The sequence below is a fragment of the Streptomyces profundus genome (assembly GCF_020740535.1).
Classification (GTDB): Bacteria; Actinomycetota; Actinomycetes; order Streptomycetales; family Streptomycetaceae; genus Streptomyces; species Streptomyces profundus.
The window spans coordinates 1,659,408-1,772,784 of record NZ_CP082362.1 but is presented as its reverse complement, the minus strand read 5'-3'; the positions used below and the strand labels follow the sequence as shown (position 1 = coordinate 1,772,784).

102 protein-coding genes, 2 tRNA genes and 3 pseudogenes (2 of these 107 only partly in view) are annotated in these 113,377 nt (G+C 71.8%); 59 read left to right on the top strand and 48 right to left on the bottom strand.

The window, feature by feature from the left end:
* From K4G22_RS07645 to K4G22_RS07630, 4 genes are all read right to left on the bottom strand, one after another.
* On the bottom strand, positions 1-197 hold the start of the coding sequence (locus tag K4G22_RS07645) for a DUF6879 family protein (protein ID WP_228079123.1). The gene continues 319 nt to the left of window position 1, outside the view; 197 of the gene's 516 nt are visible here — the first part of the coding sequence; its start codon is at positions 195-197; its stop codon lies beyond the left edge, outside the window.
* Positions 178-444 (bottom strand): hypothetical protein, encoded by a 267-nt coding sequence (locus K4G22_RS07640; protein WP_228079122.1) that lies wholly within the window; start codon positions 442-444, stop codon positions 178-180. Before K4G22_RS07640 ends, K4G22_RS07645 begins: the two co-directional genes overlap by 20 nt.
* Positions 445-565: 121 nt before the next feature.
* A complete protein-coding gene (locus K4G22_RS07635) occupies positions 566-1,489 on the bottom strand; it encodes a hypothetical protein (RefSeq protein WP_228079121.1) in 924 nt (307 codons plus the stop codon).
* Between the two features lie 129 nt (positions 1,490-1,618).
* A complete protein-coding gene (locus K4G22_RS07630) occupies positions 1,619-2,233 on the bottom strand; it encodes a TetR/AcrR family transcriptional regulator (protein WP_228079120.1) in 615 nt (204 codons plus the stop codon).
* A 49-nt stretch (positions 2,234-2,282) separates the two neighbouring features.
* On the opposite strand from K4G22_RS07630, the gene K4G22_RS07625 reads away from it, so the two are divergent.
* Positions 2,283-3,218 (top strand): NADP-dependent oxidoreductase, encoded by a 936-nt coding sequence (locus K4G22_RS07625; protein WP_228079118.1) that lies wholly within the window; start codon positions 2,283-2,285, stop codon positions 3,216-3,218.
* A 181-nt stretch (positions 3,219-3,399) separates the two neighbouring features.
* Here the strand turns inward: K4G22_RS07625 and K4G22_RS07620 are convergent, their stop codons facing one another.
* The 4 genes from K4G22_RS07620 to K4G22_RS07605 all read right to left on the bottom strand — a co-directional run bounded on the left by K4G22_RS07620 (position 3,400) and on the right by K4G22_RS07605 (position 7,143).
* Positions 3,400-4,569: a PQQ-dependent sugar dehydrogenase gene (locus K4G22_RS07620; protein ID WP_228079117.1), complete on the bottom strand. Its 1,170-nt coding sequence runs from the start codon at positions 4,567-4,569 to the stop codon at positions 3,400-3,402.
* 535 nt (positions 4,570-5,104) lie between these two features.
* Positions 5,105-5,629: a P-loop nucleotide/nucleoside kinase family protein gene (locus K4G22_RS07615; RefSeq protein WP_228079115.1), complete on the bottom strand. Its 525-nt coding sequence runs from the start codon at positions 5,627-5,629 to the stop codon at positions 5,105-5,107.
* Positions 5,626-6,267, bottom strand: coding sequence for a 3'-5' exonuclease (locus tag K4G22_RS07610; RefSeq protein WP_228079113.1), 642 nt, complete (start codon positions 6,265-6,267; stop codon positions 5,626-5,628). Before K4G22_RS07610 ends, K4G22_RS07615 begins: the two co-directional genes overlap by 4 nt.
* 132 nt (positions 6,268-6,399) lie before the next feature.
* Positions 6,400-7,143 (bottom strand): SDR family NAD(P)-dependent oxidoreductase, encoded by a 744-nt coding sequence (locus K4G22_RS07605; protein ID WP_228079111.1) that lies wholly within the window; start codon positions 7,141-7,143, stop codon positions 6,400-6,402.
* Between the two features lie 95 nt (positions 7,144-7,238).
* On the opposite strand from K4G22_RS07605, the gene K4G22_RS07600 reads away from it, so the two are divergent.
* Positions 7,239-7,847: a TetR/AcrR family transcriptional regulator gene (locus K4G22_RS07600; protein WP_228079110.1), complete on the top strand. Its 609-nt coding sequence runs from the start codon at positions 7,239-7,241 to the stop codon at positions 7,845-7,847.
* Between the two features lie 24 nt (positions 7,848-7,871).
* Here K4G22_RS07600 and K4G22_RS07595 read toward each other — a convergent pair.
* Positions 7,872-7,994, bottom strand: a pseudogene (locus tag K4G22_RS07595) (antibiotic acetyltransferase); the annotation flags it as partial.
* Positions 7,995-8,034: 40 nt separating this feature from the next.
* Entirely contained in the window at positions 8,035-8,541 is a 507-nt protein-coding gene (locus tag K4G22_RS07590) for a DinB family protein (RefSeq protein WP_228079108.1), read from the bottom strand.
* Between the two features lie 259 nt (positions 8,542-8,800).
* Here K4G22_RS07590 and K4G22_RS07585 point away from each other — a divergent pair, with 259 nt between their 5' ends.
* The 7 genes from K4G22_RS07585 (at position 8,801) to K4G22_RS07555 (ending at position 18,303) form a co-directional block, all read left to right on the top strand.
* Positions 8,801-10,981: an alpha-galactosidase gene (locus K4G22_RS07585; protein WP_228079106.1), complete on the top strand. Its 2,181-nt coding sequence runs from the start codon at positions 8,801-8,803 to the stop codon at positions 10,979-10,981.
* A 3-nt stretch (positions 10,982-10,984) separates the two neighbouring features.
* Positions 10,985-11,908: a carbohydrate ABC transporter permease gene (locus tag K4G22_RS07580; protein WP_228079103.1), complete on the top strand. Its 924-nt coding sequence runs from the start codon at positions 10,985-10,987 to the stop codon at positions 11,906-11,908.
* A 12-nt stretch (positions 11,909-11,920) separates the two neighbouring features.
* Entirely contained in the window at positions 11,921-12,871 is a 951-nt protein-coding gene (locus K4G22_RS07575) for a carbohydrate ABC transporter permease (RefSeq protein ID WP_228079102.1), read from the top strand.
* Between the two features lie 8 nt (positions 12,872-12,879).
* Complete coding sequence (locus K4G22_RS07570; RefSeq protein WP_228079100.1) at positions 12,880-14,223, top strand: ABC transporter substrate-binding protein; 1,344 nt, start codon at positions 12,880-12,882, stop codon at positions 14,221-14,223.
* Positions 14,224-14,318: 95 nt separating this feature from the next.
* Positions 14,319-15,566, top strand: coding sequence for a sensor histidine kinase (locus K4G22_RS07565; protein WP_228079099.1), 1,248 nt, complete (start codon positions 14,319-14,321; stop codon positions 15,564-15,566).
* A complete protein-coding gene (locus tag K4G22_RS07560) occupies positions 15,554-16,201 on the top strand; it encodes a response regulator (protein WP_228079098.1) in 648 nt (215 codons plus the stop codon). The genes K4G22_RS07565 and K4G22_RS07560 overlap by 13 nt, the downstream gene beginning before the upstream one ends.
* Before the next feature lie 152 nt (positions 16,202-16,353).
* Positions 16,354-18,303 carry a glycoside hydrolase family 127 protein gene (locus K4G22_RS07555; protein WP_228079097.1) on the top strand — a complete coding sequence of 650 codons (1,950 nt, stop codon included), beginning with the start codon at positions 16,354-16,356 and terminating at the stop codon, positions 18,301-18,303.
* On the opposite strand, the gene K4G22_RS07550 is transcribed toward K4G22_RS07555, so the two are convergent.
* Complete coding sequence (locus K4G22_RS07550; protein ID WP_425336626.1) at positions 18,300-19,316, bottom strand: GlxA family transcriptional regulator; 1,017 nt, start codon at positions 19,314-19,316, stop codon at positions 18,300-18,302. The genes K4G22_RS07555 and K4G22_RS07550 overlap by 4 nt on opposite strands.
* A gap of 70 nt (positions 19,317-19,386) precedes the next feature.
* Between K4G22_RS07550 and K4G22_RS07545 the strand changes: the two genes are divergently transcribed.
* Positions 19,387-20,667, top strand: a complete 1,281-nt coding sequence (locus K4G22_RS07545) for an MFS transporter (protein ID WP_228079096.1) — start codon at positions 19,387-19,389, stop codon at positions 20,665-20,667.
* A 1-nt stretch (position 20,668) separates the two neighbouring features.
* Here the strand turns inward: K4G22_RS07545 and K4G22_RS07540 are convergent, their stop codons facing one another.
* Positions 20,669-21,388: a TetR/AcrR family transcriptional regulator gene (locus K4G22_RS07540; RefSeq protein WP_228079095.1), complete on the bottom strand. Its 720-nt coding sequence runs from the start codon at positions 21,386-21,388 to the stop codon at positions 20,669-20,671.
* Between the two features lie 193 nt (positions 21,389-21,581).
* Here K4G22_RS07540 and K4G22_RS07535 point away from each other — a divergent pair, with 193 nt between their 5' ends.
* On the top strand, positions 21,582-23,813 hold the full coding sequence (locus tag K4G22_RS07535; protein WP_228079094.1) for an MMPL family transporter: 2,232 nt from the start codon (positions 21,582-21,584) through the stop codon (positions 23,811-23,813).
* Between the two features lie 52 nt (positions 23,814-23,865).
* Here K4G22_RS07535 and K4G22_RS07530 read toward each other — a convergent pair whose 3' ends face one another.
* The 3 genes from K4G22_RS07530 to K4G22_RS07520 all read right to left on the bottom strand — a co-directional run bounded on the left by K4G22_RS07530 (position 23,866) and on the right by K4G22_RS07520 (position 27,086).
* Positions 23,866-25,068, bottom strand: coding sequence for a Gfo/Idh/MocA family protein (locus K4G22_RS07530; protein ID WP_228079093.1), 1,203 nt, complete (start codon positions 25,066-25,068; stop codon positions 23,866-23,868).
* Between the two features lie 189 nt (positions 25,069-25,257).
* Positions 25,258-25,482: an acyl-CoA carboxylase epsilon subunit gene (locus tag K4G22_RS07525; protein ID WP_228079092.1), complete on the bottom strand. Its 225-nt coding sequence runs from the start codon at positions 25,480-25,482 to the stop codon at positions 25,258-25,260.
* Positions 25,479-27,086, bottom strand: coding sequence for an acyl-CoA carboxylase subunit beta (locus K4G22_RS07520; RefSeq protein WP_425336783.1), 1,608 nt, complete (start codon positions 27,084-27,086; stop codon positions 25,479-25,481). Before K4G22_RS07520 ends, K4G22_RS07525 begins: the two co-directional genes overlap by 4 nt.
* A gap of 498 nt (positions 27,087-27,584) precedes the next feature.
* Between K4G22_RS07520 and K4G22_RS07510 the strand changes: the two genes are divergently transcribed.
* Positions 27,585-28,862 (top strand): purple acid phosphatase family protein, encoded by a 1,278-nt coding sequence (locus K4G22_RS07510; RefSeq protein ID WP_265590218.1) that lies wholly within the window; start codon positions 27,585-27,587, stop codon positions 28,860-28,862.
* Between the two features lie 24 nt (positions 28,863-28,886).
* Here the strand turns inward: K4G22_RS07510 and K4G22_RS07505 are convergent, their stop codons facing one another.
* On the bottom strand, positions 28,887-29,723 hold the full coding sequence (locus tag K4G22_RS07505; RefSeq protein ID WP_228079091.1) for a glycoside hydrolase family protein: 837 nt from the start codon (positions 29,721-29,723) through the stop codon (positions 28,887-28,889).
* Between the two features lie 197 nt (positions 29,724-29,920).
* Here K4G22_RS07505 and K4G22_RS07500 point away from each other — a divergent pair.
* Positions 29,921-29,996: transfer RNA gene (locus K4G22_RS07500), tRNA-Trp, on the top strand.
* Between the two features lie 87 nt (positions 29,997-30,083).
* On the opposite strand, the gene K4G22_RS07495 is transcribed toward K4G22_RS07500, so the two are convergent.
* A complete protein-coding gene (locus tag K4G22_RS07495; protein WP_228079088.1) occupies positions 30,084-33,191 on the bottom strand; it encodes an NACHT domain-containing protein in 3,108 nt (1,035 codons plus the stop codon).
* Positions 33,192-33,581: 390 nt separating this feature from the next.
* Between K4G22_RS07495 and K4G22_RS07490 the strand changes: the two genes are divergently transcribed.
* Entirely contained in the window at positions 33,582-34,721 is a 1,140-nt protein-coding gene (locus K4G22_RS07490; protein WP_228083989.1) for a sensor histidine kinase, read from the top strand.
* The gene (locus K4G22_RS07485) at positions 34,718-35,401 is read left to right on the top strand and encodes a response regulator (RefSeq protein WP_228079086.1); all 684 of its coding nucleotides are present in this window, start codon (positions 34,718-34,720) and stop codon (positions 35,399-35,401) included. Before K4G22_RS07490 ends, K4G22_RS07485 begins: the two co-directional genes overlap by 4 nt.
* Before the next feature lie 171 nt (positions 35,402-35,572).
* Here K4G22_RS07485 and K4G22_RS07480 read toward each other — a convergent pair whose 3' ends face one another.
* From K4G22_RS07480 to K4G22_RS07465, 4 genes are all read right to left on the bottom strand, one after another.
* The gene (locus tag K4G22_RS07480; RefSeq protein ID WP_228079080.1) at positions 35,573-36,394 is read right to left on the bottom strand and encodes a hypothetical protein; all 822 of its coding nucleotides are present in this window, start codon (positions 36,392-36,394) and stop codon (positions 35,573-35,575) included.
* Complete coding sequence (locus tag K4G22_RS07475) at positions 36,391-37,668, bottom strand: VWA domain-containing protein (RefSeq protein WP_228079078.1); 1,278 nt, start codon at positions 37,666-37,668, stop codon at positions 36,391-36,393. The genes K4G22_RS07480 and K4G22_RS07475 overlap by 4 nt, the downstream gene beginning before the upstream one ends.
* A 79-nt stretch (positions 37,669-37,747) precedes the next feature.
* The gene (locus K4G22_RS07470; RefSeq protein ID WP_228079077.1) at positions 37,748-38,584 is read right to left on the bottom strand and encodes an ABC transporter permease; all 837 of its coding nucleotides are present in this window, start codon (positions 38,582-38,584) and stop codon (positions 37,748-37,750) included.
* A complete protein-coding gene (locus K4G22_RS07465; protein ID WP_228079076.1) occupies positions 38,581-39,504 on the bottom strand; it encodes an ATP-binding cassette domain-containing protein in 924 nt (307 codons plus the stop codon). Before K4G22_RS07465 ends, K4G22_RS07470 begins: the two co-directional genes overlap by 4 nt.
* Before the next feature lie 171 nt (positions 39,505-39,675).
* Here K4G22_RS07465 and K4G22_RS07460 point away from each other — a divergent pair, with 171 nt between their 5' ends.
* Positions 39,676-40,380, top strand: a complete 705-nt coding sequence (locus tag K4G22_RS07460) for a TetR/AcrR family transcriptional regulator (RefSeq protein ID WP_228079075.1) — start codon at positions 39,676-39,678, stop codon at positions 40,378-40,380.
* Between the two features lie 90 nt (positions 40,381-40,470).
* Here the strand turns inward: K4G22_RS07460 and K4G22_RS07455 are convergent, their stop codons facing one another.
* The 7 genes from K4G22_RS07455 to K4G22_RS07425 all read right to left on the bottom strand — a co-directional run bounded on the left by K4G22_RS07455 (position 40,471) and on the right by K4G22_RS07425 (position 48,178).
* Positions 40,471-41,991 carry a fused MFS/spermidine synthase gene (locus K4G22_RS07455; protein ID WP_228079074.1) on the bottom strand — a complete coding sequence of 507 codons (1,521 nt, stop codon included), beginning with the start codon at positions 41,989-41,991 and terminating at the stop codon, positions 40,471-40,473.
* Positions 41,992-42,103: 112 nt separating this feature from the next.
* Positions 42,104-43,057 (bottom strand): alpha/beta hydrolase, encoded by a 954-nt coding sequence (locus K4G22_RS07450; RefSeq protein ID WP_228079073.1) that lies wholly within the window; start codon positions 43,055-43,057, stop codon positions 42,104-42,106.
* Positions 43,058-43,134: 77 nt separating this feature from the next.
* Positions 43,135-44,670 carry an aldehyde dehydrogenase family protein gene (locus tag K4G22_RS07445; RefSeq protein ID WP_228079072.1) on the bottom strand — a complete coding sequence of 512 codons (1,536 nt, stop codon included), beginning with the start codon at positions 44,668-44,670 and terminating at the stop codon, positions 43,135-43,137.
* A 53-nt stretch (positions 44,671-44,723) separates the two neighbouring features.
* Complete coding sequence (locus K4G22_RS07440; RefSeq protein ID WP_228079071.1) at positions 44,724-45,539, bottom strand: ABC transporter ATP-binding protein; 816 nt, start codon at positions 45,537-45,539, stop codon at positions 44,724-44,726.
* A gap of 1 nt (position 45,540) precedes the next feature.
* On the bottom strand, positions 45,541-46,296 hold the full coding sequence (locus K4G22_RS07435) for an ABC transporter permease (protein ID WP_228079069.1): 756 nt from the start codon (positions 46,294-46,296) through the stop codon (positions 45,541-45,543).
* An 11-nt stretch (positions 46,297-46,307) separates the two neighbouring features.
* On the bottom strand, positions 46,308-47,081 hold the full coding sequence (locus tag K4G22_RS07430; RefSeq protein ID WP_228079068.1) for an ABC transporter permease: 774 nt from the start codon (positions 47,079-47,081) through the stop codon (positions 46,308-46,310).
* A complete protein-coding gene (locus tag K4G22_RS07425) occupies positions 47,078-48,178 on the bottom strand; it encodes an ABC transporter substrate-binding protein (RefSeq protein ID WP_228079066.1) in 1,101 nt (366 codons plus the stop codon). The genes K4G22_RS07430 and K4G22_RS07425 overlap by 4 nt, the downstream gene beginning before the upstream one ends.
* A 124-nt stretch (positions 48,179-48,302) precedes the next feature.
* Here K4G22_RS07425 and K4G22_RS07420 point away from each other — a divergent pair, with 124 nt between their 5' ends.
* The 3 genes from K4G22_RS07420 (at position 48,303) to K4G22_RS07410 (ending at position 49,424) form a co-directional block, all read left to right on the top strand.
* Positions 48,303-48,734, top strand: coding sequence for a MarR family winged helix-turn-helix transcriptional regulator (locus K4G22_RS07420; RefSeq protein WP_228079064.1), 432 nt, complete (start codon positions 48,303-48,305; stop codon positions 48,732-48,734).
* 76 nt (positions 48,735-48,810) lie between these two features.
* Positions 48,811-49,041: a hypothetical protein gene (locus K4G22_RS07415; protein WP_228079062.1), complete on the top strand. Its 231-nt coding sequence runs from the start codon at positions 48,811-48,813 to the stop codon at positions 49,039-49,041.
* On the top strand, positions 49,038-49,424 hold the full coding sequence (locus K4G22_RS07410; protein WP_228079060.1) for a hypothetical protein: 387 nt from the start codon (positions 49,038-49,040) through the stop codon (positions 49,422-49,424). The genes K4G22_RS07415 and K4G22_RS07410 overlap by 4 nt, the downstream gene beginning before the upstream one ends.
* 59 nt (positions 49,425-49,483) lie before the next feature.
* On the opposite strand, the gene K4G22_RS07405 is transcribed toward K4G22_RS07410, so the two are convergent.
* Positions 49,484-50,962, bottom strand: a complete 1,479-nt coding sequence (locus tag K4G22_RS07405) for a ketol-acid reductoisomerase (protein WP_228079058.1) — start codon at positions 50,960-50,962, stop codon at positions 49,484-49,486.
* 87 nt (positions 50,963-51,049) lie between these two features.
* On the opposite strand from K4G22_RS07405, the gene ilvY reads away from it, so the two are divergent.
* Positions 51,050-51,934: an HTH-type transcriptional activator IlvY gene (ilvY, locus tag K4G22_RS07400; protein ID WP_228079057.1), complete on the top strand. Its 885-nt coding sequence runs from the start codon at positions 51,050-51,052 to the stop codon at positions 51,932-51,934.
* A gap of 117 nt (positions 51,935-52,051) precedes the next feature.
* Here ilvY and K4G22_RS07395 read toward each other — a convergent pair.
* Positions 52,052-52,123, bottom strand: a tRNA-Arg gene (locus K4G22_RS07395).
* A 156-nt stretch (positions 52,124-52,279) separates the two neighbouring features.
* Here K4G22_RS07395 and K4G22_RS07390 point away from each other — a divergent pair.
* The 24 genes from K4G22_RS07390 to K4G22_RS07275 all read left to right on the top strand — a co-directional run bounded on the left by K4G22_RS07390 (position 52,280) and on the right by K4G22_RS07275 (position 76,381).
* Positions 52,280-52,714: a response regulator gene (locus K4G22_RS07390; protein WP_228079056.1), complete on the top strand. Its 435-nt coding sequence runs from the start codon at positions 52,280-52,282 to the stop codon at positions 52,712-52,714.
* A complete protein-coding gene (locus K4G22_RS07385) occupies positions 52,711-53,511 on the top strand; it encodes a DALR anticodon-binding domain-containing protein (RefSeq protein WP_228079055.1) in 801 nt (266 codons plus the stop codon). The genes K4G22_RS07390 and K4G22_RS07385 overlap by 4 nt, the downstream gene beginning before the upstream one ends.
* 48 nt (positions 53,512-53,559) lie before the next feature.
* Positions 53,560-54,951: a diaminopimelate decarboxylase gene (gene lysA / locus K4G22_RS07380; RefSeq protein WP_228079053.1), complete on the top strand. Its 1,392-nt coding sequence runs from the start codon at positions 53,560-53,562 to the stop codon at positions 54,949-54,951.
* Positions 54,952-55,089: 138 nt separating this feature from the next.
* Positions 55,090-56,391 carry a homoserine dehydrogenase gene (locus K4G22_RS07375; RefSeq protein ID WP_228079051.1) on the top strand — a complete coding sequence of 434 codons (1,302 nt, stop codon included), beginning with the start codon at positions 55,090-55,092 and terminating at the stop codon, positions 56,389-56,391.
* A 67-nt stretch (positions 56,392-56,458) separates the two neighbouring features.
* Positions 56,459-57,541: a threonine synthase gene (gene thrC, locus K4G22_RS07370; protein ID WP_425336625.1), complete on the top strand. Its 1,083-nt coding sequence runs from the start codon at positions 56,459-56,461 to the stop codon at positions 57,539-57,541.
* 204 nt (positions 57,542-57,745) lie between these two features.
* Positions 57,746-58,672, top strand: coding sequence for a homoserine kinase (gene thrB, locus K4G22_RS07365; RefSeq protein WP_228079047.1), 927 nt, complete (start codon positions 57,746-57,748; stop codon positions 58,670-58,672).
* A gap of 425 nt (positions 58,673-59,097) precedes the next feature.
* Positions 59,098-61,215, top strand: coding sequence for a transcription termination factor Rho (gene rho, locus K4G22_RS07360; protein WP_228079045.1), 2,118 nt, complete (start codon positions 59,098-59,100; stop codon positions 61,213-61,215).
* A gap of 123 nt (positions 61,216-61,338) precedes the next feature.
* Entirely contained in the window at positions 61,339-62,463 is a 1,125-nt protein-coding gene (locus K4G22_RS07355) for an LCP family protein (RefSeq protein WP_228079044.1), read from the top strand.
* Between the two features lie 170 nt (positions 62,464-62,633).
* Positions 62,634-62,858, top strand: coding sequence for a 50S ribosomal protein L31 (gene rpmE / locus K4G22_RS07350; RefSeq protein WP_228079042.1), 225 nt, complete (start codon positions 62,634-62,636; stop codon positions 62,856-62,858).
* 141 nt (positions 62,859-62,999) lie between these two features.
* Positions 63,000-64,070 (top strand): peptide chain release factor 1, encoded by a 1,071-nt coding sequence (gene prfA / locus K4G22_RS07345; RefSeq protein WP_228079040.1) that lies wholly within the window; start codon positions 63,000-63,002, stop codon positions 64,068-64,070.
* A gap of 109 nt (positions 64,071-64,179) precedes the next feature.
* Complete coding sequence (gene prmC / locus K4G22_RS07340; protein ID WP_228083988.1) at positions 64,180-65,019, top strand: peptide chain release factor N(5)-glutamine methyltransferase; 840 nt, start codon at positions 64,180-64,182, stop codon at positions 65,017-65,019.
* Positions 65,020-65,053: 34 nt separating this feature from the next.
* Entirely contained in the window at positions 65,054-65,701 is a 648-nt protein-coding gene (locus K4G22_RS07335; RefSeq protein WP_228079039.1) for an L-threonylcarbamoyladenylate synthase, read from the top strand.
* Entirely contained in the window at positions 65,698-66,402 is a 705-nt protein-coding gene (locus tag K4G22_RS07330) for an arsenate reductase/protein-tyrosine-phosphatase family protein (RefSeq protein ID WP_425336624.1), read from the top strand. Before K4G22_RS07335 ends, K4G22_RS07330 begins: the two co-directional genes overlap by 4 nt.
* A gap of 89 nt (positions 66,403-66,491) precedes the next feature.
* Entirely contained in the window at positions 66,492-67,868 is a 1,377-nt protein-coding gene (locus tag K4G22_RS07325) for an MraY family glycosyltransferase (RefSeq protein ID WP_228079037.1), read from the top strand.
* Positions 67,869-68,084: 216 nt separating this feature from the next.
* On the top strand, positions 68,085-68,522 hold the full coding sequence (locus K4G22_RS07320) for a Cg1360 family ATP-synthase-associated protein (protein ID WP_228079035.1): 438 nt from the start codon (positions 68,085-68,087) through the stop codon (positions 68,520-68,522).
* A 226-nt stretch (positions 68,523-68,748) separates the two neighbouring features.
* The gene (gene atpB / locus K4G22_RS07315) at positions 68,749-69,558 is read left to right on the top strand and encodes a F0F1 ATP synthase subunit A (RefSeq protein ID WP_228079034.1); all 810 of its coding nucleotides are present in this window, start codon (positions 68,749-68,751) and stop codon (positions 69,556-69,558) included.
* 111 nt (positions 69,559-69,669) lie between these two features.
* Positions 69,670-69,894, top strand: coding sequence for an ATP synthase F0 subunit C (gene atpE / locus K4G22_RS07310; RefSeq protein ID WP_062212455.1), 225 nt, complete (start codon positions 69,670-69,672; stop codon positions 69,892-69,894).
* 37 nt (positions 69,895-69,931) lie between these two features.
* Positions 69,932-70,486: a F0F1 ATP synthase subunit B gene (locus K4G22_RS07305; protein ID WP_228079032.1), complete on the top strand. Its 555-nt coding sequence runs from the start codon at positions 69,932-69,934 to the stop codon at positions 70,484-70,486.
* On the top strand, positions 70,483-71,307 hold the full coding sequence (locus tag K4G22_RS07300; RefSeq protein ID WP_228079030.1) for a F0F1 ATP synthase subunit delta: 825 nt from the start codon (positions 70,483-70,485) through the stop codon (positions 71,305-71,307). Before K4G22_RS07305 ends, K4G22_RS07300 begins: the two co-directional genes overlap by 4 nt.
* 102 nt (positions 71,308-71,409) lie before the next feature.
* Positions 71,410-72,981, top strand: a complete 1,572-nt coding sequence (gene atpA / locus K4G22_RS07295) for a F0F1 ATP synthase subunit alpha (RefSeq protein ID WP_228079026.1) — start codon at positions 71,410-71,412, stop codon at positions 72,979-72,981.
* 3 nt (positions 72,982-72,984) lie between these two features.
* Positions 72,985-73,914, top strand: a complete 930-nt coding sequence (locus K4G22_RS07290; RefSeq protein WP_228079025.1) for a F0F1 ATP synthase subunit gamma — start codon at positions 72,985-72,987, stop codon at positions 73,912-73,914.
* Between the two features lie 2 nt (positions 73,915-73,916).
* The gene (gene atpD / locus K4G22_RS07285) at positions 73,917-75,371 is read left to right on the top strand and encodes a F0F1 ATP synthase subunit beta (RefSeq protein ID WP_228079024.1); all 1,455 of its coding nucleotides are present in this window, start codon (positions 73,917-73,919) and stop codon (positions 75,369-75,371) included.
* Between the two features lie 113 nt (positions 75,372-75,484).
* Positions 75,485-75,868 (top strand): F0F1 ATP synthase subunit epsilon, encoded by a 384-nt coding sequence (locus K4G22_RS07280; RefSeq protein WP_228079023.1) that lies wholly within the window; start codon positions 75,485-75,487, stop codon positions 75,866-75,868.
* A gap of 66 nt (positions 75,869-75,934) precedes the next feature.
* The gene (locus tag K4G22_RS07275) at positions 75,935-76,381 is read left to right on the top strand and encodes a DUF2550 domain-containing protein (protein ID WP_228079022.1); all 447 of its coding nucleotides are present in this window, start codon (positions 75,935-75,937) and stop codon (positions 76,379-76,381) included.
* 117 nt (positions 76,382-76,498) lie between these two features.
* Here K4G22_RS07275 and K4G22_RS07270 read toward each other — a convergent pair whose 3' ends face one another.
* From K4G22_RS07270 to K4G22_RS07260, 3 genes are all read right to left on the bottom strand, one after another.
* Entirely contained in the window at positions 76,499-77,788 is a 1,290-nt protein-coding gene (locus K4G22_RS07270; RefSeq protein WP_228079021.1) for a glycoside hydrolase family 18 protein, read from the bottom strand.
* 218 nt (positions 77,789-78,006) lie between these two features.
* Positions 78,007-78,675 carry a response regulator gene (locus K4G22_RS07265; RefSeq protein WP_228079020.1) on the bottom strand — a complete coding sequence of 223 codons (669 nt, stop codon included), beginning with the start codon at positions 78,673-78,675 and terminating at the stop codon, positions 78,007-78,009.
* Positions 78,672-79,871, bottom strand: a complete 1,200-nt coding sequence (locus tag K4G22_RS07260) for a sensor histidine kinase (protein WP_228079018.1) — start codon at positions 79,869-79,871, stop codon at positions 78,672-78,674. The genes K4G22_RS07265 and K4G22_RS07260 overlap by 4 nt, the downstream gene beginning before the upstream one ends.
* A gap of 161 nt (positions 79,872-80,032) precedes the next feature.
* Between K4G22_RS07260 and K4G22_RS07255 the strand changes: the two genes are divergently transcribed.
* Positions 80,033-80,611, top strand: a complete 579-nt coding sequence (locus K4G22_RS07255; RefSeq protein WP_228079016.1) for a hypothetical protein — start codon at positions 80,033-80,035, stop codon at positions 80,609-80,611.
* A gap of 34 nt (positions 80,612-80,645) precedes the next feature.
* On the opposite strand, the gene K4G22_RS07250 is transcribed toward K4G22_RS07255, so the two are convergent.
* The 3 genes from K4G22_RS07250 to K4G22_RS07240 form a co-directional block, all read right to left on the bottom strand.
* On the bottom strand, positions 80,646-81,218 hold the full coding sequence (locus K4G22_RS07250) for a cob(I)yrinic acid a,c-diamide adenosyltransferase (protein WP_228079013.1): 573 nt from the start codon (positions 81,216-81,218) through the stop codon (positions 80,646-80,648).
* Positions 81,219-81,238: 20 nt separating this feature from the next.
* The gene (locus tag K4G22_RS07245; RefSeq protein ID WP_228079011.1) at positions 81,239-81,994 is read right to left on the bottom strand and encodes an ABC transporter permease; all 756 of its coding nucleotides are present in this window, start codon (positions 81,992-81,994) and stop codon (positions 81,239-81,241) included.
* A 235-nt stretch (positions 81,995-82,229) separates the two neighbouring features.
* The gene (locus K4G22_RS07240; protein ID WP_228079009.1) at positions 82,230-83,030 is read right to left on the bottom strand and encodes an ABC transporter ATP-binding protein; all 801 of its coding nucleotides are present in this window, start codon (positions 83,028-83,030) and stop codon (positions 82,230-82,232) included.
* Positions 83,031-83,108: 78 nt separating this feature from the next.
* On the opposite strand from K4G22_RS07240, the gene K4G22_RS07235 reads away from it, so the two are divergent.
* The 4 genes from K4G22_RS07235 (at position 83,109) to K4G22_RS07220 (ending at position 87,887) form a co-directional block, all read left to right on the top strand.
* Positions 83,109-83,747: a TetR/AcrR family transcriptional regulator gene (locus K4G22_RS07235; protein WP_228079007.1), complete on the top strand. Its 639-nt coding sequence runs from the start codon at positions 83,109-83,111 to the stop codon at positions 83,745-83,747.
* A 113-nt stretch (positions 83,748-83,860) separates the two neighbouring features.
* Entirely contained in the window at positions 83,861-84,709 is an 849-nt protein-coding gene (locus K4G22_RS07230; RefSeq protein ID WP_228079005.1) for a 3-hydroxyacyl-CoA dehydrogenase family protein, read from the top strand.
* A gap of 400 nt (positions 84,710-85,109) precedes the next feature.
* Positions 85,110-85,403, top strand: a complete 294-nt coding sequence (locus K4G22_RS07225) for an STAS domain-containing protein (RefSeq protein ID WP_228079004.1) — start codon at positions 85,110-85,112, stop codon at positions 85,401-85,403.
* A gap of 168 nt (positions 85,404-85,571) precedes the next feature.
* Entirely contained in the window at positions 85,572-87,887 is a 2,316-nt protein-coding gene (locus K4G22_RS07220; RefSeq protein WP_228079003.1) for an ATP-binding protein, read from the top strand.
* A gap of 27 nt (positions 87,888-87,914) precedes the next feature.
* Here K4G22_RS07220 and nucS read toward each other — a convergent pair whose 3' ends face one another.
* On the bottom strand, positions 87,915-88,589 hold the full coding sequence (gene nucS, locus K4G22_RS07215) for an endonuclease NucS (RefSeq protein WP_228079002.1): 675 nt from the start codon (positions 88,587-88,589) through the stop codon (positions 87,915-87,917).
* A 1,434-nt stretch (positions 88,590-90,023) separates the two neighbouring features.
* Here nucS and K4G22_RS07210 point away from each other — a divergent pair.
* A complete protein-coding gene (locus K4G22_RS07210) occupies positions 90,024-90,416 on the top strand; it encodes an SCO5389 family protein (RefSeq protein ID WP_228078996.1) in 393 nt (130 codons plus the stop codon).
* Here K4G22_RS07210 and K4G22_RS07205 read toward each other — a convergent pair.
* On the bottom strand, positions 90,377-91,483 hold the full coding sequence (locus K4G22_RS07205; RefSeq protein ID WP_228078994.1) for an LLM class flavin-dependent oxidoreductase: 1,107 nt from the start codon (positions 91,481-91,483) through the stop codon (positions 90,377-90,379). The genes K4G22_RS07210 and K4G22_RS07205 overlap by 40 nt on opposite strands.
* 205 nt (positions 91,484-91,688) lie before the next feature.
* Here K4G22_RS07205 and K4G22_RS07200 point away from each other — a divergent pair, with 205 nt between their 5' ends.
* Positions 91,689-92,009, top strand: a complete 321-nt coding sequence (locus K4G22_RS07200; RefSeq protein ID WP_228078992.1) for an ATP/GTP-binding protein — start codon at positions 91,689-91,691, stop codon at positions 92,007-92,009.
* Positions 92,010-92,027: 18 nt separating this feature from the next.
* Here K4G22_RS07200 and K4G22_RS07195 read toward each other — a convergent pair whose 3' ends face one another.
* From K4G22_RS07195 to K4G22_RS31925, 3 genes and pseudogenes are all read right to left on the bottom strand, one after another.
* Positions 92,028-93,035 carry an ABC transporter permease gene (locus tag K4G22_RS07195; RefSeq protein WP_228078990.1) on the bottom strand — a complete coding sequence of 336 codons (1,008 nt, stop codon included), beginning with the start codon at positions 93,033-93,035 and terminating at the stop codon, positions 92,028-92,030.
* On the bottom strand, positions 93,032-94,243 hold the full coding sequence (locus tag K4G22_RS07190; RefSeq protein ID WP_228078988.1) for an ATP-binding cassette domain-containing protein: 1,212 nt from the start codon (positions 94,241-94,243) through the stop codon (positions 93,032-93,034). Before K4G22_RS07190 ends, K4G22_RS07195 begins: the two co-directional genes overlap by 4 nt.
* 136 nt (positions 94,244-94,379) lie before the next feature.
* Positions 94,380-94,667 (bottom strand): annotated as a pseudogene (locus K4G22_RS31925) (DapH/DapD/GlmU-related protein); the annotation flags it as partial.
* A gap of 99 nt (positions 94,668-94,766) precedes the next feature.
* Here K4G22_RS31925 and K4G22_RS07180 point away from each other — a divergent pair.
* Positions 94,767-95,982, top strand: a pseudogene (locus K4G22_RS07180) (RNA-guided endonuclease InsQ/TnpB family protein); the annotation flags it as partial.
* Positions 95,983-96,193: 211 nt separating this feature from the next.
* Here the strand turns inward: K4G22_RS07180 and K4G22_RS07170 are convergent.
* The 5 genes from K4G22_RS07170 to mce form a co-directional block, all read right to left on the bottom strand.
* Positions 96,194-96,961 (bottom strand): ABC transporter permease, encoded by a 768-nt coding sequence (locus tag K4G22_RS07170; protein WP_228078984.1) that lies wholly within the window; start codon positions 96,959-96,961, stop codon positions 96,194-96,196.
* 3 nt (positions 96,962-96,964) lie between these two features.
* Positions 96,965-97,888, bottom strand: a complete 924-nt coding sequence (locus K4G22_RS07165) for an ATP-binding cassette domain-containing protein (RefSeq protein ID WP_228078982.1) — start codon at positions 97,886-97,888, stop codon at positions 96,965-96,967.
* 71 nt (positions 97,889-97,959) lie between these two features.
* A complete protein-coding gene (locus K4G22_RS07160; RefSeq protein WP_228078980.1) occupies positions 97,960-98,907 on the bottom strand; it encodes a coiled-coil domain-containing protein in 948 nt (315 codons plus the stop codon).
* 213 nt (positions 98,908-99,120) lie between these two features.
* A complete protein-coding gene (locus K4G22_RS07155) occupies positions 99,121-102,447 on the bottom strand; it encodes a hypothetical protein (RefSeq protein ID WP_228078978.1) in 3,327 nt (1,108 codons plus the stop codon).
* Positions 102,448-102,574: 127 nt separating this feature from the next.
* On the bottom strand, positions 102,575-103,036 hold the full coding sequence (mce, locus tag K4G22_RS07150; protein WP_228078976.1) for a methylmalonyl-CoA epimerase: 462 nt from the start codon (positions 103,034-103,036) through the stop codon (positions 102,575-102,577).
* Between the two features lie 167 nt (positions 103,037-103,203).
* Here mce and K4G22_RS07145 point away from each other — a divergent pair, with 167 nt between their 5' ends.
* Together K4G22_RS07145 and meaB are read left to right on the top strand one after the other, a co-directional pair.
* A complete protein-coding gene (locus tag K4G22_RS07145) occupies positions 103,204-104,412 on the top strand; it encodes an acetyl-CoA C-acetyltransferase (RefSeq protein WP_228078973.1) in 1,209 nt (402 codons plus the stop codon).
* A 37-nt stretch (positions 104,413-104,449) separates the two neighbouring features.
* Positions 104,450-105,388, top strand: a complete 939-nt coding sequence (gene meaB, locus K4G22_RS07140) for a methylmalonyl Co-A mutase-associated GTPase MeaB (protein WP_425336782.1) — start codon at positions 104,450-104,452, stop codon at positions 105,386-105,388.
* A gap of 812 nt (positions 105,389-106,200) precedes the next feature.
* Here meaB and K4G22_RS07135 read toward each other — a convergent pair.
* A complete protein-coding gene (locus K4G22_RS07135) occupies positions 106,201-106,926 on the bottom strand; it encodes a PepSY domain-containing protein (RefSeq protein WP_228078969.1) in 726 nt (241 codons plus the stop codon).
* 117 nt (positions 106,927-107,043) lie between these two features.
* Between K4G22_RS07135 and K4G22_RS07130 the strand changes: the two genes are divergently transcribed.
* Positions 107,044-107,721 carry a response regulator transcription factor gene (locus K4G22_RS07130; RefSeq protein WP_228078967.1) on the top strand — a complete coding sequence of 226 codons (678 nt, stop codon included), beginning with the start codon at positions 107,044-107,046 and terminating at the stop codon, positions 107,719-107,721.
* Positions 107,714-109,225: a sensor histidine kinase gene (locus tag K4G22_RS07125; protein ID WP_228083986.1), complete on the top strand. Its 1,512-nt coding sequence runs from the start codon at positions 107,714-107,716 to the stop codon at positions 109,223-109,225. Before K4G22_RS07130 ends, K4G22_RS07125 begins: the two co-directional genes overlap by 8 nt.
* On the opposite strand, the gene K4G22_RS07120 is transcribed toward K4G22_RS07125, so the two are convergent.
* Entirely contained in the window at positions 109,222-109,698 is a 477-nt protein-coding gene (locus K4G22_RS07120) for a MarR family winged helix-turn-helix transcriptional regulator (protein ID WP_228078965.1), read from the bottom strand. The genes K4G22_RS07125 and K4G22_RS07120 overlap by 4 nt on opposite strands.
* A gap of 130 nt (positions 109,699-109,828) precedes the next feature.
* Here K4G22_RS07120 and K4G22_RS07115 point away from each other — a divergent pair, with 130 nt between their 5' ends.
* The 3 genes from K4G22_RS07115 to glxA form a co-directional block, all read left to right on the top strand.
* Positions 109,829-110,173, top strand: a complete 345-nt coding sequence (locus K4G22_RS07115; protein WP_228078963.1) for a DUF3817 domain-containing protein — start codon at positions 109,829-109,831, stop codon at positions 110,171-110,173.
* A 133-nt stretch (positions 110,174-110,306) separates the two neighbouring features.
* Positions 110,307-112,127, top strand: a complete 1,821-nt coding sequence (locus tag K4G22_RS07110; protein ID WP_228078961.1) for a glycosyltransferase family 2 protein — start codon at positions 110,307-110,309, stop codon at positions 112,125-112,127.
* Positions 112,124-113,377, top strand: the 5' portion of a protein-coding gene (glxA, locus tag K4G22_RS07105) for a radical copper oxidase GlxA (protein ID WP_228078959.1). It continues 756 nt past the right edge of the window; only the first 1,254 of its 2,010 coding nucleotides appear in the window; it begins with the start codon at positions 112,124-112,126; its stop codon lies beyond the right edge, outside the window. Before K4G22_RS07110 ends, glxA begins: the two co-directional genes overlap by 4 nt.

Sequence of the window (113,377 nt, the reverse complement as noted above, 5' to 3'; positions counted from 1 at the left end):
ACCCCCCGCGAAACGGCGGTTTCCACCACGTCATGCCAGCCCTCCCACCATTCAGCGCGGTTCTCCGGAGTGAACGTGCGACGGCCCTCGCGCCAAGCGAGGAAATCGGGGTCCGTGCTCGCATATTGATCACGAACCTCCAGATGGATCGCGGTTCGCCGAGCCCGGGACAAGGGCTCACGCGCCGGTGGCTTCATCGGAGGCGCCTCCATCGGAGCGAGGAATGTACTGGATCATGGCCTTCGGCAGACGAATGATCGCCTCGTGGTCCGGAACGTCCGTGCCATGACCGGGTGTCGATCCGATCTCCTGGCACGCCTTCACCTCTTCTTCCGTGGCCCGATAGGACTGGATCAGCAGGTCTCCGCTCTCCTCGTCCAGCCAGATGGTGGGCGAGTCGTCCTTGGCGGTGTTCGGGATGATCCCCAGAAACCGTAAGCCCATGATCGCTCCTTGAGTTACTCGACCGCAGCAGCCTGTTCGAGCGTTGCCCGCCCGTGCTGGGAGGTCAAGGGCGTCGAACCTCCGGCACGCCGCCCCGCTCGGGACGGTTCCAGCCCCCGGGTCAGGGGCCTCCCGTTGTGGTGGTGGACACCGTGGTCTTGAGGCGGCCGATGGCGAGGAGGGCGTAGCCCATGGCGATGACGCCGGCGGTCATACCGAGGCACATCGGGAGGAAGTCGCTGGAGTCGGGGTCCAGGAAGCTGCTGTAGGAGGTGACGTCCGCCTGCAACATGAAGACGAGGTAGGCGAGCAGCGGCAGCGTCCAGGTCAGTGGGTACCACCAGCGTGCGGTGGACTGGCTACGGCCGACGAACACCCAGTCGGCGAGCACCAGCAGCGGCGTCACCAGGTGGGTGTACATCGAGGCGGTGCCCTCGTAGTCGCCGGACATCATGGTCGCCCAGACGATGGCCACCAGCAGGAGCACGATGGCGGTGGAGCCGCGCAGCCAGCCGGAACGCGGCTCGTGGCGGCGCAGACCGGTGACGAACGGATAGGCGGTCAGGGCGAGATAGACGAACATCGCGACGAAGCTGGACAGCGGGCTCAGTTCCTTGAGGCATTCGATCGGTCGCCCGGTGTCCTCGGCGAAGGCGTTGTAACCGGTGTAGGCGGCGAACACGATCACCAGCCGCCAGCAGGTCACCCCGACCAGCGCGGCCGGCGAGGGCCGCTCCGCCGGCGGCTCCCCGCCGCCCCAGTGCCGTTGCCCGTACGGAGGTTGTCCGTACGGAGGTTGTCCGTAGGGAGGCTGCCCGTACGGAGGTTGGGCGTGCTGGGGGTGCCCGTACGCCTGCTGGGGCGGCGGGTACGGCTGTGCCTGGAACTGCTGCGGTGGAACCCCAGGTGGGGCGTACGGCTGTCCGTACGCGGCGGGCGCCTGGTGGCCGGCCCAGGGCTGGTCGTATCCCGGCCGTGGTGGCTGCGGATACCCGTACGCGGCCGGGCCGGGCGGGCCGGGGGGTATGGCGGGCGAATCTGCCACGGTTGTTCCTCCTGCGCTGAAGCGCTGTGCGCGGTGTGTCGTCGGCAGCACAGCACTTCCCCCTATCACGCGACTTTCCTGAGCGGGGTTCCGCTCGTCGCCCGGGGCCTCCGAGCTCGGGACAACGCCTCACGCGCGCAGCGGGAGGCGGCCGGGTGGGGGGAGGGGAGTGGCGTCGGGGGTGGCTCGGAAGGAGTCGATGATCAGGGCGGCGAGGCGGCGGGTCGCCGCGGCCTGGGCGGTGGGGGAGGTCGCGCGGACGCCGTGGCTCGCCTGCATGGCGAGGACGATGTCCTCCAGGACGACGTCCGACCGCAGTTGGCCGCTCGCCTTGGCCCGTCGGATCAGCTCCAGCAGCCCGCGCACCGTCCGGTCGTGGACGGCGGTGGACTCGGCGCCTCGGGAGAGCCGCGCCAGGATGGCGCGCACCCGTGCGTCGCCGCCGTAGGCGGTCAGCAGCTTCTCGATCGTCAGGGACAGCCCACGCCAGGGGTCGCTCGCCGCGAGCCCCTCATCGACGACCGTCGAGCACAGGGACATCTCCTCGGCGAAGGCGGCGGTGAACAGCGCCTGCTTGGTGGGGAAGCGACGGTAGACGGTGGCGGTGCCGACCTGGGCGCGGCGGGCGATCTCACGGATCGGCACGGAGAGACCTTCGGCGGTGCAGGCGAGGCGGGCCGCCGCCAGGATGCGGTCGCGGTTGTCGTCCGCGTCCGAACGCAACTGACTCACTTCGGTCGGCACGCTCTCACTTTAGCCAGGCGGTCGATGGGGCCGACCTACGTTCGGGGACATGAGAACAGTTCAGTACTCCGAGTACGGCCCGCCCAGTGTCCTCCGCGTCATCGAGGGACCGGAACCGCACGCTGGGCCCGGGGAGATCCGCGTCGCCGTGCGTGCGTCGAGTGTGTCGCCGGGGGAGGTGCACCGGCGTTCCGGAGCGATGCGGGAGGTGTTGCCGACGGTCTTCCCCTGCCGGCCGGGCCACGACGCCGCCGGCGTGGTGGACGAGGTGGGCGAGGGGGTGACCGGAACCCGGGTGGGGGACGAGGTGTTCGGCGCGACCGCGCCCACCGGCCGTGGCACCAACGCCGACCACGCGACCCTCGTCCTGTGGGCCCCGAAGCCGACGAGGTGGACGTGGGAGGAGGCGGCGGGCGCGACGGGCGCCGTCGAGACCTCGTTCCGCGTTCTCGACCGGCTCGCGGTGGCCGAGGGGGACACCGTGCTGGTGCATGGCGCGGCGGGCGGGACCGGTTCCGTGGCCGTCCAACTCGCGGCTGTGCGGGGCGCGAGGGTGATCGGCACCGCGAGCGCGAACAACCACGACTACCTGCGTTCGCTCGGTGCCGAGCCGACGACGTATGGGCCGGGGCTGGTCGACCGGGTCCGCGCACTCGCGCCCTCGGGGGTGGACGCCGTGTTCGACTGTGCGGGTGGGGTGCTGCCCGACCTGGTCGCCATCGCCGGCGAGCCGGCCCGGGTGGTGACGGTCGCGGACATCACCGCCGCCGCGCAGGGCGTGCACATGTCCCACACCTCGCCGGGCACGACGTTGGGCCCTCCTGATCCGCCCGCGGCTCATGGCCTGGCGATCGCGGTCGAACTGGCCGAACAGGGCCGGTTGCGGATCCCCATCGCGGGGGTCTTCCCGCTCGCCGACGTCGCCGCCGCCCACGAGTTGAGCGCGGGCGGCCACGCCCGCGGCAAGATCGTGCTGCTGCACTGATCCGACGGCCGGTTCCGGGAAGGGCGCGCGGCGGCGGGCGTGAGGGCCCCGCTGGCCGTCGGCGGTCGACGTCGCCGTCCGCACCGGGTCAGAAGGGCCCCCACTCCGTTCACGATCCCTCAACCGTGGTCACCGTTATCGATCTCTCCGGTCAGGTACCGCCGGAGAGCGGACAACACGCCTAGGCGGGGTCGATGCGGTAGACGGGCGCGGGGATGGGGTCACTGCTGAAGCCGCCCATGTCGATCACATACAGCTCGTTGTCGGCACCCTGCACGAACGTGGTCACCCAGCCGGCGTTGGCGCCGAGGTCGAGCACGCCGGTCACCTGACCGTTCTGCACCTGGAGGGCCTGTAGGTCGCCGGTGCAGTAGTCGGAGAAGACGAAGGCGCCCCGCAGGTCCGGGATGGCGTTGCCCCGGTAGGCGAAACCGGCGGTGACCGAGTCGCAGAAGCCGGTGACCCCGTGCTCCCACTCGTACACCGGCGGGGCGTGGTCCGGCGGCTCCGTGCCCCGGTGCGGCAGGGTTCCCTCCATGTTGGGCCAGCCGTAGTTCTGGCCACCGACCCCGACGGGCGCGAAGTTGATCTCCTCGCGCGTGAGTTGGCCGACGTCGCCGATCCACAGGTCGCCGGTCTCGGCGTCGAAGGAGAACTGCCAGGGATTGCGCAGTCCGTAGGCCCAGATCTCGCCCCGGGCACCCGGCTCGTCGACGAACGGGTTGTCGGCCGGAATCCCGTACGGGTCGCCGGCGTTCAGGTCGATCCGCAGGATCTTGCCCAGCAGGCTGCCGAGATCCTGCGCGTTGTCGTAGGGGTCGCCCTCGGGCGAGAAGTCGCCGTCCCCGAGGGAGATGTAGAACAGCCCGTCCGGGCCGAACGCGATATGTCCTGAGTTGTGGGCGGGGCCCGGCTGCTCCTGGAAGAAGACGGTGCGCCGGGTGTCCACCCGCACCTCGCCGTCGACCACCTCGAACTCGTCGATCGTGCTGTGGCCGTCGATGTCGGTATAGGAGAGGTAGAAACGGGTGAAGTCGGGGTTGAACGTGATGTCGGCGACCCCGCGCTCACCGTCGGTGGTGGTCTCGCCGGTGATGTCGATGACCGGCTCGCTCAGCCCCTCTTCTTCGAGCACCCGTATGGTGCCGGCGCGTTCGCCGATCCAGACCGAGCCGTCCGGGCCCGCGGTGCCGGCGGTCGGCGAAGCGGCGGTGGCGACCTCGGTCAGGGCCACCTGGACCTGCTGGGACGCCTCCGGCGAAGGGGAGGCGGCCGTGGACGAGGTGCCGGCGGCCAGGGTCAACGCCAGACCGATCGTGGCGGCGACCGCCGATAACTTCCTCAAGCTCATAGGTGGTCAGGAGCGGGCGCCCTCGCGGAGTCCCGGCTCCCTCCTCCTTTCCATATGTGGGGGGGAATGCGGACGTGCCGGGCAGGGGGATCTCTGATCCGACGCCGAATTCGGCTGGGGGAAACACGGGAAACACGGCCGCAACGGAGAAGGTAGCAGCGTGCGACTTGGGCGTAACCCTCGCGGCGCATGGGGTGCGAGATGCCGCGAGTTTTCGGACAGGGCCCCGCGCGGTCGGACGGGCGAGTGGCAATTCGGCGCCGGACCAGGCCGTCTACCGGGATGGGAGTGATATCGGCGGAATTCCCTCGTGAATCCGCGTCCGGAAAACGTTCGACCAGCGCGCGGTGGCCGGTCCCTCCGACGGCCTCCCGGGTGACCGTGTCGAACGGGTTCTCCGCCGGCCTTGCCTTCCGCGGTGTGGGCCGGGCGAGCGGAAATCGTTGGTCCCCCACGCCCGGCACCGGCCGCCGGTCGGAAACCCGCCCCCGGGCCCGGGCCGGCGTGGCGTTGACCTGATGTGCGCAGACGCACCCTAGGCCAGGGAGGGCCAGCGGTCGGCGGCCCAGTCGGGCCAGGTCGACCAGCCGGCGGGCGGCTCCCTCGTCTCGGCGCCGGCGAGCTCCGCCGCGTCGGGCTCCTCGAAGAGCGTGCGCCAGCGCAGGAGATCCGCCTCGGTGACGGGGAACGTCCGGTCGGGGGCGGTGGCTTGGCGTTCGGCGATGCGGGCGCGTTGGGTCGCGGGGTCCACGGGGGTGTGGACGAGGCGGCAGCCGGCGCCCGTTGACTCCGTCAGCTGGCGGATGGCGTGGCGCTCGTCGCGGGACCAACAGCCGAAGTCCAGGACCACGCTGGTGCCGAGCCGCAGCGCCTCCAGGGCGAGCCGGAGCAGCCGGCCCTCCAGCACGTCGCGTTTGCCGTCGGCCTCCGGCTCGCCGAAGAGCGGGATCATCCACTCGTCCGGGGTCAGCCGCAACGCGCGGTGCTCCTCGGCGAGTTGCCGGGCCTTGGTGGTCTTGCCGGCCCCGGGCAGGCCGACCATCAGGAACAACGTGGTCACCCGGGGATTGTGCCAGGGGGTGCCCAGGGTGCGTCGGTTCGGCTCCTGAGGGTGCCTTCGGGCAGGCGCGCCCCGGCGGCGTGGAGATGCCTGATGGCCGCCACCAGCGAGTAGCAGTCGAAGAGCGCCGAATGCTCCTCCCCGGCCGCGGGCCTGGGCAGGCCGAGCACCTGCCACAGGCGTCCCACGTTGACCGGCTCCGTCGCCGGGGCGAGGGCGTTCACCCAGGGGCGGATACTGAGGAATCCGGGATCGAGGAATCCGGTCTTGAGCTGTTCGCCCCTGAGCCGGGCCCATCCCACGTTCTCGCCGATGACGACCATGTCGTTGCCATAGGAGAGGACCGTCTGTCCCCGGCAGAAGTCCAGGAGATCACCGAGCGCTTCGGCCGGACGAAGACCCTCGCGTTCCACCGTCTCCTGGGTGATACCGGTGAGTCGGGTGAAGTACTCCGACAGTCGTGGATTGACGACCGGTCTGACGAATGCCTCGTAGGATTCGACCACTTCGTGTGCGTCGCTCACCCGCAGCGCGCCGATCTGCACGATCTCCCGCAACTGCCCGGGTGCGGACCAGTCCTGTTCGAGTGCCCCCTGCCATGTCGTGAATTCCAGATCGAGGACAACATAGCTCGACACCGTTCTTCTCCATCGTTCCGGCCGCCGGCATATCGACGACTTCCCGTGGGGCCCCCAAGTGAAGCACACGGCCCCGTGGCCGGGCGCCGGTTCGCCGCGCCGTTCCGGCCGGCCCGCTCGCCGGTGCGGCGCTCAGAGCTGGTTCTCGCCGCCGTCGACATAGAGGTTGGCGCCGAGGATGAAGCTGCTCTGGTCGGAGGCGAGGAACGCCACCGCGTCGGCGATCTCCTCGGGGCGGCCGAGCCGGCCGAGCGGGACGTTCGAGACGAACCGTTCCCTGGCCTCGGGCGCGCCGGCGGTCACGCGGTCGAGGGCGGAGGTGCCGATGGTGCCGGGGGAGACGGTGTTGACGCGGATGCCCCGGTCCTTGAGTTCGTTGGCCCAGGTGCGGCCGAAGGAGCGGAGCGCGGCCTTGGAGGCGGCGTAGGTGCCGAAGGCCGCGACTCCGTCGTCGGCGCGCACCGAGGCGTTGAGGATCACCGAGGCGCCGTCGTTGAGCAGCGGCAGCGCCTTCTGCACGGTGAAGAGGGTGCCTCGGACGTTGGCGCCGAAGATCCCGTCGAAGTGCTCCTCGGTGACCTCCTCCAGCGTCGCGAACGACGCGGCGGCGGCGTTGGCGAACAGCACGTCCAGGCCCCGGCCGTGGGCGCGGACCGCGTCATAGAGCCGGTCGAGGTCGGCCAGTTCGGCGATGTCGCCCCGCACGGCCGTCGCGGACGCCGGGCCGATGCGCTCGACGGCCGCGTCGAGGGCGGTCTCGCGCCGGCCGGTGAGGAACACGTGCGCGCCGTCGGCGGCCAGCCGGACGGCGGTGGCCAGGCCGATCCCCTCGCTGCCCCCGGTGACGACGGCCGTCTTGCCTTCGAACTGTCCCATGCGGATGACCTCTTCGGATTTCGGTATCGGTCGGTACGGAAGTAGACCGTAGCAGCTTACGCACCGATCGGTACAGAAGGCGTATGATGGGCCGCATGGAGAGCCAGCGGAAGGCGCCGATCGGGCGGCCCAGGGGATTCGACGCCGACGAGGCCCTCGAACGCGCCATGCGGGTCTTCTGGGAGCAGGGCTACGAGGGCGCCGGCCTCGCCGATCTGACCAAGGCCATGGGCATCACCCGCACCAGCGTGTACGCGGCCTTCGGCAACAAGGACGAGCTGTTCCGCAAGGCCCTGGAGCGCTACTCGGAGGGCCCGGCCGCCTATGGCCCCCGGGCCCTGCGGGAGCCGACCGCGCGCGGGGTGGCCACGGCCTTCCTCAACGGCTCCGTCCGGACCACCACCCGCCCCGGCTACCCCGCCGGATGCCTCGGCGTCCAGGGCTCCCTCGCCGCCGGCGCCCAGGGGCGCGACGCCCGTGACGCGCTGAACGCCTGGCGCGACGAGGGCCTTTCGGGCCTCCGTGACCGCTTCCGGCGCGCCGCCGACGAGGGCGATCTGCCCGCGGACGTCGATCCCGCGGCGCTCGCCCGCTATGTGATGACCGTGGCCAACGGCATCGCCGTCCAGGCCGCCGGCGGCGCCACCCGCGACGAACTCCAGCAGGTCGCGGACCTGGCCCTGCGGAGCTGGCCGTCCGACTGACGGGAGCCGGCCAGGGGGCGACTCGTCGTCGAGGCGTCCGCGGATGAGGCGGGCCGGATCGCCGCCGGCGATGCCGTGGTCGGGCACATCGCCGGTGACCACGGAGCCGGCGCCGATGATCGCGCCGTGGCCGATCCGCACGCCCGGTGGGACGGTCGAACCATGGCCGAACCGGATCGACCGCCGGTCAGGCGCCGACCGCGCCGTCGACGGCCTCGCGGATCAGGTCCGCGTGGCCGTTGTGGCGGGCGTACTCGTGGATGAGGTGGAGCATCACCAGCCGGAGCGAGACCGGTTCGCCGGTCTTGGCGTGCGGGGCGGTGAGGTCGAGGGACGGCGCGGCCTCCTCGACGCGGCGGGCGACGGCCACCTCCGCCTCCCACGCGGCGAACGCCTCGGCGCGGGAGGCGGTGCGCACGTCGTAGGCGGCCTGGAAGTCGCCGTGGTCCGACCAGACCAGAGGGATGTCCTCACGGTTGATCGTGCGCCGGAACCAGGCGCGTTCGACCTCGGCCATGTGACGGACCAGGCCGAGCAGGGAGAGCGTGGAGGGCGGCGACGCCTGGCGGCGCAGCTCCTCGTCGTCGAGCCCTTCGCACTTCAGCGCCAGGGTCGCCCGGTGGTAGTCGAGAAAGCCGCGCAGGGTCGTTCGTTCGTCGGCGACCAGGGGCGGGCCGATGCGTTCCACGGTCATCGCACGATCCTGCCACGGGGGCCCTGGGGCGGGTTCCGCGGCCGTTCGCCCGCCGTGACCAGCGCTTTCCGTCCGGTAGTTACATCGTCGGCAAATTGACGGACCGTCAGATCACCGCACGGTAACGCCCTGGGGTGAACGGTTGACAGGTTCCGATCTAGCGACAACATTTCCGCTCACGTCCAAACAGTCGAACGCGTTCAACGGTGAGGTCGGCTCGCGGGCGGAAGGTGAACCCAGCACAAGGAGGTGCGCCCCAGTGGCGCCAGTCGTGCCCAAGTCCATAGCGCATCTGCGAGCAGCCGGCGTCAGCGTGGTGCTCGACCTGCGAGGTCCGCGCCTGCCGCGCGTCCTGCACTGGGGGGCCGATCTGGGTCCGCTGGACGACGACGCGTTGGCCGCGCTCGCCGAGCACGGCGCGCTGCCCGAGTCGCCGGGCGATCCGGACGACCCCAGGCGGCCGGGGAACTGGAACATACCGCCCGCCGTCGGGCTGCTCGCCGAGCACGGCGCCGGCTGGCAGGGCTATCCGGGACTGCTCGGCCACCGCGCCGGGGGAACGGACTGGTCGCCCCTCTTCACCACCGAGAGCGTCGAGGTCACGGAGGGCTCCGCGGTCCGCGTCGTCGCCGTCGACCGCACCGCCGCGCTGCGGCTCACCGTCGAGTTGGAGCTGACCCCCGAGGGCCTGGTCCGCACCCGCGCGGGCGTCCGCAACGAGGACCCCGAGCGCGACTACACCCTCGACGCCCTCGGCCTGGCCCTCCCCGTGCCGGCCGAGGCCGCCGAGCTGTTCGACCTCACCGGGCGCTGGATCCACGAACGCTCCCCGCAGCGGCAGCCGTTCAACGTCGGCTCCTGGGTGCGGGAGACCAGGCGCGGCCGGCCCGGGCACGACGCCCCGCTGCTGCTGGCCGCCGGCACGCCTGGCTTCGGCTTCCGGCACGGCGAGGTGTGGGCGCTGCATCTGGCGTGGAGCGGCAACCACCGGATCTGGGCCGACCGGCTGCCGACTGGGCAGGCCGTGCTCGGCGGCGGCGACCTGCCCATGCCAGGGGAGACGACGATGTCCCCCGGCGACGAGTACACCGCGCCCTGGCTCTACGCCGCCTACGGCGCGACGGGACTCGACTCGCTCACCGCCAGGTTCCACGACCACCTGCGCGCCAGGCCGCACCATCCGGCCAAGCCGAGGCCGGTGGTGCTCAACACCTGGGAGGCGGTGTACTTCGACCACGACCTCGCCAAGCTGACGACCCTCGCCGACCTGGGGGCCGAGGTCGGCGTCGAGCGGTATGTGCTGGACGACGGCTGGTTCCGGGGGCGGCGCGACGACAGCGCGGGGCTCGGCGACTGGTACGTGGACGAGACGGTCTGGCCGGACGGGCTGCATCCGCTGGTCGACCATGTGCGCGGTCTCGGCCTGGAGTTCGGCCTCTGGGTCGAGCCCGAGATGGTCAACCCGAACTCCGATCTGGCGCGCGCCCACCCCGAGTGGATCCTCGCCACCGGCGGCCGGCTGCCGGGCGAGCTCAGGGGCCAGCAGGTGCTGGACCTCACCCACCCCGAGGCGTACGCCTACATCAGGGACCGGCTGCTCGCGCTGCTCGACACCTACGACATCGGCTACCTCAAGTGGGACCACAACCGCGAGCTGGCCGACGCCGGCCACGCACCGCACGGGCAGGCGGCGGTGCGGGGCCAGACCCTCGCCGTCTACCGGCTGATGGACGAACTCCGCGCCGCGCATCCCGGGTTGGAGATCGAGTCCTGCTGCGGCGGCGGCGCCCGCGTCGACCTCGGCATCCTGGAGCACACCGACCGGGTCTGGGGCAGCGACTGCATCGACGCCCTGGAGCGGCAGCAGATCAACCGTTGGACGCAGGCGCTGCTGCCGCCCGAGCTGGTCGGATCCCATGTCGGGGCCGCCCGTTCGCACACCACCAGCCGCACCCACGACCTGGCGTTCCGCGCCGGGACCGCGCTCTTCGCGCACTTCGGCATCGAGTGGGACCTCACCAGGGCCAGCGAGTTGGAACGCCTCGACCTGGCCCGCTGGGTCGCCCACTACAAGCGGCTGCGCGGCCTGCTGCACGGCGGCAGGACCGTGCGCGCCGACCACCCCGACCCGGCGCTGTGGGTGCACGGCGTGGTCGCCCACGACCGTTCGGAGGCGCTCTTCGCGCTGGTCGCCACGCGCACCCCGGAGACCACCCCGCACGGCCGTTTCCGGCTGCCCGGGCTGGACCCGGCGGCCCGTTACCGGCTGGAGGTGCTGCCGCCCGGCGTCGAGGCGCCGGGCCTCGGGCGCAGCCGGCCCACCTGGTGCACCGAGGAAGGAGCCCGAGGAGTACCGGGGGCGGTCCTGGAGCGGACCGGCCTCCAGATCCCGTTCCTGCATCCGGAACAGCTTGTGCTGCTCCACCTCACGAAGGAGTGAGCGATGGCATCCGCTGCCCGTGCCGAGAAGGCCGCGGCCCGTGAGCGCGCGCCACGTCGGCAGGCCAAGGAGACCCGTGCGGCGCTGATCTTCGTGGCGCCGGCGATGCTCGGCTTCCTGGTCTTCTTCGCCTGGCCCACGCTGCGGGGCCTCTATCTGAGCTTCACGGACTACGACCTGCTGACGCCGGCGAGTTTCAGCGGCCTCGACAACTACACGCGGCTGGTCAAGGACGAGGTCTTCTGGAACTCCCTCTGGGTGACGCTCCAGTACGTCTTCATCAACATCGGCGTGCAGACCTTCGCCGCGCTGCTGCTGGCGGTGCTGATCCACCGGCTGACCCGCTCGGTGGTGATCCGCGGCATCATCCTGCTGCCGTACCTGATATCCAACGTCGTGGTCGCCCTCCTCTGGTACTGGATGGCGGACTACAACCTCGGCATCATCAACGAGATGCTGAGCTGGGTCGGCTTCGACCCGGTGGCGTTCTTCGGCGACGAGGACTGGGCCATCCCCACCATCGCGATGGTCAACGTCTGGCGACACCTCGGCTACACCGCGCTGTTGATCTTCGCGGGGCTCCAGACGATCAACCGTGACGTCTACGAGGCGGCGGCCGTGGACGGCGCCGGCGAGGTGCGGATCTTCTTCCGGATCACCCTGCCGCTGCTGCGCCCGGTGATGGCGCTGGTGCTGGTGCTCACCGTGATCGGCTCCTGGCAGATCTTCGACACCGTGGCCGTCACCACCCAGGGCGGGCCCGTGGACGCCACCCGCGTCGTCCAGTACTACATCTTCGACCAGGCGTTCAACCGCTTCGACTTCGGCTACGCGTCGGCGATCTCGGTGGTCCTGTTCCTGATCCTGGCCGGCGTGGCGCTGGTCCAACTCAAGATGCTGCGGGCCGGCGAGTCCGACCAGTCCTAAGGAGAAGCGACGATGCAAGCCGTAGCGCGGCCATCGGCCGCCCAACCCTCGCCCCCCGCCCCGGAGCGGCGCCCCCGCGGCCCGCGGCGCCCGTTCAGCGTCGGCCGCCTGCTCGCCTGGGTGGCGCTGTTCCTGATGATCGTGATCACCCTGGCGCCCTTCCTGTGGATGCTGCGCACCGCGCTCTCCAACAACCGGGTCCTCTTCACCGAACCCGGGTCCTGGCTGCCGGTCGACTTCACCACGGGCCCTTTCGAGCGGGTGCTCGGCTCGGCCAGCACCGAGGACGCCCAGGCCGAGGGCGGCTCGGGCGCCTCCATGCGGTTCTGGACCTATCTGCGGAACTCGGTGATCGTCTCCACGGCGATCACCCTCGGCCAGGTGCTCTTCAGCGCGATGGCCGCCTACGCCTTCGCCCGACTGCGCTGGCCGGGGCGGAACGTCGTGTTCTTCGCCTTCATCACCGCGCTGATGGTGCCGCCGGTCTTCACCATGCTGCCGAACTTCGTGCTGATCAAGAACCTGGGCCTGCTCAACACCTACCCGGGGATCATCGCGCCGTTCTTCTTCATGACGCCGTTCGCGGTGTTCTTCCTGCGGCAGTTCTTCCTCGGCATCAGCAGGGAGGTCGAGGAGGCGGCGATGATCGACGGCGCCGGGTACTTCCGGATCTTCTTCCGGATCATCCTGCCGATGAGTTCGGCGCCGATCGCCACGCTCTCCGTGCTCACCTTCATCAACGCCTGGAACGAGTACTTCTGGCCGCAGCTCGTCGGGCAGGAGGAGAGCGTCAGGGTGCTGACGGTCGCGTTGAGCGCGTTCCACTCCTCGACGCCGCAGACCGGCCCCGACTGGGCCGGGCTGATGGCGGCGACCCTGGTGGCCGCCGTTCCCACCATGCTGCTCTTCCTCGCCTTCGGCCGGAAGATCGTCAACTCCATCCAGTTCACCGGCGTGAAGTGAGGCGCACGATGCGAAAGACGACACGGCGGACGCTGTCCGTTCTCACCTGTCTGTCCCTCGGTGCCCTGCTGTCGGCCTGCGGCCAGGCGTTGGGCAAGGACCCGAACACCGTCAACTACTGGCTCTGGGACGCGAGTCAGCAGCCCGCGTACCAGCAGTGCGCGGACGACTTCGAGGAGCTGAACCCCGAGCTGACCGTCCGGATCGAGCAGCGCGGCTACGACGACTACTGGAACGGGCTCGCCCTCGGGTTCGTCGCCGAGTCGGCCCCCGACGTCTTCACCAACCACCTCTCCAAGTACCCGGAGTACGTCACCCGGGATCTGCTGCTGCCGCTCGACGCGTATGTGGAGCGCGACGATCTGCCGCTCGACATCTACGAGGACGGCCTGACCGACCTCTGGGTCGGCGAGGACGAGCAGCGCTACGGGCTGCCCAAGGACTGGGACACCGTCGCGCTCTTCTACGACCGCGAGATGCTGGCCGAGGCCGGCGTCGAGGAGGCGGACCTCGACGAACTCGACTGGAACCCGGACGACGGCGGCAGCTACGAGGAGCTGATCGCCCGGCTCACCGTCGACGCCAACGGCGTGCGCGGCGACGAACCCGGCTTCGACAAGAGCAAGGTGGAGGTCTACGGGCTCTGGCTGGAGATGAGCGACGGCTTCAACCACGGGCAGACCCAGTACTCCATGTACGCCTACGCCAACGGCTGGGAGACCACCGACACCAACCCCTGGGGCAGCCGCTTCAACTTCGACGACCCGAGGTTCCAGGAGACGATCAGCTGGTGGCAGGGGCTGATCGAGAAGGGCTACATGCCGCGGTTCGCCGCCCAGCGCGGTGTCCAGTCCAGCGACCAACTCGCCGCCGGCAACACGGCGATGGTCACCCATGGCAGCTGGATGACCGGCACCTTCTTCGGCTACGAGGGGCTCGACGTCGGCCTGGCCCCCACGCCGATCGGGCCCACCGGCGAACGCGCCACCATGTTCAACGGCCTGGCCGACTCCATCTACCGGGGCACCGACAACCCGGAGGCGGCCTGGGAGTGGGTCAAGTACCTTGCCTCGCCCGAGTGCCAGCGGATCGTCGGCGAGCACCATGTCGTCTTCCCCGCGATCACCGAGGCGTGGGAGATCGCGCAGCAGAGGTTCGCCGAGGACGGGATCGACGTCTCGGCGTTCACCCGGCATGTGGCGGACGGCTCGACGGTGCTCTTCCCGATCAGCGACAACGCGGCCGAGATCACCGCCCTGATGCAACCGGCGCTTGAGGCCGTGATGTCGGGCCAGGCCCCGGTCGAGTCGCTCAGCGATGTCAACGAGGAGATCAACCAGCTCTTCGAATGACCCGGCGCGCCGGGCCGTTTCCCGACGGACACGGCCCGGCCCCGGTACAGCCTGCCGTAGTGCGCCCGCATCTCCGGGGCGCGGAGAATATGCGGGTGAGATGGAACAAGATCAGCCGACATGTGGGCTATGCGCTCCTCACCCTGCCCTCGGCACTCGCCTCGATGCTGCTGCTGCCGCTGGCGGTGGTGGGCCTGCTCAGCGTCGCCGTGGGCGGGCTCGGGCTGCCGCTGGTGCCCCGGATGGCGCTGGCGCTCCGCTGGTGGACCGAGGCCCACCGGCGGAGCGCCGCCCAGGAGAGGGACGAGACCGTCACGGCCCGCCCGGCGGCCCTGCCCACCGGGCTGCGTGCGCAGTGGCGTTGGCTGCTCGACGATCCCGGCCTCCGCCGTGACCTGCGCTGGATACCGCGCTTCGTCGGCACCGGGCTGCTCCTCGGCCTCTTCGGACTGCTCTGCGCCGGCGGCCTGTTGGGCACCGTCGCCGTGGTGGCCGGCTGGCCGCTGCTCCCGGACGACGAGCGCACGATGTTGGGCGTGCCGGTCGACCACTGGCTCGCCGCCCTGGGCCTTGGCCTCGCCCAGTTCGCCCTGCTCGCCCTCCTCACCTGGGGCGTGCTGCCCGGCTTCGCGCGCTGGCAGGCGCGCGACACCCTGGCCGCGCTTGAGCCGTCGGCCGAGGAGCGACTCGCCGAGCGCGTCGGCGAGTTGACGGAGACCAGGGCCGATGTGCTGGACGCGCACGGCGCCGAACTGCGCCGCATCGAACGGGATCTGCACGACGGCACCCAGGCGAGGCTGGTCTCCATCGCCATGCGGCTCGGCGTCGCCAGGGACGAACTCCCCGACGACACGGGGGCGTTGGCCACCCTGCTGCGGGAGGCACAGGAGGGCACCGAGGAGGCGATGACGGAGTTGCGGGGGGTGATCCGCTCGATGTATCCGCCGATCCTGGCCGACCGGGGCCTCGCCGGCGCCCTCACCTCCATGGTCGCCGGATCGGCGGTGCCCACCGAGCTGGACCTCACCGGCCTGCGGGACGAGGGCCCCGACCGCCGGCTGCCGGCGGCCGTCGAGGCGGCGGCCTACTTCGTGGTCACCGAGACGCTGACCAATGTCGCCAAGCACAGCGGCGCCGGCCAGGCCCGGGTGACGCTGGCCAGGAGCGGACCCCGGCTGACCGTCGAGGTGTGGGACGACGGACGCGGCGGCGTCGACGAGAGCCTCGGCTCAGGGGTGATCGGCATCCGCCGCCGGGTGGCCGCGCTGGACGGCACCGTCACGGTGACCAGCCCGACCGGCGGGCCCACGGTGGTCGGCGCGGAGCTGCCGTGCGGATCCTGATCGCCGAGGACAACGTGCTGCTGGCGGCGGGGCTCCGACTCGTCCTGGAGGCCAAGGGCATCGAGGTGGCCGAGACCGTCACCGACGGCCCTGGGCTCCTCGACGCCGCCGCCAGGGTCCGCCCCGACGCGGTGATCGCCGATGTGCGGCTGCCCCCCGCCTTCCGCGACGAGGGCGTGCGCGCGGCGCTGGCACTGCGCCGCGAACGCCCGGGGTTCCCGGTGCTGGTGCTCTCGCAGTATGTCGAGAAGGTCTACGCCAGGGAGCTGCTCTCCGACGGCGCGGGCGGCGTCGGGTATCTGCTCAAGGACCGGGTCAGCCGGGTCGGCGCCTTTGTCGACGCGCTGCGCCGGGTCGCCGCCGGCGGCACCGCGATGGACCCGGAGGTCATCGGCCAACTGATGGCCGGCGCCCGGAAGAACCCGCTGGACGCGCTCACCCCCAGGGAGGGCGAGGTGCTGACGCTGATGGCCCAGGGCCTGGCCAACGCCGAGATCGGGCAGCGCCTGCTGATCAGCGACAACGCGGTGCAGAAGCACATCGGCAACATCTTCCAGAAGTTGGGCCTGCCGGTCGAGGACGGCGGCCACCGCCGGGTGCTTGCGGTGCTGGCTTTTTTTGACAACCGGCGCTGACAACCGGCGCTGACAACCGGCGTTGACAACCGGCGTTGATACGACCCTTGACCGGTCCGGGCGGCGGTCCTTAGATTCGTGGGCGGCTGGGGAAAACCGTTTCCCTTTGTTTGGTTGGTTGTTTTTCTCCGCGCGCGACCAGGGAGTCACCGATGCCCGAACGTCTCGGCCCGCTGCTGCCCACCGCCGCCGCCCGTGGCGTGCTGCGCCCGGCCCGGGAGGCGCTGATCAGCGGCGGGCTGTGGGGCGCACGCCGTGCCGTGAACGCCGAGGTCAGCGTCCCCAGGGGCTACGACCGCTTGGCGGAGGCGGGCAACTTCCACCAGCTGCGCCTCGCCGCCGGCACCGGGACCGGCGAACCGCTCAGCCTCGTGCCGTTCATCGACTCGGACGTCTACAAATGGCTGGAGGCCGTCGCCTGGCAGCTCGGCGATCCGGCCACCGGACCCGACGAGGCCGCCGCGCTCGAAGAACGCGTCGCCGAGGTCGTCCACCTGCTCGAAGACGCCCAGGAGGAGAACGGCTATCTCCAGTCCCACTACCAGGTGGTCCGGCCGGACCGGCGCTGGGCCGAGCTGGCGTGGGGCCACGAGCTGTACTGCGCCGGCCATCTGATCCAGGCCGCCGTCGCCCATGTCCGCGCCACGGGACGCACCGAACTCCTCGCCATCGCCCGCCGGTTCGCCGACCATGTCGACGAGGTCTTCGGCGTCGGCGAGGGCAAGCTCGACGGGATCTGCGGCCATCCGGAGATCGAGACCGCCCTGGTCGAGCTGTACCGGGTCACCGACGAGCGGCGCTATCTCGACCTGGCCCGCTACTTCGTCGACCGCAGGGGCCACGGCCTGCTGCCCGCCGGCCGGTTCGGCGTCGAGTACTGGCAGGACCACGCCCCCGTGCGCGAGGCGGACCGGGTGACCGGACACGCGGTGCGCCAGCTCTATCTGCTGGCCGGTGCCGTGGACGTCTACGCGGAGTCGGGCGACACCGAGTTGCTCGCCGCCAGTGAGCGGCTCTGGGAGGAGATGGTCGCCGCCAGGTCCTATCTGACCGGCGGCCTGGGCGCCCACCACACCGACGAGTCGTTCGGCGACCCGTTCGAGTTCCCGTCGGAGCGCGCCTACACCGAGACCTGCGCCGCCATCGCCGCCGTCCACCTCAGCTGGCGGCTGCTGCTGGCCACGGGCCGCGCCCGCTACGCCGACCATCTGGAGCGGGTGCTCTACAACGGGTTCCTCTCCGGCGTCGCGCTGGACGGCGAGCACTACAGCTATGTCAACCCGCTCCAGGTGCGCGACGGCCACCGGCCCGGGGCGCACACCGGGGACCACGGCGCCTACCGCGTCCGCTGGTTCGTCTGCGCCTGCTGCCCGCCCAACGTGATGCGGCTGCTCGCCTCGCTGCCGCACGCGGTGGCCGCCGGCGACGCGGCGGGCGGCCTGGTGCTGCACCAGTACACGCCGGGCCGCTTCGCCGCCGGCGCGCTCGCCGTCGAGGTGGCGACGGAGTACCCGTGGCAGGGCGACGTCCACGTCAGGGTCCTGGAAGCCGCCGAGGCCACGTTGACGCTGCGGCTGCCGCACTGGGTCGGCGCCGAGGGCTGGCGGGCGACGGTCAACGGGGAGCCGGTCGAGGACGGCGGCCCCGGCGCGGCGGTGGACGACGGCTGGTTGCGGCTGACCCGCGCCTGGCGGCCGGGCGACACGGTGGCGCTTGAGCTGACGCTGGCGCCCCGGCTGACCGCCCCGCCGTCCCGCGCCGACGCGCTGCGCGGCTGCGTCGCCGTGGAACGCGGCCCGCTGGTCTACTGCACCGAGGCGGCCGACCACCCGGACGGCACCGCGCTGGACGACCTGCGTCTCGACATCACCCGCCCGCTGAGCGACGACGCCGCCACCACGGCGCCCGGCGTGGTGATCGCGGTGCGGGCCACCGGCTCGGCGGAGCCGCCGGAGACGGACGGCTGGTGGGCCTACCCACCGGCGGGTACCGGCCGCGAACCGGGCGCGGAGACCAGGGAGTTCCAGCTGATCCCCTACCACCTGTGGGGCCACCGGGAGCAGGGCGCGATGCGCGTCTGGCTGCCCGTGCTGGAGTCCTAGGCCGGGGTGGGGCCGGGGCCCCGGAAGGTGGTGCGGTAGGCGCTGGGGGAGGTGCCGAGCGCGGCGTGGAAGTGCTGCCGCAGGTTGGCGGCGGTGCCGAGCCCGGTGCGCTCGGCGACCTGGTCGACGGAGAGGTCCGACTCCTCCAGCAGCTCCCTGGCGCGCCGCACCCGCTGTCCCGTCAGCCAGCTGATCGGTGTGGTGCCGACCTCGGCCCTGAACCTGCGGGTGAAGTTCCGCACGCTCATCGCCTCCTGGGCGGCCATCTCGCGCAGCGTGATCGGCTCGCCCAGGCGGCGCAGCGACCAGTCCCGCGCGGTCGCCGTGGAGGGCGACGCGGGCTGCGGGACCGGCTCGGGGATGTACTGCGCCTGGCCGCCCTCCCGATGCGGCGGGACGACGGCGCGCCGCGCCACATCGTTGGCCACCGCCATGCCGTGGTCGTGCCTGACCATGTGCAGGCAGAGATCGATCCCGGACGCGCAGCCGGCGGACGTCAACACCGAGCCGCCGTCGGTGTAGAGCACATCGGGGTCGAGGCCGACGGCGGGGAAGAGCGCGGCGAAGCGCTGGGTGTGGCGCCAGTGGGTGGTGGCCGTGCGCCCGTCCAGCAGCCCGGCCGAGGCCAGCACGAAGGCCCCGGTGCAGATCGAGGCGATCCGCGCCCCCGGCCTGATCCGCGCGAGCGCCTCCCGCAGCGGCGGTGGCGGCTCGGGACTCGACTGCGTGTAGTCGTCGGGGGAGGAGAGCACCAGCACCGTGTCGGCCTCGGCCAGCGCCTCGGGGCCGTGGCGCACCACGACGCCGAAGTCCCCGTCGCCGCGCAGCTCGCCCGGCTCGGGGGTGCAGGTGACCACCTCGTAGAGCGGCTCGCCTGCCACCGAACCGCCCGTTCTGGCCTGGCCGAAGATCTGGTGCGCGATGCCCAGCTCGATGGAGAGCAGACGCGGGCGGACGAGGACGGCCACGCGGTGGCGGCCCCGCTGGCGGAAGACGGACTCGATCGGGCTCATGGCCATATTATTGCGCATCTCGTCCATCAGGCCACTGGGGGCCGCTGACCTGCGACGGCAGGCTGAGGCCATGGATCAGCAGACCGCCCCCGCCCCCCGTGCCGTCCGCAGCCGCCGACCCCACCGGGCCTGGGGCATCGCCGCCGTCGCCGGCGTCGCCATCGTCACCGCCGGCGCGTTCACCACCGTGCCGGGGCTGCTGGCCACCCCGCTGCACGAGGGCCAGGGCTGGGAACGGGGACAGATCGCCCTGGCCTCGGCCGTCAACATGGTGCTGTTCGGCCTGACCGCCCCGTTCGCCGCCGCCGCCATGGACCGCTACGGGATACGCCGGGTCGTCCTGGCGGCGCTCTCGCTGGTCGGCGTCGGCGCCCTGCTCACCAGCGTGATGACCGAACCCTGGCAACTGACGCTCTACTGGGGCCTGTTGATCGGCCTGGGCACCGGCTGCCTCACCATGACCTTCGCCGCGAGCGTCACCGCCCACTGGTTCGTCCGCCGCAGGGGCCTGGTCACCGGTGGGCTGAGCGCCTCCAGCCATCTGGGGCAGCTCCTCTTTCTCCCGCTGCTCGCCTGGTCCATGGACCGCTTCGGCTGGCAGCCGCCGGTGGTGACCCTGGCCCTGGTGGCGTTGACGGTCGCCGGGCTCGCCGCGCTGCTGCTGCGCGACCACCCGGCGGACGTCGGGGTGGCGCCCTACGGCGCTCCGCGTCCGGTGCCTCGGCCCGCCCCGGCCAGCGGCTCGGCGAGGCGGACCCTGCGGGTGCTGCGCGGGGCCCTGCGCAGCGGCCCGTTCTGGCTGCTCGCCGGCATGTACGCGATCTGCGGCGCGTCGACCAACGGCATCATGTGGTCCAACTGGGTGCCGGCCGCGCACGACCACGGGATGGGCGCGACCGTCGCCTCCTCCATGCTCTCGCTCATCGGGATCTTCTCCGCGCTCGGCGCCATCGCCGCCGGCTGGCTCACCGACCGCTTCGACCCCCGGCGCCTGCTGGCCGTCTTCTTCGCGGTCCGTGCCCTGACCCTGCTCGCCCTGCCGATGGCCCTGGAGGCGGGCGCCGGGCCCTCGATGATCCTCTTCACCGTGGTCTACGGGCTGGTCGACGTGGCGACGGTGCCCCCGGTGATCGTGCTGGCCAACCGGTGCTTCGGCGTCGACGGGCCGATCGCCTTCGGCTGGGTGAGCACGGCCCACCAACTCGGCGCGGGAGCCAGCGCGTTCCTCGCCGCCACGGCCCGCGAGCTGCTCGGCGGCTACGACCTGGTGTGGATCGCCCTGGCCGCCGCCTGCCTGATCGCCGCGCCCCTCGCGCTGGCCACGGCCAGCGGCGCCCGTTCCCCCGGGTGACTCACTCCTCGGCCGGGATACGGCGGCGCAGATCCTGGTACAGGGTGTGGATCGACAGCCGGAAGATCTCGGCCTGGTGGTCGCCCAGGAAGTCGGTGTGCCCGAACACCTCCAGGACGACCAGGCCGTGCAGATGGCCCCACGCGTTCAGAAAGAGGGCCCCCGCCGGGGCGGGCAGCGCCCCCGGCGCCTCCAGATACGCCCGGAACGCGGGGGAGAGCGGCGGCACGTCCGCCCGGGCCAACTGCTCGGCGGTGCAGCCGGCGAACAGCTCCCGTTCGAAGATCGCGGCCATCCGCTGGACCGCCCGCGTGGTGGGGCCGTCCACGGGGGCCTCGTAGTGGCGCAGCGGGGTGCCGTAGATGAGTTGGAACCGCTCGGGGTGGTCGATGGCCCAGCGGCGGTAGCCCTCGGCGGCCAACACCACGCCGGGCGGCGGCTCCTCGTCGGACGGCGTCTCGACGGCCGTCCGCACCGCGTCCGCCAGATCGTCGTACGCCCTGGTGATCAGCTCGGTCACCAGGGCGTCCCTGCTGGGGAAGTAGTGGTAGAGCGCCTGCACCGTCATATCGAGCTCGCGGGCCACCGCGCGCAGCGAGAGCGCGGCGGGACCGTGTTCGGTGATCTGCCGCTCGGCGGCCTCCACGATCTCCCGGGTGGCGGTGGCCCGGCGCCGCTCGCGCAGCGAGGGCCTGGCCGGTATCCGTTCGTCTGCTGGCATGACCGCGACCCTACGCCAGCCGTTCGAAAAATCTCACACTGCCAAAACCTCCGTGCCCTCACTACCGTCGTGCGCAGCGACGAAGGGCGCGGACCGCGCACCCGCCGGCGATGGCGTGCCCTGCCAACTCGGCCTGTCTGGCGTCGCCTTCACCGTTCATTCGCACACCGTGATGTTGCAAAGGAGATCGAGCGTGTTCGATCGCATAGCCGAACTGGCGATCCGCCGGACCCGGCTGGTACTGATCGTCGCCTCCGTGGCCGTGGTCCTCATGGGCGTCGTGGGAGCCGGCGCGTTCGGCAAGCTGGTGGGGGGCGGCTTCGACGATCCGTCCTCCGAGTCCAGCCGGGCCGCCACGGTCATCGAGGAGAGGTTCGGCGGGGAGAGCAACCTGATCCTGCTGGTCGGCGCCGCCGAGGGCTCCATCGACGACCAGGGCGTCGCAGCGGACGCCCAGGCCCTGTTGGCCGACCTCAGGGCGGAACCGACCCTTGAGCAGGTGTTCTCGTACTGGGACACGGGCAGCCCCGACCTCCGCTCCGAGGACGGCCGCCAGGCCCTGGTGTTCGCTCATGTCGTCGGCGAGGACACGGACCAGGCGGAGCACGCCAAGAAGGTCATCTCCACGTACACCGGCGACCGCGAGGACGGGCTCGTCGTCCAGGCCGGCGGTGGCGGCGGGGTGAACCACGACATGCAGGCGCAGCTGAACAAGGACCTGCTGCTGGCCGAGGGCATCGCCGTGCCGCTGATCCTCGTCCTGCTGCTGCTCGTCTTCGGCACCGTGGTCGCGGCCCTGCTGCCGCTGGCCATCGGGCTGATCGCCATCATCGGCACCTTCGCCGGGCTCGCCGTCCTCGGCGGCGTCACCGATGTCTCTGTCTTCGCGATCAACCTGACCACCGCCCTGGGCCTGGGACTCGGCGTCGACTACGCGCTGCTGATGATCAGCCGCTTCCGCGAACAGCTCGCCGCCGGGCTCGACGTGCACGTCGCGGTCCGCAACACCGTGCGGACCGCGGGCCGTACCGTCGCGTTCTCCGCGGCGACGGTCGCCGCCGCGCTGGCCGCCCTGCTGGTGTTCCCGCAGTCCTTCCTCCGCTCCTTCGGCTACTCCGGCATCGGGGTGGTGGCCGTCGCCGCGATCAGCACGCTCCTCGTGATGCCGGCGCTGTTCGTCCTGCTGGGCCACCGGATCAACAAGGGCCGGCTGCCGTGGCTGAAGCCGGGGCGCGCCGAGTCCAGGGCGCCGATGTGGGGACGGCTGGCCCGCACCGTGATGCGCCGGCCGGCGCTGACCGCGCTGCCCGTGCTCGCGGTGCTGCTGCTGGCGGCGAGCCCGCTGCTCGGCATCACCTTCGGCACCGCCGACGAGCGGGTGCTGCCCGAGGACGCCGACAGCCGGCAGGTCTCCACCGCCCTCCAGGAGAACTTCGCCGGCAACGACGACGCCGCGCTGCACATCGTCATCGACCAGCCGGTGGACGAGGCCGCGTTGGACGCCTACGCCGGGGAACTCGCCGGGCTGACCGGCGTCGTCCGGGTGGAGACCAGCGCCGGCACCTATGTCGACGGCCAAGCCGCTCCGAGCGCCCCTGGCAACGAGGCCCTCGGCCTGCCGGAGGCGCAGCGGATCAACGTGGTGACCACGCTGACGCCGAAGTCCGACGCCGCCCAGGACCTGGTCCACGAGGTGCGGACGCTCGCCGCGCCCGCCGACTCCGAGCCGCTGGTGGGCGGCACCGACGCCGAGCTGATCGACTCCAACGCCAGCATCGGCGGTTGGCTGCCGCTCGCCGCCGCGCTGGTCGTGGTCAGCACCTTCGTCCTGCTCTTCCTCTTCACCGGCAGCGTCGTCCAGCCGCTGCGGGCCCTCGTCCTCAACCTGATCAGCCTGGGCGCCGCGCTCGGCGTGGTGACCTGGATCTACCAGGACGGCAACCTGGCCTCGCTGCTCGGGTTCACCCCGCAGCCCATGGACAGCACGATGGTGGTGCTGATGTTCTGCATCGCCTTCGGCCTCTCGATGGACTACGAGGTCTTCGTCACCAGCCGGATCAAGGAACTCCACGATCTGGGCGCGGACAACGAGACCGCGGTGACGCGCGGCCTGGGGCACACCGGGCGGGTGGTCAGCGCGGCGGCCTGCCTGCTGGCGGTGAGCTTCTTCGCCTTCGTCACCTCCCAGATCAGCTTCATGCAGATGTTCGGCGTGGGCACCGGGCTGGCCATCCTGATCGACGCCGTCGCCATCCGCGGCGTGCTCGTCCCCGCCGCGATGCGGCTGCTGGGCCGCTCCGCCTGGTACGCGCCCGCCGCGCTGCGCCGGCTGCACGGACGGGTCGGCCTCAGCGAGGGCGGCCCGGCCGAGCCGGCCCCGGCGCCCGAGGCCGTGCTGGTGAAGGACCCGGTCCGAGCCCGCTGAACACGGCACAGGCCCGCCCCTCGAACGTTCGGGGGGCGGGCCGGCGGTGTGCTCACGCCGAGGGTGCGTCGCCGAAGTCCGGGATGGCCAGCCGCTCGCCGTCGCGCCGCGCCGACCGGTGGGCGACGATGCCGGGCAGCGTGTAGCGGGCCGAGAGCCAGGCGTTGACCGGCGGCACCGAGCCGGAGTTGACCGCCGTCACGAAGTCGTCGGCGAGGAAGTGGTGGCTGCCCTCGTGCCCGTTCCGGACATGGGCGAACTCCGCTGGCAGCCTCGACCGGTCGTGCACCGGCGCGGTGCCGGAGACGAACGCGTCGCGCAACGCCGGGTCGATGTGCTCCAACGAGGGGTCGTCGGCCGGCAACGACGGTGCGGGCCGGAGCTGTTCGCTGATGTCGTGGACGCCCTCCTTGTCCTGCCAGACGCTGAAGGTCGCCAACTGCTCGAAGCTGCCCTCGGTGCCAAAGAAGCGGAAGCGTGACTCCCTGATGTGCGACGGGTAGCCGACCCGCCGGAACTCGTTGGTCCGGAACGAGCCGCCGCCGGCGACCTCGAAGAGCGCCGTCGCGTTGGAGACGTCGTTGTCGAACTGGCTGACCTCCCGGTCGAAGACGCCGTCGTCCCGGTCGTCGGTGACGCCGATCGCCGAGACGCTCACCGCGTGCGTCCGCCAGGCGCCCAGCACCCCGCCCACCGAGTGCGTGGGGTAGAGCAGCGGCGGATAGCTGGCGGTGGCCTTCCAGTTCTCCCCGCCGCTGTACTGGTAGGCGGCGTAGAAGCCGAGATCCATGTCGTGGACGTAGTCGCCCTCGGCGTAGAAGAGCCGGCCGAACGCGTTCTCGGCGAGCTGGTTCCTGGCGTAGACGGTCGCCGGGTTGTAGTGGCTGGTCTCGCCCATCATGTAGGTGAGCCCGGTCTCCTTGACCGCCTCGATGATCGCGGCGATCTCCTCCTCGGTGACGGCCATCGGCACCGCCGAGTAGACGTGCTTCCCGGCGCGCAGCGCGGCCACGGCCAGCGGCCCGTGCGTCCAGCGCTGCGTGAAGATCGCGATCGCGTCCACCCGCGCGTCCGCCAGCATCGCCTCGAAGGAGGGGAACGTCCCGGCCAGCCCCTGCTCCTGGACGAGGGAGTCGGCCCGCTCGGCGATGAGGTCGGTGGCGTAGACCTCGCTCACGCCCGGGTGCAGATGGAACAACTTGCTGAACTGACCGGCGAACTGACCGGCGCCGACGACGCCTATGGAGAAGGGCATGGACCATTCCTCACATGGTTCTGGTGTTGCTGGAGTGGCATCACAAAGCACCTGACACAAACGCTTTCAAACACGATCGACCCTAAGCGCACGGCTCCGCACGGTTCAAGGGGTACGCGGGGGCGCGCCGGAAGGACCTGTGGGCCCCGCCGGAGCGAGGCCCACCCGTGGTCGTGGAACGGGGGCCGGTCAGCCCCAGCCGTCGCGGGCGGGACGGCGCGTCATCCGGGCGGCGGGCGCCGCCCACCGGCCCTGCCCCCGGCCGGCCGGCGCCGCCGCGCCGCCGCCGGAAGCGGCCACCACCGCCAGCACCGCCGTGATGGCGGCGGCCAGTTCGTCGTCCGCCGGATTGCCCCGCACCACCCGGATCCCGCTGTCCCCGCCGGCCGCCCCGAGCGGCTTCGGCCCGCTCACAGCGGTATGTTCCCGTGCTTGCGGGGCAGCCGGTCCACGCGCTTCGTCCGCAGCGCCTCCAGCGCCGACGCCACCCGCGCCCTGGTCTCGTGGGGCATGATCACCGCGTCCACATAGCCCCGCTCGGCGGCGCCGTAGGGCGTGCACAACTCCTCCTCGTACGCCATCCTGAGCCGCGCCCGTTCGGCCGCCGGATCGTCGGCCCGCTCGATCTCCCTGCGGTGGATCACACTGACCGCGCCCTCGCCCCCCATCACCGCGATCTCCGCCGTCGGCCAGGCCAGGTTGACGTCGACCCCGAGATGCTTGGACCCCATCACCCCGTAACCACCGCCGTACGCCTTGCGGGTGATCACCGTCACCATCGGCACCGTCGCCTCGCAGTAGGCGTACAGCAGCTTCGCGCCCCGCCGGATGATGCCGTCCCGCTCCTGCTCCAACGACGTGAGGAAACCCGGCACATCGACGAAGGTGAGCACCGGCAGGTCGAACGCGTCACAGAGCCGGATGAAGCGCGCCGCCTTCTCGCTCGCGTCGATGTCCAGCGCACCCGCCCCGTGCGTCGGCTGGTTGGCCACCACCCCGACGCTCCGGCCCTCGACCCGCGCGAAACCACAGATGATGTTGGGCGCGAACAGCGGGTGGACCTCGACGATCTCGCCGTCGTCCACCACCGCGTTCACCACCCGCGTCATGTCGTACGGCTGGTTGCGCCGGTCGGGGATCAGCGTGTCAAGCGCCCGGTCCGCCTCCGTGACCTGCTCGCGCGAACGGCCGGGCGGCGCCTGGTAGACCGGCGCCTCGGACATGTTGTTCGACGGCAGATGGCCCAACACCGCCCGCACGTAGTCGAACGCGTCCTTCTCGTCCGGCGCCAGATAGTGCGCCGCGCCGCTCCTCGCGTTGTGCAGCTGGGCGCCGCCGAGGTCGTCCCGGTCCACCGCCTCGCCGGTCACGGCGCGCAACACGTCGGGACCGGTGACGAACATGTGCGAGATGTCCTCCACCATCACCACCAGATCGGTGATCGCCGGCGAGTAGACCGCGCCGCCCGCGCAGGGCCCCACCATCAGCGAGATCTGCGGGATCACCCCGGAGGCCGCCACATGGCGCTTCACCAACTCCGCGTAGTAGGCGAGCGCCACCACCCCCTCCTGGATCCGGGCGCCCCCCGAGTCGTTGATGCTGATGACCGGGCAGCCGGTGCGCAGCGCCAGATCCATCACCTTGAGGATCTTCTCCCCGAACACCTCGCCGAGGCTGCCGCCCAACACCGTGAAGTCCTGCGCGTAGAGGCACACCTGGCGCCCGTCCACCGTGCCGTAGCCCGTCACCACGCCGTCCCCGTAGGGACGTTGCCGCTCCATGCCGAAGCTGGTGCAGCGGTGCCTGGCCAGTTCGTCCAACTCGACGAAGGAGCCGGGATCGAGCAGCAGGTCGATCCGTTCGCGTGCGGTCAACTTCCCCCTGGCGTGCTGCCGCGCCGTCCGCTCGGGGCTCGACTGTGCGGCCAAGGCCGCGCGGCGGCTGGCCAGTTCGGCCAGCCGCCGCGCGGTGCCACCGCTGTCCCCCGTCCCGTCCCCGGCCCCGTCCTCACCGTCGATACGCTCTGCTGTCCCCACGTTCTCGCTCTCCGTTCCAGAGTTCCGTCCCCCGCGCCCGAACCGGCGCCACGGCACGTGCCGGCGGCTCCGCCGCCGTCGTCGCTGACACCCGTCCGGTTCCGAACCGACCGGCGATGTCCGACCACCGCCGGGGAGTTCACCCGAGGCGACCCAGGGCACGTCCCTCACCGTCCATGGTCAGGCGGACAGTCGGCGCCGGGTGTCGGCGTGAGGTCACCACCTCCTTGGCTATCACTCCAACGGGTGACAGATCCAGGTTTCCGGGAATCGGGTACGCGATCCGGACGTCCGCCGGCCTCTTCGTCGGCCCTGTCGGCCTTGTCGGCCGGTCCTGTCCGTCGGCCCTGTCGGCCGGCGGGATCGCCGGTACCCCGCCGACCGTCCGACGCGTCATGTTCACGCGGACGTCGGGCGCGCGGGCGATGCTCCGGGGTGCGGGTACCGCGCCCGTTCCCCGCCGCACCCGAGGAGCCCGCCATGACCAGCCCCGCCAGGACCAGCCCCGTCCCCCGTGCCCTGCTCGCCGCCGCGCTGCTGGTCGGCGCCACGGCCGTCGCCGTCCCCGGCCAGGCCGTCGCCGCGACGCCGACCTTTGACCGGATCGTGCTCTCCCCGACGGCCACCCCGGCCACCTCGGCGATCGTCACCTGGCGCACCGCCACCGCCGCCGCGTCCCCCGGCGTCGAACTCCAGCCGGCCGACGGCGGCCCCGTGACCACCGTGACCGCGACGCCCACCGGACAGGCCGGCGGCGGCCACTACCACCGCGCCGACCTCGACGCGCTCACCCCCGACACGGCCTACCGCTACCGCATCGGCGACGGCACGGAGTGGAGCGATTGGATCGACTTCCGCACCGCGGGGGCGGCCGGCGACCCGTTCACCTTCCTCTACCTCGGCGACATCCAGAACGACATCACCGAGGGCGCCGCACCCCTGGTCCGCGCCGCCCAGGCCGACGCCTCCGACGCCGAACTCACCGTGCACGCCGGGGATCTGATCAACAACGCCGACGCCGACGACGAATGGGCCGAGTGGTTCGCCGCCGTCGACGTGGCCCACACCTCCACCACCCACCAGATCGCCACCCCGGGCAACCACGAGTACGACGGCTGGAACCTCTCCGACCACTGGACCCGCCAGTTCCCCGGCGCGGGCAACGGCCCGGACGACGACGACCTCGACGGCACCGCCTGGTACACCGACTACCAGGGCGTTCGGTTCGTCTCCCTCAACAGCAACTACACCAACGCGCCCTGGTTCGACGTCGTGGACTGGCTGGAGGACCAGGAGACCTGGCTGGACGGCGTGTTGGCCGACAACCCCAACCGGTGGACCGTGGTCACCTTCCACCAGCCCGTGATCTCCAACAGCGAGGGCCGCACCGGCGCGCTGGTCCGCGCGGCCTGGCTGGACGTGCTGGAGGACCACGACGTGGACCTCGTCCTCCAGGGCCACGACCACTCCTACGGCCGGGGCAACCTCACGGCCAACCGCACCGACGACCCGGCCGTCACCACCGGGCCCGTCTATGTGGTCTCCGTCGCGGGACCCAAGATGTACACGCCGTCGACCACCGACTGGCGCCTCGCGGGCGCCGAGGTCCGCACCCAACTCGGGGACACCCAGACCTACCAGGTCGTCGACGTCACCGCCGACACCCTGACCTACCGCGCCAAGACCCAGGACGGCACCGTCGTCGACGCGTTCACCGTCCACCGCGGCGCCGACGGCAAGCGCGTCGTGGAGAACTGATCACCGGGCGTGGCGCCGCCGGGCTCACCCCCCGGCGGTGCCAGCCGCGCGGTAGGCAAGACCGCTCTCGTTGGGCGTGGCACCGTCATAGAGCCCGGTGGCATGGGTCCCGGTCGACAGCGTGAACCACGCGTAGCGCTCCAGGAACGGCAGCCCCTCCAGCATCGCGGTGGACGCGCGGACGAACGCCGCCTGCTCCGCCGAGCTCGGGTAGCGCGGGCTCGGCCCCGTGAAGTCGATCAGCGCGTACTCCGTCAGCCACACCGGCTTGCCGTAGCGGTCGGCCACCGCCTGGAGATAGCCGCGCAGATGCTCACTCGCGTCGGGGCCGAAGTCGGAGCCGTACCAGTGCAGCGGGATGAAGTCCACGCGCAGGCCACGCTCCTCGGCGCCGGCCATGAACCGGTCGAGCCAACCGCCGGGCGTGTCACCGCCGAACGCCACGGCCGGCGCGCCGAGCCGCAGCCCCGTGGCCTCCAGGCGCGGCCACAGATCCAGCGCCTGCTCCACGGTGAGATCGGCCTGCTCCCCGAGGTCGGGCTCGTTGAAGCCCAGCAGCTGGCTGCCCTCCTCGACGGCCCGCGCCAACTCCGCGTCGGTGACCGACTCCGCGCCCCAGATCATCGGCACGAACTCCACCCCGTCCGGCGCGGTGACCTCCCCCGTTCCCGAGGCCCAGTTGTAGTACCAGGCCGCGCCGACATCGGCCAGCGCCTCCGAGACACCGGCACCCGGGTTGAGGTTCACCCCCTTCCGCTCACTCGCGGCCGTGGCGGCGTCCGTCGGGGAGAGCTGGGGGAGGAGGGCCAACAACGTGGCGGCGACCGCCGTCACCCAGCTGCGGATTCGGCTTCCCTGCATCGTTCGTCCCGGTGGAGGAGAAGGTCTGAGAGCGCTCTCGCTGCGCGCCGATGCTCGCACGCCCCGGGTGGGCCGTCAACGGCCCGCCCGGCCAACTCCGCACCGGAACAAGGGACATGACGGCTTGCTCGCGCTGCTCCGCCGCCCGAAAACCGGTGGAGGGCCCGATGCGGGCACGGCACACTTGAGGCTGCCGAAGGGGTGTAGCTCAGAGGCCAGAGCGCCGGATTCCAAACCCGGATGCCGCAGGTTCGACCCCTGCCACCCCTGCCATCGCCCCGGCCGCCAGAGCGGCCCGAGCGGCGCTCTCCGCCACGGCGGGGCTGCTGACCACGACTCGGCTGCTGCCGGGGCGGGGGGTCAGCCGCTCACCAGGGTGCGTGCCCCGGGGATGTCGTAGGTGGTGACGGGGGCGCCGTCGGGGGTGCGGCAGTGGTAAATGAGCACATCTTCGAGGGTTCCCAGTCGGGCGAACGCACGGGGGTCGGTGGGCACGGTGCTGAAGTAGCAGAACAGCTGGGAGAGGGCCGGCGGGGCACTGCGAAGGGAGGAGAGCCAGGCGGCCACATCGCAATCCTGGAGCCAGAGGGAGGTGAGGCTCGTCATCTCGGCCAGTTCCTCCAAACCCGGCGGTGTGTCCGTGCCATCGCCCGTCAGGTTCACGCTCTCCAGTTCTGGCAGGGTGGTCAGTACGCTGAGGTCAGCTGTCTCCATCGTGTCGCCGCCTACGGCGAGGCCAGTCAGCTCAGGGAGCAAATGCAAGGTGTTGGAGGCTAGATCGCTGTCGAGGGGGATAGTGAGACTTTTCAGCCGGGTCAGGCCTGCGAGCACCGCAGTGCCCCGCACCGAGCCGAGGCCGGACAAACCTAGAAGTTCCAACTGCGGATGGCTGCAGAGCACGGACAGGTTGGCCTCCCCGTTGAGTTGCTCCACCCATAGGTGCCTCAGGGGTGGGAAGTCGGCGAGGAAATCGAGGTTCCGCACCGGGCAGGTGATGAGTACATTGGTCAGCCCTCGCAACCGGCTTGCCGCCCGGACTTGCCCGGAGTGGGTCAGTCGGACCTCGTGGTCCGCCAGGGGCAGCCGGGACAGCACCTCGTCGGCAAAGGCTTCCGCGTCGAAGTAGTCCCAGGCGGCGCTGAGTTCGTGGACCACGGCCCACCGCTCGTCGCCCACCCAGCCTGCCAGCAGCCGCAGGGACTCCTCGCCGCCGATCAGTGCCACGGTGCGGACCGTCTGGATCGCCGACTTCTCCGACAGTTGGCCCAGCGAACTGGGCAGCTGCCGCAGCAGGTTGGTCCCCACCGCCGCCAGCGCGGGCGGGTCCGTCTCTCGCCGCGCCGGCAGCAGTCTTGTCACGGCCTGGTCCAACCGTTCGCCGACCCCGTCGGGCACCTGGGGGAGCGTCTCCTGGCAGGCCGCCGCCAGCAGGCGCAGGGTGCGGGCGTGGCGGGGTTCCGTGTCCGCGCGGTCGAGGATGCCGTCGAGCAACTCCTCGCGTTGGGGGGCGTTGGCATGGCCGGCCGTCATGATGATGGTCTCCCGCCACAGGTCCAGATGCGCGCGGCCGACCAGGTTGCCGATGCGGTCCTCCTCGGCCGCCTCCTCGGCGGCCAGATACTCCTGGAAGGTGCGGTGGACAAAGTCGATCCGGCCCTCGGCCGAGGAGCGCAACACCCCCGACCGATGGCGCAGTTGCTCCAGCACCGCCGGACCGTCCAACGCGTCCAGGTGGCGCATCGCCCGCAGCTTGGTCGCGACATAGCCGGCCGCGCGATCCACGGCGATCTCGCTGCGGCTGTTGTCCGACAGCCGCCAGGCCAGATCGCGCAGCACGACCAGCTTGTCGCCGAGGCTCAACCGGCTGTCCATCGCGCTGGGCACATTGCGGTCCGCGTCCCGGTCGTGCACCAGGGTGTGCAGGGCGTTGCGGTACAACTCCATCCGGTCTCTCGGTAGTTGTCGGCCACGGTTCAGATGCATCGCGCAGAGCATGGCGGCCAGCAGCGGGGTGCCGGCCAGCGACTGGAGATGTGCGCGGTCCTTGAGGCTGGCCAGCAGGGACTGTTCGTACTGCGGTAACTCGTCGACGCCGCACGGAAGTTCGCCGCCCAGGTCGCGTACCGCCTGGTGCCACTGGCGGACAAAGGCGGCCAGGTCCGGCGGGGTCATCCGGTCCAGATGCAGGGCGGCAAAGCCCTCCCCGTGCAGCCAGCGCGCGCTGGCAGCGGCCGGCCGCGAGGTGACGACCACCCGTGTCTCGGGGTACTGGCCCAGCAGCTTGCGCAGCCAGTCGCGCACCGCCCGCCGGTCCCGATCCAGCAGCTCGTCCACGCCGTCGATCAGCAACAGCGCGCGCTTGTCGCGCAGTTGGCGTTCCACCCAGCCCCGGGGCATGACGCCGGTGATCGGGCCGGCGACGCCGTCCAGCATGGCGCTCGGGTCGGGCATCGCCCGCCCGCTGTACTCGCGCAGCTTGACGAGAACCGGCGTCAGCCCGTTCCAGTCGACCAACTCGCCCTGGAATGTGCCTCGTGCGGCCATCACCGCCAGCCAGCGCAGCAGCGTCGTCTTGCCCGAGCCGGCCTCCCCGCGCAGCAGTACCCGGTTCGCGTCGCGCAACGCGGCCTCGACCCGCATGCCGGAGCTGTCGTCGCCGCCCTTCTCCCAGTTGCTCATGTCCGGTCGAGGCACGGGCAGTTCCCGGATCGCGCCCCGGCGGCGCCGGCCTTCGCCCCCGGTCGCCCGCAGACTCACATAGGCGACGGAGAGCCGCATGCGGAGCCCGGTCGCCTGGTCGGACGGCCGGCGGAACAGGTCCACCTCGTCCAGGTCCCGGCTGACCAGATGCAGGTAGTCGCGGCGGAAGTCGGTGTCCTGGTCGGTGCCGTCCGGCGCGAACAGCGAACGGTCCGGGAGGCGTTCCAGGATGCGCGTCACTCCGTTGCCCAACGAGGCGGTCCTTACCAGCAGTTCGCCGGACGCGCGCTCCTCGAAGACCGGCAGGCTGAGGACGATGTGCACGTAGTACTCGACGCATTCGGCGAACAGGATCTCGTAGAGCCGGGTCTCCGCCTCGCTCAACCCCGTGGGCCCCCGCACCGACCCGGTGATGGCGCGGCTCAGCTCGGCCGGGCGGACGTTCGCCGCGAACAGCGCCTCGTCGCTGAGGTCCGCCCGGTCGAAGGTGTCGGCCACGGCGTCGAGCACGGCCTGCCGGCCGCCCTCGTCGAGCCGGCCGAACGCGTGCCGCAGGAACGGCTCCAGGCGGTCGAACACCGCGTTGGTGATCTGGTCGAACTGCTGCCTCACTTCGCGCTGGTAGCGCAGCCCCCGCACCCGTAGCCGGATCAACTCCTCCATCGGCAGGTGCCGTTCCTGGTCCTGCCGCCGCACCCCCAGCCACCACCGGCCCGCCGCGCTCGCCACCTTCGTCCCCAGCCGAAACGCCGCTGCCTCCGCGACCACGCGCCCTCCCCATCCGTTACGCGAACCCCACCGCATTGTGGCAGCGAGGCGCGCGGCGGACCGGCCGTTCCCCCGAACTCCCGTGGCGGCGCCGGGCGTTCCTGCTCCCCCCTCCCGAGGAGGACCGCGCCTCGCGCCGCCACGCCGAAGAACCTACGGCGCGCGCCCCCGTCCTCGCGTCGGGCGGCGGGTTGAATCCCGGGGTCACCCCAGGTGGCAGCCGGCCAGGTCGCTACGACTCCCGTAGTACCGCGCTGGGTTGACTTCGGCCGGGTCCTGCGGCGCTACGCTGCGGTGATGCGCCCGAGACAGACGTCCCGCCGGGACGGTCGGCGCCGCCGGCGCCCCTCCGGCAGGGCCTATGCGGTCGACACGCTGATCGCCCTCGCCATGGTGTGCGTGGCGCTGCTGCTCGGCGCGGAGTCCGAGGCCCAGGGATGGCCCGAACTCGACGCCGGCGCACAGGCGTTGGCGGCGCTCGCCCAACTGCCGGTCGCCCTGCGCAACCGGGCCCCCGTGCTGGTGTTCGCCGCGACCCAGGTCGCCGGAGTCTGGTACGTCAGCCTCGGCTTCTGGCCCGTGGTGTGCACCTTCGGGCCGCTGCTCGCGCTCTACACGGTGGCGTCGGCCCGCCCGGTGCGGGTGGCCGTCGCCTGCGCGGCGGCGCTCACCGGGCTCTGGCTCTACGCGGGTGCGGTCAGCGAGAGCCAGTCGCCGCTCTCCGTGCTGGCGCAGGCGCTGCTGTTCTCCGTCGTGCTGGTGTGGTTCGGCGCCCTGGCGCGCCGCTCGGCCGAGCTGACCCGCCAGCTCAGGGCCGAGCAGGCGGCCCGGGCGCGCCGTGCCGTCGCCGACGAACGCCGCCGCATAGCCAGGGAGTTGCACGACATCGTCGCGCACCACATGTCCGTGGTCTCGGTCCAGACCGGGCTGGCCAGCTTCGTCTTCGACTCGGACCCGCCGACCGCGCGCGCCGCCCTCGGCACCATCGCCGAGACCAGCCGCGAGGCCCTGGACGAACTGCGCCGCATGCTTGAGGTGCTCAGGGAGGACGAGGGGCCGGACGGCGGCGACGGGGACGGGGGCGGCGCGGGGGAGTCCGCCGCGCCCATGCCGGGGCTGGCCAGGGTCGACGAGCTGGTGGCCAGGATCCGCGCCGGCGGGCTGCCCGTCGCGCTGCGGGTCGAGGGCGCCCCGCGCCCCCTGGCCCCCGGCGTCGACCTCTGCGCCTACCGCGTGGTCCAGGAGGCCCTGACCAACGTCATCAAACACGCCCCTGGCGCCGCGACGACCGTCGAGATCCGCTACCGGCCGCGCCATGTGGAGGTCGGCGTCACCGACGACGGAGAGGGGGTGGATTCGGACAGAGTCGCGCCGGGCGGCGGCCACGGGTTGATCGGCATGCGGGAGCGGGCAAAGCTCTACGGCGGGACGATCGCCATCGGTCCGCGGAGCGCGGGAGGGTTCGCCGTTCGGCTGACCCTTCCCACCTCGGCGACGGCCCGTGGAGGGGAGGACGACCGCCGGGAATGACCAGGGTGTTGATCGTCGACGACCAGTTCCTGATCCGGGCCGGACTCGTCGGGGTGCTTGACGCGGCCCCCGGCTTCGAGGTCGTCGGCGAGGCGGCCGACGGTGAGGAGGCGATCCGGCTCGCCGCCGAGACCTCGCCCGACATCATCCTGATGGACATCCGGATGCCCGGCACCAACGGCATCCAGGCCACCGAGCGCATCCTGGCGACGACCGACCGCGAACCCCTGCCGCGCATCCTCGTGTTGACCACCTTCGACCTCGACGAGTACGTCTATGGCGCGCTGCGCGCCGGCGCCTCGGGGTTCCTGCTCAAGGACTCGGGCCCGGACCGGCTGCTCGCGGCGGTGGCCGCGGTCAGCGGCGGCGACTCGCTCTTCGCCCCCAGCGTGACCCGCCGCCTGGTCGCGGCCTACGCCCGCCAGGGTCCGGGGCCCACCACCGCCCCGGCCGGCCCCGCACCACGCCGGGGCCTTGAGGTGTTGACATCACGCGAGCGCGAGGTCCTCCGCTTCACCGGCCTCGGCCTCTCCAACTCCGAGATCGCGAGCCGCCTGCACATCAGCACCGCCACGGTGAAGACCCACCTCAACCGCACCATGAGCAAACTCCACCTCGACAGCCGCGCCCAAGCCGTCGTCATCGCCTACGAATCCGGCCTGATCACCCCCCAAGCCTGACCCTCCCCCCGACCACCTACCACCCACCGGGCGTTGTCAGTGGTCCCGGGTAGCTTGGGACCATGATGATGACGGAGAGCGTTTGTGAGTGTCTCGCGTGTGACGTCGGGCGCGGTGGGTGGTTGGTCGGGCCGCGCCGGTGTTTGGGGGTGGGGGCCGGCGCGGCCGTGGTCAGGAGGTGTGGGGGGTGGTGCCTCCGGAGGGTCGGACGAGTCGGTAGCCGCCGAGCGCGGCCACCGCGCCGAGGACGCCACCGGCCGCTGTCCACAGCCAACGGTCGCTCCACCAGCCGCCGTTCCAGCCGTCCGACGGCTCGGGGACGGTGGCGAGATAGGGGCTGGGGGCCTCCTCGTGGTCGATGGCCTCCGCCTCGCCCTCGGTGCGCACGGTGCCCGCCGCGCCCACCGGCAGCAGCGGTTCGGTCAGGTCTCCGCCGACCGCCGTGGAGCCGTTGGCCCCGTCGGCCGTCACCGTCACCTCGACGGCCACCGGCAGGCCCAGGTCCCGCTCGGGCAGGTCGGCGACCGACAGCCGCAGGTAATAGGCCCCGGGGAGCGGGGTGTTGGCCCACGGGTCGGCATAGGAGTGCACGGGGCGCAGGGTGCAGCTCAGGGTGACGTTGGCCTCGTCCTGCTCAGCGGTGGCGGCCTGTTGGCCGGATGTGCACGACTGGTAGCGCCGCAGCCCGTCGTAGAGATCGAGCCGCCAGGTCACCGGGCCCGTGCGGGTCTCCGGCAGCCGCACGGTGGCCTCGGCGGTGGGGATCTGCCCGGCGCCGGCGGGGAAGACCCAGTAGAGGTAGTCGCCGGTCGAGGCCGCCGCGCTGGCGTTCTGGTCCTGCTCGACGACGGTGGCGGTGCGGAAGGAGGTGCCGGCCTCCGTCGGGATCGACTCGTCGTCGGCGTGGGCCGGCCCCGTGCCGGTCAGGCAGGCAGCCGCTGTCAGCAGGGCGATGGCGAGCCAGCGTGGGGCGCGCCGTGTCAGGTGGGTCATATCGCCTTCCTCATCGCCGAGATCACCCGGATCAACAGACCGGCGGCCAGGCCGGCGACCAGGCCGACACCGCCCAGGAGCAGCACGGGCGCCCACCCTCGCGCGAGGCCGAACGCCGCGGCGTCGGGGGAGGCGTCCGGCGCTGACACCAGATCCACGGTCAGCTCGACCGGCAGTCCCGGCGTGCGGACGACGGAGTCGGGCGCGGAGAAGGAGTTGCTGAGCACCAGGCAGACGGCGCGCGGCGCGTCCGAATCCGCCCCGTCCTCGTCCGGTTCGGGCATCGGATAGCGGAGCCCGGTGGAGAGCACATCGGTGTGCCCGGTGCCGGCCCCCGTGCCGCGCGTCAGCTCACGTCCGTCCTCGTCCAGCACGCGAAGCAGCACGCCGTAGTCGGGGTTGACGGCCCGGTCGGCGGCCACGCTGGCCGAGACGCGCAGCTCCTGCCCGGGCAGGACGGGCACCCGGTACCAGCGGTGCTCGTCGAACTCCTCCCTGTCCTCGTACACGCCGATGCCCAGCCAGGGCGCCTCCCGGCACTCCTCGCCGCCGGCCACCGTCGCGGGGGTCTCGACGGGCAGGTCGGCGCGTCGGACCAGCTGGTTGATGCGGTCGGCGAGTTGCTCGGCGTCCTGGACGGCGGTGTAGGTGCCGCCGGTGGCCTCGGCGATGCAGCTCAGCTGGTCCCGCACCGCGTCGTCCAATGTCAGGCCGAGCGTGTCGACGACCAGGTCCGTTCCGCTGGCGGCGAGTTCGTGGGCCACCAGGCAGGGGTCGGGGTCGCCGCAGGAGTCCTCGCCGTCGGTGATCAGCACGATCCGGCGGGTGCCCTCCCCGTCGCCGAGGTCCTCGTTGGCGCCGCGCAGGGCGAGGCCGATCGGCGTCCAGCCGGTGGGGCGCAGGGTGGCGACGGCCGTCTTGGCCTCGGTGCGGTCGATCGGCCCGACGGGGAAGAGCTGCTCGCTGTCCTGGCAGCCGATCTCCAGATCGTCGCCGGGATAGGTCGCCCCCAGGGTGCGGATGCCGAGATGCACCTCGTCCGGGACGGCGTCGATCACCTCGTTGAACGCACGCTGCGCGGCGGCGATACGGGATTCGCCGCCTCCCATGTCGCGTTCTCGCATGGAGCCGCTGACGTCGAGTACCAGATCCACGCGGGGTGGGGGGTCGTCCTGTTCGGGCTGGTCGGCCATGGCGTTGGGCGCCAGGCCGCTCATGGTGAGGATGGCGACCAGCCCGCTGAGGAGTATCGCCAACCATCGTCTGAAGATCATTAGTTGATGCTATTGGTCCCCGGTCGAGGTCTCGAACCGGCAGGTCAGCGGGCCCCAACCAGCGGACGTGCTCCCCCGGTTACTCGGCTCGCGCGAACCGTCGGGCCGTCAGCGGCGCGAACAGCGCGATCAGGGCCAGTGACCAGAGCAGCGTGGTGAGCACGGGATGGGCCAGCGGGAGCGGCCCCTCGGGCACGGGCGCGTTGCCGAAGAGCGACCGCGCCGCGCCGATCGCGGCGCTGAACGGGTTCCACTCCGCCAGCGTCCGCAGCCCGGACGGCATCCCTTCGGTCGGTACGAAGGCGTTGGAGAGCATCACGAACGCGAAGACCAGCGGCGCGAGTTGCTGGATCGTCTCCATGCTGCGGATCGCCAGCCCGAGAAAGACCCCGACCCAGGTCAGGCCGTAGCCGAAGAGCAGCAGCAGGGCGAAGCCCGCCAGCGCGGACGCGGCGCCGTCCTCGACGCGCCAGCCGACGACGAGGCCGAGCGACGCCATGGCGGCGAGCGAGATCACGGAGAGGAGGAGCTGGCTCCCCGCCAGGCCGAACGGGACGGCGACCCGCCGCATCGGGAGCGACCTCAGCCGCTCGGTGACGCCGTTCCGCGCGTCCAGGGCCGTCGATCCCGCGGTCATGACGGCGCCGGTCGCGGCGACGAGCACGAAGACCGCGGGGATCAGCTCCATGCGGTAGTCCGTGGCGGAGCCGTCGCTCAGGGCGCCGCCGAAGACATAGCCGAACATGAGGACCATGCCGAGCGGTGCGGCCAGGCTCGCCGCGACGGCCGAGGGATTCCGCCTGAGGGCGAGGAGGTCGCGGTGGACGATGGTCGCGCCGTCGGCCAGCCACCAGCGCCTCCGCGCGGTGGTCGCCGCTCGCGGGCGGGGCCGCGCCGTGTCGGTCGGGTCGTTCACGCCGGTCCTCCGGTCAGGGCCAGGTAGGCCTCGTCGAGGGTGGGTTCGTGCAGGCCGAGGTCGGCGACGCCGATCCCGGCGTCGTTGAGCGCGGTGAGGACGGAGGGCAGGGTGAGGGTCCCGGCCGGCACCGCGCCGGTGAGGGTGGTCGCCCCCGGGGTGGGCTCGGGGAGGCCGGTGACCCCCAGGCCGCCGAGCAGGGAGCGCGCCGCCGCCTGCGAGTCGTCCGAGGCGAGGGTGACCGAGAGGCGCAGCCCGATCCGCCGCTTGAGGGCGCCCGGTGTGTCGTCGGCGATGATCCGGCCCGACTCCAGCACCGCCACGCGCTCGGCGAGGTGGTCGGCCTCCTCCAGGTACTGGGTGGTGAGGAGGATGGTCGTGCCCTCGTCGGCCAGCTCCCGCACGGCCGTCCAGATGGCGGTGCGGCTGTGTGGATCGAGCCCCGTGGTGGGTTCGTCGAGGAAGAGGACGGCGGGATTCAGCAGCAGGCTGGAGGCGATGTCCAGCCGGCGGCGCATGCCGCCGGAGTAGGCGCCGACCAGCCGGTCGCCCGCTTCCGCGAGTCCGTAGCGCGCCAGGAGTTCCACGGCGGTGCGGCGGGCCGTGGCCGGGGAGAGTCCGTGCAGCCGGCCGAAGACGAAGAGGTTCTCCCGCCCGCTGAGGCGCTGGTCGAGCGTGGTCTGCTGGGCGGTGACGCCGATCGCGGCCCTGACCTCGGCGGGTCGGGTGGCGACGTCGTGGCCGCCGACCAGGGCGCGCCCCGAGGTCGGGGCCGCGAGGGTCGACAGCAGACGGATCAGCGTGGACTTGCCGGCGCCATTGTGCCCCAGCAGCCCGAAGACCGTTCCGGTGGGGACGGCGAGGTCGACGCCGTCCAGCGCGGTCACGGCCTTGCGGCCCCGACCGTAGACTTTGGTCAACTCCTCCGTGTGGATTGCTGGCGCGGATGGTCGTGACATGGCTCGTGACATGGCTCGTGACATGGCCACTCCTTCAGCGATCGCTGTTCGCAGTACGAGCCCAGCTTACTGCGAACAGTGGACGCAGTGTGCCGCGGGGGCTGATCGTCGACGCGGAGACGGAGAGGCGCTGTGGCCACCGAGGTGATCTGGACGCGGGCCAGGGCCGGCAGGAAGGGGCCGCAGCCGGCGCACAGCCTCGACGACATCGCCCGGGAGGCCGTCGCCCTCGCCGACGCCAAGGGGCTGGCCGCCGTGTCGATCCGCGCCGTCGCGGCGGAGTTGGGCGCGGGCGCGGCGTCGCTCTACCGGTATATCGCGAGCAAGGACGACCTCTACGACCTGATGGTCGACCGGGTCGCCGCCGAGTACGACCTGCCGGCCGAGCCCTCCGGGGACTGGGCCGCCGATCTGACCCTGGTCGCCGAGCGCGGCCGGGCCGCCTTCCGTCGGCACCCCTGGGCCGGGCAGCTGAGCGCGGGCGCGTCCTGGGGGCCGTGGGTGCAGGACTACATGGAGTTCCTGCTGGTCGCCCTCGAACCGACCGGGCTCGACATCCCCGGGCGGGTGGACTTCATCGCCCTGCTCAACAACTGGATCGCCAACTTCGCCCAGCACGAGGTCGAGCCGGCGGACGGCGCCGCGGCGGCGGCGAAGGCGCAGCACATGGGGAGCATCGCCGCCGACGAGAGCCGCCCCCACCTCGCCGGCGCCATGGCCGCGCTCCTGCGAACGGACCCGGCGGACGCCCACCCCGACCTCCTCTTCCGTCGAGGTCTGGACCGCCTCTTCCACGGGATCGCCCCCCGTCAGGCCCTGTCCCGGCAGGACACCTAGCGGCACCGCCACCGCGCCCAAGCCGGCCCGCCCGGCCCGGCTGTTGGCCGACGTCGCCGCCGAACGGGCGCCGGCCCGGCGCGGGGGAGTTCAGTTCCGCCGGGGGCTGGCCGTGAGCAGCTGGTCGACCGGCGCGAAGTCGTCGGTCAGCACCCGCGCGTCGCCGACCCACTCCCGGAGCTCGGCGCCGTCGACGACCCGCCAGTCGCTGCCGCGCTCGGCGGACCGCGCACCCCACGCCACCGGGTCGAAGGCGGTGTCGGACGCCGCTGCCACGAAGTTGCCGCCACCGGTGCCGTCGAAGGCGCCCGGCTCCGCCGCCACCGCGACATGCTCGAACTCCGCCAGCAGCGTGCCGACCGCGGCCCGGACGAAGGCGAGTTCGTCGTGGTCGATCATGTTGACGGTGTAGAGCCCGCCCGGACGCAGCACCCGTCCGACGTCGGCGACCGCCTCGCGGGTGGTGAGATGCCACGGCACGCTGACGCCCCCGAACGCGTCGCCGACGACCAGGTCACGGGAGTCGGTGGCGATCCTCCGCAGCCCCAACCGGGCGTCCTCCACCCGCACCTGGAGGTGCTCACCGGTCTCCACGCCCAACCACTCCCGGTCGACCTCGACCACGCCCGCGTCGATCTCGGACACCACGCTGGCCGAGCCGGGGCGCACCGACTCCAGGTAGGTCGGGATCGAGAGCCCGCCGGCGCCGAGGTGATAGGCGTCCAGCGCCTCGCCCGCCGGGTAGGCGGTGTCGATGAGGGAGGCGATCGCCCTGATGTAGGCGAACTCCAGGTGTTCGGGGTCGTCGAGGTCGACATAGGAGTGCCGCAGGCCGTCGAGGACGAGGGTCCGACCGCTCGCCCGGTCGGGGTCCTCCTCGATCGTCGCGCAGTGGTAGCGCGTCTCCACATCGCATCCGCTGGGGACCGCCACCCCGCCGGCGACGCTGCCGCCCACGGCCACCCCCGCCAACAGCATCCGCTGACCACGCCGCCAGTCCCGCGTCGAGACATCCACGAACACGCCGGCCACCAGCAGGATCACCCCGAGGGTGAGCAGGATGACGCTGACCGGGACGACCGAGATCAGCACGAAGCCGGTCAGCACGGTGCCGGCGATGCCGCCCGCCGTGCCGATCCCCGAGAGCCGCCCCACCACCGTGCCGGTCGCCTCCAGATCGACCAGCAGCAGCTTGGTGACCATGGGGGTCACCGCCGTGAGCAGCGCGGCCGGCACGAACAGGCAGACACCGCCGACGAGCAGCGTCACCGTGCCGCCGGCCGCGCCGGCGAGGCGCACCAGCGTCGGCGTCATCGCCACGGCCACCCCCGACAGGGCCAGCAAGGGACCGAGCGCCCGTCGCGGCGCCATGGCGTCGGCGGCCCGCCCGCCGGCCCACGCGCCCAGGGCGATCGCCGAAAGGGCTATGCCGATCACCATGGTGTTCATTTCGAGGGTGAGCCCGACATGGGGCGCCAGCAGACGCAGCGCGACCAACTCGACGACCAGCACCGCCGCCGAGGATCCGAAGACGAGGACGGCGCCGGTGCGGGGACCGATCCCCGGCGCGCGGCCGTTCGTCTCGCCGCCACGATCAGTTACGAGTTCCACCTGTGTCCCCCGTGAGAGTTGCCAGGACGTTCTTCACGACGGCCACGAGGGGTGCCCAGCGCGCCCGCGCGGGCTCACCGCGTCGTCCATCCTGCCAGCCGCCAGCCGTGCGTCAGCACATGTGCGCGGCGAACCAGTCGAGCATCGGCCCCGGCCTGCGCTGGAACTCCAGGTAGCCGTCGAAGCGGGCCGTGCTCCCCTCGATCCACTGGAGTCTCTTCTCGGCGACCGGGATGTTGTCGAACATCGCCTGGACATCGCCCGGATGAGTGAGGACGTCGTCGCGCACCTGATAGAGGAGGGTCGGGACGGTGACGTTCCGTGCCCACTCCCTGGGGCTGCGGGAGTCGAAGTCGAAGCCGGTGCGCAGCACGATCCGCCGCTCCAGGTCGTCGATCCGGTCGGCGACGCCGAGGGCCGCCAGCCGCCGTTCCATGATGGTCCGCGCGGTGACCGGCTGCGGGCCGACGAGGCACCGCACGCCGTCGAACGCCTCGGGGAACTGGGTCATCGCTGCGAACGTCGAACTGCACCCGAGGCAGCGGCTGAACAGGCCGATCGCCAGATCGCGGGTGTCAGGCCGCTCGCGCGCGTAGGCGAGGGCGCCGACGATGTCGCGGGCCTCGAAGATCCCGCTGGAGCTGACGCCTCCGTTGGCGGCGCCGCTCAGGCCGTGGTTGCGCAGGTCGTAGGCGAGGACGTGGTAGCCGGCCCGGTGGAGGATCGCGTAGTCGGGGACGAAGTCGACCTCGAACCCGTTGCCGCTCGGCGCCCAGATCGAGCGCCACGGTTCGAGGTGCGCGGGCAGGCCGGCGCGGGTGAAGCCCATCGGGTGGTTCGCGATGACCAGCTTGTCGGAGCCGGGCGCGGGGATGAACCACCCTTCCAGGAGCGTCCCGTCGCGGGAGGGGAAGGTGACGTTCTCGAAGTCCAGGCCGTGTTCGGCCGGCGAGCGCAGCACGGGGGAGCGCGCCTGGTGGCTGAACGCGTCGGCGACCTGGTCGAGCAGCCGTAGGACCCGCTCCTCGTTCGGTGTGGGTGCCTCGTGCACAGGGGGCGTGGCCATGTGTTTCCTCTCTGTCCGTGGTTCTGTTCGTGGTCCGTGGCCGACGGCGTTCGGGCGGTGAAGGGGGCCGCTGTGGGTCACCGCGCGGTGTCCTCGGTCCGGAGGCGGTCGCGGAGCGCGCCGAGGGCGAGGGCCATGGCTCCGGGCGGGCGGTCGAAGGTCGTGGTGGGCACGGCCGGCGGGCCGGTGCGGACGGTGATGGCGTGCGGATAGGCGAATTCGAGCAACCCCTCGTCCCCGTGCTTGCGGCCGTAGCCGCTGTCGCCGCGCCCGCCGAACGGCAGGCCGCTGACCGAGGAGAAGGCGAGGGCGTCGTTCACGCTGGTCATGCCGACCCGGAGCCGACGGGCGATCTCCTCGCCGCGTTCCTCGCTGAACACGGCGCTGCCGAGGCCGTAACGACCGGTGTTGATCAGGGAGATCGCCTCCTCGGCGTCGCGGACGCGCACGACCGACAGCACGGGGCCGAAGGTCTCCTCGGTCGTGGCGAGCGCGTCCGGCGGGACGTCCACCAGGACGGTGGGTTGCACATAGCGGTCGTCGGTGGCCGGCGGGCCGCCCACGAGGGGGGTGGCGCCACGGGCGACGGCGTCCTCGACATGGCGGCGGACCACCGGGATCTGCGCGGGCAGCGGGATCGGCCCGATCAGGTCGCCGTCGTCGCCGCCGGCCCGCACCCGTCCGGCGAGCCGGGCGATCCGCGCCACCAGGGCGTCGTGCACCGAGTCGACGACATAGGCGACCTCAAGGCTGATGCAGCCGAGCCCCGCGTTCTGTAGCGCTCCCCAGGTGATGTGGGCGGCGGCCAGGTCCAGGTCGGCGTCCTCGGCGACGATGACGCCGTCATTGCCCCCCAGCTCAAGCAGGAGCGGCGTCAGGCGCCGGGCGCAGTCGGCGGCGACGGCGCGGCCGGAACGGACGCTTCCGGTGAAGGCGATCTTGTCCACCCCGGCGGCGGTGAGGGCCCGGCCCGTGGCGGCGTACCCGACGAGGTTCTGGAAGACCTCGGGCAGGTCCGGCACCGCCCGCGCCCAGGAGCGCGCCAGCCACTCGCCCACGCCCGGGGTGAGCTCACTCGGTTTCAGGACGACGGCGTTGCCCGCCGCCAGGGCGTGGACCACGATCGCGCCCGGCGTGCCGAGCGGGAAGTTCCACGGCCCGATGACGCCGACGACGCCGTACGGGAGATGTTCGACCCGGGCCCGCTGGTGCGTCATCGTGGGCGGCACGCCGACGTCCCGGGGGCCGAGCACGCGTTCCGCGTTATCGATCGCGAACGTCAGGTGCCCGAGCAGGGCGAGCACCTCCGCACGGCCGTCCTCGACGGGCTTGCCGTTCTCGGCGTGGACGAGCGCCGCCAACTCCTCCCCACCGCGCGCGATGTCCAGGCGCCAGGCCCGCAGCCGCTCCGCGCGGCCGTCGAACCCGAGATCCCACCACGCGCCGGCGGTCGCGGCTGCGGTCGCGACCGCAGCCGCGACCCGCTCGGGCCCGGCGACGCGGTAGCGGGCCAACTCCTCGCCCGTCGCCTGGTCGACGGTGGTCAGTTCGGTGCCGGTGGCGTCCGGGTCACCGTCCCGGGTTGCCGCCGTGTTCCCGCTGTCCGTGCTCATCCCTCGTCCTCCGTCGTTCAGGTTCGGATGGAACGTCCCTCGCTCCCGGCCCATCAGGATTCGGCTCCCGGCCGGGAGCCGAACGCCTCCGGCGCCTGGGTGGCCCGGTCGTCGGGGCGCCGGATCAGCCCGAGCACCCGCGCGCGCAGTTCGGCGAACCGGGCGAGGCTCTTGGTGGTGACCTGGTCACGGGGCCGCGGCAGGTCGACCGCCACCGTCTCGACCACGACGCTCGGCCGGGCGGACATGACCACGACGCGGTCGGCGAGGTAGACGGCCTCGTCGATGTCGTGTGTGACGAGCAGCATGGTGACGCCCGTCGTCTCCCTGACCCGCAGGATCAGGTCCTCCAGATCGGCTCGTGTCTGCGCGTCCACCGAGGCGAACGGCTCGTCGAGCAGCAGGATCTCCGGCTCGTAGGCGAGGCCGCGGGCGATGGCCACCCGCTGCTGCATGCCGCCGGACAGCTCCCACGGGTACCGCGAGCCGAACGAGTCGAGGCCGACGGCGGTCAGCGCCTCGGCGATCCGAGCCGCGCGGTCGGCCGCCGACCGGTGCTTGTTCCGCAGCGGCAGGCCGACATTGCGCTCGACCGAGAACCAGGGCATCAGCGACCTGCTGTAGTCCTGGAACACCGACGCCATCGCCCTCGGCGGCCCGGTCACGGGCTCGCCGTCGAGGACCACGGAGCCAGCCGAAGGGGGGAGCAGGCCGCACAGGCAGCGCAGCAGCGTCGTCTTGCCGGCGCCCGACGGGCCGACGATGCAGACGAACTCGCCCTTGCCGACCGTCAACGTCAGGTCGCGGATGGCCTCGACGGCCTGATCGCCCGAGCCATAGGTCTTCCCCAGATGGGTGACCGACAACATCTCAGTTCCTCCCGGTCATGCCGATGTGCCAACGCAGGACCCGCCGTTGCAGCGCGAGGAAGGCCGCGGTGAGAACCGCGCCGAGCAGGCCGAGCAGCACGGTGCCCGCCCACATCCGCGGCACGTCGAACGCGTTCCGCGCGCTGACGGTGACGAATCCGATGCCGTTGGTCGCCGCGTACAGCTCGGTGACGACCATCATGATGAAAGCCATGCCCAGGGCCGTGCGGATCCCGGCGAAGATCTGCGGCGCCGCGGCGGGCAGCAGCACCGACGTCAGCCGCTGGGCACGGGTGAGCCGGTAGGAACGCGCCACGTCCTCCAGCTGTGGATCGATCCCGCGCACCGCGTCGACGGTGTTCAGCAGCACGGGGAAAGCGCAGACGAAGGCGATGACGCCGATCTTCGCGCCGTCGCCGATGCCGAGCAGCACGACGCTGACCGGAACCAGCGCGGTCCCCGGCACGGCCCGGCAGAACTGGACGGCCGGATTCAGCGCCCGGGCGAGTGGCCTGTTCCGGCCCAGCGCCACGCCGGCGGCGACGCCGACGACCGAGGCGATCAGCAGGCCGGCGAGCAGCCGACCGAGGCTGGGCACCACATCCGAGCCCAGCCGCGCGAACAGCCAGGTCTCCCGGAAGGAGACCAGCACCTCGCTCAGCGGCGGGTAGAACGGGGATGCGCTCCGGGCCGAGGTCGTCCACCACAGCAGCAGGAGCAGCGCGGGGACCAGCAGCCGGAGTCCGATTCTCGTCATGGGTCCGCTCCTCACGCGATCCGCGCCCGGTGGGACGGGTGCCAGCGCAACGCCCGCCGTTCGAGCCCCTCGAAGGCGGCGTTGAGCACGGCACCGAGCAGCCCGGTGAGGACGATGACGCCGTACATCGCGTCGTAGACGCCGTTGGTGGCATAGGTGCCCAAGGTGGCGCCCAGGCCGGGGACCGCTCCGATGAGCTCCATCGCGATCGCGGCCAGGAGGGTGATCGTGGACGCGATCCGCACGCCGGTGCAGAGATAGGGCAGCACGCCGGGCGCGGTCACCCACACCAGCCGCTGTCCCGCCGTCAGCCCGAAGACGCGCGCGGTGTCACGGGCGACCGGGTCGACGGCGCGGACGCCGTAGAACGTCTGCGACAGCATCGGCCATGTCGCGGCCACCGCGGCGAGCGAGACGACCACCTCGGAGGTGGCGCCCAGCAGCAGGAGCATGATCGGCAGTGGGACCACGACAGGAATGGGCCGGAGGAACTCGACCACGCCCGTCAGCAGTTCGTTGACGACGGGGATCGCCGCCATCGCGCCGCCGAGGGCCGCGCCGATCGCCACCCCGGCGAGCAGCGCGAGCGCCCAGTGGCCCAGCGTCTGCCCGACGGCCGTCCACAGATCGCCGGCGCCGAGGTTGTCCACCAGCCACGCGCCGACCTCGGACACCGGGGGGATCTCGACCGGGAGGACGCCGGAGGCCGACAGCACCTCCCAGACCGCGAGCAGCGCCGCGGTCGTGAGAGTGGGAAGCAGGGGCGCGAGTCGTGCGGGCCTCACTCCGAGACCTCAAGACCGCGGGGCGGCGTCGTGAGATCGGTGGCCTCCGGCGCCTGTGACCAGGCGTACTCCTCCAGTGGCGGCGCCGAATCCAGCCGGCCGTACTCGACCATCAGGCTGGTGACGAGCGCGGCGGAGCGGCGGTCGATGCCGCTGACGTACCAGGGCAGCGGCAGGTCGGCCACCGCCTCCGGCCGCGCGCCCGTCGTCGCCACGATCGTCTCCCTGACCTCGTCCGGGTGGTCGTTGGCGTAGGCGGTCGCCTCGTCCCACGCGTCGAGGAAGCGCCGCATGACGTCCTCGTTCTCCGTCACGAACGGCCGCGACGCCATCAGCACGCTCGCGCTGCTGCGGGCGCCGAGCGCGGCGGTCGCCGGGTTGCCGATGGTGCGGAACCCGTCGGTCAGCAGCTGCCCGCCGAACGGCTCGATGGTGCTGACCGCGTCCACCCGGCCCTGCCGCAGCGCCGCGAGCTGGTCCTCGAAGGGCACGGCGACGACCTCGACCGTGTCGGGGGCACCGCCGCCCTGGCGGACCGCCTCCCGCAGCGTCAGGTCGAAGAAGCTCTCCAGGGCGTTGACGGCGACCGTCCGGCCGGCCAGGTCCGCGAAGGAGCGGATCGGGCTGTCGCCGGGCACGACGAGGGAGAAGGCGTCGCCCTGCGGCGACTCGTAGTCGGTGACCAGCGAGGTGACGATCTGCACCGGGAAGTCGGCGTGGACCGCCGCCGGCACCGCGGTGATCTCGGTGACGGCCAGGTCGATCTGGCCGTTGAGCAGCAGCGCCACGCTGTTGGCGCTGGCACCCGAGCCGGGCACCTGCTCGATCTCGATGCCGTGGCGTTCGAAGATGCCGCGCTCGACGCCCAGCGACAGCTGTGCGTTGTTCGCGGTCGCGCTGTAGTCGATGACCAGCCGGGTCAGGCCCGACTCGGTCGTCTCGGCCCGGCCACCGCCCGCCCCGCACGCGCTGAGGGCGAGCGCCAGGACGAGGCCGGTGGCCACGGCCCTCGGGCGCCTGCTCGCCGACGCGGCTGGGATCGCGAAGTCCGGGTCGCCGTCTGGAAGTTGACGATGAACGTGGTCCAGGGCTGTCATGCGCCCAAGGTATCAAGTACTTGATGCGAAGCAAGAGCTGTATGGATGTGAAGGTGCTGTAAGGTAGGCGACCGTGACCGAACCAACCGCGACAGACGGCGAAGCAGAGGTGCTCAGCCGTGTCGTGTCCCTTCTCCGGCGAGCGGACCTGGCCCTGCAGAGCACGAAGGAACCGCCGCTGCGCAAGCTCGGCGTCTCCGGATCGCTGTACTCCGTGTTGATCAACCTCAGGGTGCGACCAGGGCTGACCGGCGCCGAGCTGGCGCGAGTCGTCGGCGTGACCCCCCAGGCGATCGTGCCGCTGGTCGGCAAACTCGTCGAGCGCGGCTGGGTCGAACGCCGCCCCCACCCCCGGCACGCCAACGTCCAGGAACTGCGTCTCACCGACAGCGGCGCGCGGGAACTCGTCGGCGCCGACCAGCTGTTGGTCGACCTCGAAGGCCATCTCCGCCGCTCCCTCGGCGAGGAGGACTACGGGCGCCTGCGCTCCTTGCTCGGTGATGTCCTGACCTACCTCCCCACCTGGACCCCACCCCCGCCGCCCCCGTCGACCTGACGCCACCCTGGCACCGCGCTCCGGTCGCGGAGTCGGGCGTTCCGTTGGCGCTCCCGCCGCCCGGCCCGACATACTGGTGGCCGCGTACCGGGCCAAGGACGCCGTGTTCGACGGCGAGTTGACCTGTGACGGCGAGGTGATGCGGCCGGGCGACGCCTGCGTCGTCTTCGGTGGCGACGGCGGCGGCTCGTACGCGGAGATGCTGAATCACGCCAGGGCGAACGCCAACAACGACGCGTGGGTCTACGCGGAGTTCACCGGCACCGTCGGCATCCTGCTCCTCCTCGCCTCGCCGGCCTCACCGTGACGCTGCTCGCCCGCCGGTTCTCCCGCCGGACGCGCGCGGCCGTGCTCGGCACCGCGACCCTGGCGATCGCCGGCTACGCACTGGCCGTTGGGCCGGCACAGGACCAGGTGCGCGAGGCTTCCCCCGTGACCGTGGGGGCCCTGGGCGACCTGTTGGAGTGGGACTTCTCCTACGGCCCGCTCGCGATCGGCCTCCTGGTGCTGCTCTGCCTGGTACCGATGGTGGCGACCCTGGCCGACGGCTGGGGAGAGCAGAAGGAGAAGGCCGAGGCCGCACGGCCCGACCCCGAGCCCAGGACGCCACGTGACGAGGAGGTGGAACGCTCGCTGCGCACCATGCGGGAACGCCACCGGAACCGCGCGGAGCGCGAACGCCAGGAGTAGGGCCCGGCCGGCCCGCGCGCCGACCCGCCCCCGCCGGCGCGACGTGCGCGAGCGGGGCGTCAGCCGACGAAGATGTCCACCGAGGGGCGCAGCCTGGCCGCCGAGGTGAGCGCGTCGTGCACCAGGTGCCGCGTGAAGGCGTCGACGAGCTTGGGATCCGCGGGCCGCTCGGCCGCGGGGAGCGCGATCTGCTCGTAGGCCGACTGGAAGCGCGGCCCCCAGCGGCGGGAGCCGAGCCGGGCGGTCTGGGAGCAGTTGTCCACCATGTGCGCGACATCACGGGCGTGCATGTACGGCAGCAGCGAATCCACGGCCTCGATGACCGACTCGTTGACGATCTCCGACCAGGGATGGCCGCGCTCAGCGAACTCGTCGATCTGGGCGATCATGGTGGCGACGAAGAGCCCCGCGGTGAACGGGTCGACGGGCAGCTCCCGTTCGCCCCTCCGGGCGCGCACGGCTTCCGCCTGTCGCCACATCGGGGATCCGCTGATCCCCGCCATGGGCCGGGTGGCCAGCCGCTGTTCCGCTAGGACGACGCCGCGCAGCTCGGTGCCGTCGGCGACCTCGTCGTAGATCTCCGCGACCAGGTCACGCGCCGGCTGGTAGGCCGCGCTGTAGGCCCGGTCGAAGACCGCCTGGTCGGCCGGGGACAGTCGCTGGCGCACGGCGCGCAGTCCGTCGCGTGAGACGGTGCGCGCGATGGGGCCGGTGACGTTCTCGCAGGACCGCTCGTAGGCGGTGATCGGGTCGTCACCAGCGAGCCGGTAGTGCCGGTGGAGCGCCTCGACCAGGCCGTGCACGGCGCCCAGCAGGATGGCGCGTTCACCGACGATGTCGGACCGGTACTCGCTCTCCAGCGTGGTGCGGAAGGTGTACGGCGACCCCAGCGCCACCGACCAGCCGAGCGCGCGGTCCACGGCCTTGCCGTCGGGGTCGGCGTGCACCGCGAAGCTGCTGTTGATTCCCGCGCCGTTGATCTCGGCGCCCTGCTCGTACAGCCGGCGGACCGAGTCCCCCATGCCCTTCGGACAGACGGCGATCACGCCGTGTCCCTCGGGGAAGTCACCTCCCACGGAACGAAGATGGCCGAGCAGGAAGCCGTGCGACAGCCCGATCGTGGCACCGGGCCTGAGGACGTCGAAGAGCTTCCCGTGGTGGTTGACCAGTGCGGCGTCCGCGATGAGCAGGATCACCAGGTCGCTGGTGGCCGCGACCTCGATCCAGTCGCCGAGCGTCCCGTCGTCCTCCGTGAAGCCGTGGGCGCGCGCGTCGGCCGCTGACGCGGAGTCGGGCCGGAGCCCCACCGCGACCTGGATGTCCGTGCCCGCCAACGAGTCGCGCAGATTGCGCGCCTGGGCGCGCCCCTGGGGGCCCCAGCCGATGACGCCGATCCGCCCGATGCCGTCGAACGCCCGCGCCAGCAGCGGGAAGAGATGGCGGCCCCCGCGCAGGATGGTCTCCGTGCCGCCCGGAACGTCCATCGTCTCGGTGGTGAAGACCTCGGAGGTGAAAGCGTTGATGGGAGTGGAAGTCATGACTGACTTGTATTTCCGCGCGGAGAGACGGGGCAAGCGCAAGAAGCGCACCGGGCCGTTCCGTTCGGTGAAAGGCTATGGTGAGGCGTGTTTGGTGACCATCGTGACGTACGGCTCTTCCTCCATCTGGCCCAGACGCTGAACTTCGGCCGCACCAGCCTGGAGTGCCACGTCAGCCCGGCCACCCTGACCAGGTCCATGCAGCGCCTGGAGGCGGAGTTGGGCCGGCCGCTGTTCGATCGGACACCGCACGGGGTCACCCTGACGGTCGAGGGCCAACGGTTCCGCGCCTACGCCCTTGAGGCGCTCGACCGGTGGCAGGAGTACCGGCAGGGCCACGACAAACCGTCGGGCCTGGTGGGCCGACTCGCGGTGTTCGCGACCGTGACCGCCTGCCAGGCGCTGCTGCCCGCTCTGCTGTCGCCGTTCCGCGCCGCGCACCCGCAGGCCCTGATCGACCTGCGCACCGGCGACGCCGCCGCGGCCCTCGCCAGACTGGACGAGGGCGACGTCGACGTGGCGGTGGCCGGTGTCCCGGCCAGACTGCCGGAGACCCTGCGGAGCAGGACGGTGGCGACCACCGAGTTGGTGTTCGTGACGGCGCGGGACCAACCGGAGAACGCGTCGGAGAACGCGTTGGACGGCCCTTTCGTGCTGCCCCACCGCGGCCTGGTCCGCGAGGCGGCCGAGCGCTGGTTCCGCGCCAGGCGCCGCGTGCCGCGGGTGGTGGCCGAACCGGAGGGCCACGAGGCGCTGCTGACCCTGGTCGCCCTCGGATACGGAACGGGAGTCGTGCCCAAGCTCGTTCTGGACACCAGCGCCACGCGCGGAGCGCTGTCGACCGTCCACGTCGACCCGACCCCGGCCGCGCTCACCATCGGCCTGTGCGTGAGCCGGGCGAACCTACGCCGACCACTGGTCGCCGCCCTGTGGAGCCTCACCGCGGGCAACGCCCAACCCACCGGCGCGTGAGCCCACGCGCCAACCGCTGCGGCCTGCGAAAGGGCCGGACTCACTGACACTGAGCCCGACCCTGGATTGATGGCATGTGCGCTGGTCAGAGGAATGATCCTCGATGTCCGCGCGATGTGCCCCCGGCAGGATTCGAACCTGCGCACACGGCTCCGGAGGCCGTTGCTCTATCCCCTGAGCTACGGGGGCGCTTGGCGCCTTGGTGGCGACGGGAAGAACATTACCAGCTTGGCGGGGGTGCCTCGCACCCGTTGTTTCCGCACGTGGGTGCGGGGCGCGCTACTCCCGGGTAGAAGTTGGGGGAAAGGCCGGACGAGGGCGGGGGAACGCGCTTACGCTGGCTGGGTGCCAGGTGTTCTCGGCCGGGTCCTGGTGGTGGACGACAGCCAGGTCATCCGGCAGCTGATCAGGGTCAATCTCGAACTTGACGGGTTCGAGGTGATGACCGCCTGCGACGGTGCCGAATGCTTGGAGACCGTGCACGAGTTCCGTCCGCATGTGATCACGTTGGATCTGGCGATGCCCAGGATGGACGGCCTCGCCACCGTCGCCCGGCTGCGCCTCGATCGAGGGACGCGGCACATCCCGCTGGTGTTGGTCTCCGCCAGCGCCGGGCGGGAGCCGCCCAGGGGCGTCGACGCGGTGGTGAGCAAACCGTTCGAGCCCGCGGAGCTGGTGCGGCTGGTCGGCCGGTTCTGCGCCGAGGGGCGGCGCCGGTGGGTCCAGTTGGTGAAACCGTTGGCGGAGTGCGGCCCCGCCTCTCGTACGCTTGCTCCGTGACTCCGGCCCAGCTCTCGCACGCCGTGCTGCGCTCCGTGCGCGGCGCGGTGGACAGCGGTGAGCTGAGCGTGCCGGTGCCCGAGCGGGCCGTGCTGCGTCGGCCGCCCCGACATGTGGACGCGCGCGCCGGCGGGGAGAGTCCGGGAACGTCGGAGGTGTGGTCCTGCGGGATCGCGCTGCGGCTGGCGGGCCCGGCCGGGAAGCCGGCCGGCGAGGTGGCGCGGATGCTGAGCGCGCGGCTGGAGAGGCAGCCAGGCGTGGCCGCCGTACGGGTCACCGGGGGCGGGTTTCTGACCATCGCGCTGGACGCCGGCGCCGAGGCCGCGCTGCTGCGCGAGATCCTCTCCGCGCCGCCGGCGCCCAGCCTGCCCGACGATCCGGCGCGGGACGCGGCCCGCTGGTCGGCCCTGGCCGGCGGCGACCCCGCCGGCGCGCTGTTGACGCAGCGCGAGGAGAACCCGCTGTTCCTGGTGCGGTACGCGCGGGCCCGCTGCGCCGGCCTGGAACGTGCCGCCGAGGCGCTCGGGGTGGTTCCGGAGCCCGGCGCCGCGCCCTGTGAACTGCCGGCGGAGCGTGCGCTGTTGGCCGCGCTCGGCGAGGGGGGCCGGCCGGTCGGCCGGCTGACGCGGGTCGCCGACCGACTGCTGACCGTGGAGGGGCTTCGCCCGACGCTGCCGTCGGGCGACGAGAAACCCGAGGTCGTCCACCGTGCCCGGCTGGCCCTCGCCCTGGCCGCCGGGACGGTGCTCGCCGACGGCCTGCACGCCCTGGGCATCAGCGCCCCACACCGGCTGTGAGCCGCGCACCGTGACTCGTCAGCCGCCAGACCTGGAAAGAGTTCCGTCATGAGCCGTTCCGCTCACCCCGCCGGGCCCCGGCACGCCGATGTGCTGCCCGAGGGCCACTACGCCGCGCCTCCCGTCGACCTCAACGCCCTCGACCCCAAGGTGTGGGCCCGCACCGTGCGCCGTGACCCCCAGGGGGTGGTCACCGTCGGCGGGGTCGATGTCCGTGCGCTGGCCGAGGAGTTCGGCACGCCGACGTTCGTGCTGGACGAGGCCGACTTCCGGGCCAGGTGCCGCGCCTGGCGCGACGCCTTCGCGCCGGACGCCGACGTCTTCTACGCCGGCAAGGCGTTCCTGTCCCGCGCGGTGGTGCGGTGGCTGCGCGAGGAGGGTCTGAACCTCGACGTCTGTACCGGCGGGGAGCTGGCCACGGCGCTGGCCGGCGGGATGCCGCCGGAGCGGATCGCGCTGCACGGCAACAACAAGTCGGTCGCCGAGATCGACCGCGCGGTCGGCGCCGGCGTGGGCCGGATCGTGCTGGACTCGTTCCAGGAGATCGACCGGGTGGCCGAGGCCGCGGCCCGGCACGGGGTGCGGCAGCGGGTGCAGATCCGGGTCACGGTCGGCGTGGAGGCGCACACGCACGAGTTCATCGCGACCGCGCACGAGGACCAGAAGTTCGGGCTGGCGCTCGCCGACGGCACCGCGCTTGAGGCGGTGCGGCGGGTGATGGCGCTGGAGAGCCTGGAGCTGATCGGGCTGCACTCGCACATCGGCTCGCAGATCTTCGACATGGCCGGCTTCGAGGTGTCGGCGCGGCGGGTCGTCGGCCTGCTGCGTTCGGTGCGCGACCAGCACGGCGTCGAGCTGCCGGAGATCGACCTCGGCGGCGGGCTGGGCATCGCCTACACCTCGGACGACGATCCGAGCGAGCCGCACCAGATCGCCAAGTCGCTGCGGGACATCGTCTCCCGGGAGTGCGAGGCGGCCGGTCTCGCGCTGCCGAGGATCTCGGTGGAGCCGGGGCGCGCGGTGGTCGGACCGACCGCCTTCACGCTCTACGAGGTGGGCACGGTCAAGCCGCTGGAGGGCCTGCGCACCTATGTGAGCGTGGACGGTGGGATGTCGGACAACATCAGGACCTCGCTCTACGACGCCGAGTACTCGGTGGCGCTGGTCTCACGGGCCTCGGCCGCCGCGCCGGTCCTGGTGCGGGTGGTGGGCAAGCACTGCGAGAGTGGTGACATCGTGGTGCGGGACGCCTATCTGCCGGCCGATCTGGTCCCCGGCGACCTGATCGCGGTGCCGGCCACCGGCGCCTACTGCCGCTCCATGGCCAGCAACTACAACCACACCCCGCGCCCGCCCGTGGTGGCGGTGGCCGGCGGCCTGGCGGGGACGATCATCCGCCGCGAGACGGAGGACGACCTGCTCCGCCTGGACGTGGGCTGATCAGAGACCTTGATCAGAGACCTTGATCAGAAAAGGGCCGTCGGCCGGCTGATCGCGTCCGCATGGTGAACGAAAAGGGGCGGTCCGCCGCCGGTACGTGAGACTGATAGTTCCGAGTGAGCTGAAAGGCTGGGTCGAATGGTGCGCACTCGTCCGTCGCGTCCCTTGAGGGTGGCGCTGCTTGGCTGCGGCGTGGTCGGTTCGCAGGTGGCCCGCCTGATGATGACGAACGCGGACGATCTCGCCGCCAGGATCGGCGCCCCCGTGGAGTTGGCCGGCGTCGCCGTCCGCCGCCCGGACAAGGCCAGGGGCGAGGTGCCGGCCGAGCTGATCACCACGGACGCCGCCGGTCTGGTCGCCTCGGGCGACATCGACGTGGTGGTCGAGCTGATCGGCGGCGTCGAGCCGGCCCGTTCGCTGATCGACAGCGCCTTCGCGCACGGCGCCAGCGTCGTCACCGCCAACAAGGCGCTGCTGGCCCAGGACGGCCCGGCCCGCTACGCGGAGGCCGAACGGCACGGCGCCGACCTCTACTTCGAGGCGGCCGTCGCCGGCGCCATCCCGCTGCTGCGCCCGTTGCGGGAGTCCCTCGCCGGCGACAAGGTCAACCGGGTGCTCGGCATCGTCAACGGGACGACCAACTTCATCCTCGACCGGATGGAGTCCACCGGGGCCGGCTACGGCGAGGCGCTCTCCGAGGCCAGCGCCCTCGGCTACGCGGAGGCGGATCCGACGGCGGACGTGGAGGGCTTCGACGCCGCGGCCAAGGCCGCGATCCTCGCCGGGATCGCCTTCCACACCCGCGTCTCCCTGGACGATGTGCACCGGCAGGGCATCACGGAGGTCACCGCGTCCGACATCGCCAGCGCCCGCAAGATGGGGTGCACGGTCAAGCTGCTCGCGATCTGCGAACGAGCCCAGGACGGCCGGTCGGTGACCGCCAGGGTGCATCCGGCGATGATCCCCCTGAGCCATCCGCTGGCCTCCGTCCGCGAGGCCTACAACGCGGTCTTCGTGGAGGCCGACGCGGCGGGCCAGCTGATGTTCTACGGCCCGGGCGCTGGTGGCGCGCCCACCGCCTCCGCGGTGCTGGGCGATCTGGTGGCCGCCTGCCGCAACAAGCTCACCGGCGGCCGGGGCCCGGGCGAGTCCGCCTACGCCCGGCTGCCGGTCAGCCCCATGGGCGAGGTGGTCACGCGTTACCACATCAGCCTCGACGTGATGGACAAACCGGGTGTGCTGGCGCAGTGCGCCATGGTCTTCTCCGACCACGGGGTGTCCATCGACACCGTGCGGCAGACGGGCAAGGACGGCGAGGCCCAGCTGGTGGTGGTGACGCACCGGGCCCAGGACGCGGCACTGAACGCGACCGTGCGGGCCCTGCGCGATTTGGACACGGTGCACGGTGTGGCCAGCATCATGCGCGTGGAGGGGGAGTAACGGTGATCGACACCGCCGAGTGGCCGGGACACCGGCCGTCGGGCCAGGAGAAAGACGAGAGATGGTCATGAACGCATCCGTCGCACCGCGCACCAGCGCCCAGTGGCGCGGGGTCATCGAGGAGTACCGCGACCGCCTTCCGGTCACCGCCCTGACGCCCGTGGTCACCCTCGGTGAGGGCGGTACGCCGCTGGTGGCGGCCCAGACGCTCTCCGAGCGCACCGGGTGCGAGGTGTATCTCAAGGTCGAGGGCGCCAATCCGACCGGGTCCTTCAAGGACCGGGGGATGACCATGGCCATCACGCACGCCAAGGAGGCCGGCGCCCAGGCGGTGATCTGCGCGTCCACCGGCAACACCTCGGCCTCGGCCGCCGCCTACGCGGTGCGCGCCGGGATGGTCTGCGCGGTGCTGGTCCCGCAGGGCAAGATCGCGCTGGGCAAGATGGGCCAGGCGCTGGTGCACGGCTCCCGCATCCTCCAGGTCGACGGGAACTTCGACGACTGCCTCACCCTGGCCCGTGGGCTCTCCGAGAAGTACCCGGTGGCGCTGGTGAATTCGGTCAACCCGTCCCGGATCGAGGGCCAGAAGACGGCGGCCTTCGAGGTGGTCGACGCGCTCGGCGACGCCCCTGACATCCATCTGCTCCCGGTGGGCAACGCGGGCAACATCACGGCCTACTGGAAGGGGTACCAGGAGTACGCGGCCGAGGGGCCCGCGAGCCGCACCCCCCGGATGTGGGGCTTCCAGGCGTCGGGGTCCGCGCCGATCGTGCGCGGCGAGCCGGTGAAGGACCCGACCACCATCGCCACCGCGATCCGGATCGGCAACCCCGCCTCCTGGTCCCAGGCCGAGGCCGCGCGGGACGCGTCAGGCGGCTTCATCGACGAGGTGACTGACCGCCAGATCCTGTCCGCCTACCGGCTGTTGGCCTCGCAGGAGGGTGTCTTCGTCGAGCCGGCCTCGGCGGCCTCGGTCGCCGGGCTGCTCAAGTCCGCCGAGCGGGGGCTGCTCGACCGGGGCCAGCGCGTGGTGTGCACGGTGACGGGGAACGGCCTCAAGGACCCGGACTGGGCGGTGGCGGGCGCGCCCCGCCCCGTCGTGGTCCCGGTGGACGCCGACGCCGCCGCCGAGCGGCTCGGCCTGGCGTGACGCCGAGTGCGCCGGCGCGACACCTGACGGCCCTGTATCGCGTCTGAACCTTCCTTCGATAGGCTGGTATTCGTCCCGGAGTGGTACCGCTCGCCGCCGACGTGCGCGGGCGGGTTCTCCACCCGACGCGTGCCGCTGTGTCCCCTGCGCCGCGTGTCCGCAGGGGACACGCGCCGCAATCTCACCAAGGAGAGTCATCGAGCGATGGCCCATCCCGCTTTCCGCGCCGCAGCCGTGCGCGTCCGCGTGCCCGCCACCAGCGCCAACCTGGGCCCCGGTTTCGATGCCCTGGGCCTGGCGCTCGGCCTCTACGACGACGTGGTGGTCCGGGTCGCGGAGTCGGGGCTGCACCTGGACATCGCCGGCGAGGGCGCCGACACCGTTCCGCGCGACGAATCCAACCTGCTGGTGCGGACGTTGCGCACCGCCTTCGACGCACTGGGCGGGCAGCCGCGCGGACTTGAGGTCGTCTGCGCCAACCGGGTGCCGCACGGCCGTGGCCTGGGCTCCTCGTCGGCGGCGATCTGCGCGGGGCTGGTCGCGGCGCGCGCCGTGACCACCGGCGGCGAGGCGAAGTTGAACGATGTCGCGCTGCTGGAGCTGGCCGCCGAGATCGAGGGCCACCCGGACAACGTCGCCGCCTGCCTGCTGGGCGGATTCACCCTGGCCTGGGGCGAGTCGGGCGCCGTGCGCGCCATCCGGATGGAGCCGGCGGCCGGGATCGTGCCGCTGGTGTTCGTGCCGGGGCGCCCGCTGGCCACCGAGACCGCGCGCGGCCTGCTCCCGCGCGCCGTGCCGCACGCCGACGCGGCGGTCAACGCCGGGCGCGCCGCGCTGCTGGTCGAGGCGCTGACGCGGCGTCCCGAACTGCTGCTGCCGGCCACCGAGGACCGGCTGCACCAGGACTACCGCGCCTCGGCGATGCCGGAGAGCATGGATCTGGTCGCCAGGCTCCGGGCCGACGGGGTGCCGGCCGTGATCTCGGGCGCCGGCCCCACGGTGCTGGCGCTGGCCACGGAGGGCCAGGCCGACAAGAGCGCCCGACTGGCCGGCGACGGCTGGACGGCCAACCGACTGACCCTGGACACGGCCGGCGCCTCGGTGTTGCCGCTGACCGGAGCCGCTTCGTGAGGGATCGCGGTCGCGCCCGGGGGGCGCCGGGCGAAGCGAGGGTGGAGAGGAGGAATGAAGGCGGTATCCGGTAGTGTTAATCTCAAGTCCGCACGTACCGTTCTGTCGGGCGTCACACAGAAGGCGTGCGAATCCGGGGTCCCATTCTCTGGGGCCGCCTCTTCTTCCGGGAGCCTCCCTCATCTGCCTGAGCAGCCTGCCTGGTAGCGCCGAGCACGCTCCGGAACCGGTGCGTCGGTTCGACGGTTCAACGTTCCTTCGACGTGTCTCGTCGATCTCCCCGCACCACCACGCATGATCTTCCGCCGTGATCGAACAGGCGGGTTTACCGCACCGGCCGGTCCACCGCACAGGGGCCGCAGCCGGACAGCACGACCGGTCGCCGAGCCAGACAGGCCGACGTCCGCTCCAGGGAAGGACCCTTAGTGAGCGACACCACCGATCTGATGGGCGTGAGTGCCGACAGCGCCGACAAGACTTCCGGTGCTGCCACCGCGTCCGCCACGGACGCTCCCGCCTCCGCTGCCCCCCGCCGCCGGCGTTCTGGTACCGGCCTCGACGGGATGGTCCTGGCTGAACTGCAGCAGGTCGCCTCCCAGCTGGGGATCAGGGGCACCGCGCGGATGCGCAAGAGCCAGCTGATCGAGGTGATCAAGGAGAAGCAGGCCGCCGGTTCCGGCGGCGGTGCGCCCGCCAAGTCGGCCGCCGCGCCGGCCGAGTCAGCGCCGGCGGAGAAGCCGAAGCGCCGCAGCACCTCCAGGACCCGCACCGGCGACGAGTCCGGTGCGCAGGGCCAGATCGACATCCCCGGCCAGACCGAGGCCGCCAAGACCGCGGAGGCCAAGACCGAGGCCAAGGCTTCCGAGCGGAAGGCCGCCGAGCCCAAGGCCGCGGCCGAGCCCGCCGAGAAGGAGCGCAGGTCGGCCCGCGCGGCGGAGACCGGCACCGCGGGCAAGGCCGAGAGCGCCAAGGCCGAGGGGTCGGGCAACGACAACGGGCAGCGCGTCGAGAGCAGGACCGAGAAGGCCGACAAGGGCGAGAAGGCCGCCGACAAGGGCGACCGGGCCGACGGCCAGTCCGACCGGCAGAACAAGCGCGAGCGCCGCAGCAAGGGCGGCGACCGCCAGGGCGGTCAGGGGGGCCAGGGCGGGGACCGCCAGGGCCAGGGTCAGGGCCAGAACAACCAGGGCGGTCGCAACAACCGCGACAAGGACACCGGCCGCGAGCGGGACCGCGAGGGGCGGGACAACCGCGAGGGCCGTGACTCCCGCGAGAACCGCGACAACCGTGACAACCGCGACGACGACTTCGACGGCGGCCGGCGCGGCCGGCGCGGGCGCTACCGCGACCGCAGGGGCCGTCGGGGCCGGGACGAGATCGTCGAGCCGCAGGTCAGCGACGACGATGTGCTGATCCCGGTGGCCGGCATCCTCGACATCCTGGACAACTACGCCTTCGTCCGCACCTCCGGCTACCTGCCGGGCCCCAACGACGTCTATGTGTCGCTGGCCCAGGTCCGCAAGAACGGCCTGCGCAAGGGCGACCATGTCACCGGCGCCGTGCGGCAGCCGAAGGAGGGGGAGCGGCGGGAGAAGTTCAACGCGCTGGTCCGTCTCGACTCGGTCAACGGGATGGGCATCGAATCCGGCCGCAACCGGCCCGAGTTCAACAAGCTCACCCCGCTCTACCCGCAGGACCGGCTCCGTCTGGAGACCGACCCGGGTGCGCTGCTGCCGCGGATCATCGATCTGATCACGCCGATCGGCAAGGGGCAGCGCGGGCTGATCGTGGCCCCGCCGCGCACCGGCAAGACGACCATCATGCAGATGATCGCCAACGCCATCACGCACAACAACCCCGAGTGCCACCTGATGGTGGTGCTGGTGGACGAGCGTCCCGAAGAGGTCACCGACGTGCAGCGGGCGGTCAAGGGCGAGGTCATCTCCTCGACCTTCGACCGGCCGTCCGAGGACCACACCACCATCGCCGAGCTGGCCATCGAGCGGGCCAAGCGACTGGTGGAGCTGGGCCACGACGTGGTCGTCCTGCTGGACAACCTCACGCGTCTCGGCCGCGCCTACAACCTGGCGGCCCCCGCCTCGGGCCGGATCCTCTCCGGCGGTGTGGACTCAGCGGCGCTCTACCCGCCGAAGAAGTTCTTCGGCGCCGCGCGGAACATCGAGGACGGCGGCTCGCTGACCATCCTCGCCACCGCGCTGGTGGAGACCGGCTCGCGGATGGACGAGGTGATCTTCGAGGAGTTCAAGGGCACCGGCAACATGGAGCTGAAGCTCGACCGGAAGCTCGCCGAGAAGCGGATCTTCCCCGCCGTTGACGTGGACGCCTCGGCGACCCGCAAGGAGGAGATCCTGATGGGCTCGGACGAGCTGGCCATCGTCTGGAAGCTCCGCCGGGTGCTGCACGCGCTCGACTCGCAGCAGGCCATGGAGCTGCTGCTGGACCGGATGAAGAAGACCAAGTCCAACGCCGAGTTCCTGCTACAGATCCAGAAGACCACGCCGACGCCGGGCAACGGGGACTGACCCCGCCGCGTTCGCGGAGGACGCCCCCGCCCCCCGGTGGATTCCGGGGGGCGGGGGCGTCCGTGGTGACCGGCGGGTAGCCGCCGGGGCGCATCGCCCTCCATAACGGGGCACAATGGCTGAATGGTCCCTCCATCGGGTGAAGGGCCGGCCCCGGCTCCCGGCGAGGAGGAGCCGGCGGACCGCCCGTCGAAGCCGCGCCGTCGCCGTCTCCTGCGGGTGACGTTGATCACCGTGCTGGCGCTCGCGCTGCTGGTCGGCGTCGGGGGCACCGCGCTCTATCTCAAGCTCGACGGCAACATCTCCGGGATCGACATCGAGTCGGCGCTGGGCGAGGACCGGCCGGAGGACAGCGACAACGGCTCGCTCGACCTGCTGGTGCTCGGCTCCGACACCAGAACCGGTGAGAACGGCGACTTCGGCGGGGACGACCCGGACGGCGAGGCCCGTTCGGACACCGCGATGGTGGTGCACATCAACGAGGCGCACGACGCCGCGACCGTGGTCTCCATCCCGCGCGACACGCTCGTTCCGCGCCCCGACTGCGAGCGGCTCGACGGGGGTGGCGTCGCGCCGGCCAGCGACCGGGCCATGTTCAACGAGGCGTACGGCATCGGCGGCCCGGTGTGCGCGGTGAAGACGGTGGAGGCGCTCACGGGGCTGCGCATGGACCACTACCTGGAGCTGGACTTCGACGGCTTCGCCAAGCTGGTCGACACCCTGGGTGGGGTGCGGGTCACCACACGTGAGGACATCGACGACGAGGACAGCCGGCTGCGGCTGACCGCCGGCACCCACACCCTCAGCGGCGCGGAGTCGCTGGCCCTGGTACGCACCAGGAAGGCGGTGGGGGACGGCAGTGATCTGAGCCGTATCCAGCTCCAGCACTCCTTCCTCGACGCGCTGATGCGGCAGATCGACGAGGTCGATCTGCTGGGCAACCCGAAGCGGCTCTACGATCTCGCCGACACCGCGACCTCGGCCGTCACCACCGACTCCGATCTCGCCTCGGTCTCCAAGCTGGTCGACCTGGCCCGCACCCTGCGCGAGGTGGACTCGGAGGAGCTCCAGCTGATCACCCTGCCGGTCGGCTACGACCCGGCCGACCCCAACCGGGTGGCCCCGCTGGCGGAGCAGTCCCGGCAGGTGTGGACGGCGCTGAAGCGCGACCGTCCGGTGCCCGAGTCCGCGATCAGGGACTCGGCGGCCGAGGAGGGCGGCGGCGACCAGCTGATCACCCAGGGCTGACCGCACGGGCCCGAGCACCGGTGCGAACGGGCCTCGGGCGCGGGAACAACGGGAGCCGGCACCCCGTTTTGGTCGTCACGGACCAGTGCTGGCAGACTGGAGCGTCGGCCCCGGTTCACGGCGCGCAGCCCGCGCACCGACCCGGTGCCCTCCCGGACCTAGGAGAAGCCTTGAAGCGCGACATTCACCCGGAGTACGTCGAGACCCAGGTCAGCTGCACCTGTGGCGCGTCGTTCACCACCCGTAGCACGGTCAGCGGGGGCAGCATCCGCGCCGACATGTGCTCGGAGTGCCACCCCTTCTACACCGGCAAGCAGAAGATCCTCGACACGGGTGGTCGTGTCGCCAGGTTCGAGGCGCGCTTCGGTAAGAACGCCGGGGCGAACCGCAAGTAGCGACCCCGTCGGCGCCGGCCGGCCGCTCACCGACATAAGCGGCCGGACCGGCGCCTTTCGTGTCCCCTCGCGCTCCGTCGCCACCCGTCACCCCCCCCTTGGGCCCGCGTCGGCCTGACCCAACTCCAGGAGCAACTGACCATGTTCGAGGCGGTCGAGGAACTGATCGGCGAGCACGCCGACCTCGAACGGCGGCTCGCCGACCCGTCGGTCCACACCGACCAGGCCGCCGTCCGCCGCTACGGCCGACGCTATGCGGAGCTGACCCCGATCGTGCGGGCCTACCAGTCCTGGCGGCAGCACGGCGACGACATCGAGACGGCCCGCGAACTGGCCCAGGAGGACGCGGAGTTCGCCGCCGAGCTCAAGACCCTCACGGCCCGCAGGGACGAGCTGACGGACGAGCTGCGGCTGCTGCTCGTCCCGCGCGACCCCAGCGACGACAAGGACGTCATCCTGGAGATCAAGGCCGGCGAGGGCGGCGACGAGTCCGCGCTTTTCGCCGGCGACCTGCTGCGGATGTATCTGCGGTACGCGGAGCGCGTCGGCTGGCAGACCGAGATCATCGAGGGCAACGAGTCCGATCTGGGCGGCTACAAGGACGTCTCCGTCGCGGTCAAGAGCAGAGGCACTCCCGAGCCGGGGCTCGGCGTCTGGGCGCGGCTCAAGTACGAGGGCGGCGTGCACCGGGTCCAGCGGGTGCCGGCCACCGAGTCGCAGGGCCGCATCCACACCTCGGCCGCCGGCGTGCTGGTGCTGCCCGAGGCCGAGGACGTCGAGGTCGAGATCAACCAGAACGATCTGCGGGTCGACGTCTACCGCTCCTCAGGGCCCGGTGGGCAGTCCGTCAACACCACCGACTCCGCCGTCCGCCTCACCCACCTGCCCACCGGCATCGTCGTCTCCTGTCAGAACGAGAAGAGCCAGCTCCAGAACAAGGAGCAGGCGCTGCGGATCCTGCGGGCCAGGCTGCTCGCCGCCGCCCAGGAGGAGGCCGACCGGGAGGCGTCGGACGCCAGGCGCAGCCAGGTCCGCACCGTGGACAGGTCGGAGCGGGTGCGCACCTACAACTACCCGGAGAACCGCATCTCCGACCATCGGGTCGGCTTCAAGGCGTATAACCTCGACCGGGTGCTCGACGGCGAGCTTGACGCGGTGATCCAGGCATGCGTGGACGCCGATTCTGCGGCCAAGTTGGCGGCGGCGCAGTGAACGTAGGGTGGGCGATGTGACTGCTTCTTCCGGTTCTTCGGGGGCCACCGGGTCTTCCGGGGCCTCCCCCGGCGCTTCGGGTTCCCCGGCGTCCGGGGGGCCCCGTTCGCTGTTGCTGGCCGAGGTGGCCAGGGCCACCCAGCGGTTGGCCGACGCCGGGGTGCCGTCGCCGAGGTTCGACGCCGAGGAGCTGGCCGCGCATGTGCACGGCACCAAGCGGTCCACGCTGCACCTGGTCGCCGACAGCGACTTCGACGCCCGCTACTGGGAGGCGGTGGCCCGCCGCGAGGCGCGCGAGCCGCTCCAGCACATCACCGGGCGGGCGTTCTTCCGCTACCTGGAACTCCAGGTCGGGCCGGGGGTGTTCGTGCCCAGGCCGGAGACGGAGTCCGTGGTGGGCTGGGCGATAGACGCGGTCCGCGCCATGGACGTGGCCGAGCCGCTGGTCGTGGACCTCTGCACGGGCTCGGGCGCCATCGCGCTGGCGCTCGCGCAGGAGGTGCCGCGCTCCCGGGTGCACGCGGTGGAGCTCGACGAGCGGGCGCTCGGCTGGGCCAGGAAGAACGCCGAGGGCAGCCGGGTCGTGCTGCACCAGGGCGACGCCCGCGAGGCGCTGCCCGAGCTGGCCGGGCAGGTCGACCTGGTGATCTCCAACCCGCCCTATATCCCGCTCGGCGAGTGGGAGCACGTGGCGCCGGAGGCACGCGACCACGATCCCCAACTCGCGCTGTTCTCGGGCGAGGACGGTCTCGACACCATCCGCGGCCTGGAGCGGGCCGCGCACCGGCTGCTGCGCCCCGGCGGGATGGTGGTGGTGGAGCACGCGGACACCCAGGGCGGCCAGGTGCCCTGGATCTTCACCGAGGATCGCGGCTGGGCGGATGCCGCCGACCACCCCGACCTCAACAACAGACCTCGGTTCGCGACCGCCCGGCGGGTGGCCAGGTGACCGGCGAAAGCGCCCCTGTGGAAGGAGCACACTGATGGCACGGCGTTACGACTGCGCGGACGAGGTCGACCGTAGGCACGGTCTGCGCGAGGCGGCGTCCGCTGTCCGCAGGGGCGATCTGGTCGTCCTGCCCACCGACACGGTCTACGGCATCGGCGCCGACGCCTTCGACGCCAAGGCGGTGGCCGGTCTGCTGCGCGCCAAGGGCAGGGGCCGAGGTGTGCCGTCCCCTGTGCTGGTCGGCTCGCCGACCACCCTGCACGGGCTGGTCACCGACTTCTCCGAGCTGGCCTGGGAGCTGGTCGACGCCTTCTGGCCGGGCGCGCTGACCCTGGTCGCGCGGCACCAGCCGTCCCTCAACTGGGATCTGGGGGAGACCAGGGGCACCGTCGCGGTGCGGATGCCGCTGCATCCGGTGGCCATCGAACTGCTCAAGGACATCGGCCCGATGGCCGTCTCCAGCGCCAACCTCACAGGGAAGCCCGCACCGCAGAGCTGCGACCAGGCCCGGGAGATGCTGGGCGACTCGGTCGCCGTCTACCTGGACGGTGGGCCCACCCCGGACAGCGTGCCGTCCTCGATCGTGGACGTCACGGGGCGGGTGCCGGTGCTTCTGCGCGCCGGGGCGGTGAGCGAGGAGGAACTGCGCAAGGTTGTACCCGATCTGGAGACCACGCATTGACGGCCTCCGCTGAGGGCCCCCCCGACCCCGGCATAGCGGCGCCCGGCACCGCGAGCGGGCGCCGCCCCGAAACCCCGGTCTTCCGGATTCTGCACGTCAGCACGGGCAACGTCTGCCGTTCCCCGATCACCGAACGTCTCACCAGGCAGGCCCTGGTGGACCGGCTGGGCGACCGGGCGCGGAGCGTGGTGGTGGAGAGCGCCGGCACCTGGGGGCACGAGGGCGCGCCCATGGAGGAGCACGCCGCCGAGCTGCTCGCCGAGTACGGCGCCAGCCCGGTCGGGTTCTTCGGCCGGGAGCTGTTGGACGAGCACGTGATAGAGGCCGATCTGGTGCTCACGGCCACCAGGGACCACCGGGCGCAGGTGATCTCCATGGGGCACTCCGCCGGGCTGCGCACCTTCACGCTCAAGGAGTTCACCCGGCTGGTGCGGGCCATCGACCTGGCGACCCTGCCGGCCGCCGGCTCCCCGGAGGCGCTGGTGTACCGCGCCAGGGCGCTGGCCAGGGCCGCCGCAGCGCTGCGCGGTTGGCTGCTGGCGCCGAACGTGGAGGCCGACGAGGTGCAGGACCCGTACGGCGCCCCGCTGCCGTACTTCCGCAGCGTGGGCGAGGAGATCAGGGTGGCGCTCGATCCGGTGGTCACCGCGCTCACCGGCGTGCCGGCCCGGCGCTCGGATGCCGGGAACGCGACGGTCTAGGGGGTTCTCGCCGGCCGACCCGGGCTGAGCGTGGTCGCGGACGTGAGAGGGTGTTGCGCGGTAGTCCAGCGAGACCTCTGGGGCAGCTTGTGCGTGAATACCTGTTGACGCTCTGCGTCGCGGCGGCCGTCACCTACCTGCTGACCGGCCCGGTGCGGAAGTTCGCCATCGCCTGGGGGGCCATGCCACCGATCAGGGCGCGCGACGTGCATCGCGAACCGACGCCCAGGCTGGGCGGGATCGCGATGTTCGGCGGCCTGTGCGCCGGGCTGTTGGTCGCCTCCCAACTGACCAACGTGGGCACGGTGTTCCGGCTCTCCGACGAGCCGAGGGCGCTGCTCTCCGGCGCCGCGCTGATCTGGGTGGTCGGCGTGCTGGACGACAAGTACGGCGTGGACGCGCTCGTCAAGCTCGGCCTACAGATGATCGCCGCGGGGGTGATGGTCCTCCAGGGGCTGACGATCCTGTGGCTGCCCGTTCCTGGCGTGGGCATGGTCGCGCTGACCCCCATGCAGGGCACCCTGCTGACGGTCGCGATCGTGGTGATCACCATCAACGCGGTCAACTTCGTGGACGGCCTGGACGGCCTGGCGGCCGGCATGGTGTGTGTGGCCGCCGCGGCGTTCTTCCTCTACGCGTACCGCATCTGGTACGGCTACGGCATCGAACCGGCAGCGCCGGCCACGCTCTTCGCCGCCGTGCTGGTCGGGATGTGTCTCGGCTTCCTGCCGCACAACGTGCATCCGGCGCGGATCTTCATGGGCGACTCGGGCTCGATGCTGCTGGGCCTGGTGCTCGCGGCCGGCGCGGTGTCCATCACCGGGCAGGTGGACCCGGACGCGCTGCGGCTCTTCGCCGGCTCGGAGCGGAGCGCGGTGAGCACGACGGTCCCCGTCTACATGCCGCTGCTGCTGCCGCTGACCATCATCATCGTCCCCTTCCTCGACCTAGTGCTGGCGATCGTCCGCCGCACCTGGAACGGCCGTTCGCCGTTCGCCGCCGACCGGGGGCATCTGCACCACCGGCTGTTGGAGATCGGGCACTCGCAGAGCCGTGCCGTGCTGATCATGTACTTCTGGTCGGCGCTGGTGGCCTTCGGCGCGGTGGGCTACTCGGTGCGTTCCGACGCCTGGGTGGTGCCGCTGGTGGTCGGGCTCTCCGCCGTCGGTCTGGTGGCGCTGCTGCTGCCGCGGTTCACGCCCAGGGTGCCGTCCTGGGCGGAGCGGCTGGTGCCGCCTCGCTACCGCGTCAGGCGCGAGGCGGGGCCGGTCAGCCCGGCCGAGCCGGCGGCCCGCGCCTGGGCCGAGGAGCCGGCCCGACGGCTCGACGCCCCGCCGTCGGGGGAGCCGTCCGCCGGCTCCGAAGGGGCCCAGCAGCCGCAGGCGACGCCGGGGCTGCACGGCGCCACGGCGGTGGGGGACCGACAGCGGTTCGCGGTGCGCCGGAAGATCGACACCAGGTCGTGACCGGGGCCGCTCGGGCCCTTAACACAGCAGGTCGGCGGCCCCCTTTGTGGCGCGCCGACCGTACTCCTATGGGTGTGAGGTCCTGCACACGTTCGAGTAAAGACCTCATCAAAAAGATTGTGATAGCGTTCACGAAACCCCGTAGCTAGCCCCAGAGTCGGGGTGAAACCGCTCGTCAACGACGACAGTCCCCAAGCCCGTCGGAGTCACACTTCCATGCAGTCCATCGACGCCCGGATCATCCGAGGCGCCGCGATCCCCACTGCCGCCGTAGGCGCCGTCGCCACCGTGGTCGCCGCGCTGCTGGCTGGGGCCTCCGGAGCGGGAGGGACGGCGCTCGGCGTCTTCGTGGCCGCCGCCTTCTTCGCGATCGGGCTGCTCTCTCTGGGCTATGTGGGACAACGCTGGCCCGAACTCTTCCTTGGTGCGGCGTTCCTCATCTACACCACGCAGATGGGCCTGTTGCTCGTCCTGCTGGTGCTGCTGAGGGACGCCGACTTCCTCAACGGTCGCGCGTTCGCCCTCGGTGTCGTGGTGGGAACCGTCGTCTGGCTGGCCGGGCAGGCCCGGGGCCATCTCACGGCGAAGATCCTCTACGTCGAGCCGGAGTCCGGTAACGACCGGGCCGCCGTCACGCCGGGTGGTACGCCATGACCAGTCGTGGTGGCGAAGGGGGCTGTATAAGCGCTGTCTCTGCGGGCTGCTATCGTCCGTCGCCGAGGGCTGGCCTCAGGGCGACGCGCGCGCTGTGCGGGACAACGCCACGGTCGCGGACCAGCCGCCCTTCCGTCACACATAGTCCAGTGCCGCTCCGTGGTATGCCGCCACGCCGACACATCGAGGTAGCCGTTTCCATGCGTCACGCCGAGGGAGTCTCGCGGTGAGTAATGACCAGGTGCTCGCCTTCGAGACCGACTGCCACCTCTTCGACGGGTGCGGTTTCCCCGCCCCCTCCGAGTGGTCGTTTCTTTTTGAGCCGCTGTTCACCATCGGGTCCTTCGAGGTCAACAAGCCGATGGCGCTGGTGTTTCTGAGCACCGTCATCATCTGCGGCTTCTTCTGGGCCGCCTTCGCCCGCCCCAAGGTGGTGCCGGGGAAGCTCCAGATGATCGCCGAGGCGGGCTACGACTTCGTGCGTCGGGGCGTCGCCCGCGAGACCATGGGCAAGAAGGGCGAGCCCTATGTGCCCCTGCTGGTCTCGCTGTTCTTCTTCGTCTGGATCATGAACATCTGGGCGATCATCCCGTTCGCCCAGTTCCCGGCGACCTCGATCATCGCCTATCCGGCGGCGCTCGCGCTGATCGTCTGGTCCACGTACATGTACCTGACGTTCAAGAACCACGGTCTGGTCGGCGGGATCAGGAACATCTGTGTGCCCAGTGGCCTGCCCAAGGGCATCTATGTGATCCTCACGCCGATCGAGTTCCTCTCGACCGTCTTCATCCGGCCGCTGACGTTGACCGTCCGGCTCTTCGCGAACATGTTCGCGGGGCACCTGTTGTTGTTGGTCTTCATCATCGGCACCTGGTACACCCTGGGTACCGTCGTCGGAACGTTCTTCTCGTTCTCCTCCCTGCTCGTGACGCTGCTGGTCACGGTCTTCGAGATGTTCATCCAGGCGCTCCAGGCGTACGTGTTCACGGTGTTGGCCGCCTCCTACATCTCCCAGGCCCTCGAAGAGGCGCACTGAGAGTCCCTCCCGGTCGCCCGGGACCCGGCGGGTAGCCGCCACTGAAGAAACCGCAACGCACACCGGTGGACATCCCCCACCGGGTCACCACAGAGAAGGAATACAACGGACATGTCCGCAGCTCTCGCCGCAGTTGAAGGCAGCATCAACACCATCGGCTTCGGTGTCGCGGCCCTTGGCCCCGGTATTGGTATCGGCATCATCTTCGGTAACGGTGTCCAGGCCATCGCCCGTCAGCCCGAGGCCGCCGGCCTGATCCGCCAGAACATGCTGCTCGGCTTCGCCGTCGTCGAGGCGCTGGCGCTGATGGGCTTCGTGCTCGCCTTCGCCCTCTGACGTAGGTCTCGAAGCCACTACCGAGGAAGGGTCCACCATGCTGATGCAACTGGCCGCGGAGGAACCGCAGAGCCCTGTGGTACCGGTGGTGCCTGAGATCGTCATCGGTCTCATCTGCTTCGGTGTCGTCTTCTTCGTCTTCTACAAGAAGCTCCTGCCCTCCATCAACAAGACGCTGGAGGAGCGGCGGGAAGCCATCGAAGGCGGGATGGAGAAGGCCGAGGCGACGCAGGCCGAAGCCCGACAGACGCTGGAAAGCTACAAGGAGCAGCTGCAGGAGGCTCGGCACGAGGCCGCGCGCCTGCGCCAGGAGGCCAAGGAGCAGGGCGCCTCGCTCATCGCCGAGATGCGTGAGGAGGGGCAGCGCCAACGCGAGGAGATCCTCGCCGCCGGCCATGCCCAGATCGACGCCGACCGCAAGCAGGCCTCCGAGCTCCTGCGGCAGGATGTCGGAAAGCTGGCCGTGGAGCTGGCCGGTCGGCTCGTCGGGGAGTCCCTTGAGGACCACGCCCGGCAGAGCCGCACGATCGACCGCTTCCTCGACGAGCTGGAGGCCAAGGCCGAGGTGCCGGGAACCGAGGCCGCCCGATGATCGGAGCGAGCCGCGAGGTGCTGGACGCCGCGCGGGAACGGTTGGACACGCTGGCCGACAGCACCGGCGTGGATGTCGCCGCGCTGGCCGGCGAGCTGGCCGCCGTGACCGTCCTGCTCGACCGCGAGGTCGCGCTGCGACGGGTGCTGACCGACCCCGCGCAGGCCGGTGAGGCCAAGGCGGAGCTGGTCGGCAGGCTGTTGTCGGACCAGGTGGGCGGCGAGACGGTCGACCTGGTCTCGGGCATGGTCAGGTCCCGCTGGTCCGCTTCGCGTGATCTGGTGGACGCGATCGAGGCGCTGGCGGACATCGCCGACCTGATCGTGGCCGAGCGGGACGGCAGCCTGGATTCGGTGGAGGACGAGCTGTTCCGGTTCGGCCGGATCGTCGCCACCGCCCCCGAGCTGCGCTCCGCGCTCAGCGTCAAGGACCGGAGCGAGCGCTCCGTCGCGGCCCAGAGCGAGCTGGTCCGCCAGCTGCTGGGCGGCCGGGCGGGCGAGGTCACGCTCCGGTTGATCGTCCGCCTCGTGGAACATCCTCGGGGACGTAGCCTGGAGAGTGGGCTCGAAGCGCTGAGCGCGGTCGCCGCCGAGCGGCGGAATCGTTCAGTCGCCGTGGTCACCTCGGCGGTGCCCCTCACCGACCAGCAGCGGCAGCGCCTCGGCGAGGTCCTCAGCCGGCTCTACGGCCGGCAGGTCCAGCTGAATCTCGACGTGGACCCCGAGGTCCTCGGCGGGATCACGGTGCGGATCGGTGACGAGGTCATCCACGGCACCATCGCCGACCGGCTGGACGAGGTCACCCGGCGCATGGCGGGCTGATCGCGCACGGCGCGCACACCAACTCAACAAGCAGGACCAGCGGCCCGGGTTGGGCCGTAGCGGAAGAACTTACGGGCCCAACAAGGAGAGCAGGGAACCCAGATGGCGGAGCTCACGATCCGGCCGGATGAGATCCGGGACGCACTGGAGACCTTCGTCCAGTCGTACACGCCGGACGCGGCCTCGCGGGAAGAGGTCGGGACGGTCAGCGTTGCCGGTGACGGCATCGCGAAGGTCGAGGGGCTGCCCTCGGCCATGGTGAACGAACTGCTGGAGTTCGAGGACGGCACCCTCGGCCTCGCCCTCAACCTTGAGGAGCGGGAGATCGGCGTCGTCGTCCTCGGCGAGTTCTCCGGCATCGAGGAGGGCCAGGCGGTGCGGCGCACCGGCGAGGTGCTCTCCGTCGGGGTCGGCGACGGCTACCTGGGCCGGGTCGTGGACCCGCTGGGTAACGCGATCGACGGCCTGGGCGAGATCGAGACCACGGGCCGCCGGGCGCTGGAGCTCCAGGCTCCCTCGGTGATGCAGCGCAAGTCGGTGCACGAGCCCATGGAGACCGGCTACAAGGCCGTGGACACCATGACGCCGATCGGCCGTGGCCAGCGTCAGCTGATCATCGGCGACCGGCAGACGGGCAAGACCGCGCTCGCCGTTGACACGATCATCAACCAGCGTGACAACTGGCGTTCAGGTGACCCGAACAAGCAGGTCCGCTGCATCTATGTGGCGGTCGGCCAGAAGGGCTCCACCATCGCGTCCGTGCGCGGCGCGCTGGAGGAGGCGGGTGCCCTGGAGTACACCACCATCGTGGCGGCCCCGGCCTCCGACCCGGCCGGCTTCAAGTACATCGCGCCCTACACCGGCTCGGCCATCGGCCAGCACTGGATGTACGACAGCAAGCATGTGCTGATCATCTTCGACGACCTGTCCAAGCAGGCCGACGCCTACCGCGCCGTCTCCCTGCTGCTGCGCCGCCCGCCGGGCCGCGAGGCGTACCCGGGCGACGTGTTCTACCTCCACTCCCGGCTGCTTGAGCGCTGCGCCAAGCTCTCCGACGAGATGGGCGCCGGCTCGATGACGGGCCTGCCGATCGTGGAGACCAAGGCCAACGACGTCTCCGCGTTCATTCCGACCAACGTGATCTCCATCACCGACGGTCAGTGCTTCCTGGAGTCCGACCTCTTCAACGCGGGCCAGCGGCCGGCGCTGAACGTGGGTATCTCGGTCTCCCGGGTCGGTGGCTCGGCCCAGCACAAGGCGATCCGGCAGATCACCGGTTCGCTCCGGGTGGACCTGGCGCAGTTCCGTGAGCTGGAGGCGTTCGCGGCCTTCGGTTCGGACCTGGACGCCGCGTCCAAGGCCCAGCTGGAGCGGGGTCGGCGGATGGTCGAGCTGCTCAAGCAGGAGCAGTACAGCCCGTACTCCACGGAGAACCAGGTGGTCTCCATCTGGGCCGGCACCAACGGCCTGATGGACAACATCCCGGTGGGCGACATCCGTCGCTTCGAGCGCGAGCTGCTCGACTACCTCGGGCGTGAGCGCAAGGACCTGATGACCAGCATCCGTGAGGGTCAGAAGATGTCCGACGAAACGGTCGAGGCCATCAGGACCGCCGTCACCCAGTTCAAGGAGCAGTTCGAGACCGCGGACGGCAAGCTGCTGGGCGAGGGCTGATCCATGGCGGCTTCACTACGCGTATACAAGCGCCGGATCAAGTCGGTCACCGCGACCAAGAAGATCACGCGGGCGATGGAGATGATCGCCGCCTCGCGGATCGTCAAGGCGCAGCGCAAGGTGGCGGCCTCCTCGCCGTACGCGGACGAGCTGACCGCCGCGGTCACCGCTGTGGCGGAGGGCTCCGACGCCAAGCACCCGCTGACCACCGAGGCCAAGCGGCCTCGGCGGGCCGCGGTGCTGGTGATCACCAGCGACCGGGGTCTCGCGGGCGCCTACTCCAGCAACGCCATCAAGGCCGGGGAGCACCTGACCGGCCAGCTGGCGAGCGAGGGCAAGGAGGTGGACACCTACATCGTGGGCCGCAAGGGCGTGTCGTACTACGCCTTCCGGGAACGCCCGGTGACGCGGTCGTGGACGGGGTTCACCGACAACCCGACCTACGCCGACGCCAAGGAGGTCGCGGCCCCCTTGATCGAGGCGATGGAGCGGGAAACGAGCGAGGGTGGCGTCGACGAGCTGCACATCGCGTTCACGGAGTTCGCGTCGATGATGACGCAGACCCCGGTGGAGCGCAGGCTGCTGCCGTTGAAGCTGGAGCGCACCGCCGAGGACTCGGCGGAGGTCTTCCAGAAGGGCCAGCAGGTGCACGCGCTCTACGACTTCGAGCCGTCGCCGGAGGAGGTGTTGGACGCGCTGCTGCCGCGCTATGTGGAGAGCCGTATCTACAACGCGCTGTTGCAGTCGGCCGCCTCCAAGCACGCGGCGACCCGGCGGGCGATGAAGTCGGCCACCGACAACGCCGAGGATTTGATCAAGTCGCTGACGCGGCTTGCCAACGCGGCCCGCCAGGCCGATATCACCCAGGAAATCTCTGAGATCGTCGGTGGCTCCAGCGCCTTGGCCGACGCGAGCGCGGGAAGTGAACGCTAACCATGACTACTGCTGCTGAGGCGGCCCCCAAGCAGGCTCTGCCGATCGGGCGGGTCGCGCAGGTCCGCGGACCGGTCGTTGACGTGGAATTCCCCGTTGACGCGATGCCGGAGATCTACAACGCGCTGACCGTGCAGATCGCCGACCCGGCGAACGAGGGCGCCGCCAAGACACTGACCCTGGAGGTCGCGCAGCACCTGGGCCAGGGCCTGGTGCGCACGATCGCCCTGGAGCCCAACGACGGCCTGGTCCGTCAGGCCGAGGTGACCAACACCGGCGCCGGCATCACGGTGCCGGTCGGCGATGTCACCAAGGGCCGGGTGTTCAACACCCTGGGCAAGATCCTGAACGAGCCCGAGGCCGAGTCCGAGGTCACCGAGCGGTGGGAGATCCATCGCAAGGCCCCGGCCTTCGACCAGCTTGAGTCCAAGACCGAGATGTTCGAGACCGGACTGAAGGTCATCGACCTGCTGACCCCGTATGTCAAGGGCGGCAAGATCGGTCTGTTCGGGGGTGCGGGCGTCGGCAAGACGGTCCTCATCCAGGAGATGATCATGCGTGTGGCGAAGCTGCACGAGGGTGTCTCCGTGTTCGCCGGCGTCGGCGAGCGCACCCGTGAGGGCAACGACCTGATCGCGGAGATGGCCGAGTCCGGCGTGCTGCCGCAGACCGCGCTCGTCTTCGGCCAGATGGACGAGCCCCCGGGCACCCGCCTGCGGGTGGCGCTGACCGGTCTGACCATGGCGGAGTACTTCCGCGATGTGCAGAAGCAGGACGTGCTGTTCTTCATCGACAACATCTTCCGCTTCACCCAGGCCGGCTCCGAGGTCTCCACGCTGCTGGGCCGGATGCCGTCCGCGGTGGGCTACCAGCCCAACCTGGCCGACGAGATGGGTGTGCTCCAGGAGCGCATCACCTCGACGCGTGGTCACTCGATCACCTCGATGCAGGCGATCTACGTGCCGGCGGACGACCTGACCGACCCGGCCCCGGCGACCACCTTCGCCCACCTGGACGCCACCACGGTGCTCTCCCGTCCGATCTCGGAGAAGGGCATCTACCCGGCGGTCGACCCGCTGGACTCCACGTCCCGCATCCTGGACCCGCGCTACATCTCGCAGGACCACTACGAGTGCGCCTCCCGGGTCAAGGGGATCCTGCAGAAGTACAAGGACCTCCAGGACATCATCGCCATTCTCGGCATCGACGAGCTGGGCGAGGAGGACAAGCTCACGGTCAGCCGGGCCCGGCGGATCGAGCGGTTCCTGTCGCAGAACACCCACGCGGCCAAGCAGTTCACCGGTATGGACGGCTCGGACGTGCCGCTGGACGAGTCCATCTCGGCGTTCAACGCGATCGCCGACGGCGACTACGACCACTTCCCCGAGCAGGCGTTCTTCATGTGCGGTGGCCTGGACGACCTCAAGGCCAAGGCCAAGCAGCTGGGCGTCTCCTGACGACGTCGCCCGTGGGGCGGGGTACCCCGCCCCACGGGTCCCGGAGATCGGGAACTATTCTTCGACCAAGCCAGTGACTATCCAGGGATATTCAAAGGTGAACAGGAGCCATCGTGGCTGAGCTGCACGTCGAGTTGGTCGCTGCCGACCGCAAGGTCTGGTCCGGCGCCGCCAGCCTGGTGATCGCGCGGACCACCACCGGTGACATCGGCATCATGCCCGACCACCAGCCGGTGCTCTCCGTGCTGCGGTCCGGCCCGGTGACCATCCGCACCACGGGCGAGAGTGGCGAGGGCACGGTGATCGCGGCCGTGCACGGAGGCTTCCTCTCCTACACGGACGGTAAGCTGTCGCTGCTCGCCGAGGTGGCTGAGCTGGCCGACGAGATCGATGTCGAGCGGGCCCAGCGGGCGCTGGAGCAGGCCAAGGCGGAGACGGACGATTCGGCCGAGCGCCGGGCCGCCGTCCGGCTGCAGGCCGTGACGGCGGAGCGCTGAGACGGACGGAGTAATCGCGCCCCTCGGGGGCCGGTATGAGCACATGAGGCGAGGAGGTCGGTCGGGATGGTCCTCGCCTTGTCTGCGCTGGGCACGTTGCTACTGCTACTGGTGCTCGGACTTTTCGCCTTCGGGCTACGCCGCCGGGTGATCCAACGCTCCGGCGGCACTTTTGACTGTAGTGCGCGGTTCGCTCCGCCCCGTGCCGGCCAGTCGTTGGGCAAGGGCTGGCTCTACGGAGTCGCCCGGTACAGCGGGGACCGTGTCGAGTGGTTCCGCGTCTTCTCCTACGCCTGGCGGCCCCGGCGGTCGTTGCACCGCGAGCGGATCCAGGTCCGGGACCGCCGCATCCCGCAGGGGGACGAGGAGCTGGCGCTGCTGCCGGGCGCGGTGGTGCTCAACTGCCGGCACGACGGCCTCGATGTGGAGCTGGCGATGAGCGAGGACGCGCTGACGGGTTTCCTGGCCTGGCTGGAGGCGGCCCCGCCGGGGCAGCGGGTCAACGTCGCCTGAGCTGTTCGCCCCCGGCGGGCTGGGTGGCCTCCCGGACGGGCGAGATCGACAGACGAGATCGGGGTGGAACCGGCGGTGCCGGCTCCACCCCGATTTCCCGTGGGGGGCTGGTGAGGGTCAGCCGGCGCTCAGGCCGGCGTCGATGGCGTCGAGCAGGGCGCCGTCGCTGGTGTCACCTGAGAACTCCCAGAAGAACGCCCCGCCGAGGCCCTGGTCGTTGGCCCAGGCCATCTTGTCGGTGACGGTGGCCGGGGTGTCGTAGCTCCACCAGTTGTTGCCGCAGTGCGCGTAGGCGGTGCCGGCGACGGTGCCGCTGGGCGGGCAGCTCTGGGCCAGCACCTTGTAGTCCTCGATGCCGGCCTCGTAGGTGCCGGGGGCCGCGCCGGTGGCGCTGCCGCCGGGCTCGGCCTGGGTGACGCCGGTCCAGCCACGGCCGTAGAAGCCGATGCCCAGCAGCAGCTTCTCCGCCGGCACGCCCTGGGCGACCAGCGCGTCGATGGCCGCCTCGCTGTTGAAGCCCTCCTGGGGGATGCCGTCGTAGGAGGTCAGCGGGGAGTGCGGGGCGGTGGGCCCGGCCGCGTTGAAGGCGCCGAAGAAGTCGTAGGTCATCACGGCGATGTAGTCGGCGTACTCGGCGCCATAGGCGTAGTCGGATGCGGCGATCTTGCCGCCGTCGGAGGCGTCGGCGGTGATGGCCGCGGTGACCAGCTGGTCGCCGAAGACGCCGCGGAAGGCGCTCATCATGTCGCCGAACGCGTCGGGGCCCGACTCGTCACAGCTCAGCCCGCAGGCGTTGGGGTACTCCCAGTCCAGGTCGATGCCGTCGAAGACGCCGGCCCAGCGCGGGTCGTTGACGAGGTCGTAACAGGACTGGGCGAACGCCTGGGGGTTCTGCATGGCCTCGGTGAAGCCGCCCGACCAGGTCCAACCGCCGAAGGACCACAGCACCTTGATGTGCGGGAACTGCTCCTTGAGCTGGAGCAGCTGGTTGAAGCTGCCGCGCAGCTCGCCGGGCTCCCAGCCGTCGGCCTCGCCGCTGACGCTCTCCTCGGCGGAGTAGGCGCGGTCGTAGGCGGCGTAGGAGTCGCCCATCACGCACTCGCCGCCGACCACGTTGCCGAAGGCGTAGTTGATGTGGGTGATCTGCTCGGCCGAGCCGGAGTCCACGATGTCCTTGACGTGGTAGTCGCGGTCGTAGATGCCCCATTCGGTGAAATAGCCGAGGCGGACGTCGCCCGCGGCCTGGGGGGCGGCCTCCTCGGCGCCGGCCTGGCTGGGCCCGGTCAGGGCGATCAGCCCGGAGAGCGGGAGGGCGACGGCGGTGAGCAGGGTGATCAGACGCCGGGTGCGCCGGGGTCGACGCCGGTTGGTGGCGGTGGGCTCTGATGATCTGAGGGAGAGTTTCACGGGGGGCTCCCGAAGTCGTCGGACAGCGGTGTGGGGACTGCTCCGTCACAGGAGTGCGCAGGTCAGCGAGTTGGGACGGCGCTGAGGTGCGTTCCTGACGTGGTTGTCATGGCGCGCTCACTGTGAATGCCGTGAGCGTAGAGTGGTCTGGACCACAGGTCAATAGGTCTGTACCAAAGCTGGGTTCGGTGCCGCACCGGGGCCGAGGCGGTCCCGGCTCAGCGCCCGCTCAGCCTGGTCTCCTGGGCCAGCACCGCCGCCTGCACCCGGTTGCTGAGCCCCAACTTCCCCAGAATCCGGCTGACATGGGTCTTCACGGTGGCCTCGGCCATGGTGAGCCGGTCCGCGATCTGCGCGTTGGAGAGTCCCTCGCCGACCCGCGCCAACACCTCGCGCTCCCGCGGCGTGAGCGAGTCGAGCCGCGAGTCCGAAGGCGACGTGGGGGACGTGGGGGACGGACGCGCGGGGTGCCGGGCGAACTCGGCGATCAGCCGGCGGGTCACCGCGGGGGCGATGACCCCCTCCCCGGCGGCCACCGCGCGGACCGAGGCGAGCAGCGTCTCGGCGTCGCTGTCCTTGAGCAGGAAGCCGCCGGCGCCCGCGCGCAGCGCGCCGAAGACATAGGCGTCGAAGTCGAAGGTCGTCAGCACCAGCACCTCGGCCAGGCGCCTGGCGACGATCCGCTCGGTCGCCGAGACGCCGTCCAGGCGCGGCATCTGAAGATCCATCAACACCAGGTCGGGGCGGAGTTCGGCGGCGAGCGCCACCGCGGCCTCCCCGTCCGCCGCCTCGCCGACCACCTCGATGTCCCCGGCGCTGCGCAGGATCAGGACCAGGCCCTGACGCACCGCCGCCTGGTCGTCGGCCACCAGCACCCGGATCGTCATCGCTTCGATGTTCCTTCCGTCAGGGGGAGTTCGGCCTCGACCCGCCAGACGGCGCCGTCGCTTGCGTCCGGCACCGGGCCGGCGTGGAAGCTGCCGCGGAGCAGCTCGGCCCGCTCCGTCATGCCGACCAGACCGGCCCCGAAACCGGGCGCGCGGGACGAGGCGCCCGTGCGGTAGGGACTGGTCACGGTGATGGCGAGCCGCTCGTCGCGGTCGCCGAGGCAGACCCGCACCTCGCCGGGGGCGGCGTGCTTGACGGCGTTGTTGAGGGACTCCTGAACGATCCGGTAGGCGGCCAGCTCGACGGGCGCCGGCAGCCGGGCGCCAGGCGTCCGCCGGTCGTCGCCGACGAACCGCAGTCGCCCGGAGACATCGCTGCGCTCGGCCCTGGTCAGCAGCGTGCCGAGCGCCTCCAGGCTGGGGGCGGCCTCGGGGGGATCGTCGGAGTCGTTGCCGCGGAGCAGGCCGATCAGTCGGCGCATCTCGGTGAGCCCCTGGGTGCTGTTCTCGCGGATCACGGTCAGCGCCTCCTCGGTGGTCTCGGGGCGGCGCAGGGAGAGCGCGGCGGTGGAGTGGATCGCGATCACCGAGAGATGGTTGGCGACCACATCGTGCAACTCCCTGGCCATTCTCGCCCGTTCGGCGCCCACGGCCTGGACCCGGTCCATCTCGGCCAGCAGCGCCGTCTGCTCGGCCCGCAGCCGCTCGGCCGCCGCCTCGTCCCTGCGCTCCCGCAGCAGCAGGCCCGTCCAGGCCGGAGTGGACAGCACCCCGGCGATCAGCGCGGCCAGCAGCAGGGCGTCCGCCTCCCGTAGCCAGACCACCAGGGTGACCGCGGTCGCGACGCTGAGCACGGTGGTGCCGTGGACCAGGGCTCGGCCGAAGCGCGCGGGGCCATAGAGCACCGACGCGTAGATCACATCGGTGAACATCACCAGCACGGCCAGCGAACCGCCCACCAGCGCGTCCAGCGCCACGGCGGGGACGGCGAGCGCCAGCGCCGATCGAGGCATCGCGCGCCGGCCCAGCTCCGCCAGGCACATCAGCAGCAGCCCAGGCACCCTCGCCCAGAGGAGGCCCCGGTCCGGATCCGGGTCCATCGTGTAGAGGTGGAAGACGATCGCCACCACCCCGCCGACCAGCCCCGTGAGGGCGATCAGCCCGTCGTCGCGGTGGGGCCTGGGCAGCGTGCGCATGGCCCCATGACATCACCTGGCGCCGCCCGCCGGCACCTGCGACGGAGGTACATCGAAGGGTGCACGGCCGGCCCGCGGAAATCGTCGGGGGCGACGAGGCGGTGGCCCTCCGTCGCCCGGGACGCTGGGGGAGATGCCGGACGAGGGAAGTGAGGGGGGCGATGTCGATGGTCGGTCTGATCCTCGCCGCCGAGGTGGGCTTCTGGGTGGTGCTGGCGGCCGGGCTCACGGTGCGCTACGGCCTGCGCGCGCCGCGCGTCGGCGGGGCGTTGCTCTGCGCGGTGCCGCTGATCGACCTGACGCTGCTGGTGGCCACGGCCGTCGATCTGCGGCGCGGGGCGGAGATGGACGTGGGCCATGGCCTGGCCGTGCTCTACCTGGGGTTCACCGTGGCCTATGGCCACTATCTGATCCACTGGGCGGACGGCCATGCCGCGCATCGCCTCGCCGGCGGGCCCCGGCCGGAGAAGCCGCCACGCCACGGCCGGGCACGCGTCCGGCACGAGTGGCGGCTGTGGAAGCTGACGCTGGTGGCGGTGGCGATCTCCCTGGTGGTGGCTCAGGCGATGGTCTGGTACGTGGACGAGCCTGGCACCACCGACGGCATGGCCGAGGTACGGCTGCGGGCCGTGGGGGCGCTGGTGGTCCATGGGCTGGTCGCGGTGGCCTACTCGGTCAGGGCCATGCGTCCTCCGGCGGGCGAGCGCGAGACGCGCACGCCGGTGGGCGCGGGGGAGTGAGGGCCCCGCGCCCCGAGGCGCCTCTCGGCGTGGGTCAGCGGTTCTCGCCCGGGACCCAGAGCACGTCGCCCTGCTCCGCGTTGGCGGCTCTGGCCAGGATGAACAGCAGGTCGGAGAGCCGGTTGAGATAGGTGGCGGTGAGCGGGTTCATGGTGTCGCCGTGTTCGTCGAAGGCGGCCCAGGTGGACCGTTCGGCGCGCCGGACCACGGTGCAGGCCTGGTGGAGCAGGGCCGCGCCAGGGGTGCCGCCGGGGAGGATAAAGCTGCGCAGCTTCTCCAACTCGGCGAGGAAACGGTCGCAGTCGGCCTCCAACCGGTCGACATAGCTCTGCTCGACCCGCAGCGGCGGGTGTTCTGGGTTCTCGACGACCGGGGTGCAGAGATCGGCGCCGACGTCGAAGAGGTCGTTCTGTACTCGCACCAGCGTGGTGCGGACGTCGTCGGACAGCTCGCCGAGGGCCAGCGCCGTGCCGATCGCGGCGTTGGCCTCGTTGCTGTCGGCGTAGGCGGCGATCCGCGAGTCGGTCTTCGCGGTGCGGCTCATATCGCCCAGCGCCGTGGTGCCGCTGTCTCCGGTACGGGTGTAGATCCGGGTGAGGTTGACCATGCCGGGAGCCTACTCGGCTCTCAGGCACCGGCCCGGCGGAAGAGGCGGGTGCCGACGGCTATCGAGCAGACCGCCAACAGCGCGGCGGCCAGGGCGCCTTCGGCTATCGCGCTGGAGCCGTAGTCCCCTACGAAGGCCGCACGCACCGCGTCCACCAGGTAGCGGAGCGGGACGAGACGGGAGAGCGCGTCCAACCAGCCGGGCGCCAGGGCCATCGGCAGCAGGATGCCGGAGAGCAGCATCAGCGGCAGGTTGACGGAGTTGATCACGGGGGCGAACTCCTGCGGGCTGTTCACGCGCATGGCGAAGGCGTAGGAGAGCGAGGCCAGCCCGACGGCGAGAGTGGCCACGAAGACGAAGCCGATCAGCACCCCGAGGATCGGCGCGCGCAGGCCGAACGCCACCCCGGCGAGCACCAGGACCGTCGACTGCGCCACCAGCACCACGACATCGCGCATCACCCGGCCGAGCAGCAGCGCGGTGCGGCTGACGGGGGTGACCCGCATCCGTTCCACCACGCCCGTCTGCTTCTCCATGATGATGCCGAAGCCGGCGAACGCGGAGCTGAACAGGCCGAGTTGGATCAGCAGCCCGGGCACCAGGGTCTGCCAGGAGTCGCCCCTGCCGCCCAGCGGCACCTCCTGGAGGAGCGGGCCGAAGAAGGAGAGGAAGAGCAGGGGCTGGACCAGCGCGAAGAGGAGGCTGATCCGGGAGCGCAGGGTCTGCCGCAGATAGCGGCCGAAGACCAGGCCGGTGTCGGAGAGCGCGGGCGTCATGGCGGTGGGCCTTTCGGCAGAGAGGCATGGGCGGGAAGGGCCATGGGCGGGAAGGCGCATGGGCGGGAAGCGGCATGGGCGGAAAGCGGCATGGGCGGGAAGCGGCATGGGCGGAAAGCGGCGTGGGAGGAAGGGGGCGTCGGCGGGACGGGGCGTTCGCGGACAGGCGGGGGCGAGCGGGGACAAGCAGGGACAGGCGCGGACAGGCGGGGGCGGGCGGGGGCGGGCGGGTGCGTCAGAGGGCGAGGGGCGTCGGCTCCTGGTGGCGTGGGCCGTGGCCGGTGATCGCGACAAAGGTGTCCTGGAGGGTGGCGTCGGGCGAGCCGCCGTGCCGCTGCTTGAGATCACCCGGGGTGCCGTCGGCGACGACCCGGCCGTGATCCACGATCACCAGGCGGTCGGCCAGCGCGTCGGCCTCGTCCAGGTAGTGGGTGGTCAGGAAGACCGTGGTGCCCCGCTCGGCCCTGATGCGGCGCACCAGATCCCAGAGATCGGCGCGGCTGGCCGGGTCGAGCCCCGTGGTCGGCTCGTCCAGGAAGAGCAGCTGGGGGCGGTGGGTCAGCGCCATGGCTATCTCCAGGCGCCGGCGTTGGCCGCCGGACAGCTCGCGGCAGCGCCGGTCGAGCAGCTCGGCCAACCCCAGGTCGGCGGCCAACTCCTCGGCTCTGGCCTCGGCTTCGGTGCGGCTGAGGCGGTAGAAGCGGCCCTGGAGCACCAGCTCGGCGCGGACCGACTCCTCCGGATCCAGCCCGCCGCTCTGGGCGACGAACCCGATGCGACGGCGCACCTCCCGGGGCTCGGCGGCCAGGTCGTGGCCGACGACCGTGGCGCTGCCCCTGGAGGGCGGCAGCAGGGTGGTGAGCATCCGCAGCGTGGTGCTCTTGCCGGCGCCGTTGGGCCCGAGGAAGCCGAGGATCTCGCCCGCCTCGACGGCCAGGTCGATGCCCCGGACCGCCTCGACGGGACCGCTCTTGCTGGGGAAGGTCAAAGCCAGATCCCGCGTGGTCAGGATCGGAACCGATGTGGTGGATGCCATGGAACGAGAAAACCAGAGTCCCTAGAAAATTGCAATGCATCCAAGATTCAAGTCACCCAAGCGAGCTACGATGGGGACATGACCGGGTTGCGGGAGCGGAAGAAGCGACAGACCAGGACGCACATCTCCGATGTGGCCACCGGGCTCTTTCTTGAGCGCGGCTTCGAGGCGGTCACGGTCGCTGAGATCGCCGAGGCCGCCGACGTCTCCGTGAACACGGTCTACAACTACTTCCCCGCCAAGGAGGACCTCTTCTTCGACCGCGAGGAGACCATCGTCGACCAGCCGTCCGCCCGCATTCGGGACCGGGCCGTGGGGCAGTCGGCCAGCGAGGCGGTCCTCGGCGGCCTGCGCGACGACATCGCGCGCCAGTCCGTCCGCCTTGGTCTGGTCGAGGGCTTCGAGCGGTTCATGCAGGTGGCCTTCGAGTCCCCCGCGCTGATGGCCCGGCTGATGCGGATGCAGCAGCAGACCATGGAGCGGCTGGCCGCGACGCTGGCCCAGGAGAGCGGGCGGCCGTCCGGCGATCCGCTGCCCGATCTGGTCGCCGCGCAGCTCATGGCGGTCCACGGCAACATCCACCAGACCGTGCGGATTCGCCAGCTGGAGGGCCGCGCGCCGGCCGAGATCGCCACGGAGTTGCTGCTGAGGCTGGAGATCAGCGAGCGACTGCTGAGCCAGGAGGTGCGGGACTTCGCGCGCCGCTCGCCCGGCTGACGGGCCGCCACCCCCGAGCCTCCGTGACGCGTGTCTCTTCTCCCCCCATGAGCGCCCGGCGGCGACTAGGGTCTAGTCTCCCCGGACTCGCCGTGTATCAAGGGAGATCACTCGTGCCCAGGAAGCTCGCCGTCATCGGTTCCGGTCTCATGGGATCGGGCATCGCCCAGGTCGCCGCACAGGCCGGCTGGGACGTGGTGCTTCGCGACCTCACCGAGGACGCGTTGGGCCGAGGGCGTCGGGGCATCGAGGCGTCGCTCGCCAAGTTCGTCGAGAAGGAACGGGTGACCGCGGCCGACGCGGACGCCGCACTGGCCCGGATCGTCACCACCACCGATCTGGACGCCGCCGCCGACGCCGATCTGGTGGTCGAGGCGGTCTTCGAGGACGCCGACACCAAGCGGGAGTTGCTCCGCACCCTGGACGGGCTGGTGAAGGACGAGACCGTGCTGGCCTCCAACACCTCCGCGATCCCCATCACCATGCTGGCCGCCGCGACCCGGCGCCCGGACCGCGTGGTGGGCACCCACTTCTTCTCCCCGGTTCCGCTGATGGCGCTCTGCGAGCTGGTGCGCGGCCATCTGACCAGCGACCAGACCCTCGCGACCGCCCGGGAGTTCGCCGAGTCTGCCGGCAAGACCTGCATCGTCGTCGAGCGCGACGTGGCGGGCTTCGTCACCACCCGCCTGATCGCCGCCCTGGTGGTGGAGGCGGTCAGCCTCTACGAGTCGGGCGTGGCCAGCGCGGACGACATCGACATCGCGTGCAAGTTGGGCTTCGGCCACGCCATGGGGCCGCTGGCCACCGCCGACCTCACCGGCGTCGACGTGCTGCTGCACGCCACCGACAACATCCACCGGGAGTCCAAGGACGGGAAGTTCGCCGCGCCCGAGCTGATGCGGCGGATGGTGGACGCGGGCTCCCTCGGCCGCAAGAGCGGCCAGGGCTTCTACTCCCACTGATCCGCCCGGCGGCCTCGCACACACGACGCCTCCGCTCAGCTCGCGCACCGGCGCCGGCCCGACCCTCGGGCCGGCACCCGACCGACCCCTCAAGACCGCCCCCCAAGACCGGCCCCTCGAAACCGGCCGCTCGAAACCGGCGCCTCGAAACCGGCGCCTCGAAAACCGACATCCCAACCGTCGAACTACAACCGTCGAATTCGAACCGTCGAACCCGACCGCGACCAACGGAAGAGTCAGCACCGTTTCCAGCACCGTCATCAGCGCAGTTGTCCACACCGCGGCCGACCTGGACCAGGGCTCGCGGGGCGAGCCGAACGCCCCGAGCCAGCGGGCCAGGCGGCGGACCCTCCTCTCCTCCCTGTCCCAACCAACCGCCCCAGCGAGCGGGGGAACGTATATGCACATCACGGGCGACCACGCCGAGTTGGTCGTCGGCGGCCGGCTGGACGTGCGCAGCGCCGCCGATGCCCGGCTCGCGCTGCATCGCGCCGTCGACTCGGGGGAGGGCGACCTGGTGCTGGACCTGAGCGGCCTGGAGGCCTGGGACGCGACGGGGCTCGGTGTGATCATGGGCGCGCACCGTAGGGCCGGACGCCTCGGCCGCCGCCTGGTGCTGCGGGATGTGCCGCCCCGGATGCACCGGGTGCTGGTCGCGGCCCGGCTGCACCGGATCCTGACCATCGCCTCCTGAACACCGTTCGGCGGGCGACCTCGCCGGCCAGGGCGGTTCCGGAACCGAACGGGCCCCCGCACCCCGGGAATTCACGGTACCGAGGTTCGCGTTGTCGGTGCCCACGGGTAGCGTGGAGGCCCACCACCGCGCGGCGTCGCCGCACCACAGCCGAGAGACTCGTATTCCATGGACTCCAACCACCCCGCGTCATCCGCCGACCGGCCGGCGCAGCGCAACGGCGCCGGCGAAGGGTCGGGACGGGCCGCATGGTTGATCGCGGGCGATTTCCTGGTCACCGTCAACCCGATCGACGGCAGCGAGATCGTCCCCTGCCCGCCGGGCCGCCGGCCCATCGCCCCGCGCCGGGCGACCGCCGCCCGTGACGAGGCGGCCCAGCCGGGCGATGCCGTGCCAGGGCCGCCGCTGCTGGAACGCGAGGAGGAGCGCGCCCGGCTGCGCGGGCTGCTGGCCACGGGCCGTTCGGTGTGGCTCGACGCGCCGTCGGGCGCGGGCCGCAGCGCGCTGCTGGCCGCCGTCGCCGAGGACTGCGCCGGTCTCGCGCCCGACGGGGTGATCCATCTCAACGGCCACCGCCGCACCCCGCGTGATCTGCTGCACGAGCTCTACGCCTCCGTCCACCACGTCGTCAACTACCGTCCCGGCCCCACCGAGTTGAGCGCGGCGTTGCGGGAGATCGGCGCGGTCGTGGTGCTGGACGACGTCGAGTTCGGCGGCGCCGCGCTGGACGAGGTGCTCTCCGCCACCCCCGAGTGCGCCTATCTGCTGGCCTCCCGCCCCGAGGCGCCGGCGCCCAGCGAGCGAGCCGGGCTCGATGAGATCGCGCTCGGCGGCCTCAGCGCCGCCGCCTGCCTTGAGCTGCTGCGGCTGGCGGTCGCCCGCGAGCTGACCGCGTCCGAGCGGGAGTGGGCCGCCGATCTCTGGCAGGCCGGCGGCGGGCTGCCCACCCACTTCATCCAGGCCGGCGCCGTGCTGCGGTACCGCTCGTTGACGGCGGCCGGGCCGCTGCCCTCGATCGGCGGGCTCGCCGCCACGCTGGTCGCCTCGATCTCCGAGGGCGCCCGGGAGCTGACCCGCTTCGCCGTCGTCCTCGGCGGTGAGCTGCCCGAGCCGGCCGTGCTGCCCGCGCTCACCGGCGATCCGGATGCCGTCGCGGCGCACACCGAGCTGATCGACTGCGGTCTGCTCAGCACGGTCGGCCAGCGCAGGCGGCTCGCCCCCGGCGTGCTGGCCGCGCTGTCGGAGGCCGATCCCGCCGCCGACGGGCCGTCCCGAATAGCCGCCCTCACCCGCCACTTCAGCTGGTGGCTGAAGGAGTCGGGCGTCGACGCCCAGGAGGCGGTGGCGCAGGCCGATGTGCTGGTCGCCGTGCTGCGCACCGCCCAGCAGGCCGGGCTCGCCGCCGAGACCACGGAACTGGTGCGGCTGACCGCCCCGCTGATGGCGGCCGGGCTCCGCTGGGGCGCCTGGGAGCGCGTGCTGCGCACCGGGCAGGAGGCCGCCAGGCTCGCCGGGGCCGTGGCGCAGGAGGCCTACTTCCACCACGAGTTGGGCGTGCTCGCCATCTGCGAGGGGCAGCTGGCCCGCGCCCGGGCGGAGTTGGAGGCGTCGATCGCGCTGCGCGGCGTGCTCTCCGACGCCGGCGGCGCGGTCGCGGGGCGCCGGGCGTTGACGCTGGTCGACGATCTCACCAGGCCGCCGGCTTCGCCCGTCGAGCACACCCCGCCCGCCGGCTCCCCGCCGGCGCTCGTCCAGGCGCTGCCTCCCCAGGTGAACGCGCCGGAGACGCCGCCGGCCGGCTCCGCCGAGCTGACGCTGGTGATCCGGAGCGGCTCCCCCGAGGAGTCGGGCGCCACCCTGCGCCAGATGCTCTCCCGGGGCAACCGCCGCAACACCGTCGCCACGGGCGCCGGGGCGCTGGTCGCCGCCGTGTTGGGCACGGTGGTCGCGCTCGCGCTCACCTCGGGCGAGCCCGAGGGCGATCCGGAGAACGTCACCCGCGAGGATCCGGCGAGCAGCGTGGAGGACGAGCCGCCGGCGGTGGAGGAGAGCACGGCGGAGGAGACACCGAGCGAGGATCCCGAGGACGAGGAGGAGAGCGAGAGCCCTCCGCCCACCGAGGATCCCTCCCTGACCGATCCGACCGCGCCGACCGACCCGCCGACCACGCCCGACCCCACCACCCCGCAGCCCACGCCCACCGAGTCCCCTTCTCCCGGGGACGGTCCGGGCGGTGGCGGCGGCCCGGGCGGCGGGGACACCGATCCGCCCACGGAGGATCCGACGGACGAGCCCACCGACCCGCCCACGGAGCCCACCGATCCGCCCACCGAGGAGCCAACGGACCCGCCCACGGAGGACCCGGATCCGCCCTCGTCCGGCGGTGGCGACAACGGCGGCCCGGGAAGCACGCCTTCGGCTCCCCAGGACACCCCGCCGGCCACCACCCCGCCGAACACGGCGCCACCGGCCGAGGCGGACTGAGACGCCCGCCGCCGGCCGGGGCGGGTGCTAGAAGAGCCGGAGCTTGTCGTCCTCGACGCCGCGCAGTGCGTTGTAGTCGAGGGTGACGCAGCGGATGCCCCGGTCGGTGGCCAGCGTCCTGGCCTGCGGCTTGATCTCCTGGGCGGCGAACAGCCCCTGCACCGGGGCGAGATGGGGGTCGCGGTTGAGCAGCTCCAGATAGCGGGTGAGCTGCTCGACCCCGTCGATCTCGCCGCGGCGCTTGATCTCCACGGCCACCGTGCCGCCGTCGGAGTCCCGGCCCAGGATGTCCACCGGGCCGATGGCGGTCGGGTACTCGCGGCGGATCAGGCTCCAGCCCTCGCCCAGGGTCTCCATCCGGTCGGCCAGCAGCTCCTGGAGGTGCGCCTCCACGCCGTCCTTGATCAACCCGGGGTCGACGCCCAACTCGTGCGAGGAGTCGTGCAGCACCTCCTCCATGGTGATGATCAACTTCTCGCCCGCCTTGTTGATCACCGTCCACACCGTGGTGCCGTCCTCCGCCTCGCTCTCCTTGAGCGCGCAGGGCGGCGACATCCAGTTGAGCGGTTTGTAGGCACGGTCGTCCGCGTGAATGGAGACGGAGTTGTCGGCCTTGACCAGGATGAGCCGGGGAGCCAGCGGCAGATGGGCGGTGAGCCGGCCGGCGTAATCGACGGAACAGCGGGCGATGACAAGACGCATAGGAGGCAGCCTAGAGGCTGCCGACGGCGCGCTCGCGCGCCCCTCGATCAGCGGCCGAAAACCCACTGCCGTCGGCCCGTCCGGTCTGCCGCCGTCGTCCCGATCCAGCGGGAGAGCGCTGGCGTGCGCCCTCCGAGCACCGGGGCGGTCGAGCCAGGCGGTAGCCCCGGGGCCCCGACATTTGTCGAGTTCGCACGCGGTGCCGGGCCCTCGTTACCGATGGCTTTCGGTCAACGTCCCATGGTCCCGCAGGGCGATTTCCCCGTGCCCGCGCACGGACGGGGCGCACGGAGGCGGATGGGGTCGCACAGGAGGGCGTGGACGCCCCCTCGGCGCCGGCCCCGCCGCGTCCGGGCGGAGCCCGGGGCCGCCGCCGTGGCGGTGGCCCCGACGTTCGAGCGCGGCGCGATCCCGGAACGGAACGGGGAGTGTTCTCGGCCACACCGAACTCGGCCGGCCGGGCGGGGCGTTCCCCGCCTCGGCCACCGGCCCGCGCGGACGCGGCGACCGGGCGGCGGCCACGGTGGGGGACGGCGGGGTGCGGGCGGAAGGCCAGCCGGCCCGACCCCGGGGCGCCGGTCCTTGCAGCAGGTCAGCGTTGCCTCGGCCGGCTGCCAGCGGGGCCGGGGGCGGGTTGGGCGGCGGCTGCCCGCGCGTGCGCCGGGGGAGCGCCACGGAAATGAGCCGGATGCGCGACGACCGCCGCGCGACGCCCGCCAGCGGTGCGGGAGGGACTGCTGCGACCGCACCGGGTTGGCCGGATCTCGACGAGCGGCGCTGCCGGCCGGAACGATCAGGACCGGGCGACGGATCGGGTGGGCCGGCGTCACCACCGGCCCGGGGCGGACGGATCACGGCGGCGCGGCGTGGTCACGCTCCGCGACCGGGCCAACGCCGGGCGCCGGTCGGGGAGTCGGCCCCGAAGACGACGGCGGGCGATCGGGAACGGCCGGGGCGACGACCGACAGCGCCGGGGGAGCGATCCGGTGGCTCTCCCTGATGGACGCGGACGCGTCCTTCCCGCCACGCTCCGTGACCGTTTCGGTACGCGGTCGGGCGTCCGGCGGCGCGGATCCGGCCCGGCCGGAGCGGGTCGGCGTCGGGGGAGCGGGGGGCCGCGCCGTGTCCTGGCCGTGGTTCGCCCCTGCCCGGGTCGCTGCCGGTCGGACGCTGGCCGGATGATGATGGTTAGCCGGGGGTGGCGGCACGGTAACCGGGTGAGGTCAGAGGCGTCTGTTATGGGTGGGATTCATTGGGTTCGACAGTGGCCAGTTATGTGCCTAATCCACTGACACACACGTGCTGGGCGGCCTAACGTGACCCTCGGGGGTCACTGCTCGAACGCACGCACGTCAGTGTGGGGTTGGGGTGGTGGAGGTCCCTCGGGCCCGTCCGCGCCAGACCCCGGATCCGGGGTCGCGAGAGGAGAAACCCATGTCGCTCGACGTCCCACCGGCACTGCTGGAACAGGCCGAGCGGGGCGAGGTCGACGAAGCGGAGTTCGTCGACTGCGTCCGCACATCCCTGCCCTTCGCCTGGGACATGATCAGCAATCTGGTAGCCCGACTTCAGGTTGACGGCGGCGAGTTCGCCGACAACACCACACCTCCGCCCGACGAGCAGGCCAGGGGTCAGCTGCTGCGGGCGCTCGCCAGCGACGCCATCCGGGGTTCCCTGGAGCGACACTTCGGCGTCCGTCTGGCCTTTCAGAACTGCCACCGGGTGGCCGTCTTCCCGCTCGACACGTCGAGCGACCAGCGGCACGCCCGGTTCACATCCATCCGCGGTCAGATACTCAACCAGTCACCGGAGCTGCGCGACTGCTGAGAGCCGCCAACCGACGCGCTGGTCGCTGCCGCCTTCCCCGTGTGTCCGGGGAGGAGCGGCAGCACGTCGTCGGCCAGCCGGCGCACGTTCCGTTCGGTCGCCGTGGTGTCGCCCGAACCCTCCACCAGCAGGGCGAACCGCGTGATGCCCGTGCGCTCGCTCGTCCTGGTCAGCCGGTCGGCGCAGAGCTGGGGATCGCCCACCGGATGGATCTCGCAGAGCAGTTCGGTGTAGGAGAGCGGATCCCGCATGGCGCGCGGGCCGCCGTCCAGGGTCTGGTGCGCGGCCAGCCCTTGGCGAAGCCATCCTGGCAACGCCCGGCGCAGTGTCTGCACCGCCTCGCTGTGGCTGTCCCCGACCTGCGCCACGCCGGCCGCCACATGGTCGGCGCCGCGCACCGTCTCGGCGGGCAGCCCCGCCTCGGTCGCCGCGGCCCGCCACAGCGCGACCATCTCGGCCTTCTCCTCGTCGCCGATGTGCATGCCCAGCAGCATCGGCAGCCCCCTCCGGGCGGCCAGCCGCACCGTGCTCGGCGAGGTGCACGCCACCACCACCGGCGGCGGCGCCTCGGCGGCCTCGGCCCCGGTCGGCACCACGGGCACCGGACGGAACCGGTACCGCTCGCCCGCCGCGTCGACGACGGGCTCGGACAGCCAGCGCAGCAGCAGGTCGAGGGACTCGGGGAAGTCCTGCTCCAACGCCTCGCGGCCGGTGCCGAAGACCTCCAGGTCAACCCAGGGGCCGCCGCGTCCCACCCCCAGGGTGAACCGGCCGCCTGAGGTCATGTGGAGCAGCGCGGTCTGCTCGCCCAGTGTCACGGGGTGGGTGGTGGACAGCACGCTGATCGCCGTGCCCACCCCGATCCGGCGGGTGCGGCCCAGCAGCAGCGCCGCCAGAGTGGTCGCCGATGGGCACAACCCGTAGGGCACGAAGTGGTGTTCGGCCAGCCAGACCGCGTCGAGGCCCACCTCGTCGGCCACCTCGGCGGACCGGACCGCCCGTTGTAACGCCTCCCGTTGCCCCTGGCCCGGGTACTGACCGGCCAGCACAAAAGTCCCTATCCGCATGGTCGCCACTGCTCCCGTCCTTCGCGCGCTCGCCGCGTGCTCCCCGTGACCTGCTACCTCCGGGTCTCCCCATGGGCCTTAACGCTTGACACGTGCCAAGGGCACGGGACAGAGGCAGGTTTTTCCGATGATCATCAATGGGGCTGGTACGGGGCCCGCGTAAACTCGGTTGCGTACTCCCGCACAAACCACTCCGAGGTGTTCCGTGTCCCCGCGTCGCAACCGCCCGCGCGGTCGTCAGCAGCCGTCCCCCAGCGCTGAGGCGCCGCGCGAGTTCGGTCTGGAGCGCACGGACGAGTGGCGTGGCGAGGAGTGGGTGGTGCGCGGGATCACCGGCAGCGGGGCCACCAAGCACTACCGCTGCCCCGGCTGCGACCAGGAGATCCCGCCCGGCGTGCCGCATGTGGTGAGTTGGCCCAGGATGGGCGCCGTGGACGACCGCAGGCACTGGCATCGCTCCTGCTGGAACGCGAGGGACCGCCGGGGCACGAGGCCCCAGCGGTCCCGTAACGCACCGCGCTACTGAGGGCGTTCGCCCCGCCCGTCAGACGTCCGAGGTGGTCAGCCTGGCCATCGCGCCGATCATCGCCGCCAGCGTCACGGCGGCCAACAGGCCCAACATCGGCCAGCCGGTGGCCGTCTCCCCGCTGACCATCGGGATGCGGAACAACGAGGCCAGGCCGTTGAGCGGGGAGTACTCGATCAGCTTCTCCCGCGCGTCCGCCAGGCCCTCGCCGAACATGAACAGCGCGGCGATCAGCGGCACCAGCACGATGCCCAGCATCGTGGTGATCGCCCCGGCCGAGTGCCGCAGCAGCGCGCCGACGGCCAGGGCCAGCAGCCCCAGCGTCGCCACATAGAGCGAGGCGCCCACCGTGGCCCCCACCCAGTGGCCCGAGGTCGCCACCAGCTCGCCGTTCTCGATCGACCCCTCCATGAACGGATCGTCGTAGTCGTAGCTGGGGACCTCCTGGTCGCTCAGCATCGAGGAGTGGATCAGCGCGGTCAGCCCGGTGGACACCAGGGTGACCGTGAAGGCCAGCGCGAAGAACACCAGCGACTTGGCCACCAGCACCCGGGACCGCTTGGGGCAGGCGGTCAGCGTGGTGCGGATCATCCCCGTGCCGTACTCCGAGGTGATCACCAGCACGCCCAGGGTGATCACACAGAGCTGGCCGAACATCAGGCCGAAGAAACCGCCGGCCAGCAGCGGCATTCCCACATACTCCTCGCTGCTCAGCGAGGAGGCGAAGACCAGCCCGATGCCGACGGTGAACACCACGGTCAGCGCCAGCGTCCACACCGTGGAACGCACCGACCGGATCTTGGTCCACTCCGAGGCGATGGCATGCCCCAGATGTGTGGTGACCACCGGAATCGGCGAGCTGTAGCCGGCGTTGCCGTCCCAGTACCGCTGCGGCTGGGGCTGCGGCGGGGCCTGCGGCCCCTGGGGCGGGACCTGGGTCGGCATGGCCGCCGCCAGCTGCTGCTGCCCGAACGGGGCCGGTTGCTGCGGGGCGTGCTGCGGGGGCGGGGGCGGTGGCGTGCTCATCGGGCGTCCTCGGGGCTGAACGGGGCGGGGCCTTGCGCGGGCGGCGGCGGAACCTGTCCGGGCGGCGGCGGTGCCTGTCCGGGCGGGGGCGCCGCCTGTGCGGGGGGCGGCGTGGGATATCCGCCGGGTGCCTGCGGCGCCGGATAGCCGGCACCCGCCGGCGCCATCTCCGGCACCAGATAGCCACCCTGCGGCCCTTGCGGCCCCTGCGGCGGGAAGTATCCGGCCCCCGGCGGATAGCCGCCCGGCTGCGGCTGACCCGGCAGGCTCTGCAACCCCGCCCGCTGGTCGACGGTCGAGCGGTAGTCGACGGCGCCCTGCGTCATCCGCATATACGCCTCCTCCAGGGACGCGTGATGCGGCGAGAGCTCCCACAGCCGAACATCGGCCCGGTGCGCCAACTCGCTGATCCTGGGCAGTTCGAGACCCGTCACCTTCAACGTGCCCTCCGGCTCGGCCAGCACCTGACCGCCGGCCTCCCCCAGCGCCCGGGTCAACGCGTCGCGCTGCGCCTCGTCCCCGTCCGGGACCCGCACCCGCGCGAAGCCCGTCGAGTTCTGCTCGATGAAGGTCCGCACCGGCAGGTCCGCCATCAACTGGCCCCGGCCGATCACGATCAGATGGTCCGCGGTCTGCGCCATCTCGCTCATCAGATGGCTGGAGACGAAGACCGTCCTCCCCTCGCTCGCCAGCCGCCGCATCAACTCGCGCACCCAGCGGATGCCCTCCGGGTCGAGACCGTTGACCGGCTCGTCGAAGAGCAGCACCTGCGGGTCCCCCAACAGCGCCGCCGCGATGCCGAGACGCTGGCCCATGCCGAGCGAGAAGCCCTTCGAACGCCTCCCGCCGACCTGCGAGAGGCCGACCACGTCCATGACCTCGTCCACCCGGCGCTCCGGAATGCCCGACAGCTGCGCGAGACAGAGCAGGTGCGCGCGGGCGCTCCGCCCACCGTGCTTGGCGTTCGCGTCCAGCAGGGCGCCCACCTGACGCGGTGCGTTGGGCAGCTGACGGTACTCGTATCCGCCGATGGTGACCGAGCCGTCGCTCGGTGTGTCAAGCCCGAGGATCATCCGCATGGTGGTGGACTTCCCGGCGCCGTTCGGGCCGAGGAAGCCGGTGACTTTTCCGGGCTGTACCCGGAAGGTCAGGTTGTAGACGGCCGTCTTGGAGCCGAAGCTCTTCGTCAGGCCGATTGCCTCAATCATCGTGCTTCACCCTGGTCGTCTGGGGTGGGGCGTGGGTGTACGGCCACAACTCGCCCCGGTTCCGCAGACCTTAGCGGCTCCCCCTCACGCCCGGGCAAAGTTCCTGTACCAACCCCGCACCGGTCCCCGCCGGGGCTCAGCCGTCCCACTGCCGGCGCGCGAACGCCGCCGGCCCCGTCACCAGGGTGTGGGGCGGGACGTCCTTGGTGACCACGGCGCCGGCGCCCACCACGGCACCGCGTCCGATGGTGACACCGGGGAGAACCGTCACCGCCGCGCCGAGCCAGGCGCCGGCCTCGACGGTGATGGGGGCCCGGGTGATGTACGCGCTTCGCTCGGCCGCCGGTAGGGGGTGGTCGGAGGAGATGAGGTTGGTCTTCGGGCCGATCAGGACGCGCTCGCCCAGGCGGATGCCGCCCTGGTCGTGACCCTTGAGGCCGCAGACCCCGTCCTTGAGAGCGGCGATGGGCCGGTGTCGGCCGCGCTTTGATCTCTGACACGATCAAGCGCTACTGTGTTAGCTGTGTCCCAGGCGATCAAGCGGGCGTACAAGTACCGCTTCTACCCGACCACCGAGCAAGCGGAGCTGTTGCACCGCACGTTCGGCTGTGTCCGGGTCGTCTGGAACAGGGCACTCGCCGAGCGCACCCGCCGGTACAAGGACGAGGGCGAGAGCACGTCGTATGTGGACACGGCGAAGTGGCTGACCTCGTGGAAGCGGGACGAAGAGTTGTCGTTTCTGCGTGAGGTGTCGAACGTTCCGCTCCAGCAGACCCTGCGTGCCCAACAGGTGGCGTTCAACGGCTTCTTCGCCAAGCGGGCCAAGTATCCGCGGTACAAGAGCCGGAAGAAGTCGCGCCGTTCGGCGACGTTCGCGAACAACGCCTTCTCCTTCCGCGAGGGCCAGCTCAAGCTGGCCAAGACCACACAGTCGTTGCCAATCCGCTGGCACCGTCCGCTTCCCGAGGGCGCCGAGCCGTCCACGGTCACGGTCTCGTGCGATCGCGCGAACCGTTGGTTCGTCTCCATCCTGGTGGAGGAGAGCATCGCACCGATGCCCTCGACGGGATCGGCCGTGGGTATCGACGCCGGACTGGATCACCTCGTCACCCTCTCCACCGGGGAGAAGGTCACGAACCCGCGCCACGAACGCGCCGACCGGCGGAAGCTCGCCAAGGCGCAAAAGGAGCTCAGCCAAAAGGCCAAGGGGTCGCAGAACCGGGCCAAAGCCCGGCTGCGCGTCGCCCGCGTCCATGCCCGGATCGCCGACCGGCGACGGGATCACCTGCACAAGCTGTCCTCCCGGCTGGTACGTGAGAACCAAGCCCTGGCCATTGAGGACCTGACCGTGCGCAACTTGCTCAGGGATCACTCCTTGGCCCGCGCCATCTCGGACGCGGCGTGGTCCGAGTTGCGCGGCATGTTGGAGTACAAGTGCCAGTGGTACGGGCGGGAACTCCTGCTCGTGGATCGCTGGTTCCCGAGTTCGAAGCTGTGCTCCACGCCGGGGTGCGGCCACATGAACGGGAAGATGCCGCTGAACGTGCGGTCGTGGACGTGCCCGAGCTGCGGCACGCACCACGACCGCGATGTGAACGCGGCACGGAACATCTTGGCCGCCGGGCTGGCGGACAAGTAAAACGCCTGCGGAGGACCGGTAAGACCGATCCCGGAGAACTCCGGGGAGGCACGGGCCGATGAACCAGGAACCTCAATCCCGCGAGGGAATGAAACCCCGGCCTTCGGGCCGGGGAGAAGTCACCTGGCACACCGACAACCACCCCTCCCTGACCGCCCTGCGGCGTCATCTCACCGCCGGCTACCCGGGCCGCCCGGACAGCGGGACCTGGACACCGGACTGGAGCCGTCCCTGAGCGCGGCGACCAGGGCCCGCGACTCACGCCGGGCCGTTGCGGCCCGGGGCCGTCGCCCAACCCGGCCCTGGCAGGGCTACGCGTCGCGGCGACGGAGGACGAACCAGCCGCCGAGCAGGGCGGCGGCGACCCAGGCGAGCATGATCAGCAGGCCGATCCAGGGGCCGTACGGCCAGTCCCCGCTGTCCACCACCGCCAGCACCCGCGAACCTGCCTGGTCCGGCAGGTAGTCGCCGACGCGCTCCGTCGCCGGCACGTTGGCCAGGATGCTGGAGATCATGAAGAAGAACGGGATCTGCACCCCGAACGACAGCATCGGGCTGCGCAGCATCCAGGTGACGCCCATCGCGAACAGCGCGATCAGCCCCATGTAGAGGCCGGCGCCCAGCACCGCGCGCGGGACGCCGGGCGCGCCCAGGTCCGTGCGGTGTTCGCCGAGCATCGCCTGGCCGAGCACGAAGGCCAGGAAGCTGGTGACGATGCCGACGGCGAGGGCCAAGAGCGTCGCCACCGCGACCTTCGCGGCGAGCAGTTGGCCGCGGATCGGCACCGCCGAGAGGGAGGCGCGGATCATCCCCGTGCTGTACTCGTTGGACACCACCAGGATGCCGAAGGCGATCATCGCCAGCTGACCGAGCGAGAGCCCGGCGAAGCCGGTCAGGGTGGGGTCGAAGGTGAGCTGCTCCTCCCGGGAGAGGTCGTCGAAGCTGTGCCGGATCAGCGCGCTGATCAGCATGCCGAAGCCCACCGTCACCACCAGCGCGCAGGCCAGCGTCCACCCGGTGGAGCGCACGGTGCGGATCTTGGTCCACTCCGAGGCGAGCACCTGTGCGGCATGTGCCATGGCTCAGCTCCCCGTCCCGCCCGTGCCACGGGCCTGGTACTCGACGGACTCATGGGTCAGCCGCATGAACGCCTCCTCCAACGAGGCCCGGTGATGACACAGTTCGTGCAGCACCAGACGGCGTTCGACGGCGAGTTCGCCGATGGTCGCGGTGTGGTCGCCCGGGACCTCAAGCGCGCCCTCCGCGCCGTCGGCGGCCGTCAGTCCCGCCTCGTCCAACAGCTCGCGCAGCCGTTCCGATTCGGGGGAGCGCACCCGGGTAAAGGAGCGGGCGTTCTCCTCGATAAACCGCGCCATCGAGGTGTCCGCCAACAGCTCGCCCTGACCGATCACGATCAAATGATCAGCGGTCAGGGCCATTTCGCTCATCAAATGGCTGGACACAAACACGGTGCGGCCGTCGGCGGCCAGTCTCCGCATCAGATTGCGCACCCAGTGAATGCCCTCGGGGTCGAGACCGTTCACCGGCTCGTCGAAGATCAGAATGCGTGGGTCGCCCAACAAAGCGCTGGCGATGCCGAGGCGTTGGCCCATCCCCAGGGAGAAACCCCGGGGCCGCTTCGTGGCCACCTCGCCCAGGCCGACCAGCTCAAGCACCTCGCCGATCCGGCTCGCCGGAATGCCGTTGCTCTGCGCCAGGCACTGGAGGTGGTGGTACGCGGTGCGGCCCGGATGGACCGCCCTGGCCTCCAACAGCGCGCCGATCACGGTCAGCGGCTCGACCAGCCGCGCGTAGGGGCGGCCCTCGACCCGCGCCTCGCCCGAGGTCGGACGGTCGAGCCCGAGGATCATCCGCATGGTGGTGGACTTCCCGGCGCCGTTCGGGCCCAGGAAGCCGGTGACCTGGCCGGGACGCACCACGCAGCTCAGATCACGCACCGCCGTCCTCGCGCCGTACCGCTTGGTCAACCCCGCCAGCTCGATCATGTCCCTGACGCTAGAGCGCGAAGGGGCCCGCCGCCCGTCCAGGCGGCGGGCCCCCGGCCCATTGGAGTGACTCAGTGGGACTGCTGCGCGGGCACACCCTTGCTGAGACCGTCGTCGCCGTCCTCGGTGTCCAGCGTGGCCGCGGCCACCTGGGCGCCGGTCAGCGTGGCCAGCATCTCGCGGACGTTGGTCAGCTGGGCGTTGATGCTGTCCCTGCGGTTGGTCAGCGCCGCCAGCTCACGCTCGGACTCGCTGCGGATCCGGTCGGCCTTGGCGTTGGCGTCGGCCACGATGTCCTCGGCCTGCCGCTGCGCCGTCTCCACCGTCTGGCGGGCCCGACGCTCGGCGTCCGTGCGAAGCTTCTCGGCCTCAAGACGCAGCTGCTCGGCGCGGTGCTCGATCTCCGCCAGCCGCTTCTCCGCCTTGGCCTGACGGGACGCCAGGTCCCGCTCGGACTGCTCGCGGCGCTTGGCCAGGTTGGTCTCGAAGTCCGCCGCCGCCTGCGCGGCCTTGGCCCGGGTGTCCTCGAAGAGGGCGTCGGCCTGCTCGCGCTTGGCCGCCGCGTCCTTCTCGGCGTCCGAACGGGTGGACGCGGCGTCGCCCTGGGCCTTCTCGACGATCCGGGCGCCGTCCTCCTCGGCCTTCGCCTTGCGCTCGGCCGCGTACGCCTCGGCGTCGTTGCGCACCTGCTGGGCCGCGCCCTCGGCCAGCTCCCGGTGCTGTTCGGCGGACCTGCGGGCCTCCTCGCGCAGGTCCTTCGCCTCTTCTTCCGCGAGACGCAGGATCTTCTCGACCCGGGCGCCGAGACCGGCGTAGGACGGCTCGGCATCGGTGATCTGGGCCTGGGCGTTCTGCGTTTCGAGGTGCAGCTCCTCGATCCGCTTCTCCAGGGAGGTGATCCGGGCCAGAGCGCCGTCGCGATCCGCGACGAGCTTGGAGATGCGGTCGTCCACCTGCCCGCGGTCGTAGCCACGCCGAACTAGCTCGAAGCCGAATGGGGAAGAGGAAGTGTCGCTCATGGGGTTCCTGTCGATTCAGACGGGTGAGTGAGTAGGGGATCGGGGCTTGGCGTTCTGCGCTTCGAGGTGGGGCTCCTAAGCATGTGAATCAGCCTTCGATTCGGACGGGGTCCATGCCCTCGGAGGCTTCATCCTAGGGGGCGATCCGGCGTGTCTTCGAGCGGATCTCATTACTCTGTGGAGAATGTTCGCCGCTTCCGCTCAATCGTGTGGCTAGCCGCCAGAGCGTTTGCCGCCGGAGCGACTTGAGCCGGCGCCGGCGCCCGCCGTGACGGAGCCCGGCTGGCCCTTCGGCGGCTTCCCCGGGCCGGCGGGTTTGGGCGCCTCGAACGACTCCAGGGCCTCCAACACGTCCTGCACACGGGAGATCTCGGCGTTGATGTCCTCCCGCCTGCGCGTCAGTTGGTCCAACTCCCGCTGACCCTCCTCCACGGTGCGTTTGGCCTCCCGCTCGGCCTGCACCCGGGCCTCCCTGGCCTCGGCCAGCACCGCCGTGCGCTGCAACTCCGTCTCCTTGAGGAGCGTTTCCGCCTTCCGCACCGCCGCGACGCGGATCTTGCTCGCCTCGGAGTTGGCCTCGGCCAGCGTCTTCTCGGCGGCCTCCCTGGCCTCCACGCGCTGCTCCTCCGCCGCCCGCATCAGCTTGTCGACCCGCTCGCCCGCCGCCCTGGCCTGCTCCGCGGACTCCCGCCGCGCCCGGTCGTGCAGCTCCTCGACCTCGCCCTCGATCCGACGGCGCAGCTCCTCGGTGCGCTCCCGGATCGCCGCCGCGTCCCGACGGGCCTCGTCCAGCAGGGTGTTGGCGTCCTTCCTCGACCGCTCCACCATCGCGCCGCCGGACGTCTTGGCCGTCTCCACCAGCCGCGCCGACTCCCCCCGCGCGGCGGCCACCATGCCGTCCGCGTGCTCCTCCGCCTGCGCCGTGACCTTCCGCGCCTCGTCCCTGGCCTCCGCCACCAGCGCGTCGGCCTGCGTCGCCGCCTCGGAACGACGGCGCGCGGCGTCGGCGAGGGCGCCGTCCCGCAGCTCCTCGACCTCGGCCCTGACCCGCTCGGCCTCGGCGGCGGCCTCGCGCCTGGTGGACTCGGCCTCCTCGATGGCCTCCTTGACGGTCCGCTCGGCGAGCGCCGCGGCGGCCTCCTTCTCCTCCGCCGACTCCCGCAGCACCCGGGCGGCGGCCCGTTCGGCCTCCTCGCGGTGCGTCGCGATCTGCGTCTCGGCCTCCTCGCGCAGCCCGCTGACCGAGTCCCGCACCTGCTGGGCCTTGTGCTCGGCGGCCGAGACCAGCGTCTCGGCGCGGCGCTCCGCCTCGTCGAGCCGGGTCCGCGCCGAGGCCAGCAACTCCTCGCTCTGCTCGTGCGCCTGCGACCGCTCCTGGTGCGCCGCGTCCCTGGCCTCGGCCAGGAAGCTGTCGCCCTTGGCGCGCAGCCGCGCCGCCTCCTCCTGCGCGGCGCCGAGCGCCTCGGCCGCCTCGCCCGCGGTGCGCTCGGCCGCCGCCGCCGCGTCGGCGCGCACCCGGTCGGCCGCCGCCGCGGCCTCCTCGCGCAGCCGGTCGGCCTCGGCCAGCGCCTCGCCGCGCAGCCGCACCGCCAGCTCCTCGGCCTCGGCGCGCGCCCTCGCCGCGTCGGAGGCCGCCTCCTGGCGCAGCGCGTCGGCCGCCTGCTCGGACTGCTCGGTGAGCGTCCTGATCCGCTCGGCGTTCTCGGCGCGCAGCTGCTCGGCGGCCTCGTGCGCCTCGCCGCGCAGCCGCTCCGACTCGGCCCTGGCCTGCGTCAACTCGGCCTCGGCCGCCGTCAGGCGCTGGCCGGCCTCCTCGCGCAGCCGCTCCAACTCGGCGCTGGCGGCCTCGCGTTCGGCGCGCCCCGCCTCCTTGGCCTCCTCGCGCAGCCGGACCGCCGTCTCCTTGGCCTCGCTCAGGACCCGCTCGGCGTTCTCCGCCGCCTCGGCGCGGAGCTGCTCGGCCTCGGTGCGCGCCCGCTGGAGCGCCTGCTCGGCCTGGTTGCGCAGGGTGGTGGCCCGCTCGATGGCCTCGGTGCGGACCCGTTCGCTCTCCGCCGTGGCCGCCGAACGCGTCTCCTCCGCGTCGGACTTGGCCTGCGCGAGCAGCTCCTCGGCGGACGCCGCGGCCTGCTCGATCTGCGAGACGGTCTCCCGGCGGGCCTCCGTCCTGATCCGCTCGCCCTCCTCGACCGCCTCGGCGCGCAGTTGCTCGGCCTCGCCGCGCAGTCGGCGGGCCTCCTCCTGGAGCTCGACGGTCTTGGCGCGGTACTCCTCGGTGTCGTCCTGGGCGGCGCCACGCAGCTGCTCGGCCGTCTCGTGCGCCTCGGCGCGCAGCCGGTCCGCCTCCGCCTCGGCCTCGGCGCGCAGCCGTTCGGCCTCCTCGGTGGCGGCCTTGGTGGTCGACTTCGCCTCGGCCGACGCCTTGTTGAGCACCTCCTCGGCGGTGCGGGCCGCCTCGGCCAGCTGCGCCGCGTACTCCTCAGCCGAGCGGGACCGCGCCTCCTCGCTGGCCTCGGAGACGACCTGCTCGGCCCGCGCCCTGGCCTCGTCGAGGGCGTTCTGCGCCTCGGTCCTGCGGCGCTCGGCGTCCGCCGTGGCCTCGCTGACCATCCGCGCGACCTCGGCCTTGGCGGTCGCGGTGCGCTGCTCGTACTCGGACTCGGCGTCGGAACGGCGCCGCTCGGCCGCCGCCTCGGCCTCGGCGCGGAGCCGGTCGGCCTCCTCGCGGGCCAGCCGCAGCGCGCTCTCCGCCTCGCTGGCCCGCTCCTCCGCCTTGCGGACCAGCGCGACGGCCTCCCGCCGACCGCTCTCCGTCTCCTGGGCGGTGGTGCTGCGCAGCCGCTCGGCGTGCTCGGTGGCCTCCTCGGCCTGGGCGGACGCGGCCGACAGCATCCGCTCGGCGTCGGTGCGGGCCCGCCGCAGCAGCTCCTCGGTCTCCGCCCGTGACGCCTCGGCGTCGATCACCAGCCGCTGCCGCGCCTCGTCGGTGAGCCGGGCGGCCTCGGCCCTGGCCTGGCTGACGGTGCGCTCCGCCTCGGCCCTGGTCTCCTCGATCAGGCGTCTGGCCTGGGACTCGCTGCGCGCCCGCAACTGCTCGGCCCAGGCGACGTTCTCGTTGACATGGGACTCGACGGTGGACCGCCGCTGCGCGAGCTCCTCGTCCAGCCGCTGCCGGCGGCCGACGGCCTCGGCGTGCAGCTCGGCCTCCATCCGGGAGCGCTGCTCCGACTGCTCCTGGAGCACCCGCTGGCTCCGGACGCGCGCCTCGCGCAGCTCGCGCTCGGCCTCGGCGCGCATTTGGTCGGCCTGGTGCTGGGCGGAGCGCAGCAACTGCTCGGCGTGCGAGGACGGATCGCCGTAGACCGGGCGCACGGCGAGCATCCTGCGAACCTCGTGCAGTTTGGCGCGCAGCACCTCGACCTGGTAGCCGAGGTCGTCGGCGTGGTCGACCGCCTTGTCCCGCTCCTTCTTCAGCCGCTCCATCTCGGCTTCGAATCGCGAGAGGTGGTCGTCAGCCTGGTAGGCGTCGTAGCCCCGCACCCTGCGGTCCCATCTGTCCCCTGGTCGTGGCAAAGCTGATCCGGTCGTCGGCTCGTCGGCCGAACACGGGACGAGGAAGAGCCCCAAAGCCCCGGCTGGGCCACTCTACCGGCCGGGGCGGCTGGCGTCAGTGGGCGTCGGGGTCCTCGGCGCTTTCGGCGGCCTTCGGGGGAGCCGCGGTCACCAGCTCGGTGAGCACCCCGTGGCAGTCCTTGGGATGCAGGAACGTGATGCGGGAGTCCATGGAGCCGCGCCGCGGCTGCTCGTAGAGGACCCGCACGCCCTTGTCCCTGATGGCCTCGGAGTCGCTGTCGACGTCGGCCGTGCCGAAGGCGATATGGTGCACGCCCTCGCCGTTCTTCGCCATCCACTTGCCGACCGGGGAGTCCTCCCTGATCGGTTGGAGCAGCTGGAGCCAGGAGGCGCCGCCGTCGTCCGTGCCGTTGATCCGGATCATGGCCTCACGGACGCCCTGTTCCTCATTGACCTCGGAGTGGTGGACCTCGAAGCCGTAGGTGGCTCGGTAGAACTCAACGGTGGTGTCGAGATCGAAGCAGGCGATCCCGATGTGGTCGATGCGCGTCAACATGCCTCAAGTCCACCGGCTTTGGGGGTGCGAGCGCAACGTGCGCACGGTCACAGGTAGGCACCGATGACCGCTCGGCCAGGCGTCGGTAGATTGATGTGAACAGTCGTTCACTAGCCTGGTCGGTGTTCCGGCCCAGGCGTCGGTCCTTCCCTCGCGAGGAGTGCATGATGACGGTTTCCCCAGCACGCCGTTCGGTGATCGTCGCGGGGGCGCGCACCCCGATGGGCCGGCTGCTCGGCTCGCTGGCCCCGCTGACCGGCGCCGAGCTCGGCTCGCTGGCGATCAGGGCCGCGTTGGAGCGGGCCGGGATCACCGGCGAGCAGGCGCAGTACGTGATCATGGGCCAGGTGCTCACGGCGGGCGCCGGGCAGATCCCGGCCCGCCAGGCCGCCGTCGGCGCCGGCATCCCGATGACGGTGCCCGCGCTGACGGTGAACAAGGTCTGTCTCTCCGGGCTCGACGCCATCGCGCTGGCCGACCAGCTGATCAGGGCCGGCGAGTTCGACGTCGTGGTGGCCGGCGGCCAGGAGTCCATGAGCAACGCGCCGCACCTGCTGCCCAGCGGGCGGCGCGGCGTCAAGTACGGCGCCGTGCAGATGCTGGACGCGATGGCGCACGACGGGCTGACCGACCCCTTCGAGGGCATCGCCATGGGCGAGTCCACCGAGAAGCACAACACCCGGCTCGGCATCACCAGGGCCGAACAGGACGCGGTCGCCGCCGCCTCCCACCAGCGGGCGGCCGAGGCGCGGAAGAACGGCGTCTTCGACGCGGAGATCACCCCGGTGACGCTTCCGGCGCGCAAGGGCGATCCGCTGGTCGTCGACGCCGACGAGGGCATCCGCCCCGACACCACGGAGGAGTCCCTGGCCCGGCTGCGGCCCGCGTTCGGCGGCGCGGGCGAGGGCACCATCACGGCCGGCTCCTCCTCGCAGATCTCGGACGGCGCCGCCGCCGTGGTGGTCATGGAGCGCTCCAGGGCGGAGGCGCTCGGCCTTTCGTGGCTGGCCGAGATCGGCGCCCACGGCAACGTCGCGGGGCCGGACAACTCCCTCCAGTCGCAGCCGTCCCGCGCCATCCAGCACGCCCTGGGCAAGGCCGGGCTGACGGTGGACGACCTGGACGTGATCGAGATCAACGAGGCGTTCGCCGCCGTCGTGGTGCAGTCAATGAAGGACCTTGGCGTTTCACTCGAACGAGTGAATCCGAATGGCGGCGCCATCGCTCTCGGCCACCCCATCGGCATGTCGGGCGCCCGGCTGGCGCTGCACCTCGCGCACGAGCTGCGCCGCCGGGGCGGCGGCGTCGGCGCCGCCGCGCTGTGCGGCGGGGGCGGCCAGGGCGACGCCCTGCTGCTGAGCGCGCCGCGTGGCTGAGGGACGGCCGACCGGCGCCGGGGACGCCTCGGCGCTCCTGGCGGCGGCCGGGCGGGGTGAGGCGAGGGCGGTGGCCCGGCTGATCTCCCTGGTGGAGAACGCCTCACCCCGTCTGCGCGACATCATGGCCGAGTTGGCCCCGCACACGGGCCGGGCCCGGGTGATCGGGCTGACCGGCTCGCCCGGCGTCGGCAAGTCCACCTGCACCTCGGCGCTGGTCGCCGCCTACCGCCGGGCCGGCCTCCGGGTCGGCGTGCTGGCTGTCGACCCCTCGTCGCCGTTCTCCGGCGGCGCCCTGCTGGGCGACCGGGTCCGGATGAACGAGCACGCGCTCGACCCGGGCGTCTATGTGCGGTCCATGGCCACCAGGGGCCACCTCGGCGGGCTCGCCTGGGCGGTACCGCAGGCGGTCCGGGTGCTGGACGCCGCCGGCTGCGACGTGATCCTGATCGAGACGGTCGGCGTCGGCCAGTCCGAGGTGGACATCGCGGCCCAGGCCGACACCACGGTGGTGCTGCTGGCCCCGGGGATGGGGGACGGCGTGCAGGCCGCCAAGGCCGGCATCCTGGAGATCGGCGACATCTTCGTCGTCAACAAGGCCGACCGGGACGGGGCGGGCACCACCGTCCGCGAGCTACAGCACATGCTCGGCCTCGGCGCCCCGCGCGCGCCCGGCGACTGGCGGCCCGCCATCCTCCGCACGGTCGCCGCGCGCGGCGAGGGCGTGGACGAGCTGGTCGCCACGCTGGAGAAACACGCGGCCTGGCAGCACGAGCACGGCGCGATCGTCGAACGCCGACGGCGTCGCGCGGCCCGCGAGATCGAGACCATCGCGCTGACCGCCCTCCGCGCCCGCATGGACGCGCTCAGGGGCGACCACCACCTCGCGGCGCTGGCGCGCCGCGTCCAGGCCGGCGAACTGGACCCCTACGGCGCGGCGGACCTCCTCGTCGAGGAGCTCTCCACCCCCGACTGACGGCCCGCGCCCGGCCTGCCAGCCGCCCCCTTCGGGGTGTGTTCTGCCGGGGCCCGGGCGCGGGGCCCTTCCCTGGGCCTGGCGCCCCGGCTGTCGCCGCCGGCGAGCGCGCCGGCCCTGCGGGGCCCTTCCCTGGGCCTGGGCCTGCCCAGGGGGCGTCGCCCTGGGGCCCTTGTCGCCAGGGTGAGGGGCCGGCACGTCGAGCCCTCGCTGGCTCTGTGCCGGGCTGGCCTGCCGCGGAGGTCCGGGTGGGGTGCCGCGTCCGGTCTGGCGGCCTGTGTATACCCCGCCCACCCGCCCCCTCGGGTTGGTTGTTCTGCCGGGGGCCGGGGTGCGGGGCCCTTTTCCGGGCCTGGCGGCCCGGCCGGCACGTCGAGCTCCCGCTGGCTCTGTGCCGGGCTGGTCTGCCGCGGAGGTCCGGGTGGGGTGCCGCGTCCGGTCTGGCGGCCTGTGTGTACCCCGCCCACCCGCCCCTTCGGGTTGGTTGTTCTGCCGGGGGCCCGGGTGCGGGGCCCTTTTCCGGGCCTGGTGGCCCGGCTGTCACCGCCGGCGGGCGCCGGCCCTGCGGGGCCCTTTTCCGGGCCTGGGCCCGTTCAGGGGCCGCCGCACCTGGGCCCTCGTCGCCAAGGTGGGGACCGTCGGAGGGCGGAGGGCCGTGCCGGGGCCTGGTGGCCCGGGGGCGCTGAGGGGCCGGTCCTCGTCGCCGCCGGGGTGGCGGTGACGTGGCCGGCGTGATCACCCCGTCCGCGAAAAGGGGCGGGTGGGTGGGGGAAACCCCGGGCCGGTTGGCCCGGGGCGGGGTGTGGCGGCGGTCAGACGTCGTCCCGGTCGTCGTCGTCATCACGACGGTCGTCCCGGTCGTCCCAGTCATCGTCATCGTCGTCGTCGCGCTCCGACTCCTGGCCGACGATCTCGCCGGTCTGGAGGCTGATCTCGATCTCGTGCTCCGTGCCGTCCGAGCCGCGCAGCTCCAGCTCCCAGCGGCCGTCGTCCACGTCCGCCTCGCGGAGGTCCGCTCCGGTGTGTGCCTCGGCGATCGCGATGGCCGCCAGGGCGTCCGTGCTGGTCTCGGCGGCCAGCAGGCTGCGCGCGGCAGCCAGGTCGTCGTCGTCATCGTCGTCATCGTCGTCGTCCCACCGGCCCTCGCGGCTGGTGAGGATCTCGGTGCCGTCCTCGCTGACCAGCACCCTGTGCCAGCGCTCACCCTCGCCGTAGATCTCGATCTCCCAGCCGCGCGGGTCGTCGTCGTCCCGTTCCAGCTCGACCTCGGTGACCACCCCCGGCGTCTCCGTCAGCGCGGTCACCACGGCGCGCTGCGCCGCCGAGTCCTCGTCCTGCACGACGCGGTCGTCGGCGCCGTTGTCGTCCGAGCCCGCCGCCGTTCCGCCGTCGCGGACGGAGAGGCTGGTGCCGCTGAGCGCGGCGGACTCCGTCCTGGCCTTGTCGTCGCCGCTCGCGCCGAGCGCGACGCCCGCCAGCGTGCCGCCGCCGATCACCGCGCCCGCAGCCGCCATCGCCACGATCATGTTCCGCTTCATGAGGTCCTCCCCGAGAGGTCGTTCACTGCCAACGGGTCACACCGTCCCGCACCCTTGCTGAAGCTGAGCTGAAGGCACCTGAAGACTTCTTCAGCATCCGTTTGCCAAGCTGGGCTCGTGCGCGTGCTGATAGTCGAGGATGAGAAGCGGCTGGCGAGATCGCTGGCCCAGGGGCTGCGGGCCGAGGGCTTCGCCGTCGACGTGGTGCATACCGGCACCGACGGGTTGCACCAGGCCACGGAGGGCTCCTACGACCTCATTGTGCTGGACATCATGCTGCCCGGCATGAACGGGTACCGGGTCTGTGCCGCGCTGCGCGCCGCCGGGGACGAGACGCCGATCCTGATGCTCACCGCCAAGGACGGCGAGTACGACGAGGCGGAGGGGTTGGACACCGGCGCCGACGACTATCTGACCAAGCCGTTCTCGTATGTGGTGCTGGTCGCCCGGGTCCGCGCGCTGCTGCGCCGGCGCGGGCGGGGCGCGGCGCCCGAGCTGCGGGTCGGCGATCTGGTGGTCGACCGGTCGACGCGCAGGGTGACCAGGGGGGAGCGGGAGATCCCGCTGACCGCCAAGGAGTTCACCGTGCTTGAGCGGCTGGCCGGCCGGGCGGGCGAGGTGGTCTCCAAGGCGGAGATCCTGGAGCACGGTTGGGACTTCGCCTATCAGGGCGATCCCAACATCGTCGAGGTCTATGTCAGCGCGCTGCGCCGCAAGCTGGGCCCCGGTCTGATCGTCACGGTGCGCGGCGCCGGCTACCGGCTGGACGCTGGCGGTGCGCGTCGTGATGGGTAGCGTCCGGGCACGGGCCACGTTGGGGGCCACCGCCGTGGTCGCGGTGGCGCTGGTGGCCGCCGGCCTGCTGCTGCTGTGGCTGCTGCGGAGCAACCTGGAGGAGCAGGTCGATCTCCAGGCCGAGGTCACAGGGCGCGATGTGGCGGCCCAGCTGGCCACCGGCCGGCCCCCGGAGGATCTGGATCTGGACGACGCCAACCCAGTGCAGGTGGTGGACGGCGACGGGGTGGTCTACCAGGTCAGCGACGGTCTTGAGGAGATCACCGGCACCGGCGTCGCCCGGGTCACCCCCGACGCCCCACCGCGCGGCTCCCCCGAACAGCCCACGGAGGAGCCCGACGACCCGGACGACGACCCCGACGACGATCCCGACGATGACGATGACGATGACGACGACCGGGCCGACGAGAGGCTCCCAGGACCCGGCGAGATGGACGACGAGATCGGCACGGTCACCGGCAGCGCGGTGATCGACGGCGAGGCGGGCGACTACCGCTTCGCCGTCGTCGAGGTGAACACCCCGTGGGACGAGGATCTGATCGTCTATGCCGGCGCCTCGCTCGATATCGAGCGCGCCGCGATCGAGAGTGTTCGGACGTCGATGCTGGTGGGGGTGCCGGGGCTGCTGGCCGTGGTGGCGGCCGTCACCTGGCTGGTCACCCGCAGGGCGCTGCGCCCGGTGGAGGGCATCCGCCGGGGCATGGCCGAGATCACCCGCTCCGAGGACCTCTCCCGGCGGGTGCCCGAGCCGACGGCACGGGACGAGGTGGGCCGGCTGGCCAGGACCACCAACGAGACCCTGGCCGCCCTTGAGTCGTCCGTCGAGCGGCAGCGCCGCTTTGTCGCGGACGCCTCGCACGAGCTGCGCAGCCCCATCGCCTCGCTCCGCACCCAGCTGGAGGTGGGCGCCGCCCACCCCGAGCTGCTGGACGTGCCGGGCGCGGTGCAGGACACCGTGCGGCTCCAGGTGCTCGCCGCCGATCTGCTGCTGCTGGCGCGGCTGGACGCGGGGGAGCGTCCGCTGGCCGGCTCGGTGCGGCTGGCGCCGCTGGTGCGGGGGGAGGTGGACGAGCGGCTGGGGGACCGTCATCCGGTGGAGGTCGAGGAGCTGGCCGAGGTCACGGTGCGCGGTTCGCGCGGACAGCTCGCGCGCGTGCTGGGCAACCTGCTGGACAACGGGCAGCGGCACGCGGCCGGCCGGGTGCGGGTCTCGCTGCGCGAGGCGGCCGGCTGGGCCGAGCTGGCGGTCGCCGACGACGGCGACGGGGTCCCCGAGGCGGACCGGGAGCGGATCTTCGAGCGCTTCGTCCGGCTGGACGACGCGCGCAGCCGGGACGACGGCGGGGCCGGCCTCGGCCTGGCCATCGCCAGGGACGTGGCGCTCCGCCACGGCGGCACCCTGGAGGTCGGCCGGGCCCCGGAGGGCGGCGCCCTCTTCACGCTCCGCCTCCCGATCGCCGCCGGCGACGAGGACCCGGACGAGAGCCCGGCAGGTACCCCCTAGGGTTTGCCGCGCCGCTGGTGCAGATGGTCGGCGACGGGCCGCAGCGCGCGGTCGAGGGCGGCGAGGTCCTCGGGGGTCAGCAGGTCGACGAAGTGGCGGCGGGCCGAGGCCACGTGGTGCGGCGCCACCTTCCGCATGGTGTCCCAGCCGTGTTCGGTGAGCACGGCGAAGAGCCCGCGCTTGTCCGAGTCGCAGTGCTCCCTGCGGACGAGTTCGGCCTTCTCCATCCGGGTGACCTGGTGCGAGAGCCGGCTCTTGGACTGGAGCGTGGCGGCGGCCAGGTCGCTCATCCGCATCCGCCTGCCCTCCGACTCGGAGAGGTTGACGAGTATCTCGTAGTCGTTCATGGTCAGGCCGAACGGCTGAAGATCCCGTTCCAACTGGTGGACCAGCAGCCTGATGACTTCCAGATGGGTCCGCCAGGCCCGCTGTTCGTCCTCGGTGAGCCAGCGGGTGCCAGTGTCGGTGTCCATGGGACCGAACCATAACCAACGGTACGGACCCCCCGGCAGTGATCGTTCCCCGGGCTGCCACAATGACGATGCTTGTGCATTCGTTCACATGCCCCCCCTTCGTCCGCAAGCTTCGAGAGAGCGCGTTCTCATGGACCTCAAGACCGTCACCGCCCTGCGCCGCCTGCGTCTGGTGTCCGCGCCGGAAGCGGTGTCCTTTCTGCTGCTGCTGGTCTGCTCGGTGCTGAAGCGCACCACGGACTTCAACGCCGTGCCCGTGATGGGCGCGGTGCACGGCGTGCTGTTCGTCGTCTACGTGCTGTTCTGGGCCGACGCCTGGAACCGCGCCAAGTGGTCGCTGAAGACGGCCGCCTGGTACTTCCTGATGTCGGTCGTGCCGGTCGGCGGCTTCTTCGCCGAGCGGCGGCTGCGCCGCTCCGAGGGCGACGCGGTGATCGCCGCCCGCGCCCGCAAGGAGGGCGTCGTCAACGCCTGACCCTGAGCGCCTCCCCGGGGTGCCCCGCGCGCCCCGGGTCGCTCGCTCGGACCGCTCCGGTTCGACAGAGCCCACTTTCTGACGTGACGTTGAGATGTCGGCTTTGGGCTTCTGTTCCGATCCGGAGGACTTCGTGCGGCTTGCGCGGTACGAGTACGAGAGATTCAGCCGCCTCGCCGGCCCGCTCACCGAGCCGGGCCCGGCGTACCGGGTGGCCTACCGACGCCTGATCACGCGCGAGCCGCGTCGCAGGCGAGCCACGCTGCTGATGACGCTGGCTCCGACGCTCTCCCTGGTGCTGCTGCTGTGGATGGTCTGGCCCAGCCACTGGACGGAGCGCAGCCACGCGCCCCTGTGGCTGCTGGTCGCGGACGGCGTGATGCTGTTCTGCATCGCCCTGATCGAGCTGTTCCGGCTGGTCAACGTGGTCTCGGTGGCGCACGCCACGCTGGTCGCCCAGGATCCGGTCCCGGTGTTCCCCGAGATCGGCACCCGGGTCGCCTTCCTGACCACCTACGTTCCGGGGAAGGAACCGCTCGCCATGGTGCGGGCCACCCTGGAGGGCGCCGTTCGGCTGCGGCACGCCGGCCCCAGGGACGTCTGGCTGCTGGACGAGGGTGACAGCGACGACGCGCGCGAGCTGTGCGCCGAGCTCGACGTGCACCACTTCAGCCGCCGGGGCGTCCCGCACTGGAACCAGGAGAGCGGGCCGCACCGGGCGAAGACCAAGCACGGGAACTACAACGCCTGGCTCGACGCGCACGGCGAGGACTACGACCTCTTCGCCTCCGTGGACACCGACCACGTTCCGCTGCCCGACTATCTGGAGCGGATGCTCGGCTACTTCCGCGATCCGGATGTCGCGTTCGTCGTCGGCCCCCAGGTCTACGGCAACTACGACGGGCCTGTCACCAAGGCGGCGGAGAGCCAGCAGTTCCTCTTCCACGCGCTGATCCAGCGGGCCGGCAACCGCTATGGCTCCCCGATGTTCGTCGGCACCAACAACGCGGTGCGGATCTCGGCGCTGCGGTCCATCGGCGGGCTGCGGGACTCCGTCACCGAGGACATGGCCACCGGCTTCGAGCTGCACCGCACCGTCAACCCGGAGTCCGGCAACCGGTGGCGTTCCGTCTACACGCCCGACGTGCTGGCCGTCGGCGAGGGGCCGACTTCCTGGACCGACTTCTTCAGCCAGCAACTGCGCTGGTCGCGCGGGACCTACGAGACCCTGCTCCAGCAGTACGGCAGGGGCGGGACACCGCACCGCGCGGGGAGCCTGCTCAACTACTCGCTGATGCTGGCCTTCTACCCGATGGCCGCGATCACCTGGACGTTGGGCGTGCTGGGCTGTGTGCTCTACCTGGTGCTCGGCGCCTCGGGCACGCAGGTCTCGTCCTCCGTCTGGCTGATGCTCTACAGCGATGTGGCCGCGCTCCAGATCGGCCTCTACGTGTGGAACCGCCGGCACAACGTCTCGCCGCACGAGCCCGCGGGATCGTCCGGCACCGCCGGGATGCTGATGTCCGCGCTCTCCGCGCCGATCTACGCGCGCTCGCTCGCGGACGCGCTGCTGCGCCGCAGATCCGGCTTCGTGGTCACCCCCAAGGGCGGCGCGGCCAGCCCCGACCAGCCCGCCACCTTCCGCTGGCATCTGGGCTGGGCCGGGGTGCTGACGGCCGCGCTGCTGATCTCGATGGCGCTGGGGCACACCCACGTGGCCATGCGCACCTGGGCGCTGATCGCGCTGGCCGTCTCGCTCGCGCCCCCAGCCATCTGGGCCTGGAGCAGCCGCGACCAGCGCCGACGGGCCGTGGGCCGGCACCGCGCCAGGGGCCAGTGGGCCCGCCTCGGCACGGTGCGCCGGCCCGCTCTCCAGCTCAGCACCGATGCCGATCGCCCGACCCAACCCGGCGGTGAGCGACCGCCGCGACGTCCCGTGGGAGCCGACCTATGAGCCACGCACGACGCACCCCCTACCGTCCCAGCGCTCGCCTGCGGAAGCTGGCCCTCGGCAGCGGCGTCACGCTGCTGCTGGTGGGCCTGAACGCCCCGGCGGCGGTGAGCTTCGCCCAGGAGCGACTGCACGAGTACCGGATATCCCGGCCCGAGTACCTGGCCAGGTACGGCTCCTGGGACGTGGTCGACGTCCCGGAGGAGTTCCGCACCAACGCCATCCACGCGGCGCTGCTGCACACCGGCAAGGTGCTGCTGATCGCCGGCTCGGGCAACAACGAGGACCAGTTCGACGCCGGCACCTTCGACAGCGTCCTGTGGGACCCGGCGGAGAACACCTTCACCACGGTGCCGACCCCCGACGACCTGTTCTGCGCGGGCCACGCCCAGCTCCCCGACGGCCGGATGCTGGTGGCCGGCGGCACCGCGCGCTACGAGGTGCTCGGCGACGCCGTCACCCACGCCGGCGGCGCGATGCTGATCAAGAACGAGGACCCGGACCAGAAGCGCGAGTTCCCCGAGGGCACCCGGCTGCGCGCCCCGGACGGCCAGCTCTACGAGACCGTCGCGACGGTCACGGCCCCGCCGGCCGAGAAGCGGGAGGAGCCCCCCGAAGACGCGGAAGACGCAGCGGATACAGAAGAGGACGGCGAGGACGGCGAGGACGGCGAGGACGAGATCGAGATCACCGCGAGCGAGGTGCGGGTCTTCGTCAGCGCCGTGGAGGAGGGCGAGCAGGGCGTGGCCACCGACCCTGCCCAGTACGAGATCCTCGGCCTGACCGGCGACGACGCCCGCAACTTCTATGGACTGGCCAACCAACTGACCCTGGACGACCAGGACTTCCAGGGCATCGACGTGGCCTACGAGTTCGATCCGGTGGCCGAGCGCTATCTCCCGGTCGACCCGATGGCCGAGGCCCGCTGGTACCCGACGCTCACCACGCTGCCCGACGGCCGGGTGCTGACCGTCTCCGGGCTCGACGAGGTCGGCGAGGTGGTGCCGGGCGTCAACGAGATCTACGACCCGAGGACCAAGACCTGGTCCGAGGGCCCCGAGCGCTACTTCCCGACCTATCCGGCGCTCTTCCTCACCCAGGGCGGCAAGATCTTCTACACCGGTTCCAACGCCGGCTACGGCCCCGCCGACGAGGGCCGGACGCCGGGCCTCTGGGATCTGGAGGAGAACACCTTCGAGGAGATCGGCGGCATCTCCGACCCCGACCAGCTGGAGACCTCCGCCTCGCTGCTG

Excerpts from the sequence above, each read along its gene's own strand:
- K4G22_RS07640 (WP_228079122.1), bottom strand. The coding sequence starts at position 444 with ATGGGCTTACGGTTTCTGGGGATCATCCCGAACACCGCCAAGGACGAC.
- K4G22_RS07625 (WP_228079118.1), top strand. The coding sequence starts at position 2,283 with ATGAGAACAGTTCAGTACTCCGAGTACGGCCCGCCCAGTGTCCTCCGC.
- K4G22_RS07620 (WP_228079117.1), bottom strand. The coding sequence starts at position 4,569 with ATGAGCTTGAGGAAGTTATCGGCGGTCGCCGCCACGATCGGTCTGGCG.
- K4G22_RS07605 (WP_228079111.1), bottom strand. The coding sequence starts at position 7,143 with ATGGGACAGTTCGAAGGCAAGACGGCCGTCGTCACCGGGGGCAGCGAG.
- K4G22_RS07600 (WP_228079110.1), top strand. The coding sequence starts at position 7,239 with ATGGAGAGCCAGCGGAAGGCGCCGATCGGGCGGCCCAGGGGATTCGAC.
- K4G22_RS07590 (WP_228079108.1), bottom strand. The coding sequence starts at position 8,541 with ATGACCGTGGAACGCATCGGCCCGCCCCTGGTCGCCGACGAACGAACG.
- K4G22_RS07580 (WP_228079103.1), top strand. The coding sequence starts at position 10,985 with ATGGCATCCGCTGCCCGTGCCGAGAAGGCCGCGGCCCGTGAGCGCGCG.
- K4G22_RS07575 (WP_228079102.1), top strand. The coding sequence starts at position 11,921 with ATGCAAGCCGTAGCGCGGCCATCGGCCGCCCAACCCTCGCCCCCCGCC.
- K4G22_RS07570 (WP_228079100.1), top strand. The coding sequence starts at position 12,880 with ATGCGAAAGACGACACGGCGGACGCTGTCCGTTCTCACCTGTCTGTCC.
- K4G22_RS07555 (WP_228079097.1), top strand. The coding sequence starts at position 16,354 with ATGCCCGAACGTCTCGGCCCGCTGCTGCCCACCGCCGCCGCCCGTGGC.
- K4G22_RS07550 (WP_425336626.1), bottom strand. The coding sequence starts at position 19,316 with ATGAGCCCGATCGAGTCCGTCTTCCGCCAGCGGGGCCGCCACCGCGTG.
- K4G22_RS07545 (WP_228079096.1), top strand. The coding sequence starts at position 19,387 with ATGGATCAGCAGACCGCCCCCGCCCCCCGTGCCGTCCGCAGCCGCCGA.
- K4G22_RS07540 (WP_228079095.1), bottom strand. The coding sequence starts at position 21,388 with ATGCCAGCAGACGAACGGATACCGGCCAGGCCCTCGCTGCGCGAGCGG.
- K4G22_RS07530 (WP_228079093.1), bottom strand. The coding sequence starts at position 25,068 with ATGCCCTTCTCCATAGGCGTCGTCGGCGCCGGTCAGTTCGCCGGTCAG.
- K4G22_RS07510 (WP_265590218.1), top strand. The coding sequence starts at position 27,585 with ATGACCAGCCCCGCCAGGACCAGCCCCGTCCCCCGTGCCCTGCTCGCC.
- K4G22_RS07505 (WP_228079091.1), bottom strand. The coding sequence starts at position 29,723 with ATGCAGGGAAGCCGAATCCGCAGCTGGGTGACGGCGGTCGCCGCCACG.
- K4G22_RS07490 (WP_228083989.1), top strand. The coding sequence starts at position 33,582 with ATGGTGTGCGTGGCGCTGCTGCTCGGCGCGGAGTCCGAGGCCCAGGGA.
- K4G22_RS07485 (WP_228079086.1), top strand. The coding sequence starts at position 34,718 with ATGACCAGGGTGTTGATCGTCGACGACCAGTTCCTGATCCGGGCCGGA.
- K4G22_RS07480 (WP_228079080.1), bottom strand. The coding sequence starts at position 36,394 with ATGACCCACCTGACACGGCGCGCCCCACGCTGGCTCGCCATCGCCCTG.
- K4G22_RS07475 (WP_228079078.1), bottom strand. The coding sequence starts at position 37,668 with ATGATCTTCAGACGATGGTTGGCGATACTCCTCAGCGGGCTGGTCGCC.
- K4G22_RS07450 (WP_228079073.1), bottom strand. The coding sequence starts at position 43,057 with ATGGCCACGCCCCCTGTGCACGAGGCACCCACACCGAACGAGGAGCGG.
- K4G22_RS07445 (WP_228079072.1), bottom strand. The coding sequence starts at position 44,670 with ATGAGCACGGACAGCGGGAACACGGCGGCAACCCGGGACGGTGACCCG.
- K4G22_RS07440 (WP_228079071.1), bottom strand. The coding sequence starts at position 45,539 with ATGTTGTCGGTCACCCATCTGGGGAAGACCTATGGCTCGGGCGATCAG.
- K4G22_RS07435 (WP_228079069.1), bottom strand. The coding sequence starts at position 46,296 with ATGACGAGAATCGGACTCCGGCTGCTGGTCCCCGCGCTGCTCCTGCTG.
- K4G22_RS07425 (WP_228079066.1), bottom strand. The coding sequence starts at position 48,178 with ATGACAGCCCTGGACCACGTTCATCGTCAACTTCCAGACGGCGACCCG.
- K4G22_RS07405 (WP_228079058.1), bottom strand. The coding sequence starts at position 50,962 with ATGACTTCCACTCCCATCAACGCTTTCACCTCCGAGGTCTTCACCACC.
- lysA (WP_228079053.1), top strand. The coding sequence starts at position 53,560 with ATGAGCCGTTCCGCTCACCCCGCCGGGCCCCGGCACGCCGATGTGCTG.
- K4G22_RS07375 (WP_228079051.1), top strand. The coding sequence starts at position 55,090 with ATGGTGCGCACTCGTCCGTCGCGTCCCTTGAGGGTGGCGCTGCTTGGC.
- thrC (WP_425336625.1), top strand. The coding sequence starts at position 56,459 with ATGAACGCATCCGTCGCACCGCGCACCAGCGCCCAGTGGCGCGGGGTC.
- thrB (WP_228079047.1), top strand. The coding sequence starts at position 57,746 with ATGGCCCATCCCGCTTTCCGCGCCGCAGCCGTGCGCGTCCGCGTGCCC.
- K4G22_RS07355 (WP_228079044.1), top strand. The coding sequence starts at position 61,339 with ATGGTCCCTCCATCGGGTGAAGGGCCGGCCCCGGCTCCCGGCGAGGAG.
- prfA (WP_228079040.1), top strand. The coding sequence starts at position 63,000 with ATGTTCGAGGCGGTCGAGGAACTGATCGGCGAGCACGCCGACCTCGAA.
- K4G22_RS07335 (WP_228079039.1), top strand. The coding sequence starts at position 65,054 with ATGGCACGGCGTTACGACTGCGCGGACGAGGTCGACCGTAGGCACGGT.
- K4G22_RS07320 (WP_228079035.1), top strand. The coding sequence starts at position 68,085 with ATGCAGTCCATCGACGCCCGGATCATCCGAGGCGCCGCGATCCCCACT.
- atpE (WP_062212455.1), top strand. The coding sequence starts at position 69,670 with ATGTCCGCAGCTCTCGCCGCAGTTGAAGGCAGCATCAACACCATCGGC.
- K4G22_RS07305 (WP_228079032.1), top strand. The coding sequence starts at position 69,932 with ATGCTGATGCAACTGGCCGCGGAGGAACCGCAGAGCCCTGTGGTACCG.
- K4G22_RS07300 (WP_228079030.1), top strand. The coding sequence starts at position 70,483 with ATGATCGGAGCGAGCCGCGAGGTGCTGGACGCCGCGCGGGAACGGTTG.
- atpA (WP_228079026.1), top strand. The coding sequence starts at position 71,410 with ATGGCGGAGCTCACGATCCGGCCGGATGAGATCCGGGACGCACTGGAG.
- K4G22_RS07290 (WP_228079025.1), top strand. The coding sequence starts at position 72,985 with ATGGCGGCTTCACTACGCGTATACAAGCGCCGGATCAAGTCGGTCACC.
- atpD (WP_228079024.1), top strand. The coding sequence starts at position 73,917 with ATGACTACTGCTGCTGAGGCGGCCCCCAAGCAGGCTCTGCCGATCGGG.
- K4G22_RS07275 (WP_228079022.1), top strand. The coding sequence starts at position 75,935 with ATGGTCCTCGCCTTGTCTGCGCTGGGCACGTTGCTACTGCTACTGGTG.
- K4G22_RS07265 (WP_228079020.1), bottom strand. The coding sequence starts at position 78,675 with ATGACGATCCGGGTGCTGGTGGCCGACGACCAGGCGGCGGTGCGTCAG.
- K4G22_RS07260 (WP_228079018.1), bottom strand. The coding sequence starts at position 79,871 with ATGCGCACGCTGCCCAGGCCCCACCGCGACGACGGGCTGATCGCCCTC.
- K4G22_RS07255 (WP_228079016.1), top strand. The coding sequence starts at position 80,033 with ATGTCGATGGTCGGTCTGATCCTCGCCGCCGAGGTGGGCTTCTGGGTG.
- K4G22_RS07250 (WP_228079013.1), bottom strand. The coding sequence starts at position 81,218 with ATGGTCAACCTCACCCGGATCTACACCCGTACCGGAGACAGCGGCACC.
- K4G22_RS07245 (WP_228079011.1), bottom strand. The coding sequence starts at position 81,994 with ATGACGCCCGCGCTCTCCGACACCGGCCTGGTCTTCGGCCGCTATCTG.
- K4G22_RS07240 (WP_228079009.1), bottom strand. The coding sequence starts at position 83,030 with ATGGCATCCACCACATCGGTTCCGATCCTGACCACGCGGGATCTGGCT.
- K4G22_RS07235 (WP_228079007.1), top strand. The coding sequence starts at position 83,109 with ATGACCGGGTTGCGGGAGCGGAAGAAGCGACAGACCAGGACGCACATC.
- K4G22_RS07225 (WP_228079004.1), top strand. The coding sequence starts at position 85,110 with ATGCACATCACGGGCGACCACGCCGAGTTGGTCGTCGGCGGCCGGCTG.
- K4G22_RS07220 (WP_228079003.1), top strand. The coding sequence starts at position 85,572 with ATGGACTCCAACCACCCCGCGTCATCCGCCGACCGGCCGGCGCAGCGC.
- nucS (WP_228079002.1), bottom strand. The coding sequence starts at position 88,589 with ATGCGTCTTGTCATCGCCCGCTGTTCCGTCGATTACGCCGGCCGGCTC.
- K4G22_RS07210 (WP_228078996.1), top strand. The coding sequence starts at position 90,024 with ATGTCGCTCGACGTCCCACCGGCACTGCTGGAACAGGCCGAGCGGGGC.
- K4G22_RS07205 (WP_228078994.1), bottom strand. The coding sequence starts at position 91,483 with ATGCGGATAGGGACTTTTGTGCTGGCCGGTCAGTACCCGGGCCAGGGG.
- K4G22_RS07195 (WP_228078990.1), bottom strand. The coding sequence starts at position 93,035 with ATGAGCACGCCACCGCCCCCGCCCCCGCAGCACGCCCCGCAGCAACCG.
- K4G22_RS07190 (WP_228078988.1), bottom strand. The coding sequence starts at position 94,243 with ATGATTGAGGCAATCGGCCTGACGAAGAGCTTCGGCTCCAAGACGGCC.
- K4G22_RS07170 (WP_228078984.1), bottom strand. The coding sequence starts at position 96,961 with ATGGCACATGCCGCACAGGTGCTCGCCTCGGAGTGGACCAAGATCCGC.
- K4G22_RS07165 (WP_228078982.1), bottom strand. The coding sequence starts at position 97,888 with ATGATCGAGCTGGCGGGGTTGACCAAGCGGTACGGCGCGAGGACGGCG.
- K4G22_RS07160 (WP_228078980.1), bottom strand. The coding sequence starts at position 98,907 with ATGAGCGACACTTCCTCTTCCCCATTCGGCTTCGAGCTAGTTCGGCGT.
- mce (WP_228078976.1), bottom strand. The coding sequence starts at position 103,036 with ATGTTGACGCGCATCGACCACATCGGGATCGCCTGCTTCGATCTCGAC.
- K4G22_RS07145 (WP_228078973.1), top strand. The coding sequence starts at position 103,204 with ATGACGGTTTCCCCAGCACGCCGTTCGGTGATCGTCGCGGGGGCGCGC.
- K4G22_RS07135 (WP_228078969.1), bottom strand. The coding sequence starts at position 106,926 with ATGAAGCGGAACATGATCGTGGCGATGGCGGCTGCGGGCGCGGTGATC.
- K4G22_RS07125 (WP_228083986.1), top strand. The coding sequence starts at position 107,714 with ATGGGTAGCGTCCGGGCACGGGCCACGTTGGGGGCCACCGCCGTGGTC.
- K4G22_RS07120 (WP_228078965.1), bottom strand. The coding sequence starts at position 109,698 with ATGGACACCGACACTGGCACCCGCTGGCTCACCGAGGACGAACAGCGG.
- K4G22_RS07115 (WP_228078963.1), top strand. The coding sequence starts at position 109,829 with ATGGACCTCAAGACCGTCACCGCCCTGCGCCGCCTGCGTCTGGTGTCC.